The 115,343-nt window shown below is 54.5% G+C and carries 101 protein-coding genes (2 of these 101 running past the window's edge); 39 read left to right on the top strand and 62 right to left on the bottom strand.

The window, feature by feature from the left end:
* Nucleotides 1-66, top strand: the 3' portion of a protein-coding gene (locus LA756_RS20385; RefSeq protein ID WP_224436574.1) for a hypothetical protein. It extends 1,407 nt beyond the left edge of the window; 66 of the gene's 1,473 nt are visible here — the last part of the coding sequence; its start codon lies beyond the left edge, outside the window; its stop codon occupies nucleotides 64-66.
* 258 nt (nucleotides 67-324) lie between these two features.
* Nucleotides 325-1,086, top strand: a complete 762-nt coding sequence (locus tag LA756_RS20380) for a DUF3891 family protein (protein WP_224436573.1) — start codon at nucleotides 325-327, stop codon at nucleotides 1,084-1,086.
* A gap of 391 nt (nucleotides 1,087-1,477) precedes the next feature.
* Here the strand turns inward: LA756_RS20380 and LA756_RS20375 are convergent, their stop codons facing one another.
* From LA756_RS20375 to LA756_RS20320, 12 genes are all read right to left on the bottom strand, one after another.
* Entirely contained in the window at nucleotides 1,478-1,684 is a 207-nt protein-coding gene (locus LA756_RS20375) for a small basic protein (RefSeq protein ID WP_224436572.1), read from the bottom strand.
* A 178-nt stretch (nucleotides 1,685-1,862) separates the two neighbouring features.
* Nucleotides 1,863-2,741 (bottom strand): serine/threonine-protein kinase, encoded by an 879-nt coding sequence (locus LA756_RS20370; RefSeq protein WP_224436571.1) that lies wholly within the window; start codon nucleotides 2,739-2,741, stop codon nucleotides 1,863-1,865.
* Nucleotides 2,742-2,973: 232 nt separating this feature from the next.
* Nucleotides 2,974-3,873 carry an acetyl-CoA carboxylase, carboxyltransferase subunit beta gene (gene accD, locus LA756_RS20365; protein ID WP_224440413.1) on the bottom strand — a complete coding sequence of 300 codons (900 nt, stop codon included), beginning with the start codon at nucleotides 3,871-3,873 and terminating at the stop codon, nucleotides 2,974-2,976.
* A gap of 28 nt (nucleotides 3,874-3,901) precedes the next feature.
* Nucleotides 3,902-4,489, bottom strand: coding sequence for a histidine phosphatase family protein (locus LA756_RS20360; protein WP_224436570.1), 588 nt, complete (start codon nucleotides 4,487-4,489; stop codon nucleotides 3,902-3,904).
* Between the two features lie 16 nt (nucleotides 4,490-4,505).
* Nucleotides 4,506-5,201, bottom strand: coding sequence for a ribulose-phosphate 3-epimerase (gene rpe, locus LA756_RS20355; protein WP_224436569.1), 696 nt, complete (start codon nucleotides 5,199-5,201; stop codon nucleotides 4,506-4,508).
* Nucleotides 5,202-5,420: 219 nt separating this feature from the next.
* Complete coding sequence (locus tag LA756_RS20350; RefSeq protein WP_224436568.1) at nucleotides 5,421-6,173, bottom strand: SMC-Scp complex subunit ScpB; 753 nt, start codon at nucleotides 6,171-6,173, stop codon at nucleotides 5,421-5,423.
* A gap of 123 nt (nucleotides 6,174-6,296) precedes the next feature.
* Entirely contained in the window at nucleotides 6,297-7,145 is an 849-nt protein-coding gene (locus tag LA756_RS20345; RefSeq protein ID WP_224436567.1) for a sugar phosphate isomerase/epimerase, read from the bottom strand.
* Nucleotides 7,146-7,187: 42 nt separating this feature from the next.
* Complete coding sequence (locus LA756_RS20340; protein ID WP_224436566.1) at nucleotides 7,188-7,841, bottom strand: hypothetical protein; 654 nt, start codon at nucleotides 7,839-7,841, stop codon at nucleotides 7,188-7,190.
* An 84-nt stretch (nucleotides 7,842-7,925) separates the two neighbouring features.
* Nucleotides 7,926-9,065, bottom strand: coding sequence for a Gfo/Idh/MocA family protein (locus LA756_RS20335; RefSeq protein WP_224436565.1), 1,140 nt, complete (start codon nucleotides 9,063-9,065; stop codon nucleotides 7,926-7,928).
* A gap of 71 nt (nucleotides 9,066-9,136) precedes the next feature.
* Entirely contained in the window at nucleotides 9,137-10,171 is a 1,035-nt protein-coding gene (locus LA756_RS20330) for a sugar phosphate isomerase/epimerase (RefSeq protein ID WP_224436564.1), read from the bottom strand.
* Nucleotides 10,172-10,292: 121 nt separating this feature from the next.
* Nucleotides 10,293-10,658 carry a GxxExxY protein gene (locus tag LA756_RS20325; RefSeq protein WP_224436563.1) on the bottom strand — a complete coding sequence of 122 codons (366 nt, stop codon included), beginning with the start codon at nucleotides 10,656-10,658 and terminating at the stop codon, nucleotides 10,293-10,295.
* Between the two features lie 119 nt (nucleotides 10,659-10,777).
* A complete protein-coding gene (locus LA756_RS20320) occupies nucleotides 10,778-12,022 on the bottom strand; it encodes a hypothetical protein (RefSeq protein WP_224436562.1) in 1,245 nt (414 codons plus the stop codon).
* Nucleotides 12,023-12,291: 269 nt separating this feature from the next.
* Between LA756_RS20320 and LA756_RS20315 the strand changes: the two genes are divergently transcribed.
* On the top strand, nucleotides 12,292-13,446 hold the full coding sequence (locus LA756_RS20315) for an aldose 1-epimerase family protein (protein ID WP_224436561.1): 1,155 nt from the start codon (nucleotides 12,292-12,294) through the stop codon (nucleotides 13,444-13,446).
* Nucleotides 13,447-13,448: 2 nt separating this feature from the next.
* On the opposite strand, the gene LA756_RS20310 is transcribed toward LA756_RS20315, so the two are convergent.
* The gene (locus LA756_RS20310; RefSeq protein ID WP_224436560.1) at nucleotides 13,449-14,165 is read right to left on the bottom strand and encodes a trans-aconitate 2-methyltransferase; all 717 of its coding nucleotides are present in this window, start codon (nucleotides 14,163-14,165) and stop codon (nucleotides 13,449-13,451) included.
* 257 nt (nucleotides 14,166-14,422) lie between these two features.
* On the opposite strand from LA756_RS20310, the gene glgC reads away from it, so the two are divergent.
* Nucleotides 14,423-15,682, top strand: coding sequence for a glucose-1-phosphate adenylyltransferase (gene glgC / locus LA756_RS20305; protein WP_224436559.1), 1,260 nt, complete (start codon nucleotides 14,423-14,425; stop codon nucleotides 15,680-15,682).
* 105 nt (nucleotides 15,683-15,787) lie between these two features.
* Nucleotides 15,788-17,212, top strand: coding sequence for a hypothetical protein (locus LA756_RS20300; protein ID WP_224436558.1), 1,425 nt, complete (start codon nucleotides 15,788-15,790; stop codon nucleotides 17,210-17,212).
* On the opposite strand, the gene LA756_RS20295 is transcribed toward LA756_RS20300, so the two are convergent.
* Together LA756_RS20295 and LA756_RS20290 are read right to left on the bottom strand one after the other, a co-directional pair.
* Complete coding sequence (locus LA756_RS20295; protein WP_224436557.1) at nucleotides 17,209-18,288, bottom strand: site-2 protease family protein; 1,080 nt, start codon at nucleotides 18,286-18,288, stop codon at nucleotides 17,209-17,211. The genes LA756_RS20300 and LA756_RS20295 overlap by 4 nt on opposite strands.
* A 170-nt stretch (nucleotides 18,289-18,458) precedes the next feature.
* Nucleotides 18,459-20,102 carry an HDOD domain-containing protein gene (locus LA756_RS20290; protein ID WP_224436556.1) on the bottom strand — a complete coding sequence of 548 codons (1,644 nt, stop codon included), beginning with the start codon at nucleotides 20,100-20,102 and terminating at the stop codon, nucleotides 18,459-18,461.
* Between the two features lie 222 nt (nucleotides 20,103-20,324).
* Between LA756_RS20290 and LA756_RS20285 the strand changes: the two genes are divergently transcribed.
* Nucleotides 20,325-21,326 carry a DUF1559 domain-containing protein gene (locus tag LA756_RS20285; RefSeq protein ID WP_224436555.1) on the top strand — a complete coding sequence of 334 codons (1,002 nt, stop codon included), beginning with the start codon at nucleotides 20,325-20,327 and terminating at the stop codon, nucleotides 21,324-21,326.
* A 102-nt stretch (nucleotides 21,327-21,428) separates the two neighbouring features.
* Here LA756_RS20285 and LA756_RS20280 read toward each other — a convergent pair whose 3' ends face one another.
* The 3 genes from LA756_RS20280 to LA756_RS20270 all read right to left on the bottom strand — a co-directional run bounded on the left by LA756_RS20280 (nucleotide 21,429) and on the right by LA756_RS20270 (nucleotide 24,685).
* The gene (locus tag LA756_RS20280) at nucleotides 21,429-22,664 is read right to left on the bottom strand and encodes an LL-diaminopimelate aminotransferase (protein WP_224436554.1); all 1,236 of its coding nucleotides are present in this window, start codon (nucleotides 22,662-22,664) and stop codon (nucleotides 21,429-21,431) included.
* A gap of 128 nt (nucleotides 22,665-22,792) precedes the next feature.
* The gene (locus tag LA756_RS20275; protein WP_224436553.1) at nucleotides 22,793-23,878 is read right to left on the bottom strand and encodes a glycosyltransferase; all 1,086 of its coding nucleotides are present in this window, start codon (nucleotides 23,876-23,878) and stop codon (nucleotides 22,793-22,795) included.
* Nucleotides 23,879-23,923: 45 nt separating this feature from the next.
* Entirely contained in the window at nucleotides 23,924-24,685 is a 762-nt protein-coding gene (locus tag LA756_RS20270; protein WP_224436552.1) for an alpha/beta hydrolase-fold protein, read from the bottom strand.
* Between the two features lie 201 nt (nucleotides 24,686-24,886).
* On the opposite strand from LA756_RS20270, the gene LA756_RS20265 reads away from it, so the two are divergent.
* On the top strand, nucleotides 24,887-25,150 hold the full coding sequence (locus LA756_RS20265) for a DUF4190 domain-containing protein (protein ID WP_224436551.1): 264 nt from the start codon (nucleotides 24,887-24,889) through the stop codon (nucleotides 25,148-25,150).
* Between the two features lie 9 nt (nucleotides 25,151-25,159).
* Here LA756_RS20265 and LA756_RS20260 read toward each other — a convergent pair whose 3' ends face one another.
* Entirely contained in the window at nucleotides 25,160-26,077 is a 918-nt protein-coding gene (locus LA756_RS20260; RefSeq protein WP_224436550.1) for a metallophosphoesterase, read from the bottom strand.
* Nucleotides 26,078-26,193: 116 nt separating this feature from the next.
* On the opposite strand from LA756_RS20260, the gene hpt reads away from it, so the two are divergent.
* The 3 genes from hpt to LA756_RS20245 are packed head-to-tail and all read left to right on the top strand — an operon-like array spanning nucleotide 26,194 to nucleotide 28,614.
* The gene (gene hpt, locus LA756_RS20255) at nucleotides 26,194-26,724 is read left to right on the top strand and encodes a hypoxanthine phosphoribosyltransferase (RefSeq protein ID WP_224436549.1); all 531 of its coding nucleotides are present in this window, start codon (nucleotides 26,194-26,196) and stop codon (nucleotides 26,722-26,724) included.
* Nucleotides 26,721-27,902 (top strand): glycosyltransferase family 4 protein, encoded by a 1,182-nt coding sequence (locus tag LA756_RS20250; RefSeq protein WP_224436548.1) that lies wholly within the window; start codon nucleotides 26,721-26,723, stop codon nucleotides 27,900-27,902. The genes hpt and LA756_RS20250 overlap by 4 nt, the downstream gene beginning before the upstream one ends.
* Before the next feature lie 58 nt (nucleotides 27,903-27,960).
* Nucleotides 27,961-28,614 carry an exopolysaccharide biosynthesis protein gene (locus tag LA756_RS20245; protein ID WP_224436547.1) on the top strand — a complete coding sequence of 218 codons (654 nt, stop codon included), beginning with the start codon at nucleotides 27,961-27,963 and terminating at the stop codon, nucleotides 28,612-28,614.
* Here the strand turns inward: LA756_RS20245 and LA756_RS20240 are convergent.
* The 8 genes from LA756_RS20240 to LA756_RS20205 all read right to left on the bottom strand — a co-directional run bounded on the left by LA756_RS20240 (nucleotide 28,596) and on the right by LA756_RS20205 (nucleotide 35,151).
* Nucleotides 28,596-29,552: an SGNH/GDSL hydrolase family protein gene (locus LA756_RS20240; protein ID WP_224436546.1), complete on the bottom strand. Its 957-nt coding sequence runs from the start codon at nucleotides 29,550-29,552 to the stop codon at nucleotides 28,596-28,598. The genes LA756_RS20245 and LA756_RS20240 overlap by 19 nt on opposite strands.
* A 32-nt stretch (nucleotides 29,553-29,584) precedes the next feature.
* Nucleotides 29,585-30,370 (bottom strand): hypothetical protein, encoded by a 786-nt coding sequence (locus tag LA756_RS20235; protein WP_224436545.1) that lies wholly within the window; start codon nucleotides 30,368-30,370, stop codon nucleotides 29,585-29,587.
* 95 nt (nucleotides 30,371-30,465) lie between these two features.
* On the bottom strand, nucleotides 30,466-30,810 hold the full coding sequence (locus LA756_RS20230; protein WP_224436544.1) for a YciI family protein: 345 nt from the start codon (nucleotides 30,808-30,810) through the stop codon (nucleotides 30,466-30,468).
* A 96-nt stretch (nucleotides 30,811-30,906) separates the two neighbouring features.
* Entirely contained in the window at nucleotides 30,907-31,407 is a 501-nt protein-coding gene (locus LA756_RS20225; protein ID WP_224436543.1) for a DinB family protein, read from the bottom strand.
* 138 nt (nucleotides 31,408-31,545) lie between these two features.
* On the bottom strand, nucleotides 31,546-32,094 hold the full coding sequence (locus LA756_RS20220; RefSeq protein ID WP_224436542.1) for a rhodanese-like domain-containing protein: 549 nt from the start codon (nucleotides 32,092-32,094) through the stop codon (nucleotides 31,546-31,548).
* Between the two features lie 162 nt (nucleotides 32,095-32,256).
* Entirely contained in the window at nucleotides 32,257-32,883 is a 627-nt protein-coding gene (locus LA756_RS20215) for an ECF-type sigma factor (protein WP_224436541.1), read from the bottom strand.
* A 235-nt stretch (nucleotides 32,884-33,118) separates the two neighbouring features.
* Entirely contained in the window at nucleotides 33,119-33,787 is a 669-nt protein-coding gene (locus LA756_RS20210; RefSeq protein ID WP_224436540.1) for a helix-turn-helix transcriptional regulator, read from the bottom strand.
* 113 nt (nucleotides 33,788-33,900) lie between these two features.
* Complete coding sequence (locus LA756_RS20205; protein ID WP_224436539.1) at nucleotides 33,901-35,151, bottom strand: sialidase family protein; 1,251 nt, start codon at nucleotides 35,149-35,151, stop codon at nucleotides 33,901-33,903.
* 221 nt (nucleotides 35,152-35,372) lie between these two features.
* Here LA756_RS20205 and LA756_RS20200 point away from each other — a divergent pair, with 221 nt between their 5' ends.
* Together LA756_RS20200 and LA756_RS20195 are read left to right on the top strand one after the other, a co-directional pair.
* Nucleotides 35,373-36,623 (top strand): Gfo/Idh/MocA family oxidoreductase, encoded by a 1,251-nt coding sequence (locus tag LA756_RS20200; protein WP_224436538.1) that lies wholly within the window; start codon nucleotides 35,373-35,375, stop codon nucleotides 36,621-36,623.
* Between the two features lie 95 nt (nucleotides 36,624-36,718).
* The gene (locus tag LA756_RS20195; RefSeq protein WP_224436537.1) at nucleotides 36,719-37,477 is read left to right on the top strand and encodes a rhamnogalacturonan acetylesterase; all 759 of its coding nucleotides are present in this window, start codon (nucleotides 36,719-36,721) and stop codon (nucleotides 37,475-37,477) included.
* Nucleotides 37,478-37,563: 86 nt separating this feature from the next.
* Here LA756_RS20195 and LA756_RS20190 read toward each other — a convergent pair whose 3' ends face one another.
* From LA756_RS20190 to LA756_RS20170, 5 genes are all read right to left on the bottom strand, one after another.
* Entirely contained in the window at nucleotides 37,564-37,956 is a 393-nt protein-coding gene (locus LA756_RS20190) for a hypothetical protein (protein ID WP_224436536.1), read from the bottom strand.
* Between the two features lie 34 nt (nucleotides 37,957-37,990).
* Nucleotides 37,991-38,983, bottom strand: a complete 993-nt coding sequence (locus tag LA756_RS20185; RefSeq protein WP_224436535.1) for a DUF1559 domain-containing protein — start codon at nucleotides 38,981-38,983, stop codon at nucleotides 37,991-37,993.
* A 327-nt stretch (nucleotides 38,984-39,310) separates the two neighbouring features.
* Nucleotides 39,311-39,733, bottom strand: a complete 423-nt coding sequence (locus LA756_RS20180; protein ID WP_224436534.1) for a hypothetical protein — start codon at nucleotides 39,731-39,733, stop codon at nucleotides 39,311-39,313.
* A gap of 39 nt (nucleotides 39,734-39,772) precedes the next feature.
* Complete coding sequence (locus tag LA756_RS20175) at nucleotides 39,773-40,732, bottom strand: DUF1559 domain-containing protein (protein WP_224436533.1); 960 nt, start codon at nucleotides 40,730-40,732, stop codon at nucleotides 39,773-39,775.
* A 562-nt stretch (nucleotides 40,733-41,294) separates the two neighbouring features.
* Nucleotides 41,295-41,729, bottom strand: coding sequence for a hypothetical protein (locus tag LA756_RS20170; RefSeq protein WP_224436532.1), 435 nt, complete (start codon nucleotides 41,727-41,729; stop codon nucleotides 41,295-41,297).
* Nucleotides 41,730-41,930: 201 nt separating this feature from the next.
* On the opposite strand from LA756_RS20170, the gene LA756_RS20165 reads away from it, so the two are divergent.
* Nucleotides 41,931-43,304 carry a Gfo/Idh/MocA family protein gene (locus tag LA756_RS20165; protein ID WP_224436531.1) on the top strand — a complete coding sequence of 458 codons (1,374 nt, stop codon included), beginning with the start codon at nucleotides 41,931-41,933 and terminating at the stop codon, nucleotides 43,302-43,304.
* Nucleotides 43,305-43,389: 85 nt separating this feature from the next.
* On the opposite strand, the gene LA756_RS20160 is transcribed toward LA756_RS20165, so the two are convergent.
* The 4 genes from LA756_RS20160 to LA756_RS20145 form a co-directional block, all read right to left on the bottom strand.
* Nucleotides 43,390-44,919 (bottom strand): RtcB family protein, encoded by a 1,530-nt coding sequence (locus tag LA756_RS20160; RefSeq protein ID WP_224436530.1) that lies wholly within the window; start codon nucleotides 44,917-44,919, stop codon nucleotides 43,390-43,392.
* 76 nt (nucleotides 44,920-44,995) lie between these two features.
* Nucleotides 44,996-46,504: an arylsulfatase gene (locus LA756_RS20155; RefSeq protein ID WP_224436529.1), complete on the bottom strand. Its 1,509-nt coding sequence runs from the start codon at nucleotides 46,502-46,504 to the stop codon at nucleotides 44,996-44,998.
* 68 nt (nucleotides 46,505-46,572) lie between these two features.
* On the bottom strand, nucleotides 46,573-47,217 hold the full coding sequence (locus tag LA756_RS20150; RefSeq protein ID WP_224436528.1) for a hypothetical protein: 645 nt from the start codon (nucleotides 47,215-47,217) through the stop codon (nucleotides 46,573-46,575).
* Nucleotides 47,218-47,256: 39 nt separating this feature from the next.
* Nucleotides 47,257-48,384: a serine hydrolase gene (locus LA756_RS20145; protein WP_224436527.1), complete on the bottom strand. Its 1,128-nt coding sequence runs from the start codon at nucleotides 48,382-48,384 to the stop codon at nucleotides 47,257-47,259.
* Nucleotides 48,385-48,730: 346 nt separating this feature from the next.
* Between LA756_RS20145 and LA756_RS20140 the strand changes: the two genes are divergently transcribed.
* Entirely contained in the window at nucleotides 48,731-50,266 is a 1,536-nt protein-coding gene (locus LA756_RS20140) for an arylsulfatase (protein WP_224436526.1), read from the top strand.
* A gap of 80 nt (nucleotides 50,267-50,346) precedes the next feature.
* On the opposite strand, the gene LA756_RS20135 is transcribed toward LA756_RS20140, so the two are convergent.
* Nucleotides 50,347-51,066, bottom strand: coding sequence for an SMI1/KNR4 family protein (locus LA756_RS20135; protein ID WP_224436525.1), 720 nt, complete (start codon nucleotides 51,064-51,066; stop codon nucleotides 50,347-50,349).
* Between the two features lie 237 nt (nucleotides 51,067-51,303).
* Between LA756_RS20135 and LA756_RS20130 the strand changes: the two genes are divergently transcribed.
* From LA756_RS20130 to LA756_RS20120, 3 genes are all read left to right on the top strand, one after another.
* Nucleotides 51,304-51,726 carry a hypothetical protein gene (locus LA756_RS20130; RefSeq protein ID WP_224436524.1) on the top strand — a complete coding sequence of 141 codons (423 nt, stop codon included), beginning with the start codon at nucleotides 51,304-51,306 and terminating at the stop codon, nucleotides 51,724-51,726.
* Nucleotides 51,727-51,918: 192 nt separating this feature from the next.
* Nucleotides 51,919-52,563 (top strand): hypothetical protein, encoded by a 645-nt coding sequence (locus tag LA756_RS20125; RefSeq protein ID WP_224436523.1) that lies wholly within the window; start codon nucleotides 51,919-51,921, stop codon nucleotides 52,561-52,563.
* Nucleotides 52,564-52,572: 9 nt separating this feature from the next.
* A complete protein-coding gene (locus tag LA756_RS20120) occupies nucleotides 52,573-52,920 on the top strand; it encodes a hypothetical protein (RefSeq protein WP_224436522.1) in 348 nt (115 codons plus the stop codon).
* Nucleotides 52,921-53,303: 383 nt separating this feature from the next.
* On the opposite strand, the gene LA756_RS20115 is transcribed toward LA756_RS20120, so the two are convergent.
* Complete coding sequence (locus tag LA756_RS20115) at nucleotides 53,304-54,134, bottom strand: hypothetical protein (RefSeq protein ID WP_224436521.1); 831 nt, start codon at nucleotides 54,132-54,134, stop codon at nucleotides 53,304-53,306.
* Nucleotides 54,135-54,406: 272 nt separating this feature from the next.
* On the opposite strand from LA756_RS20115, the gene panB reads away from it, so the two are divergent.
* The 5 genes from panB (at nucleotide 54,407) to LA756_RS20090 (ending at nucleotide 59,958) form a co-directional block, all read left to right on the top strand.
* Nucleotides 54,407-55,216: a 3-methyl-2-oxobutanoate hydroxymethyltransferase gene (gene panB / locus LA756_RS20110; RefSeq protein WP_224436520.1), complete on the top strand. Its 810-nt coding sequence runs from the start codon at nucleotides 54,407-54,409 to the stop codon at nucleotides 55,214-55,216.
* 53 nt (nucleotides 55,217-55,269) lie between these two features.
* Complete coding sequence (locus tag LA756_RS20105; RefSeq protein ID WP_224436519.1) at nucleotides 55,270-57,345, top strand: thioredoxin domain-containing protein; 2,076 nt, start codon at nucleotides 55,270-55,272, stop codon at nucleotides 57,343-57,345.
* A 110-nt stretch (nucleotides 57,346-57,455) separates the two neighbouring features.
* Nucleotides 57,456-58,367, top strand: coding sequence for a YceI family protein (locus LA756_RS27200; protein WP_261362051.1), 912 nt, complete (start codon nucleotides 57,456-57,458; stop codon nucleotides 58,365-58,367).
* A gap of 6 nt (nucleotides 58,368-58,373) precedes the next feature.
* Entirely contained in the window at nucleotides 58,374-59,282 is a 909-nt protein-coding gene (locus tag LA756_RS20095; RefSeq protein ID WP_224436518.1) for a hypothetical protein, read from the top strand.
* A gap of 214 nt (nucleotides 59,283-59,496) precedes the next feature.
* Nucleotides 59,497-59,958 (top strand): DUF4112 domain-containing protein, encoded by a 462-nt coding sequence (locus LA756_RS20090; RefSeq protein WP_224436517.1) that lies wholly within the window; start codon nucleotides 59,497-59,499, stop codon nucleotides 59,956-59,958.
* Here the strand turns inward: LA756_RS20090 and LA756_RS20085 are convergent.
* The 4 genes from LA756_RS20085 to LA756_RS20070 form a co-directional block, all read right to left on the bottom strand.
* Nucleotides 59,955-61,088: a DUF6268 family outer membrane beta-barrel protein gene (locus tag LA756_RS20085; protein ID WP_224436516.1), complete on the bottom strand. Its 1,134-nt coding sequence runs from the start codon at nucleotides 61,086-61,088 to the stop codon at nucleotides 59,955-59,957. The genes LA756_RS20090 and LA756_RS20085 overlap by 4 nt on opposite strands.
* A gap of 9 nt (nucleotides 61,089-61,097) precedes the next feature.
* Nucleotides 61,098-62,291: a hypothetical protein gene (locus LA756_RS20080; RefSeq protein ID WP_224436515.1), complete on the bottom strand. Its 1,194-nt coding sequence runs from the start codon at nucleotides 62,289-62,291 to the stop codon at nucleotides 61,098-61,100.
* Between the two features lie 119 nt (nucleotides 62,292-62,410).
* Nucleotides 62,411-65,881 carry a PVC-type heme-binding CxxCH protein gene (locus LA756_RS20075; protein WP_224436514.1) on the bottom strand — a complete coding sequence of 1,157 codons (3,471 nt, stop codon included), beginning with the start codon at nucleotides 65,879-65,881 and terminating at the stop codon, nucleotides 62,411-62,413.
* A 54-nt stretch (nucleotides 65,882-65,935) separates the two neighbouring features.
* A complete protein-coding gene (locus LA756_RS20070; protein ID WP_224436513.1) occupies nucleotides 65,936-67,129 on the bottom strand; it encodes an SGNH/GDSL hydrolase family protein in 1,194 nt (397 codons plus the stop codon).
* Nucleotides 67,130-67,399: 270 nt separating this feature from the next.
* On the opposite strand from LA756_RS20070, the gene LA756_RS20065 reads away from it, so the two are divergent.
* Nucleotides 67,400-68,452, top strand: coding sequence for a hypothetical protein (locus LA756_RS20065; RefSeq protein WP_224440477.1), 1,053 nt, complete (start codon nucleotides 67,400-67,402; stop codon nucleotides 68,450-68,452).
* On the opposite strand, the gene gmhB is transcribed toward LA756_RS20065, so the two are convergent.
* Complete coding sequence (gene gmhB, locus LA756_RS20060; protein ID WP_224436512.1) at nucleotides 68,400-69,107, bottom strand: D-glycero-beta-D-manno-heptose 1,7-bisphosphate 7-phosphatase; 708 nt, start codon at nucleotides 69,105-69,107, stop codon at nucleotides 68,400-68,402. The genes LA756_RS20065 and gmhB overlap by 53 nt on opposite strands.
* Before the next feature lie 210 nt (nucleotides 69,108-69,317).
* On the opposite strand from gmhB, the gene ppk1 reads away from it, so the two are divergent.
* Both ppk1 and LA756_RS20050 read left to right on the top strand, forming a co-directional pair.
* Nucleotides 69,318-71,489, top strand: coding sequence for a polyphosphate kinase 1 (gene ppk1 / locus LA756_RS20055; protein WP_224436511.1), 2,172 nt, complete (start codon nucleotides 69,318-69,320; stop codon nucleotides 71,487-71,489).
* Nucleotides 71,490-71,600: 111 nt separating this feature from the next.
* Complete coding sequence (locus LA756_RS20050; protein WP_224436510.1) at nucleotides 71,601-72,716, top strand: S1C family serine protease; 1,116 nt, start codon at nucleotides 71,601-71,603, stop codon at nucleotides 72,714-72,716.
* Nucleotides 72,717-72,720: 4 nt separating this feature from the next.
* Here LA756_RS20050 and LA756_RS20045 read toward each other — a convergent pair whose 3' ends face one another.
* Nucleotides 72,721-74,439, bottom strand: a complete 1,719-nt coding sequence (locus LA756_RS20045) for an arylsulfatase (RefSeq protein ID WP_224436509.1) — start codon at nucleotides 74,437-74,439, stop codon at nucleotides 72,721-72,723.
* Nucleotides 74,440-74,579: 140 nt separating this feature from the next.
* Here LA756_RS20045 and LA756_RS20040 point away from each other — a divergent pair, with 140 nt between their 5' ends.
* Nucleotides 74,580-75,734 carry a YcxB family protein gene (locus tag LA756_RS20040; RefSeq protein WP_224436508.1) on the top strand — a complete coding sequence of 385 codons (1,155 nt, stop codon included), beginning with the start codon at nucleotides 74,580-74,582 and terminating at the stop codon, nucleotides 75,732-75,734.
* Nucleotide 75,735: 1 nt separating this feature from the next.
* Here LA756_RS20040 and LA756_RS20035 read toward each other — a convergent pair whose 3' ends face one another.
* On the bottom strand, nucleotides 75,736-76,716 hold the full coding sequence (locus LA756_RS20035; RefSeq protein WP_224436507.1) for a hypothetical protein: 981 nt from the start codon (nucleotides 76,714-76,716) through the stop codon (nucleotides 75,736-75,738).
* A 166-nt stretch (nucleotides 76,717-76,882) separates the two neighbouring features.
* On the bottom strand, nucleotides 76,883-77,344 hold the full coding sequence (locus LA756_RS20030; protein WP_224436506.1) for a hypothetical protein: 462 nt from the start codon (nucleotides 77,342-77,344) through the stop codon (nucleotides 76,883-76,885).
* A 325-nt stretch (nucleotides 77,345-77,669) separates the two neighbouring features.
* On the opposite strand from LA756_RS20030, the gene LA756_RS20025 reads away from it, so the two are divergent.
* Nucleotides 77,670-77,924, top strand: a complete 255-nt coding sequence (locus LA756_RS20025; protein WP_224436505.1) for a biotin/lipoyl-containing protein — start codon at nucleotides 77,670-77,672, stop codon at nucleotides 77,922-77,924.
* A 57-nt stretch (nucleotides 77,925-77,981) separates the two neighbouring features.
* On the opposite strand, the gene rpiB is transcribed toward LA756_RS20025, so the two are convergent.
* The 6 genes from rpiB to LA756_RS19995 all read right to left on the bottom strand — a co-directional run bounded on the left by rpiB (nucleotide 77,982) and on the right by LA756_RS19995 (nucleotide 86,251).
* Nucleotides 77,982-78,422, bottom strand: a complete 441-nt coding sequence (rpiB, locus tag LA756_RS20020) for a ribose 5-phosphate isomerase B (protein WP_224436504.1) — start codon at nucleotides 78,420-78,422, stop codon at nucleotides 77,982-77,984.
* A gap of 204 nt (nucleotides 78,423-78,626) precedes the next feature.
* Nucleotides 78,627-79,994 (bottom strand): hypothetical protein, encoded by a 1,368-nt coding sequence (locus LA756_RS20015; protein WP_224436503.1) that lies wholly within the window; start codon nucleotides 79,992-79,994, stop codon nucleotides 78,627-78,629.
* Between the two features lie 59 nt (nucleotides 79,995-80,053).
* Nucleotides 80,054-81,670, bottom strand: coding sequence for a hypothetical protein (locus LA756_RS20010; protein WP_224436502.1), 1,617 nt, complete (start codon nucleotides 81,668-81,670; stop codon nucleotides 80,054-80,056).
* 26 nt (nucleotides 81,671-81,696) lie between these two features.
* Nucleotides 81,697-82,437 (bottom strand): glycosyltransferase family 2 protein, encoded by a 741-nt coding sequence (locus LA756_RS20005; protein ID WP_224436501.1) that lies wholly within the window; start codon nucleotides 82,435-82,437, stop codon nucleotides 81,697-81,699.
* A 283-nt stretch (nucleotides 82,438-82,720) separates the two neighbouring features.
* Nucleotides 82,721-83,539 carry a Nif3-like dinuclear metal center hexameric protein gene (locus tag LA756_RS20000; RefSeq protein WP_224436500.1) on the bottom strand — a complete coding sequence of 273 codons (819 nt, stop codon included), beginning with the start codon at nucleotides 83,537-83,539 and terminating at the stop codon, nucleotides 82,721-82,723.
* A gap of 39 nt (nucleotides 83,540-83,578) precedes the next feature.
* Nucleotides 83,579-86,251, bottom strand: coding sequence for a hypothetical protein (locus tag LA756_RS19995; RefSeq protein WP_224436499.1), 2,673 nt, complete (start codon nucleotides 86,249-86,251; stop codon nucleotides 83,579-83,581).
* A 204-nt stretch (nucleotides 86,252-86,455) separates the two neighbouring features.
* On the opposite strand from LA756_RS19995, the gene LA756_RS19990 reads away from it, so the two are divergent.
* Complete coding sequence (locus LA756_RS19990) at nucleotides 86,456-87,241, top strand: sugar phosphate isomerase/epimerase (protein WP_224436498.1); 786 nt, start codon at nucleotides 86,456-86,458, stop codon at nucleotides 87,239-87,241.
* 121 nt (nucleotides 87,242-87,362) lie between these two features.
* Nucleotides 87,363-87,890, top strand: coding sequence for a hypothetical protein (locus LA756_RS19985; RefSeq protein WP_224436497.1), 528 nt, complete (start codon nucleotides 87,363-87,365; stop codon nucleotides 87,888-87,890).
* Here LA756_RS19985 and LA756_RS19980 read toward each other — a convergent pair.
* Nucleotides 87,868-88,572 (bottom strand): 16S rRNA (uracil(1498)-N(3))-methyltransferase, encoded by a 705-nt coding sequence (locus LA756_RS19980; protein ID WP_224436496.1) that lies wholly within the window; start codon nucleotides 88,570-88,572, stop codon nucleotides 87,868-87,870. The two genes, LA756_RS19985 and LA756_RS19980, sit on opposite strands and share 23 nt — an antisense overlap.
* Before the next feature lie 186 nt (nucleotides 88,573-88,758).
* Between LA756_RS19980 and LA756_RS19975 the strand changes: the two genes are divergently transcribed.
* The 3 genes from LA756_RS19975 (at nucleotide 88,759) to LA756_RS19965 (ending at nucleotide 90,729) form a co-directional block, all read left to right on the top strand.
* Entirely contained in the window at nucleotides 88,759-89,496 is a 738-nt protein-coding gene (locus LA756_RS19975) for an ATP-binding protein (RefSeq protein ID WP_224436495.1), read from the top strand.
* 320 nt (nucleotides 89,497-89,816) lie between these two features.
* Nucleotides 89,817-90,425 (top strand): DUF6677 family protein, encoded by a 609-nt coding sequence (locus tag LA756_RS19970; RefSeq protein WP_224436494.1) that lies wholly within the window; start codon nucleotides 89,817-89,819, stop codon nucleotides 90,423-90,425.
* Nucleotides 90,426-90,516: 91 nt separating this feature from the next.
* Nucleotides 90,517-90,729: a hypothetical protein gene (locus LA756_RS19965; protein WP_224436493.1), complete on the top strand. Its 213-nt coding sequence runs from the start codon at nucleotides 90,517-90,519 to the stop codon at nucleotides 90,727-90,729.
* Here the strand turns inward: LA756_RS19965 and LA756_RS19960 are convergent.
* On the bottom strand, nucleotides 90,680-92,911 hold the full coding sequence (locus LA756_RS19960; protein ID WP_224436492.1) for a penicillin acylase family protein: 2,232 nt from the start codon (nucleotides 92,909-92,911) through the stop codon (nucleotides 90,680-90,682). The genes LA756_RS19965 and LA756_RS19960 overlap by 50 nt on opposite strands.
* Before the next feature lie 285 nt (nucleotides 92,912-93,196).
* Here LA756_RS19960 and LA756_RS19955 point away from each other — a divergent pair, with 285 nt between their 5' ends.
* From LA756_RS19955 to LA756_RS19945, 3 genes are all read left to right on the top strand, one after another.
* Nucleotides 93,197-94,204 (top strand): carbohydrate ABC transporter permease, encoded by a 1,008-nt coding sequence (locus LA756_RS19955; RefSeq protein ID WP_224436491.1) that lies wholly within the window; start codon nucleotides 93,197-93,199, stop codon nucleotides 94,202-94,204.
* Nucleotides 94,205-94,523: 319 nt separating this feature from the next.
* The gene (locus tag LA756_RS19950; RefSeq protein WP_224436490.1) at nucleotides 94,524-95,900 is read left to right on the top strand and encodes an extracellular solute-binding protein; all 1,377 of its coding nucleotides are present in this window, start codon (nucleotides 94,524-94,526) and stop codon (nucleotides 95,898-95,900) included.
* On the top strand, nucleotides 95,897-96,718 hold the full coding sequence (locus LA756_RS19945) for a carbohydrate ABC transporter permease (protein WP_224436489.1): 822 nt from the start codon (nucleotides 95,897-95,899) through the stop codon (nucleotides 96,716-96,718). Before LA756_RS19950 ends, LA756_RS19945 begins: the two co-directional genes overlap by 4 nt.
* Nucleotides 96,719-97,721: 1,003 nt before the next feature.
* Here the strand turns inward: LA756_RS19945 and LA756_RS19940 are convergent.
* A complete protein-coding gene (locus tag LA756_RS19940) occupies nucleotides 97,722-100,016 on the bottom strand; it encodes an RND family transporter (protein ID WP_224436488.1) in 2,295 nt (764 codons plus the stop codon).
* Between the two features lie 108 nt (nucleotides 100,017-100,124).
* Here LA756_RS19940 and LA756_RS19935 point away from each other — a divergent pair, with 108 nt between their 5' ends.
* From LA756_RS19935 to LA756_RS19925, 3 genes are all read left to right on the top strand, one after another.
* A complete protein-coding gene (locus LA756_RS19935; RefSeq protein ID WP_224436487.1) occupies nucleotides 100,125-101,444 on the top strand; it encodes a hypothetical protein in 1,320 nt (439 codons plus the stop codon).
* Nucleotides 101,445-101,681: 237 nt separating this feature from the next.
* Nucleotides 101,682-104,675, top strand: coding sequence for a hypothetical protein (locus LA756_RS19930; RefSeq protein WP_224436486.1), 2,994 nt, complete (start codon nucleotides 101,682-101,684; stop codon nucleotides 104,673-104,675).
* A gap of 26 nt (nucleotides 104,676-104,701) precedes the next feature.
* Nucleotides 104,702-105,085 (top strand): diacylglycerol kinase, encoded by a 384-nt coding sequence (locus LA756_RS19925; RefSeq protein WP_224436485.1) that lies wholly within the window; start codon nucleotides 104,702-104,704, stop codon nucleotides 105,083-105,085.
* A 424-nt stretch (nucleotides 105,086-105,509) separates the two neighbouring features.
* On the opposite strand, the gene rplU is transcribed toward LA756_RS19925, so the two are convergent.
* The 7 genes from rplU to LA756_RS19890 form a co-directional block, all read right to left on the bottom strand.
* Nucleotides 105,510-105,824, bottom strand: a complete 315-nt coding sequence (gene rplU / locus LA756_RS19920; protein ID WP_224436484.1) for a 50S ribosomal protein L21 — start codon at nucleotides 105,822-105,824, stop codon at nucleotides 105,510-105,512.
* A 221-nt stretch (nucleotides 105,825-106,045) separates the two neighbouring features.
* The gene (locus LA756_RS19915; protein WP_224436483.1) at nucleotides 106,046-107,743 is read right to left on the bottom strand and encodes an Rne/Rng family ribonuclease; all 1,698 of its coding nucleotides are present in this window, start codon (nucleotides 107,741-107,743) and stop codon (nucleotides 106,046-106,048) included.
* A gap of 626 nt (nucleotides 107,744-108,369) precedes the next feature.
* Nucleotides 108,370-110,106: a phosphoenolpyruvate--protein phosphotransferase gene (gene ptsP, locus LA756_RS19910; protein WP_224436482.1), complete on the bottom strand. Its 1,737-nt coding sequence runs from the start codon at nucleotides 110,104-110,106 to the stop codon at nucleotides 108,370-108,372.
* A 52-nt stretch (nucleotides 110,107-110,158) separates the two neighbouring features.
* Nucleotides 110,159-110,455 carry an HPr family phosphocarrier protein gene (locus LA756_RS19905; protein WP_224436481.1) on the bottom strand — a complete coding sequence of 99 codons (297 nt, stop codon included), beginning with the start codon at nucleotides 110,453-110,455 and terminating at the stop codon, nucleotides 110,159-110,161.
* 99 nt (nucleotides 110,456-110,554) lie between these two features.
* On the bottom strand, nucleotides 110,555-111,031 hold the full coding sequence (locus tag LA756_RS19900; protein WP_224436480.1) for a PTS sugar transporter subunit IIA: 477 nt from the start codon (nucleotides 111,029-111,031) through the stop codon (nucleotides 110,555-110,557).
* A 99-nt stretch (nucleotides 111,032-111,130) separates the two neighbouring features.
* Nucleotides 111,131-111,469 (bottom strand): ribosome-associated translation inhibitor RaiA, encoded by a 339-nt coding sequence (gene raiA / locus LA756_RS19895; RefSeq protein WP_224436479.1) that lies wholly within the window; start codon nucleotides 111,467-111,469, stop codon nucleotides 111,131-111,133.
* Between the two features lie 401 nt (nucleotides 111,470-111,870).
* Nucleotides 111,871-113,685 (bottom strand): hypothetical protein, encoded by a 1,815-nt coding sequence (locus LA756_RS19890; protein ID WP_224436478.1) that lies wholly within the window; start codon nucleotides 113,683-113,685, stop codon nucleotides 111,871-111,873.
* A gap of 533 nt (nucleotides 113,686-114,218) precedes the next feature.
* Here LA756_RS19890 and LA756_RS19885 point away from each other — a divergent pair.
* Nucleotides 114,219-115,343, top strand: the 5' portion of a protein-coding gene (locus LA756_RS19885) for a BBP7 family outer membrane beta-barrel protein (RefSeq protein WP_224436477.1). It continues 237 nt past the right edge of the window; 1,125 of the gene's 1,362 nt are visible here — the first part of the coding sequence; its start codon is at nucleotides 114,219-114,221; the stop codon falls past the right edge of the window.

The following is a 115,343-nucleotide window of genomic DNA, read 5'->3' as shown; positions in this document are numbered from 1 at the left end:
AAATCGGACGACTCGGAAGAGCCCAAACGAATCTCCGCCAAAATCAAAGCGGTCCAAAAACGCTAAGCCCATGCGGCGGTTGGGTACAATTAAAATCAGGTACTACGCCTGGAAGACGCAGGCATGCTCCGCTTAGTCCCCTCTCCACCGTCCGCGGGGAAAGGGTCAGGGTGAAGGGGCATCGGTGGTACCAGATTCGCAACCCTCACCCCATCCCTTTCCGTTGGGAAGGGAGAGGGTACAAGAGTGGGTTTGGCGGTCGTACGAGCGCACACTCGCTCGCGGGGCTGTCCTCCCTTCGCTGCTTCCTTGAAAGGCCCCGCCGTGATTGTTCGCCCTTATAAGATCTCGCCCGACGAGTCGGCGCTGTTTCTGATTCCGCAATCGATCCATGCGGCTCTTTCCGGCGACTTGGCCTCGCATTGGGGCAACGGGCCGTTCCAACCGCTGGTGCATCCAGAAGTCGTTTGGCCAGCCATTTTCCATCATGACGACGGTTGGATTCCTGTCGACAAGTCTCCTCCAATCGATCCAGAAACGAAACGCCCGGTCTCGTTTCTTGATTCCCCTGCGGACGATTCGCACGCAATTTGGACTCACTCGATTGAATGGGCCGGTCGCATCAGCCCCTTCGCTCAGTACTTGATTGCCGAGCATTTCATGATGCTCCGGGAACATAGCCATTCAGCCGAGAGCGAAGCAGGGCAGCGATTCATCCACAAGTACGAAGAGCTGTGCGACACGTGGCGCGACAACTGGGAATCAAGACATCCGTTGTGCGACGATCACGAAGTAAAACTGGCAATCCGGCAGTTACGGTTCTTCGATTGGTTCAGCCTATGGCTTTGCCTCGATCACCGAACCGAAACGCACACCTTCGAAGAAACGCCTGGCGAAGCTCCACTGACAGTCGAGCCGCAAGGAGATGGCACCTTCCTGACATCCCCTTGGCCCTGGACGACCGATGACGTGCATGTTGCCGTGGGAGGTCACCTGGTGCCGGACCGCGACTACACCAGCACGGAAGACTTACTCAGCGAGATGAACGATTGGTGCCGGCTAGAGTGGGTGTTCCGGCCAAAATAAGGAAGCGAGGCGATCTCGACAAACGTCTTCAAACCAGCCGGAGCGCTGCGAATCGGGATTGCCCTCTATTATAAATTTTTATTGCACAAGTATCAACAAAGTATTCACGCACTTTACTTATCGCATACATGGCCTGGTGCTCAAGCATGCCCCTAGCTTGAACGTCCCAATTCGCAAGAATGCGGCACTTGCGCAAGCGGCCGGGGCGTAACTCTCGGGGAATTCGCCCCTGCCTGAAAAGCGTTTGGGCCTTGGACACATTTTTCGTAGGCTGACGATCAAGTCTCGCGGCCGTTCTTTCACAACCCACTTTTCACGCCCCCAAGCGCACAAAAAAGCCTCGGCGGTTGAGCCAAGGCTTTCTTTTGATCGGATGTGGTCAGCGTCGCGACTATTTCTTCGCGTCTTCTTCTTTGACCTTCTTCTTCTTCTTCATCGAGATCTTGATGACCTTGGTCTTGGGCAGACCGATAGGCGATTGGCTCTCTTCGTCGAACTTGCCCTGGGCCTTCATTTGAGCGATACGTTCGGTACGCTTGAGCACACTACGGGTCGAAATACCGCCCCGTTTCACTTTCAGGCTTTTATCGATGGTCACGGTAACTCTCCTGCGTTATGCGTTTATCAGGCGGAAAACGTCCGATCCGCCAGGTATTTGATCGCCTAGGCGACTATTTCGGATCAAGGGGAAACGCATCATGATACCAGAGCCCCCAGGGCCGTCAAGCCGTAACCAACCCGCCGAATGAGCCGTTTCTACGGCTACAATCTACCAGTTACGCGTCGACCGATTTGATTCGCTGCAGTGCGTTAAGCAGGTCCCGAGCCGTTTCCGGCCGATTCCGCGGATCTCGCTCGATACAGGACATGATCAACTTGCCGAGATCCTGATTGAGCTTCGGCCGATGGTCGAAGATGTTGCCCGGCGGCATCGTATCGTGGGTCAACGCATCGCGTCCGGTTCCTTCTACGCTGGCCCAAGGCAATTCGTAAACCAATAATCGGAAAGCAGTTACGCCAAGCGAGAAGATATCGACGCGTTGGTCGGTGGGTCGCCGGCGAACGATTTCCGGAGCCATGTAGTTAGGGGTTCCTGTGCGGTTGCCAGGTGCCATGAACTCTGGCTTGGCCGGCAGCGTAAGGCCGAAGTCGATCAGCTTACAGGAACGGCAGTCAGGGGCCGCAATGAAGTTACGCGGGCAAATATCGCGGTGGATATAGCCGGCCTCGTGGACGCAGGCCAACGCATCGGCCATTTGCCGCAGCAGCAAGAGCTGCTTACCTTCGAGCATGGGGTCTCGGTCGACAATCAGCGAATTGAGCCCCTTGCCTTCGAGAAACTCCATCAGGACGTACTGCTGCCCCGAGGTAACCATGCCGTGCTCGAGCGTACGAACGATGCAAGGATGGGTAAGCGACATGGCGATTTCCCCTTCCTTCGGCCGGGAAAGGCCCTGGAAACGGGAATCGAAGAACTGCTGCTTTTCCAGATCGAGGATCTTCAGCCCAAGCGTCTGCCCGGTGGAGTGCTCGCGAACCTTGTAGAATTCGCTCATGGTGCCGGAGACCGCCTCTTTGAGGATCTGAAATCGCGAGGCGATATCGAGCCGTTGTTGGCCGGCAAAGAGCGACTTGAACTTCTTGAGCAGACTCATCGGAGAAGGGAACTCACGCAATCAGGGGTCAAACTTGAAAACGTACTTCAAATTTAGGCCCCTGAACGGATTCCGCGCTACGAAATAGCGCATCGAACGTCCTTTTGACGTCGATTGGGTCGTATTAGCCTGACTGTTCCGGTGCCTCTCACCCCACTTTAAGCTGGCATGCAAAGCGGCACAAGAGACACCTTCCTGGAACGTGCCGCCGAAGCGAGAGGACGTTATCAGGCTATTTGCCGCAGTAGTCGATCGCCCGAGCGATCTCCAACTTCAGCTTGTTCCGCGGAACGATTCGGTCGACGAAACCATGATCGAGGAGGAATTCGCTCGTCTGGAAGCCTTCCGGTAAGTCGATGCGGATGGTCGCTTTGATCGTACGCGGACCGGCAAAACCCACAAGGGCCTTCGGTTCGGCGAAGATCAAGTCACCCAAGGAAGCGAAGCTGGCCGCCACGCCGCCCATCGTAGGGTTGGTCAGGACCGAGATAAACAAACCACCAGCTTCGTGAAATTTCGCCAAAGCAGCGGTTGTTTTAGCCATTTGCATCAGGGACAAAATGCCCTCGTGCATACGAGCTCCACCCCCGGAACCGCTAATGATAATCAACGGCAGATCTTGAGCCGTGGCTCGTTCGATCAACCGGGTCAGCTTTTCGCCGACCACGCTGCCCATGCTACCCATGATAAAAGCACTGTCGGTCACACCGATGGCGACACGTCGAGCACGGATCATGCCGCAACCGGTCAAAGCGGCTTCTCGCAGGCCGGTACGCTTTTGCTCGGCAATGAGACGGTCGGCGTACGACTTTTTGTCCTTGAATCCGAGCGGATCGAGCGATTCCAGGTTGGTATCCCATTCCTCGAACGTGCCGGTGTCTAAGACCTGTTCGATGCGCTGCTGGGCCGAGATGGTCCAGTGATAATCGCACTCCGGGCAAACGCCTTGCTGCTGTTCGGCTTGCTTGCGGAAAATAACGGCCTGACACCCAGGACAGCGTTGCCAGAGGCCTTCTGGCACGCCACGCTTTTTGGGTTTGCCCGATTCTTCAGTTTGCGAGACTAGATCCGAAGAGACGGATGCCATGTTCGATTCCTCGACGAGGGGATTAGTCGGAGAGGTAGTTTCCATGGTGTCGGTCGACGCTTTCTTGCTCGACTTAGACTTTGGAGACGACTGCGTTTTTTTCATACTGGATCAATTCCCACCATCCACATCGGCGTTCAGCTTGCCACAAATCACCGAAGTCGGTCTGCAGGATCTCGCTGCGAATGATGGATGCCAGAGGTTCTGGGGCGACCACAATCACGTTGCCTTCGCCTTTTTGATGCTTTTTCCATATCTTGTCTAGGGCGTTCTGGACACGCAAGCGCACCTCGCCCAAAGTCTCCCCTTGGGGGGGACAGACCGCCTCTGGGTTTTCCTGCCACAAGCGGTACACCGTCGGCTGGTTCTGCTTCACCTCAGTGATCAGCTTCCCTTGCCATAATCCGGCGTTCAAATTGGTCAAACAGTCCATTTGACGGACTCGTTTGCCGAGAGCCTTTGCAAATTCGTCCGCCGTCTGCTGACATGCCTGACAAGGGCCACAGTAGATGGCTTCGATCTGCAAAGCCTGAAGTTGATGAACCATTTCCGACGCTTGGCGAGTACCCTCTTCAGTCAACGGCATCGCTAAACGGCTACGAATACGACCCTGAAAGTCATATTCGGTCTGCCCTGGTCGGACGAGCACTATGCGTAACATGGCAAGCTGTTCTCAATTAGGTCGAAACTTGGGCAGTGCGATAAAGCTGGTCGATCGCTTCGCCGTAATCCGATTGATTGAAAATCGCTGATCCTATTACCAGAAGGTCAGCTCCCGCGTCCGTGCATGCTTGAACCGTTTCCAGGTTCACGCCGCCGTCAACTTCCAAAAGAAGTTCCGGCGGGGCCACTTTTCGCAGAGCTTCGAGTTTCTCCAACGCGACAGGATTGAACTTTTGTCCGCCAAATCCTGCATTCACACTCATGATCAGTATCAAGTCCGCTGTGTCCACAAAGGGCATGACTCGCTCGACAGGAATGTCGGGATTGATCGTCACGCCGGCTCCGCAACCAAGATCTTTGATCTCTTGCAGAACCCTGGCCGTTTCCGATCCAGTCGCTTCTTCGTGGACGGTAATGATATCCGCGCCCGCCTCATAGAACTGTCGGATGTAACGCTCCGGATTCTCGATCATCAAATGGACGTCGAGCGGAAGTTGTGACAACTTGCGAAACGCGGCGACAATGGGCATTCCGTAAGTGATGTTAGGGACGAAATTTCCGTCCATCACGTCCAAATGAAGTGCTTGCACGCCAGCTGCTTCCAGCCTCTCTACCTCACCGCGCATATCGCTAAAGTCGCACGATAGCACCGATGGCAGAATCAGCGGAGATTGTTGGCGAAGTCGCGCGAGATGCGAACGACGGCTCATGCCAAACCTGGGGTAGGGGGACGAATCACTTCGATGGCGAAAACGGCTAAGGCCCTCCGCCAAGCAACACTCACTAAGTATCGCGGAAGTGCGAATAGGGGCAACTTGTGCCCCTCAAAATCGATGGGTCGCATTGTACCAAGCAGATGTGAGCTCGTCAGCCGTCAATGGGCTTTCTCACCGCAACCTATTTGCTGGCAATAAGTTAAGAACACGAATTTAATCGTCTAGACTCTGTGGTTGAGGCAAATCATCCAGGGAAGTCAGCCCGAACAGCTGCAAAAAGCGTTCGGTAGTCGTGTATCGTTTGACCCGTTTTTCTTCGGGGTCTGGCTGTACGCGAAGCAATCGACGGCGGACTAACTGCGTCAGAATAGGGCCACTCGGCTTGCTGCGCATCTCGTCGACTTCTTCCCGCGTTGCTCCTTGGTTGTAAGCGACAAGCGACAACACATCGATCGCCGGCTGCGAGAGTTTCGCTTCTCTTACTTTGCCGTAGAACTTTTCACGTAGCGGCCGAAACTCGTCTCGCAACGCCATCCGATAGGTTCCACCAACGGCGGTTATCTCGTAGGGACATCCTTCGGCTTCGTACTTGCGATTGAGCTGAGCGACCAAGTCATCGATCTCGTCGGCTTGCACGCCTCGCATCACAGACGCTGCTTTCTCAGCGGTTAGCTTGTCATTCGACGCGTTGCCGACAAACAAGATCGATTCCAGAATGGTCGTCGGAGAAAGCTCGCAAGGGTCATCCGCTTCCGCTTCATCCGCCAAGCGAGAAACCGCCTCGGCGGTCGATTCTTCTTCCGAAGTTTCGTCTTCCTCTTCCGGCTTTTCTTCCTGGAACGGAGCAGGCCGATTACCGAGCGCCTCGGCATAGGTCTCCGACAATCGCTCCAACGAAAGTCCCCCGTCGTCAGCATCGTCGGCGAACATGGCGGAAAGATCGAACTGTTCTTCGTCATCGGTCATAACGGAACTATATCGATCGATACGCGAGAAACCAAGATGAAACCGACCAGCGGATTCACCATTGGAAATAAAAAAAGACCACGCGTGAACGTGGCCTTTTCATTGAATGCGATGGGCGATGTTTTACCAGCGTTTGGCAACTTCTTGCTTCATGAACGCGAGACCATCTTTGGCAAGCTGTAGTTCAGTCTCGAACATCTTTCGCCAGATCTTGGTCGCAGCAGCGATTTCAGGCAAAGCCAAACCAAATGCTTCCACCACCATCCAGCCGTCGTAGCCCACTTCCTTGAGCGTATCGAAGTTGGTGTCGAAATCGACATGGCCACTTCCTGGCGTAGCGCGGTTGTTTTCCGAGATATGCACGTGATGCAAAACGTCGGAACAATCGCGAATGGCCTGGGCAAAATCTGCTTCTTCGATGTTTGCGTGGAATGTGTCGTACATCATCTTGCAGTTCGGATGATCGACTTCACGCACAAATCGAGCCGAGTCTTTGTGCGTGTTGAGCAAGTAGGTTTCAAAGCGATTCAATGCTTCGACGCCCAGCATTACGTTGACATCTCCAGCATGTTCGGCGACTTGGCGCATCGAATCGACGCCCCATTTCCATTCGTCTTCCGTTGGGCCGGCACCACTGAAGATACCGATCGCCGAATGGTACGGCCCCACCAGAGTTTCAGCCCCCAGGGCGGCACAGCAGTCGAGCGTTTTCTTATTCAGTTCGACACCTTTAGCTCGCACGGCCGCATCGGAGCCGATGGGATTGTCTTCTTCATTGCGAACCGTCACGGCAGTACACTTCAGATCCATGGCTTTGATCTTTTCGCCGTACTTGGTCCATTTGTCGACGTCGAGATTGAAAAGCGGAATCTCTACCCCGTCGTAACCAATGGCCTTCAATTCTTCGATGACCGGCAAAAGGCTGTCATCGGGATCGCCAGACCAAAGCAACAAGTTCATGCCAAATTTCATCGACGGGGTCTCCTGAACATTTATGAAAATACAGAGGGGCAGTTACGTGGAATGCGCGGTCAGCAAAGCCGCGGATGAGGCTCGAACGTCACGGCGAAGCTCCGGCAAGAGCTGACCGAATGTGTCCGGCAAAGCTGGTAGTTTGACGCGCTGCATGACCTGATTCAACCGGTAAAGCAGTTTTTCGTCGTCTGGATAATCCTCTAAAAATCGCACCTCGACAAAGCGGCCGATGAACCAATCTAATCGGTCGGCTGGACGCTCGGCAATTCGCTCGACGGTTCGTTGCACGAGCCCTCCGTCGACGTTGCTGAGTGCTAAATAATAGGCATTTAGCTCCTCGGGATGATCTTCCATCAACACCGAGTCGAGCAATAGTTCCACCAAAATGTGTCCCAGAAAACTGGGTCGCATTCCGCTGTCTTTACCCAGGAAATCACGGATTCGCTTCGTGAAATCCCACTGCAGCCGGTTAAATTCTTCGGTTCGATGAAACCAATCGTCGTCGGCATGATGCTGAACGATCCCAGCGGCAATCTGAGCGACGAGCGGATCGTCGGCGTCACACAGTGGCAGAGCCTTTTTCGAGCGGGCTCGGCACTTGCGATCGACAACGTTCAGCCAATCAGGCACTGCAGTACCTGCGAGGAAATAGGGCTGATCGACAAACGGTCTTCCATGGGCGAAGTAGTTCATGCGTTTATCTTTGCCCAGAAACGAAAAAGGGAAAGGGTACCCTGGCACCCTTTCCCTAGTGGGTTATCTCGACGACGCAAGGAACTAAATGTCTTTCCAAGCTCGGTCCGCGGCACTCGAAAGCACGGCATCGCAAACCTTTTGGGTTTCCAATGCACTACGGAAAGTTGGCTCACACGGCTTCCCTTCTTCGACGCTCTTCAAGAAGTCGGCCACATGGTGGACGAAGCTGTGTTCGTAACCGACATTCAGACCGGGGACCCACCAGTGATCCATGTAGGGGTGCTCGCCGTCGGTCACATGGATCGAGCGCCAGCCGCGGACTTCTCCTTCGTCGGCATGATCGAAGTACTCTAAGCGGTGTAGGTCGTGCAGATCCCAGCGGATCGAAGCATTCTCGCCGTTGATCTCGAAGGTATACAACGCCTTGTGCCCACGAGCGTAGCGAGTCGACTCGAACAAACCGAGCGAACCATTCTCGAAGTGGCAGAAGAACGAACAAGCGTCGTCAATTTTGACTGGCTCTTTCTTACCGGTTCCGCTGTGCAGACGCTCTTTGACGAACGTTTCCGTCACCGCGTTCACATCCTTGATGCTGCCGTTAAGCCAGAGTGCCGTGTCGATACAGTGAGCCAGAAGGTCACCAGTCACGCCAGAGCCCGCCGAAGCCGCATCCAATCGCCATAGTCCAGCGCCCCCTTGGGGCACGTCGGCGTTGATCGTCCAGTCTTGCAGGAAGTTGGCGCGATAGTGGAAGATTCGTCCGAGCCTGCCGCTATCGATGATGTTCTTAGCCAGCGTCACTGCAGGAATTCGACGATAGTTGTAGAAGATGGTGTTCGCCACGCCGGCGTCTTCCACCGCTTTGACCATCTCTTCCCCTTCGGCCGTGCTCATGCCAATCGGCTTTTCGCACAGCACCATTTTGCCAGCCTTCGCAGCAGCAATCGAAATTGGGCCGTGGGTGTCGTTAGGCGTACAGATGTCGATGGCGTCGATATCGTCGCGGGCGATCAGCTTTTCCCAATCGGTTTCGTACGACTCGTAGCCCCACTGCTCGGCGAAGGCTTTGGTTTTGTCTTCGCTACGACCACAAACAGCTTTCAAAACGGGCTGGTATTCCAGCTCTGGAAAGAAGTCTGGCACACGTTTGTAACCATTGGAGTGCGTCCGTCCCATAAAGCCGTAACCGACCAAGCCGATGCGAAGAGGTTTCTTTGCCATGTTGGTAATCTCCCAGTAGATAAACGCGAAGTGGATTCGCGAGGGGTGTTAGGTGAGTTATTCGGCGAGCCTTAATTCCAACCACACTGGTCACGAACTTTGATCATGACATCAAGGATCGTGTTCCAGGTTTCCTGCTTCTCAAGCATTTCGTTCGGGAACATGCAGCCATCCCAGCAGATGTGTTTGATCCCGCGGTCTTGAGCGCCTTCGAGCCAGTACTTACTGCAATTGACGATATCAAGTTTGCCGTTGGGATCGTCGGCAGGACAGTGACGACCGGTCTTGTCATGCGACCCGGTACCGTGGACGCTTCCGTCGTTCTGAGCCACATGGAAGTCGATCGTCCAAGGACGCAACGCAGTCGTCATTTCCGTGTACGCGGCCCAGAACTCTTCTTCGGTGTAACCTTCCTTCAGCAAGGCGTGCTGTGGAGCGTTATAGCCAAGCAAGTAGAGATAAGTGTGAGCCAAGTCGGCCTGAAAACCGACGGTGCCCGGCATGCCAACCGCTTCCAAGAGGTTCAGCATGTCTTTCCAGGAGTGCATTGCCCCCCAACAGATTTCCCCTTCTGCCGCCAATCGCTCGCCATTGTCGGCGGCGACTTTGCCTGCTTCTTTGAACGTTTCAGCGATCAGCTTGGTGTTGGCTTCAGGATCCTTTGACCAATCTTCGACACCACTGGCTGAGTCGATCCGGATGCAGCCATATTGTCGAACGCCATGCTCGTTGAAGATCTTCGCGATGCGGCAAGCCTTCTTCACCGCCAGCACGAAATTCGATCGTTCTTCTTCGGTTCCCATGGCTGGCCCACCGACGGTGCCTGGCCAAATCGGAGCGACCAGCGAACCGATCGCTAAGTTATGCGAGGCGACCAAGTCGGCAATTCGCTTCAATTCATCATCTGAAGCATCCGGGTCGGTGTGGGGGTGAAAGAGAAAGTAATCGATCCCGTCGTACTTGATGCCATCCACTTCCGCATTTGCGGTCAACTCCAACATGCGTTCCAAGCTGATCGGCGGATGATCGGTCCCTTCTTCCTTACCAACCAAACCAGGCCACATGGCGTTGTGAAGTTTCGGGGATGCATTGGGATGTGAATTCATGAGAGGCTCCGAGAAGATCTTGGGCTACGGGATTTTCAAATCAATCCTCCCTCGATAACGCTCTAAGTTCTTGGCGGCCAAGCGTTCTTTCTAAGAAAACAAGCCACAGAGCACACAGAGGTCACAGAGAGATGCGTTTTATTCCGTCTATCAATTTCTTAGCGCCGAAGTTGAGTAGCAGCGCTCGTTTCAATTTCGCGGCTTTCAAATATGACAAGGTCTGAGCAGTTGCCACTTCGGGAAGCTTGGCAACCGATTTTAGTTCCACGATGACTTCGTTCTCGACCAGGATATCCAACTTTTGGCCTCGAATCACCATTCCCTTGTAGGCAATGGCAACTTCGACTTGGCGTTGCGTTGAAATTCCTCGCAACGTTAACTCGTGACAAAGGGCTTCTTCGTAAATCGTTTCGAGTAGCCCTGGTCCTAACACGCGATGAACTTCGATAGCTGCACCAATAATTGCTTTCGTAAGTTCATCGCCCATGTTCGGCACCTAACCCCTTCTCTGTGATCTCTGTGTCCTCTGTGGCTAACAATCTTCCAAGTACGTTAGCCACTAGATTCATTGAGAGCTCACAGAGAGGAGAATACTTATAGGCCGAACTACTTACGGAATTCGCCGACCGCCGGGATGGTGGCGTGGGCGTGTGGGCCGAAGTAGCGGAGACCGACGAGTGGTTCGCTGCCGGTGTTTTCGATTTCGACACCTGCCGAAGCAGCTTCATGCGAGATGAAGACTTCGTCCTCGGTTGTCGCACCGAAGCGAATCATGGCCGGCGTTTGCAGGTTCAGCTTGCCCATGCGCCCGCTACCCTGAACGGTAATCCAACCGCTGGCAGCTTCTTCTTTCAGCGTGCACTTAGCACCTGGCTGCAAGGTCAGTTCTTTCGCGCTGAACAGCTGCTCGCTTTCAATCGTGCCGTAGACAATCCATTTGTCTTCATAGCCGTCGCCACTGCGCGACTCGTCGACAATTGGCTCCAGGTAGTTGCTACCCTTAAAGTCAGGATCAACGTTCTTTTCCCAGTCCAATTGGCCGAGAATGAAGTCCAGGTCTTGGTGCTTTTCTTCCGGCATGTCTTTGACCAGCAGCGACCACGGCACTTCGCGACCTTCTACTAAGGACTGGAACATCCCGAACACGTCGCTACCCCACTGTGGTTCGTAGGTGCAAAGCGAACCTGGAGCATGCAGAACGCCCGGAGGAATCAGCCAGCCGGTGCCACGCTTCAAGCGATGGGCCTGCGAAAGGTAAAGGATCCCATTGTCACCCTTGCTCCAATCTTCCAAACACTTACGAACTTGAGCCTTCGTGGTGTCCGGCGTCAGGCCCATAAACGTGTAAGCGAAGTTGTTGTCGACGTTATTGAGCTGCGGCGGATAGTAGTAGCTTTCCGGCTTACCTTCCTGGCCGACAAGCGCCGCATCTTCCTGACGTTGATGGAAGTGATGCGGGATTGGCCCCATGTTGTCGAAGAACTTCGAGTAAACAGGCCAGCGATTGTACTTGCTGAACATGGCGTCGCCGATCAAGCGTTTGCCTTGCTCTTCAACAGCATCTTTCAAGAGGAAGTGCTGACCTTCGTGCAGAATGAAGCTTTGGCCTTCGTACCAAACGCGGCCTTCGTTGGCTGCGTCGGTGGTCGATGCAAACCAACGTTCGTCGATCCCGCCGCGATGAGCACCGTAGGCATACCAATCGTTCGGATGCAACTTGATACGCTTGCCCGGGTGTAGAAAGCTTCTTGGAACCCAGTTCGGCGAGAGTCGCAACAAACCTTCGCCAGCATCCAAAGCACCGTCCAAGATTTTGGCGATGCTATCCCCTTTGACAATATTTTCGATCATCTCGGTCCGTTACTCCGGTGTGGTAGCATAATGCGGTGGGAACATGGTGCCCAATGACACACGACGGCAAAATTTGTGCAGACCATGGTGGCCTCTGAGCCGTCAAGGGAAAGCGATTGTTTTAACAAGTTTTATTCGTGTGACAAGTAAATGCGTGCCTAAATAAACCCTTCTGTGCTGGAAATTCACACCTAGCACGCGTATGGTAGCGGCATCCTGTCCGTTAGCGCCTAAAACCTGTCCAGAAATGCCTAATAGGAAAGTGCAACATGAGCAATCGATGGGTCCTCAGTGAGTACGATGTCACCTCCCCCTATCAACAGCCGGCCCCTTTTCTGAAATTGGCAAGACAGCATGGGCTCAGCGTCACACATACGCGGATGTTTCATGGTCGTCGAGATGGCGTGGAACTGTTAACTGTCCAGAATGGCGACTTCTCTTTCACCACAATTCCAACGCGTGGAATGGGCATCCATCAGGCCAAATGTGGTGAGACCCGAATCGGGTGGGATTCGCCTGTTGAAGGTCCTGTCCATCCGCAGTTCGTACCGCTTTCCGATCCCAGTGGTTTGGGCTGGCTCGATGGCATGGATGAATTGATCGTACGCTGCGGCCTGGAAAGCAACGGGGCTCCGGAATTCGATCAGGATTCAGGGCGACTCAATTACGGATTGCATGGACGCATCGCTAATCAACCGACCGAAGACGTTGTCGTCGAAGTCTCCGAAGAGGGCGAGCTGTGTATTCGGGGCGAAGTGCGTGAGACTCGTTTTCTCTGCTATAACGTGGCGTTGGAAACAGAGATTCGCACCAAGGCTGGAGAAAAAGGGTTCCGAATTCGCGATCGGATCGTTAACCGTGCCGCTCAAGAGAGCACGGCCCAGATGCTTTATCACATCAACTTGGGAACACCGATCCTTGGAGAAGGGGCGTCCGTTGTTTGCCCGGTAACTCAACTATGCCCACGCAACGATCATGCAGCGACCGACATTGATACCTGGAACACATACGAGGGCCCGACCGCTGGCTATGTCGAACAGGTTTATTTCATGGAGTTAGCTGCGGATGAGAATGGCAATACCTGTGCTTTGTTGAAGAACGCCCAAGGAGACCAAGGCGTTTCGGTCCACTTCAACATCAAGCAGCTACCTTGTTTCGTTGTCTGGAAGAACACTGCCGCAGAGGCGGATGGATATGTTACCGGACTAGAACCAGCCACCAACTTCCCCAATCCTCGATCCTTCGAAGAAAAGAACGGTCGCGTGCTTAAGATCGCTCCGGGCGCGACGTACGAGATCGACTTAGGCCTCCAATTTCATCCTGATGCGGCGAGTGTCAGCCAAGTTGAAGACAAGATCGCCAAGCTCACGACGGGAAAGGATGCCCAAGTCCATACGACACCTCAATCGGCATGGTGTAGCTAGATTCACTTCACCGCGCAGTAGGCTCCAAAGCACGCGTTCAAGTGCAAGAGTTCGACCTGACGAAAGCCGACGTCGCGGCATACATCTAATTGAAAGAGGACGCTCTTCGGGGTGTCCTCTTTTTCGATATAGTCGAAGACGGTCTGCCGATATTCATCGTCGCGCAGATCGATCAGATACTCGCCATAGCGTTGCCACTGGACTTTGCCTGCGGCGGGCACATCCTGCGTGACGAGATCGTTGACCAAAAAGATACCGCCTGGCCTCATGGCTCGATGGATCTTCGCAAAGACATCGTGCCACTCGCTGTCGCTACGCAGGTGATGAAGCACTGCTGCCGCCATAACGACATCGAAAGTCTCGTCAGGCAAATCGACGTTACGAATGTCTGCTTGCAGCGTTGTCACTTGTCCGGCAGAACTGGCACCGACACGGCCGCGTGCTCGATCAAGCATCGGCTGACTCAAATCAACCAGTGTGCAGTCCATGCCTGGCATTTTCTCGAGCAGTTTCAACGTGTAGTTGCCAGCTCCACAGCCGATATCGAGGACAGCATTCGCATCGGGGCGTTGTGCAGCAGCCACTCGCGTGACGAGATCGAGAACAAGCGGAGCATCCATAGTGGCAGATTGCCCCGTTTCAAGGTTTGAAAAACGCTCGACGTCGCTATCGAATCGGGTACGTATTTCTTCGACCGATGATTTCTCGGAAGGGTTCATTCTCGTCCTTTAAGTAAGTGCCAGGCTGACTCTCCGAACTGCAAGACATTTCTCAGGCGAATTCGGTTCACGGGCGAACTAACCGTCATGGCCGTCACGACAAGCTTTCAGATCGCACAAACTGTGGGGGAGTTGGCTTCATTTTTTTGTTTTGACGGTTGGGCAAAGCCGATAGAATGCGTCAGACACCTCGGAGGCCCGCCCCAAGCTTCCTATGCCTCTCTTCACACCCCTATCATAGCGGAGGTACGCAACGGATGGAGAACGTACTCACCGTGATCCTTGCCGGCGGCAAGGGTTCGCGTCTGGAACCGTTGACACGTGACCGGGCCAAGCCAGCGGTCCCTTTCGGTGGCGTTTATCGCATTATCGATTTCGCCCTCTCGAACTGTTTGAACAGTGGCTTTCGGCAGATCCAACTGTTGACGCAATACAAAGCCCAAAGCCTTGACCGACACATCAACGTCGGTTGGCAACGATACTTTTGTCGTGAACTGGGTGAATGCATCGACGTCGTTCCACCCCAGCAGCGAATCGACGAGCAGTGGTACCAAGGCACTGCGGATGCTGTCTATCAGAACATTTACGCGATTGAAAAGCATCGTCCCAAGTATGTCGTCATCCTCGCAGGCGATCATATTTACAAGATGAACTACGCCTCGATGCTCGATTTCCATATCGACAATGGCGCCGACTTGACGATCGGAGCGTTGAAGACGACGGTCGACGAAGCCAAGTCGTTCGGCGTGATGCAGATCGATCGCGAACAGAAAATCCTAGGCTTTGAAGAGAAACCGGCCGAGCCAAAGACCATCCCCGGCGACAACGAGCACTGCCTCGCCTCGATGGGTATCTACGTGTTCAATGCATCGTTCCTATTCGAGCAGCTTTGCCAAGATGCAACCAATCGAACCAGCGCCCATGACTTCGGACGAAACATCATTCCGTCGATCATTGATACGCATCAGGTTTATGCATTTCCATTCCGCGACGAAAACCGTAAGCAGGATGCATACTGGCGAGACGTCGGCACGCTGGATGCGTACTACGAAGCGAATATGGACTTGGTGTCGGTAGATCCTCAGCTGAATATCTACGACGAAGATTGGCCGCTGAGAACCTATCAACCGAACGTTCCGCCACCGAAGTTTGTGTTTGGCGGCGAGAACGACCCCACACGTCGCGGCTATGCGGTCGACAGTGTGGTATGCGGTGGATCGATTATCTCTGGCGGAGAAGTTGAACGCAGTATTCTCGGCCCTCGAGTTCGCGTGAACAGCTTTACGTCAGTTCAAGATTCCATTTTGTTCGAGGGAGTTTCGGTTGGGCGACATAGCCAAATCCGCCGAGCCATCATCGACAAGGGAGTCTCGATTCCACCGGAAACACAGATTGGCTTCGATCTTGATTTGGATCGCCGACGTGGGTTTACCGTCACACCATCTGGCTTGGTCGTTATCGCCAAAGAGGACCTGATCGAGCCGCAATTGACCTCCGGTCGGCCACAAGTTGCGTAGTTTTAAGGCGTTACGGCTGAAAATTGCCATGGTTCGAATTTCGCGAAAGGCTTAGACTGACGCGAAATTCGAATTCTTTGCATTCATTCAGCCTCGACGCATCCCATGATTCGTGTCAAAAGTCGCCAAAAAACCGAGTTCGGCGACTTTCAAACTCCGCCTGAACTTGCTGAAGCCGTCTGCCGCTGCCTGGCGATGGAAGGCATCTGCCCCGAGGTCGTGGTCGAACCCACCTGCGGGCAAGGCTACTTTTTAGAAGCAGCCTCACACGTTTTCCCGAACGTGAACTCACTCGTTGGGCGTGAATGGAACCGTCAATATGTTGCCGCCGCACGCTCGCGTCTGGCAAACGTGTCAGGCAAAGTCGATCTCGTCCAAGCAGACTTCTTTCAACAAAGCTGGGACAAAATCCTCGGCAAGTATCCAGGCAAGCTTCTCGTCCTGGGAAACCCTCCGTGGGTCACCAACTCTCAACTAGGAACGCTCGACAGCGGAAATCTCCCTCGCAAAACAAACTTTCAAAACGACCGCGGCATTGCGGCCAAGACCGGCAAAGCCAATTTTGACATCTCGCAGTGGATGATGACTCATCTCCTGGAGACGATGCTCAAGCATGGCGGCACGTTGGCCATGCTCTGTAAAACGGCCGTTGCACGGAAAGTTTTGCAACATGCCTGGAAGTCAGGGCAGGCGATCGGAAACTGCTCGATTCGGCAAATCGATTCACGACAACACTTCGGTGCATCCGTCGATGCGTGCCTAATGACATGCAGCATCACGCCTGGAATCGCAAAAACTGAATGCCATGTCTACTCTTCGCTCGACCAGACACAGCCTGACTCGACGCTTGGAATGTATGGCGGTCAGCTCATTGCTGACCGCTGTGCCCTTGATCGTCGACAACACCTCTTAGCTTCCGAAGCGACCAAGCGATGGAGAAGCGGCATCAAGCATGACTGTCGCGACGTGATGCAGTTGCGCCGGGTAGGCCGTTCGCTGATGAACGGACTGGGAGAAACGGTCCAGCTCGAGACCGACTTTCTGTACCCACTTCTTCCGGCAGGTGCGGTTTATCGAGGGGAAACGGAACAGACCGATCAGTTCCTGATTGTCCCTCAATCGCACACAGGCGAAGATACTTCCAAGATTAAGTCGATCGCCCCACGCACTTGGAACTATCTCCAAAAGCATGAAAGCCGCTTGGCGGCACGCAAGAGCTCCATTTATCGCGGCAGACCTCCCTTTTCGATCTTTGGCATCGGCGAATACTCCTTCGCCAAGTGGAAAGTCGCCATCTCGGCACTTCACAAGCGGCTATCGTTTCGCGTGGTCGGGCCACAAGATGGCCGCCCGACGATGCTTGATGACACGACTTACTTCCTGTCGTTTCGTACCAAGCGAGAAGCGACCAAGGCGGCCTCACGGCTGAACAGCCCTGAAGTGCAAGACTTCTTTAACGCCTGGATTTTCTGGGACGCCAAACGCCCGATCACTGCCGAAATTTTGCAGCGTCTGAAACAAATAGACTAAGCGGCCACGATCGCCATCGGCGGGAAGCAGAGCAGGGGGATCGTCAGCGAGGCGGTTCCGAGTGCGTACCGGAACCATCCGATCGGCACACTATCGTCGCTTGTGGGTGGATGATCGGGACGCATGAGAATGACCAAAATCAGCATCAAACTCCAGTTATATGCGCCGTAGGTAATGATGAACCCAACGGCGACGACTAGGAACGCTCTGGCAATCCAGTGGGCTTTCTTGCCAAACAACGTGTACGTCACATGGCCACCATCCAACTGGCTGACAGGAATCATATTCAACCCGGTCACCAATAGTCCCACCCAGCCTGCCATAAAGAATGGATTGAGCTGGCTTTGATTGATGTACATTCCATCTTCATACCCAGGCACATCAAACCACTGCATCATCCAGGCCATCGCCAAAGGCAAATCGAGCTTGAAAGCGCCGGTTCCAGGAGCAGACAAATCCATCTGCGAAACGCCATACCAGAGCACCGGTACCGCGACGACCAGGCCAGCAAGTGGGCCAGCTAAACCGATGTCGAACAATTGTTTCCGATTGGCTCGCATTCCATCCATTCCGATCACGGCCCCAAAGGTTCCGATCGGTGAAATCGGTACCGGAATGAAGTAGGGCAAACTGGCCGGCACTCGATAACGCAAAGCCATCAGGAAGTGCCCCATTTCGTGGGCAAACAAAATCCCGAGCATGGCCGCCATATACAGAAAGCCGCTCTTCCAACCAGCTGCGTACTGCATTAAATCGCGCCGCATCTCTGCGGCAGGACTTGATAAATAGGGATCGAATGCTCGCGGAACTCCAAGCGTCGCCGGATCGGACCAGGCAAACAACTTGATCATCGCTTCGACAGGCTCCCAGTGCGTCATCCCCACTAAGAACGTCGAGAGGCATGTAGCAATGAATAGAATCACCGGAAGTCGCACGCGCCGCTGGCGAGGGGGAGCCTCGACATAGCGACGAGCTTGGGACGAGAATTCAACCGAATCACGCTCCCACATCGTGGGCCGTTCTTCCGTAGTAGAAGTCTCCTGCGAAGGAGCCTGGTCGTCGGAGCGGGATTCCATCGATTCGTTCATTTCGGCAAGGGTAACTGAGTTCCACTCGATCGCGGAAGAAGGCAGACCGTGCAATTTGCCCTGCCCAGATTCTCCTAAAGCCTATAGTTCCATCTGGAAATGGTAAAGGTTAGCGCCTCGATCTCACTGAAAAGGCCCAGCAAGCATACCGCAGCTGCCTAGAAAACTTCGATACTCTTAATCGCATTTCCGCCACCTTTGGAAGCGGCCAGCATGCAACGTTTCGCTGCCTGGAAAATCTCTTGCGGAGGAAGACTCATGGGAGGAACGCATGCGGAAGCCACGCCGCCAGCGATCGAAAGCTGCAAGCCGTGATGGCTCTCCTGGCGTATCGACCACGAAGTGACTAGCTCGAGTATCTGCCGAACCAACGTAACCGTCTGATGACGATCGTGGTCGTCTAGCAGAATGGCCAGACTCATATCTCCGCACGGCATCACACGCCCGAGACCGTCACTCAGTCGATCGACAATTACGGAGACTAACTGGCGCCATCGATCCAGTTCCTCGACCCCTGCGGTGACCAAAAATTCTTCGAAGCGATTTAACTTGATCAACGCCATCGAAAATTCGCAGCGATGCTGCCGGCAGCGCTGCATCGACATTGCCAGTTCAGCCAACAGCTTCGAGTCTGGCAAAATTGGATCAATTGGTTCTTCTTCGTTGTCTGGCTCCGCTGCGGGCCTCTTGCCGTGCTGCTCGTTGCTGGGACCGTTCTCAACGAGGTTCTTCATCGACTCGATCAGACCCTGGGTTTCGGAAGATTCCAACATTCGATCGTTCACCGATCGCTCTCCCAATGCCAACGGAGCCGCAGCGTCTTCAGCGAGCAGCGAAAGCTGCGAATAGGCTTGGGCCACGATCTCGCAATAGTCCATTCCTTCCGGCAGTGACACCGAAAGAACGCTTGCCAACTGGTACAGCTTCTCTTGAATCTCGACCACCAAATGATCGACGGTATCTGAATTATGGTGGGTCGTTGAAGTCAACTGCTCTAGAAACTTTGGCATCAAGCTGAGTCGATGGTGCGCCAAGACTTCCGCTAAGTTGTGGGCCAAGCGAAGGGTCGTCGATTGCCCAGTAAGTTTCTCAAATTCAATTCCGGAAGAAGGATGTCCTTCACGGACGACTTGCACTAAAGCCTCCGGCAAATTCCAACTCTGCAGCAGACGACACCCTAGAATGTTGTGATCGAAGCCGAGCGTCTCCCACTCCATTTCCGAGAGATCAGCTTCTTCCTGCAGTACCTTGTTGGCAAAGTTTGCATAGGCATCGCCCAAATCCTGTAGCAGCACTAGCGTCCCGATCTCGGACAACAACCCGGCAATGAATGCTTCGTCGCCATAGTTCTTCCCTTGAAGCCTGGCGATCTCCCGGGCGGCGACCGCCTTGGTTAGCGCAAACTGCCAATACTGGGCAAGGACTTCCGCCTCGATTCCCTGCAGCATGGCTTTCGGCAAGCTGAAACCAAGGACAAGCAACTTTAGCGGCTTGATCCCCAGCAAAGCAAGTGCCTGATTCAAATCCGATACTTGCCCTGAAAGACCGAACAAAGGGCTGTTGACCACCTTAAGGATTTTTACGGTCATCGCCGGGTCGCGCTGAATGCATTCCTTGATTTGCACCACAGTGGCATGTTCGTTTGCGGTAAGCTTAAGTACTTCCATGGCCACTGTCGGAAGCGAATACAGCTGTTGCGCCCTGGCAACCATCTGCCCGACAACGCTGATGTTGCCTGGCGCTGGGTTGTCCGCACTAAGTGTCTTCGGGACTCCCGTCGTTATCGAATCACCGCCTGCCACAACAATTGCCTTTTCACCGCGAACTCAAGAAACCAACCCAGGGCCCAATTCGTTAAAAAATATAGGTCACCGTTGCTAAGCCGTTGGCGGAATTCTCTTCAGCACAACAAGTTGCGTCGAGCAACCGGAAGGGAAGAATGATTTGCCAAAAACCACCCGCACGGGTACCTTGAGATGATGAAATCACCCTGCTAAACCGCTTTATCGCTACGACCATCCCCTATGCCCCGTGCTCTCTGCAACTTGAAATCAGCCAGCCGTGTTGCTTTTACCCTGGTAGAGCTATTGGTGGTGATCGCGATTATCGGAATCTTGATTGGGTTGCTCCTTCCGGCGGTCCAAAGAGCTCGCGAATCGGCCCGGCGAACGCAATGCGTCAATCAGCTCAAGCAGATCGGATTAGCTTGGCATAACCATACCGACACCTACAACGCTTTTCCGACCGGCGGTTACGCACAGCAAGTTGGTGTCAGCTTTAACGGTGGTCGCCCCGGCATGCTCGATAAGCAGGCCGCTTGCTGGGCATTTCAGATTCTGCCCTATCTAGAGCATGGCAATGTTCATGATGGCAAACCAGGTGGAACGGAACTTGAGTCCTCGTTGTTTACAATGAGCGTCCCGATTCAAGAGTATTTCTGCCCAAGCCGACGCTCACCGGCGACCGATCCCTCGAAGCTGATTCCCATGTGCTGGAGCCCCACCGGCACCCACGGCACCGCGTTTCATCAAGTGGCTAGGGCCCAGATCGATTACGCCGGCGGCAACCAGGAAGGAACTGGAGTCTTATCACGTAACTTTGTCGGCACGTGTGGCGATACCTCGTCCGGATCAAGCGTCGGCCCGCGGAAGCAATTGTTCAACTTTTCGTCGGTAACCGATGGAACCAGCAATACGCTGATGGTCGGCGAAAAGCGAGTTAATCTGAATATGCTGGGGACTTCCGCTTCGCAGGAAGGGGACATTTACGGCTACACGTCGGGCTGGAACGGACCACCATCGGGACCAGGCATCACGCACGAAACGGTTCGTCGCACCGAGTACGAACCACTTCCCGATACTAATGGTGCGGGGAATGGAGAAAACCGATTCGGAAGTTCTCACGACGGCGGCTTCAATGCATTGCTGGTCGACGGAAGCGTCCGCTTTATCCCTTACACCATCGAACAAGATCTCTTCCGCAAACTCGGCGACCGAGCGGATGGGCAAGTGGTATCGTTCGATTAACGTTTGCCGTTTCGGCCAAGACCTAACACTTAACGCCGCTCTAGGAAAAACTCAGAAACCCAAGATTGCTGAGTTTTTCCGACGCCATTGCCGTTCAGTAACTTAGTCGAACTTCAGCGAGATTTGCTTCAAACGCTTTTCGGTCTCTTCCATCAATGCGTTTTCCGCTGCTTCATCAGCAGCCACATACGTGACGGAGAAACGCAGGAATGAACCAGCGTCGTCCCATGGCACCGTGCAGATCGACTTTTCTGTGATCAGATACTGCGAAGCTTCCTCGGCGTTAGCAAAGCTTGGGCCACCTTCCACACCAGATGGGCTCTTGGTGTAAAGGAAGTAAGTTCCGCCGGGCATTTCGCACTGAAAACCGCAGCGGTTGAGCATGTCGACCAGCTTCTTCAAACGGCGCTGGTACTTCGTCTTAGTTTGCTTAGGAATGTCGTCGTTAGCCAACGCTGCGGCGGCCGCTTTCTGAATGGCAATAAACTGCCCGCTATCGCAGTTGTCTTTGACGTCGCTGAAGGCTTGAACGAGCAGTGGGTTTCCGCACACCCAGCCGATTCGCCAGCCGATCATGTCGAAGCCTTTCGACAGCGAGTGAACTTCGACGCCGACATCCTTCGCGCCAGGAACACTCAGAAAGCTAAGTGGTTCGCCTTCGAACGTCAGGACAGTGTGCGCCGCGTCTTGAACGACGACCAAGTTGTTTTCCTTGGCGAACTTCACGACTTTTTCGTAGAAGGCTTTCGTCGCGACTTTCCCGGTTGGGCTGTTGGGGTAGTTAATCACCAGCAGCTTTGCTTTTTCCTTCACTTCGCTCGGAATGGCATCGAGATCGGGGAAGAAGTCGTTCTCGGCAAGCAAAGGAAGCTTGTAAACAGCACCACCATAGTAAGCGGCGTGGGTGCCTGCCACGGGATAACCTGGTACCGTCATCAGGCAAACATCGCCTGGGTTAATAAAGCAAGCCGGCAACATTGCCAAAGCAGTCTTCGAACCAATGCAGTGGTTCACTTCGGTTGCCGGATCGAGTTCGACGCCGAAGAATCGCTTCATGAAGTCGGCAGCGGCCTTCTTGAAATCAGCAACACCATTGTCGGCATAGCCGCGATTCTCAGGTTTGTTGATCTCTTCGCCCATGACCTTACGGACCGATTCCGGGGCCATTTCGTCGTTTTCACCGATACCAAAATCGATCAGCGTGCGGTCAGGATAGTCGGCAAGTGCTTTTCGCTTGGCCCGTTTGATCTTTTCGAACTTGTAGATCGCGGTTCCCTTACCGTAGTTTTCGCCACCAATACGTTCAGCAAACAGCTTCTGGAAGTAGGGATCGCTCATGGTCTTCGTTCAGAGTTTTCTTAGGGTCAAACGGATGGCCAGAATTCAAACCTACTAGCCTACCGCCGGTGAAAAGAGACAACAACCGGGGCAGGGCGGTTCGTCAGAAGTGGGGCCACACCCTAGAATTACGACAAACTCTGGTACAAAGCGACGTGGCGATCGATCATCTGCTGAATGCTGAACTGTTCGGCAATCCGCTTTCGACTAGCCTCCGCAAAGCGATTGCGGAGGTCTTCATCTTCCAACAAGAAGTTGGCGAAACGAGAATACTCGGTCCGCTGGCCGAGCCCCACAAGATACCCGGTCTCGTCATGCTTCACCAAATCTTGATTACCAGGTATATCGCTCACGGCAACCGGAAGCCCGATAGCCATCGCTTCCATCAGCGCGTTTGACTGACCCTCGTAACCACTGGCAAGCATAAACAGTGTGGCATGCCGCATCAGCTCTGATACATCGGTCCGAGGCCCCACAATTCGCACTTTGTCGTCGATCGTCACTTGCTTGGTATAACGTTCAAGCCGTTCCCGTTGCGGGCCATCGCCGACGATCACGAGAAATGCATCATCACGAATGCGTTTTAGAATCTCGGTCGCCCAAATCAGATCCTTCATTCGTTTTTGTGGCCACAGCCGACCAACGCTGAGCATCATCTTTGCGTTGTCTGGCAGGCGAAGTTCGCGCCATAGTTCTTCTTTGCTTTTCGTCGGCTGAGGATCAATTAGGTCGATCCCGTTAGGAATGACGACAAACTTACTCTTGTCGCGTCCCTTCTTTACATAGAAGTCTTCAATCCCAGAACTGTTGACGACAATCTTCTTGGTCGCCCGATCGAGATAGCGATCGATCAAATGTTCGTGCGTTATCTTCCAAGGATCAACGCACCGTTCACCACACAAGATGTGCTTCACCCCTGCGGCATGGGCTGCCTTTCGGCCGTAGCTGTTCGCCGCGAAGAGCCACGTATGAACGATGTCAGGTCGGACCTCTTGGATATGCTTCTTGAGCCGCCAATACGCGGCCGGATCGATCTTCAGCTTCTTGCCGATCACGGTGACTGGAATTCCAGACGATGTCAGCTGTTCGCTATACGGCCCTCCTCGCGTCAAACAACAGACTGAGACATCAAACTGATCGCGCGGCAATCCCTTCGCCAAAAGCGTCAGCTGTTTCTCGGCGCCCGAGCGATCGAGCGTCGGGATGATGAGCATCAATTTCTGCATTGTTTCGACTTACGGCTTTCTTAACGACGGAGCCTAAACCACTCGGCGGCGTTCTTTTTCTAGCGAGTCCCACAGGAACTGCACCACTTTCGGGGCCATCAAGCTGTAGTAATTGAAGCCATGCCCCCCTCCCTTGGTTTCCAGATCGCACGAATGAGGAACCCCGAGCGATTCCAATTTCATTCGTAATCGATCGGAGCTTTCCCACCAAGAGGTGTCCTCGGGGCAGCAGCAAAAGAATTGATTCCGAGGCCAATTCAATGGGTGAATATGAAGGGTGGTCGTATCTTGCCGGGCCTGTTCGGCGTTGTCATACATTTGCCAGAGGTTGTCTTCTTCGTCTTCCCGCATCCGATTTTGATAATCAATCGCCGGACTCACCCCCGCTACGACCGGAAAGACATCAGGAAACTTATACGCAAACCTCAGCGATCCCTGCCCCCCCATGCTCGTCCCAAACAGAGCAATCTTTGGCGTCTTCGCGTCATATTCCGCTTCCACAAACGGAAGCACACTCTCTAGCAAATAAGTCTGAGCGGATCGCTCGCGATCAAACTCTGGACAAATTCGATCGGTCCACCAGCTTCGCTCGGTTACCGGAGCGATCACTGGCAGCCCCAATCGTTCGAATTGCTCGACGAATGCTGAGCTGTTCCACAGTTTGCCTAGGTGAACTCCGTGCAGATAGATTGCCACATATCCATGTTCGTTCCGCTGGCTTGGCTCGAATAATTCGCACGTATGGCCATCGACGACGACCTCTTTCCAGTTTCCATAGGTGGCTTGATCGGGCATGAAGAGCTTCCTGGTTATCCCACTAGAATACATCTTTATATTAACCGCTAAGTCCATCACCAGCCGAGGCGGCTATCGATATTTCGTCGCTGGGAATTGGCTTGGGGACCTGATATGATATTTCCCCGAGGGCATCCAGCCTTGACTCCGATACTCTTCCGACGGCAAACAGACGTACTTAATTAGTAAGGAAACACTGGCATGAAACCGCACCGTGGCGTTCTGATTTTGGTCTTGGGCATCTTGGGACTTGTTGGCTGTTGTATCTGTGCTCCAATCGCATGGTATATGGGGTCGCAGGATATGGCCGAAATCGAAGCTGGTCGAATGGACCCTGAAGGCAAGCAGATGACTCAGATCGGCATGATCCTGGGTATCGTTGGCTGCGTGTTGACGTTGCTGGGTATTATCGTCCAAGTCGGCATCATGGTTATGGCCGGCGGAATGGCTGCCGTCGCTAACTAGTAGCCGGCTTTATCGGACATGAACGAAGTTTTCGTCCTGCAGTTCGTGCTCTCTGTTCCAGCGATAGGCACACAGAAATCCGCCTTTCGCGACGCTGTAATCGAGACATGCCACGTTCTTGGCTAATCGCTGTGGCGTGTCTCGGCGTAACCAATAGTGACCGAGAAACACCGGTTTCTCGGTCTCGGCATAATGCCGCGACTCTCGCAAGACATTCTCGTCGAGTGGAGTATCGCAGCGAATCTCATCGGTCATCGCAAAGCTTCCATACGTATGCCCAGCCGGATCAAGATACCACCGCGTACGTGTCTTCGTGCGAGCATGGCCATCCTTGTCGAGAAAGCTGACGCCGCCGGGTAGCGGCATTTCCACGCCTTTAAGAATGGTCTCGACCTGAGCGAACAATGCCTCGCCCGGCGTGCATGCCCGGTGAAGAAACGTTTCTGTAATTCCCCCGGTGTGGGCCAACTCGGTCTCGATGTGATCGATCGCAATCGGATCCCAACAAGCGTGTACCGCTCGTAGTCCGTCCAATTCAAGCCACATCGGCAACGTGCGGAACCACTGGAGTGCGTCGGCCAGCTGCGAATCACTTAGCTGTATAAGCGTTTGGGAATGTTGTTTCTCATTTTTTGGCGTGTGAGGGCGAATGAACTCGCCCGGTTTTGCGGGGTGCGGCGTATGGAAAGCCATTGCGTTAAGCTCATGATTTCCCATCACCGTAAGAGCCGCGTCCCCATCAACCATCGACCGAACAATATCGAGGGTTTCTCGGATCTTCGGCCCGCGGTCGACGAAGTCGCCTAGAAAGATCACTTTCCGCTTGGAATGCCCGTACATTCCATTCTGAACGGAATAACCTAACAGTTCCAACAATTCACGCAGTTCGTCCGCGTGCCCGTGAATATCGCCAATTACGTCGTACATAGTTGCTCAGGCCATCGAAATCTTGTTGTCGATTGGGTTCTACAGCTTCATCCGGAGACAGCTTACAATGAACGTCCTATCGACGAAACGCGGATCCCCCCACTCAGGAACAGCCCTTGCGTATTCTGATCGAAACGGACGAACTTGCAGCCCGCGTTTGCGAGCTTTCCTCGGAACTTCGCGAAGCATACGGTGACAAACCGCTGACTGTGCTGGGGGTCATGACTGGTAGCCTGGTGCTGATGGCTGATTTGATTCGGCAGCTCGAAATGCCGCTGAAGGTGGGCGTGATGCAGGCCAGAAGCTATCGCGGAACGGCTACGTCGGCCGGCGATTTGGCTTTGAATCTGGATATGATGCCGCAGATTGCCGGGCAAGACGTACTTGTGGTGGACGATATCTTCGATACCGGGCACACTCTGGAAAACGTCTTGGCAAGCATTCGCGAACATCAACCGACCTCGGTTCGTTCGCTGGTCTTGCTTTCCAAGTCGGAACGACACGAAGTGGCGATTCGGCCTGACTTTGTCGGCTTTCATATTCCCAACGAGTTCGTCGTGGGGTACGGTTTGGATTATCAAGATCTGTACCGCAACTTGCCGTATGTCGCGGCGCTGGAAGACCACGAAATCGCTTCGCTCGCATGACCTCTCTTCGCCTGGCACTTGTCACACGTCGATTCTGGCCCCTGGTCGGGGGTGCAGAAATGGTCATGGCTAACTTGGCGGAAGAGCTCACCCAGCAAGGCCATCAAGTTCAGATCGTCACCGCGCAGTGGCATCCCGATTGGCCGAAGCAAATCACACATCGTGGTATTCCCGTAATTCGCCTGCCCAATCCTTCCGTGCGTGGATGGGGAACTGTCCGCTACATGATGGCTCTCGGTCGTTGGCTACGTAGTCACGAACAAGACCTCGACGCCGTCTATGTTTCTATGCTGAAGCATAGTGCGGTTGTTGCGACTTCCCGGTTTCTCAACAGTAACGTCCCCGTGGTGCTGCGGGCGGAAGGCGCCGGAGAGACTGGCGATTGTGCATTCCATGAGTCTGCCAATTTCGGGCAACGCATCCGGCGGAGTTGCCAACAAGCGGATGGCTTTGTCGCCCCAAGTCAACAGATATTCGATGAGATGGCTGCCGCACAGTTCGACCGCGACAAAATCCGCTTCATTCCCAACGGTGTGAAAGTTGGGCCTCTTAAGACCGACGTACAACGTCAAGAAGCACGCAAAGCTTTAGCCACCGCCAATCCCATTTTAACCCTGGCCGAATCGGCTCCGCTGGTTGTCTTCACCGGCAGATTGCATCCTGGAAAAGGGCTCACCAAATTAGTTCGTGCTTGGCCTCGTGTTTTACAGCGATTCCCGATGGCGCGGCTGTGGCTCATCGGCGAAGGGCCGCAAGAAGGCGAACTTTCCTCGATGATCGGTGCGATGGGATTGCAAAGCAGAATCTTGCTGCCAGGCGCTTTTGATACCGTGGAAGACGTTCTGGCCGCTGCCGATGCATTCGTTTTGCCATCGCTTCATGAAGGAATGTCGATTGCTTTGCTCGAGGCAATGGTCGCAAATCTGCCATGTGTTGTCAGCGATATTCCTGGGAACCGTATCTTGATTGATCCGGAAGAAACAGGACTGATCTTTCCAGTTGACGAGATTGACCGTCTGGCGGACCAACTGATTCGGATCCTGGAAAATCAGGACCTTTCCCGACAATTGGGGACGGCCGCAAGGAAACGCGTGATCGAGCATTTCAGCCTGAAACGCAATGCAGAAGACCACGTCGCACTGTTTCACTCTTTGATGGAAACCAAGCGCCTCCGCTAATCGGCATGCATTTTGCTGTTCTCTGGATATAAGCAACCACTTTATCTCAGAGCAAACGATGTCTACCGCAACGTCCGACGATCAACGAAACGAAAGCCAAAGCTCGGAGAAGGACGAGTCTTCGCAGCAAAAAGACAAGCCAGAAGGCCTTGTCGATATTCTCGAGCAAATGAAAGAGAACACCGATGGCGACGAAGTTACCATCGACGACACGCTCGATGCACTAAACAGCCGAAGCTTCGGCCCTTTGTTGTTAGTGCCAGCTATCATGGCCGTATCCCCCATTGGCGCAATTCCCGGAATGTCGATCGTTACCGGATGTGTGCTGATGTTGATTGCTGTCCAAATGGTCTTTTCCGACGGCCATCCGTGGCTGCCCAAACGTCTGCTTGAATTCTCTTTCTCACGAGAAACGATGACCGAGGGAATTGACAAATCACTTCCTTGGGCGAAGTGGCTTGAAGGTTTTACCGAGAGTCGTCTGCAGTTCTTAACCCAGGCTCCTTTCCACTACGTGATTGCCTTTGTCATTGCGTTTCTCGCGTCACTTTTCGTTCCTTTGGCCTTCTTGCCGTTTGCCGTGGCCATTCCAGGAACTGCGATCGCATTATTTGCTTTAGGGATGACGGTTCGCGACGGCGTGATGGTTCTTCTCGGTTTCGCAGTCTCTTGTGCGGCGGTTGCCGTAGCGGTCTACTTCTGGCCGTTCTGATCTGCAGCTCGGTGCAACTGAGAATGCTCGACGATCTCATTGAGAAATAAGCGGCGAATGGCGTCGTAGCCGCGGTCATTCGGGTCTTCGATATTTTCAAAGAACCAATAATGGGGATCATCAGCCACATAGGTTGATCGCCAAAACTGCGTCGCATGCGATCCATGCCCTAGGAACGCTTCATGTAGCGGGACGTGAAACACATTCGGCCGATCATCAATCGCTTCACGGATGACTTGATTATATCGCCCGTGAATGGCCAAAGCGTCAGGCCAATTGGGAAGATAAACACTCGGAGCATCACCTACGCCGTCGGTCGGATCATAGATATCGGCAAGGTAGATCTCGCATCCGCCCGGGAATGCCGACTCAATCTTGTCGAGCATTTCGCCGAGTCGAACTCGGAACGAGGCGATCCAAGGCTCGGCTTCCGCTAACGTCGCACCATACATGGCACACTCCTTGGGTGGTCGCCGGCCATAGCTGTGGATCAGATCGTTGCCGCCACTTGTCATCACAACGATCCCGAAGACATCCGGGTCGTACTGCGGTAAGCGATCCTCGATGAGGCGGCTATGCTCTTTCGATGTCGAACCAGAGACAGCAAGGTTCGTGGCTTCGAGTTGAGGAATCACCTGCGAGAGCGACTTGCCCTGCATGTCATCGAACTCATCGGCCGGGTTCGCGACGAGTCGATTAAAAAACGTGTGATCCTGCGAATCGGCTCCTAGACCTGCCGTAATGCTGTCGCCAAGTCCCAGCAGAACGACTCGCTGCTCGGTCCATATCTCATCAAACGGCTCTGCAGGAACTTCCGGTCCAGCAGGTCCGCTTCCGATAGGGCGAAGCATGAAATACTGGACGTAGAATATCGCAAAGCAAACGACGAACACCCCGGTAGAAATTAAGACAATGAGTCGTCGCGAAAGGGTTGGCACAACATGCTCCTGAATGAACCGGATTGTCCGAACTACATTTCCGTTTCCATCGATTCATATAACTCGACGAGGGGCTGGTGATCGACTTGAATTAGCCCCCGACGTGGTCGATCGAAATCCAAAATAACGAAAAGCACGAGCGTCAAAAGCAGGTTAAACGCTATCCATAACCATAGATATCTTTTACCGACTTGTCCCGAAGAATGCCCAGTAATCACGCTGGAAACCAAAATACATACCGTCAACAAAATGAGTACCGCTTGCGGCATATGATTGCGTGTCGACCAGGTTCGCGTCGCGTTTAAGTCGATCACTTCGTTCAGAGATGGAACAATCTGACTGACCAACATTCGATCCGACTGCTCGCGCGTCGCAGCGGAACATGTTTGCCAAAGCTGATCGAGTTCGCGGTCCATCTCTTGTAGCGTTTCAGTGGAAACCGCAGGGTCGAGTCCGAACTCGAAGAACCTTAGTCGCTGCTCTGTAAACCGCTTAAGCCCTTGCTGCATTTCCAGGCTATGCGGGGCTTCCAGCAACTCGGTTCTTAAGTAGCACGTTCCGATGGCATTGGCTTCATCGAGGACAAGCCGTTGCCGCTGATAGTGCTTGGTGCTTGTCGTCGAAAATGAAAAGCCCAGCAGCAGCGCGGCAAGTCCGAGAATGCTTGCCTTCAGGCCATTGCTGACCGCTCTTGAGCCGTCCGACTCCCTGGCCCGATCTTGCCATCCGAATCGGAAACCGATTTCGTTGGCGATAAACGTTAACAGCAATATGCAGCCAACGATGCTCCACGTTGGCAGATCATAGATACTCCCCATTGGCACCTGCCCCCGATTCGGTTGTTCAGCATCGAAAGAGACACTGCCTGGATCATAATCGGGGGAGTTTCCCGCGGGAAGGACTCTCTTTCCCGCTATTCCGGCAACGCTTCCAATGGACGAATCTCGACCGTCCCGACCGAAGCAGGCGGCAGGCGAGCCGCGATGGCGATTGCCTCTTCTTCGCTCTCGACGTCCAAGATGTAATAACCGCCGAGTTGCTCGGTTGTTTCCGCGAATGGCCCTGTCGTGACAAGTTGTTGGCCGTCACGAATTTGCAAACTTTTCGCCGTCGAAACTGACTGCAGCGGAGAAGATGCGACCAGCTTTCCTTCACGCTCCAGTTCGTCGCAGATCCCCATACTTTTTCGCATGCAAGCTTCACGAGTTTCCGGGGTCCAATCTGACTCGGAGCTATAAATCAACAGCATGTATTTCATAACCATCTCACTTTCAGGTAAGTCGCAAGCGACCGAGGGCATTACTCCCGGCGGGCGTCGGCCAAGCACAATTCTATCGACGCGAATCGGGAGGGCTCAAGCGAAGGGTTTTCGAGACAGCACTTTGCGGGCATCGGCCAACTGACCTCGATGCGACATCTCGTGCATCGCGATAAATAGAAACAATCGAGCGTTGGTCTGAAAGTCGGGGTCGTCGGCAATTGCCTCCCAAACAAACAACGGCTTCGCGTCGAGACGCTCGTCGCCCAATTGTTGAAGCAACGACAACGCCTGTTGATGCGTATCGCGATAGGCCTGCAAAATTGTATCGTAGGCGGGATAGAACGACGCTTCATACCTCGGTTGCGTCCCACCTGAAAACCGCTCTTTCCAATCTGCAACGGGGCTCTCTTGGCCAGAGATCATCGCCAGAAGCCCCGATTTAGAAAACGTCATATGCCCCAAAATCCAAGTCGGATGATTTCCCTGACTGCCCGTCGGATCGGTGAAGGGTGCGTCGGCAAGATCTTCCGCGAGGGGCAAGATCCATTCGTAACTGAAAGTCAGGGATCGCTCGATGATTTCTGAGGGTCGCATACCGATAACTCCGCTGATATAGACTAAGAAGCTCGCTTCTACCATCTAATCGAACGGCGCCGACGCGAATCGACAAAGCCTCTGACTTTTTTCAAAAACAACCAACGCATTCTATCATGATGAAGGAGTCCACCACCCTTATTTGCGATCTTCGACAAGACTTCCGGCAAAGGGGATCTTGGTCGTTTTTCGATCGAGCAACGGCTTTAATTCATAAATGTTGCGATATCCGTAGCTGTACAGCGTGTTGTAAGTATTCAAGTTCAGCGATGCCACAGGCGCCTTAGTGGCGAATGCGGTAGGCTCGTTCTTGAAATTGTTGTTGCAGTAAATTACGACTTTGGTCTGTTTATCAGGAATCACTTTCGCCAAATCTTCTTCCGTCATATCTGGCAGCGAAATGTGAACGGCTCCCTTCACATGCAACAAATCGTACATCGCTTTGCTACGGGCATCGAGAAACACGGTTTCAGAGTCTTCCAGCATCCGCAGAAACTCCGCTTCCGAGATACGCCGTTTCTCGCGTACCTGAGCAACCTCTTGGGCCTGTTTTAGGAAACCTTGATAGTCGATCTGGGGGTTTTCTTCATTGACATTTGCCGCCGTAGATTCCCGCTGCAGTACGGTTCCAGCGATCAAAAATCCAAGCCCACAAAGCAATACGGAAGTTGCCAAAATTGCACGCATGATTCGTCTCCTGGGAATCGATCGATGAATAAGCGGGGGACGCAATCTCCCCTACCCAAGACGACGACACAAAGCCTAATGCAGATTTCAAATTCCCGTAGAATTATTCAGCCGCCATGAACAGCGAATCGGAAGCTCTTTCGACCGAACAAGATACGTTTCTCACCGAGCAAAGTCGTGCAGCCCCTCGCCACTTCTCATTTGCCATCGTAGACGAATCTGTTCCAACTGTTCCGCAACTTCACGAGACGAAAGGTTGAGAATTTCCCCGATCTGCTGCGAGGATGTTCCTTCTAGAAATAGGCGTGCCACCAATAACGTCCGCGCATCTGGCAAATGACTCAGCCGCAGAACAAGCAATTTGGCAAACGCTTGGACAATCTGCGCGGAGGGTTCGAGCCCTAAGCACTCTCGAAAGCGAACATTGTGGGGCGTATGACCGTGAATACCTCGGTCGGATTCCAGCACATGCTGGGCAGCTTGCCACAAGAGTGGTTTCCAGAGATCACCTTTTTCGCTCCAGCTCGGAAATCGACTCTCTCGCGTCCCGACAAAAAGACAATTGACCGCGAACTGTTCGATACCCGAGGGCCGATGTGAATGGGTTGCTAGCAAGTTGCCACGAGCTTTCGCACGCAAGTAACGGAAGTATCGATTCCACAGCACTTCTTCCGATTCCTGCATTTCCGACTGCAGCCATTTCATCCAATCCTTCAAACACGAAGCATCTCGCTCCGCATCGGACGGTAGCAACTCTTGCAAACGATCATTGGGATATTGAAAACGCATCGCCCCCTTCTCCTAAAAAAGGGAAAGCGTCCATCCCGCCCATTTTCCGAAATGAACGCTTTGCCCCATGCAGTGCTTGGCAGCTGCATGGACAGACCATTCAGCACAGTGAGGCTGATCGATTTGCCCTCACAACTTTGCTCGGCAAGACACTGTGAGGACAAAATATCACGAAGGCATCGAAAACGTTTTCCAATCGGAACTCAATCGGAACTGAATCTAAACAAGGCCTGTTTCAGACGGAACGTCTCGAACTTCTTGGAATTTGACCCGTTCGCATAAAAGTGGCCAGAAGCTGCGTATCGTAAACCGACTCGAGCGAAATAATCTGATTTCCATCCATCCGTATTTCGAGAAACGCCTTGAAGTCGAGCTCGCGGCGATTGCGTGGATGAATGGCCGTCATGACGGAGCTAACGATCACCACTTGTTCGTTGGGATCGCGCAGCAGCTGCACCTCTTTCATCTCGCTTAACTCGAAACCTTGATGCATTCGAGAAAGCACTTCCCCAAAATCGACCGGCGACTTACCTCCAGACGTACTCGGTTGAGATACAGTGGAAGCGGCAACGTTTTCACCGACCAGTAAGACGTCTGATTCCCTCACGCCCAGATATTGCAGCAGCGCCGCCGCGACCGAATCAGGTTCTGTGATAAAGCTGTCGGCTGTCAGTACCTTCGGCTGATCACTTCCATACTTCTGCGACCAATGCTGGCTGACGATAACTGCCAGGCGATCAAGCACCTCACGATTGACCGGCTTACGGCCATACTCAATATTGTGGATCGTCCGCACGCTTACCTGCAGCAGCTCAGCCAGTTCCGACCGCTGCAGATCCAGATCGAGCAACATCTGAGTTAATATGCCTGGCCGTGTTAAAACGCCTGTGGCACTGCGTCCCATACGACTGCCTTGGTACGGAAGAAATTCAAAGCCTTGGCTGCGAGACTACCAGAAATAGCGAATACGGCGAACACGCGTCTCATGTTTCGGCACAACATTCGGTCGCGAAGCAACTACGCCATCCAGCGGTTATTTGGACGAGCCCAAAGTATTTTCGCCAACAAGGTATTTCCTTTCGCGTTTCGTTTGGGCAACCATTCACCAACCGTGACCCACGATTCGTGCGGCGAAACGTGAACGGTATGGAAGTTCCCCATTAACGCGACATCATCCGGGTTTCGCACACCATCTCCGACAAGAGGCAACGCGATGCGTTCCGTCTCGCGAAGCAGGACACGTTTTTCTGGATCGACCTGGCAAATGTATAGTGGCGACCGCCAACGCATGACGTTCTGATTCTCTTCCGCTTTCCGCGTATACACCAAGTAAAGTCCGTCACTGTGGGTCAACCAATGCTGCTGGGTTGTTGACATGGTTAGCGGTTTACCATTATCCCAACACCATGGCTGTTTGGCTTCCCAATGAAGCCCATTGTCGCTTACCGCAACATAACCGCGATCGTCTTCCGCTCGAATGGTCAGGAAGTACTTATCTTGAAACTGAGTTACCGAGGGCTCCAAGAGTCCTCGCTTAACGCGATTCTCGATCGCTGGTCCCACCTCTTTGACTTCCAGCGTTTCTCCATCAAAACCACATCGCACGCCAGCTACCATCCGATGACTTGCCTTCGGTCCAAACGTAAACGCCAACAGGATATCACCGTCCGGCAAGACAACACGCTGTCCACAGTTATTCGTATAGATAAACGCCCCGCGTGGATCGTTCCATGCCAGCTTCTTTCGATCGCTCCAAGTGCCATCGCTCTTCCTTACACAATAAGTCGGAAAGAGTGATAACTGGTCGTTGTGCGAAAACCGTGGCCCCCGGTAGTAAACACAATGCCCCAGGGCAAGGGTCGTATCGGTTTGCGGATGATACTGCGGAACGACATCGCATACGCCAGCCATCAAGCCTTCATGCCCCGCAACCGGTTTGCGGTCGAAACCTGGTATCAACTTCGGCTTAGTCCACGTTTCTCCTTTGTCGTCGGTCATCGTCCAGTGGACAGGACCAAAATAGTCAGAGCCGGCAATCTCTTGCATCGTCATCAATACTGATGGCTTCTCGTCCGGGCCAGGCACTAAACAAGCTCGAGGATGAAACCACGTCGTCGATTTGCCATCTCGATTTCGCCAAAGCGTTTGCGTTTCGATTTGCTTCAACAAATCGCTCGGCTGGGCGGCGGATAAGTGACAACTCGCCAAAAGCGAGCCTATCGTTCCAGCAAGAAAATGGCGGCGTGAGAGCGGAACATTCATTGGCATAAAAAGAAATCCATTCGCAACAGTCAGGCGGGCGTTCTCGCCCAGGATATCCCGTCAGACGGGGCAATTCCACTTGAAAAGAGTTTTGAAGCACCAAAAGATTCCACGTGACATCATCATCTCAACGCGATAAACTGGCGAAACCTACCCGGGCAAGTCGCTATCGAGATGCTTGCCTGCCTGATTCACGACAACCGCCTTTTCGCGAAGGAATATCTTCCATGTCGTTTTCTCAACCGCAATCGAGTTCGGTCTCCGGTGACGTTAGTCGCCGAAACTTCCTTCGTACTACCGGAGGCATTGCCGCTGGGGCAGGCCTCGTTCTTCCTGCCGCGGTTCATGCTGCCGACCCGCCTAAAAAAGTTCGCCTGGGCATTGCCGGAGGACGCTTTGGCTTAGGATTTCAATTTCATGAACATCCGATGTGCGAAGTCAACGCGGTCGCCGAGCTCCGTCCTGAACGACTCGACGCACTGAGCAAGACGTATCGCTGTTCGACGAAATACGAATCGCTGGAAGCGATGTTGGCCAACGCCAAAGACATTGATGCCGTGGCGATCTTCACCGAAGCCCCGAACCATGTCCCGCACTCGATTGCGGCATTGGAAGCTGGCAAACATGTTTTGTGCGCGGTGCCTGCGGCAATGAACTTGGAAGAGTGCGAGCAGTTAATCGACGCGGTCAAGCGAACCGGGCTCACCTTCATGATGGCTGAAACTAGTTACTGGCAGCAAAGCACGATCTCGGCTCGCAAGATGTACGAGGAAGGAAAATTCGGCCAGCTGATCTACTGCGAATCAGCCTATCAACATGACGGATTGGATTCGTTATTCATGGAAAACGGCAAACGGACATGGCGATATGGCTTTCCACCGATGCACTACCCAACGCACTGTACGGCCCACTTTGTCGGCGTTACCGGCGAGCGACTCACTGAGGTTGCCTGCCAAGGTTGGGGAGACGATGCCGAGTGCCTGAAAGATAACGCCTACAACAACCCCTTCTGGAATGGCTCGGCCAACTTTAAAAGCGAATCAGGACTTTCGTTCAACATGCGAGTCTGGTGGAAAGGGGCCCATCGCGGCGGGGAACGCGCCGAATGGGTAGGCGACCAAATGAGCTTCTATGGTCACGACCCTAACGGTATTGGCCCGATCGTTGTTCGCAGTGGCAATCAAACCGAGAAAGATGACGGCGGCTTCGTCCGTAACTTACCCAAGTACGAAAAGTATTCGGTCCCTGCCTGGTGGCAGACCGATATGCTTCCAGAACCGTTGCGGCACAACAGTGGTCACGAAGGATCGCATACTTTCATCACGCATGAATTCATCGACTCGTTGGCAAATAACCGTCGCCCGGCCGTCGATGTCTACGAGGCCGTTGCTTACACGGCCCCTGGGATCGTGGCTCATCAGTCCTCGCTCAAAGGTGGTGAACAGCTGAAAGTCCCTAACTTCGGCCGTGCATCCTAGCGATCAGCTTTGGTGAAGCGTGAGGGATGCGAGCGACTTCGTGGCGATTACAATGAAGGCCTCACCCACTCCATCCCTCAATGTTTGCTCATGCCATGAAGAAGATTGTTTTCGCGATGCTCGTTGCCGTTGTTTCTGCTACCGGCAATCAAACCTCCACCTCAGCTGCCGATCAAACGGAGCCGGTGAAGATTGTCTTGGCGGGCGATTCCACGGTGACTGACCGTTCTGGCTGGGGTGTCGGTTTCGCCAAGTCGCTTACCGACGATGCCGTCTGCATTAATCGAGCCATGGGAGGCCGTAGCAGCAAAAGCTTTCGGGACGAAGGACGCTGGAAACAAGTCCTCGAAGATAAGCCCGATTTCATTCTGATTCAGTTCGGGCACAACGACATGCCCGGCAAGGGCCCCGCCCGAGAAACCGATCCAAGGACGACCTATCGTGAAAACCTAGCACGTTACGTCGACGAAGCACGAGAGAACGGCACGCAACCGATTATCGTCACCTCGATATCACGACGTCTTTGGAATGAAGAGGAAACCAAGATCGAATCGATCCTCGGTGGATACGTGGAAGGTGCCAAAGCCGTCGCTGCCGACAAGAAGGTTCCGCTTATCGATCTGCATACGATCTCAATACAAATCTACGAAACCCTTGGCCCTGAAGGCTGCGAGAAGATGCGTCCCAAGTCTTCCGACGGGACGATTGACCGAACGCACTTCAATTCGGCCGGCAGTCAACTATTCGGACCGATTGTTGCTCGTGAGCTTGTGAAAGTGATGCCCAACTTGAAGCCCGTTTTCACAGACGATCTGCCCACCAATGAAGAAGCGATCGAGCGTTTTCAGCAATAACTATTCAAAAATGCAGCTGCCCCGAAAAAGGAGGCCGGACTTCAAGATGTCGGCCTCCTTCGTTGGAATCTGCACTTCCGTCGAGCTTACTTTTCTATCGTGAAGTCTTCGGTTCCCTTTTCCTTGGGCAAGTTCACTTCAATCATGTGATTGATGAATAGGGCCTTGCCGAGCGGATCGTGCTCGGTCACGTTCTTGGCGTCGTATCCGTCGATACGAACGACGTGCGGACCTCCCACGGTCCCTTTCCCAGCCGGCGTTTCATACTTGCCATCCTTGATCTCCGCGGTAACCATTGGCCCGGAGTTATCCTTCTTCCCGTCTGGTTCAAAGTAGATTTTCCCGGCTGGCAGCGGCGAACCTTTGTAGGTCACGCTTCCTGTTAACGGAAAGCGTTCTGGTCCATCGGTCGTCGGACCATTGCAACCGACCAATGCGGATGCAGAAAACAGCGTGAGGATTATCAGCGTACGCATCATGGCAATTCTCCTTTTCTAAAGCCCAACTACTAAATTAGAGATCACCAAAGCCGCCGATGGGGAAACCATCGCTACGCTTACTCAAATTCCGGTGGGTTGTGATATCGATGTTTTCACTAATGAAGTGCACCGAAGCATCGCCCATTGCCATGTGACAACCACCAGGATGCCAGCTGCCAACCGTACCAGGCATCTCGTCCCACATGTGAACGTTGTTGTTCAGCGGGCTGTCGCCCGTATTCGGCTGGAAGGTGCAAGCCACAATGTTCAACAGCAACGAGTCATCGTTATTGATACGCGCCGCCGAGGCCCAAGTCGCCGTTTCGCAGCAGAAGTTAGGCTGGAACAAGTACTTGCTTTCGCCAATCAAATAGACATTCGACGAACCGTCGGTGGCGCTGTGGAAACCGGTCTTCGAGTTGAGATACAACATCCCGTTGTTGTAGTTCAGACGCGAATTGTTCATGCGGCAGTTGTACGCCGAACCGTTGTTGTATGCCGGGAAGGTATCGCCCCCCATCACGCCCATATAGTTGTTCGTCAAACTATCCCCAGTCGCCAACGGATCGGAAGGGCAGTGAAACGCGTCCACCGAGGTTGTCTGCGGTGCAAAGTTGACGTTGTTCGAGCCACAGTTTGGATTCGTCCCCGTGAAATCGTCGTTGAAGCCCCAATACAGCGGCACTCGAAAATCGAACTGGTTGTACAGATTGCCTTGTTCGATGAACGGAAGAATCAATACGGTCCACGAAGCCATCCCGTCCTGGCACTGATCGCCATCGGGCGTGCAGTCGGTCGTCGAGCCACTGCGGCTCATATTGCCCGACGGAAAGACATTAAACGTGTCGTGATAGTTGTGCAGAGCTAAACCCAACTGCTTCATCTTATTACGGCAGCTGGTACGACGAGCCGCTTCTCGTGCTTGCTGTACAGCCGGCAGCAATAGGGCAATTAAGACTCCGATGATGGCAATCACCACCAATAACTCAACCAGGGTAAACCCGGTCCGCTTCGCTTGTGCGCTCATAGCGACGCTCCTTTGTGTAGCAGTAAAAATTAAAAAATATTACCGACGAACACAGACAAGCTACTTGCGCACTTTCCGACCACCAACGTCTTGTCGCCACGGCCAACCCATTTGACCGAAAAAGACAATTTCCAGATGACAAATTACAAACTTTGTGCGAAACGCATTTCAAAATCGTTAATGCTATCCCGAGACATCAAACGAAACCGCATCGAACAGGCATCGCACCATTCGCCCATAAAAAAACCGGAGTCGCAAAAGCCATGCTCGGCTTTCACTCTCCGGTTTCTTTCAAGGACCGGTACGCTGGCCCTGGCTTGGTTTGCCTTAAACGCCTGGCCCGGAAACGTTCATTTCCGTGTGCACTTCGCGGAAGTTGTCAGCGGCACGCTGGGTGATTTTCGTTTCTGCCAACTCGAGTGTTTCTAACGTAGGCTTGTTGTCGAGCATCTTGAACACAGCATTGGTCAAGTCGCCGTTGTAGTTCAAATGCAGTTCTTTAATTTGAGGCAGTGCCGCAAACTGCTCGACGTCCGAATCTTGAAGGTTCGCACTCTCGCACCAAACGACGACGATATGCCCTCCCTCGAGTTCAACCATTCCTCCTTTCGATTCGACGAACTCTTTCACCGGTGCCTCGGCCGCATCGACCGAAGCCATCGACTCGCAGCCACTTGAAAGCGTGACGACAAACATCGTCAGGCCCAGCAGCATGAGGGCCTGACTCGTGATTGATATCTTCAAACGCATAAAAATCATTCCTGTTAGGCTAAGCAGTTCTTAATCGAATTAAGGAATCGTGACAGGGCGACCATCGTTCCGCGAAACCAACAACTCCAGCACGGTATCTGGTGTATTGTCGGTATCGAATTGCACCGTTTCGGGGATGAACTGAACGCTGCCGTCGCAGAACAAGAACTGAACGCCGCCTGGATGAAGACTGCTGTACGACGAGCTTTCGTAAGCGTCGTTTCGTGCATAGTTCAGCGCACGTACCGTACCGCCGAGAACGGAGTACAGCGTTCGTGTCGAGATTGGGCTACCCCCTGTTACCAAGCGACCTTCTACGCCGTAGATATTCCCTGCGTAGTAGTTTGCTTTACCGGTTCCATTGGTGCGGTTCATGTTCCAGCATCGTTCGCCAATGGCAAACGTGTTGGACGTTCCGTCGGTGATATCCGAGAAGTTGCATTCGCTGTTTTCCCAGAAGATTCCGTCAGCGCCATAGTTACCCCCAGGAATCCCGTCGTCGCGGCAAGCCAAGTCGCTGGAGTTCGAACCGATGTAATTCGAGACGGCCGTTGCTTCATCGACGAGTTCGCGCTGATTGTTCAAGTCTGGCCCGGTGTCGGAGGGGCAACGGAACATGTCCAGCGGTGTTTGCATCACGGCAAGATCATTCGCGTTGGCGATCGCGGTGGCCACCGTTTGATTGGCAGGATCAAGGGCATCGTAAACGGTTTCCTGTTCCAAGAACGGCATCAGGAATGCGGCCCACCCCCATTGAGGATCGCCATCGGTGAAACCGGATCGAAACTCATAGCCTGTCGGAAAGTGACCGTATGTATCGTGATGATTGTGAAGGCCCAAACCCAACTGTTTCAGATTGTTGGTGCACTGCATCCGCCGGGCCGCCTCTCGTGCTTGCTGTACAGCCGGAAGTAGCAGAGCGATTAGAACACCAATGATGGCGATCACCACCAATAATTCGACCAAGGTAAAACCCGATCGCGCGAAGCGCATTCTCATAACACGATCTCCCAAGATGAAATAAGGAAAAGGAAAAGTGGAGCCCGAGCGCCTGCAGATAATCAACAGTCGCCGCGCACCTGCTGTTGGAACTACGCCGATTCCCTCAAGGCGACCGGGGGAGAATGACCGCGCAGAGATGGAAGGAGGACGTGAATTCGTTAGTGAAAAGGAATTGAAGAAAAGGATTTCGATACAACCGCGACACCGATTCGCTGGCTAAATCGGAATAACTCAAAACATACCAGAATTTCCTGGCATTGCGCATGCCTATTTCAATTTAATTGAACTTTTCTCTTGCGCAATATTATTTACGGCATACCATAAGGATTAACAGGCTAACTTTTGCGAAGCTCAAGCCACGGCTTACCGTAAACCATTATTCGACAATGCATTGCGCGATATCGTTCTCGCTACCGGGCAAGATGTCGCCCCAAACGCATCCATTGGCAATGCTAATGGCTAATGCCTAGCTGCATCTTCCAAGCTCTTCCCGTATTCAATATTTGCTGTCCGATATGCACCAACGCTGATTCGACCGTAACACAGACGCGTTTCACCTCTAAGAAAAAATCTCTTCCGTATAGTGTCGCGAGCCTTCCTGCTGGATCCGTTTCCAAGTCCATCCTTGAGATTCGGGAAATTCGCTTCGATAGGCACTTCGCAACGGAGCATCCTCGAAATGCCGCAAGTCATAGAAGGGACGCAACTGCCGAAAGACACGACTACGTTGTCGTTTGCTCGTGTCCAAGGAAAGATATCGCCACCCGCTGCAGATACGATATCGCATGGCATAAACGCAGAGGGAGTATTCGTTGGGACGAACAGGATGATGGTTAATCTGCAGGAAGACGCCTCCGTCGATGCGACATTCGGCCCATCGCACAACTTGATTTCCGTACCGCTCAGCTGCGTCGCCTTCCAAAGAGTGCTGGAAGAACTTCGGCTGCGGCCAACCGAGCACTTCGGCAAGTTCGCTCACATATCTCTCGTTCATCGATACCTACTCCAGCAAGCGATTTTGCGCAGATCGTCTGCAGCCACCTCTGCTGTCATAAAACTGTATCCCTGGCCGTTCTCTGCTATACTAGAGAGTCTATCCTGCCTAGATAATCCAGGGTGAATACTCCAAAGTCCGCCCTTGGAATATCCCTACCTGACCCCCAATTGCCTTAGCGTCCCGAAAAGGATTCCAGTTATGTCCAAGTATTCTCACAGTTCGCGCCGTCAGTTCCTTAAGGGAGTTGCCGCGGCGGGTGCTGCTACGGTCATTATTCCATCGGCCAATCGTGCGTTTGGTTTCCAGAACGCCAACGATCGCCCGACGTTCGCCACGATTGGTCTTCGCAACCAAGGCTGGACCATCACCAACAAGACCACTCCTTACGCCGACTTCGTCGCATTGGCCGACGTCGACTCGAAGGTGCTCGACGACAACGTCGCCAAAGTACAAAAGAAGCAAGGCAAAAAGCCAGACGCTTACAAGGACTATCGCAAGATCCTGGACCGTCAGGATATCGACGCCGTGATGATCGCCACGCCGGATCATTGGCACACCAAAGTTGCTGTCGAAGCAATGTATGCCGGCAAAGATGTCTACTGCGAAAAGCCGCTCACGCTGACGATCGCCGAAGGTAAGCTGATCGAAAAAGTCGTCAAGGAAACCGGTCGCGTTTTCCAAGTCGGCACCATGCAGCGTAGCGAATCAGGCAAGCGATTCCTGCAAGCGGTCGCCATGCTTCGCAACAACCGCATCGGTAAAGTGAAGTCGGTTAAGTGCGGCATCAATGGCATGACTCCATCTCCCGTCATTCCTGTGGCCGACGTCCCGGAAACGATTGACTGGGATCTGTGGCTCGGCCCAGCACCGAAAGTCGATTACCGTGCGTTGCCACAAATGCGCGAAGGTTACGGCGGCGGCGTTCCGCTTTACAGCAACTGCCATTACTCGTTCCGTAACTGGCACGAATACTCCGGCGGTAAACTGACCGACTGGGGTGCTCACCATGTCGATATCGCTTGCTGGGCATTGGGTGCCACCGATACCGGTCCAAGCAAAGTCAAGCCACTCGACTTTGAACTGGCTTGCGAATACAAGGATGGCGAACCAGTCGTGCACGATCGCTACAACGTCGCCACCAAGTTCAACATCCAAGTCGATATGCCAAACGATGTCGAAATGATCATCACCAGCGAAGGGGACAACGGTATTCTCTTCGAAGGCACCGAAGGTCGTTTCTTCGTCAACCGCGGCAAAATCGTCGGTGCTCCAATCGAAGCCCTGGAAAGCAACCCGCTTCCCGAAGGTGCGATCGAAGAGGTTTACGGCGGTCCTGTTCCTGCCAACCACAGCGTGAACTTCATCGAGTGCATGGATTCTCGCAAGCAGCCGATCTCGGACGTGTGGAGCCACAACCGCATGCTCGAAATCTGCCACCTCTCGAACATCGCCATGCGACTCGGTCGAGAAGTCAACTGGGATCCAGCCAAACGAGAAATTATCGGCGACGACCAAGCCAACTCGTTCCTCTCCCGCGAAAGCCGCAAAGGCTACGAGATCCAAATGGGCTAGTCCCCAGCGATCGTTCAACGTCAAACCATCTACGCCGCCAGCAACCGCTGGCGGCTTTTTTTAGGGCAGATTGAAGGCAATCAATTCACCCTTTCACGGTCATCAATGGTTTCAGCTCCACGACCGGTCGAGCCATGCCAGATTCCTGGATCGTTTCAATGACCGGGCCAATTCCCTTGTACGCAAACGGAGCTTCCTGTCTTAAATCGGCCAGCTTCTTCTGCACGATATCGCTTCGCTGACGAATCTCTTGACGACGGAAGTCGACCGGAGTGACGACGCGAAACTCGTCCAAAAACCGTTCGAACTCGCGGTCGAATCCTTTCATCGATGCTCCTCGCGAAATCGCTCGACCAGCTCCATGTGCAGCACTCTGAATGCTGCCGGCGAAGCCATTTCCGGCAAGCACATAGCTGCTCGCTCCCATCGATCCTGGTACCAAGACCGGCTCGCCATAATAAGCAAACGGCGTTTCAGACATCGCTTCATAGCCCCGTGCCGGACAAGCCCCTTTTCGGTGGACGTATGTCTCGCGACCATCACGCGACTCTTTCCAAATCATGTTGTGCGGTGCGTCGTACAGCAAATCGAAACGCGTCTCGCCCAAGCACTTTTCCAGGCTTGCCCACGCCATCAATCCTAGAAACCTTCGATTGGCGTAGGCAAAGTTGGCTGCATTGTGCATCGCATTCCAAAACGCCGACTCCGCTTTCTGATCGCATGCTCCTAGCGGAAGCAGAAAGATCCCATTCTCAGGCTGAACGACGCCGGCAGGATGTCGCTGACGAACTTGATCGCGATAGAAACTTCCGCTCGCATAGCCGATAGAAACGCTTCCGGTATGAACCATCACGGTTACCATTCCCGGCTCCAGCCCCCAGGCATGGGCAATCTGGCCATCAAGGATTCGCTCGACCTTTTGAAACTCGACAAAGTGATTGCCACCTCCGATCGAACCAATCTGGCTGTCTCGATGCAGTCGGCTTCGCTCTCCTCGAAAGTCGTCCAGCCCATGGATCTTGTTCGCTGAAAGATGACCGCGTCGATCGATTCTCGACAACGTCTCTTCACGATCGGTTCGATGAAAGTAGCTCCACAGACCTTCGTCGAACGATCGGTCGACCGACGCGAACAAACCCTCGATACCCGAGAGCAATAGCGACTCCCGATGCTCCCAAGCCATCGGAATTCGTCGGCCGGCCTCGAAGAACATCGATCGACACGCACTCTCCAACTGATCGGCAGACGATTGAACCATCTCGGCATCGAGGCTTGTCCGATGCAGCCGCATGCCGCAATTGATGTCGTTGCCGATGGCCTGGGGAACGATAAAACCTGTCGTTTCCAGAATGGTGCCGACAGGAATTCCGCGTGCCTTATGAAAATCAGGCGTTACTGCGATGCGTTCAATTCGGGGTTCTTCACGAAATTGAGCGGGGCAGGCCTGATAAACCGACTCAAGCGTCTCTTGCAGCTGCAACATCGACAGCAGTTCACGCACCGCGACTGCTTCAATGGGAACTTGCTGGTTGGCAAAGATTGTGACATCCAGGCCATACGGATTGGCAAGTTCCAACCGATTCGCGTCGATTCGTTTCAGTTCATTCAAAGACATGCATCCCCTAGGCTCCTCAATAGAAAGTTGGCAGTGAGACACGCACGTCCTGCCCAGGTTCGCCTCGCTTGGGAATCTACTTCCCCTTATCCTTCCACCAGGCCGACCACTTCTCGTTTAGCTGTTGAACAACCTCAGGCTTCTCATCAGCCAGGTCGTTTAGCTCGGTAGGGTCTTCTTCCAAGTTGTAGAGTTCCCAGTCGCCTTTGCCATATTTGACCAACTTCCATTGCTGGTCGCGAATCGCCTGGGCTTTGCCGAATTGCCAGAATAATGGCCAGGGGCGGTCAACCGATTTTCCTTCGAGGGTCGGCACCAACGAATGGCCTGGCAACTCGTCGGTCACTTCCGCACCAGCCAATTGCAACATCGTCGGCATGAAGTCGATCAAGTGGCCTGGCTGCTGGGTGAAAGTCCCCGCTTCGATCTTCTTGGGCCACCACGCGATCATCGGAGTTCGCGTGCCCCCTTCATAGTCGGTCGTTTTGTACTTGCGATAAGGCGTGTTCGAGGCGTTCGCCCACGTCCGCCCCTGCGTCAGATAACTGGTCACTTCCCATGGCATCGCTCCTTTTACCGTCGAGCGGTCGGCGGAGTCCTCGCAGGCCCCGTTGTCTGACAAAAAGAAAATCACCGTGTTGTCCGCTTTGCCGATCGCTTCCAGCTTTTCCAGAATGCGTCCGATGTTGCGGTCCATCCGATCGATCATCGCGGCATAGGTCGCCATACGAAGATCCCACCAATCACGATCTTTTTGGGCAATCGAATCCCAAGATGGTAAGTCGGGATCACGTGGTGAAAGCGTGGCATTGGCCGGCAGCACGCCCAACTTCTGCTGCCGGGAAAAACGCTCTTCCCGCAGCTGATCCCAGCCAACCGTTTTATATTTGCCGCGATACTTGGCCACGTCTTCTTCGCTGGCATGCAGCGGATAGTGAGGCGCCGTATAGGCAACATACAGCAGAAACGGTTCGGTTTCGTCCTTGTAGGTTTCCAGATATTCGACGGCATGATCGGTAAACGCATCGGTTGTGTAGAAGTCCTTCGTGTCCGGCGTGAACGGCTTGAACTCTTGATCGTCGATCGCCCAGCGGCGGACTCGCTTCTTGGCCGGCTCCGGTTCGTCAGGCCGCGCATGCCCAGGGTTCCAGAAGTTGCAGCAGCCATCGGTCAAACCGTAGTAACGATCGAACCCACGCTGGTAAGGCGTTTGCCCAGCGTGCCACTTGCCAACCATCAATGTGCGATAGCCTGCGTCGCGCATCCGTTCGCCAAACGTAGGAGCCTTGTAAACGACACTCGGCGAAGCCCCTACGTGGTGCCACCATCGCCCAGTCAGCAGCGATGCCCGCGTATGTTCGCACTTGGCGTTGTTATAGAACGTGCGAAACCGCATTCCACTTTCGGCCAGCTTGTCGAGATTCGGCGTGTCGATTTCGCCTCCGTAGCAGCCGATATCCGAAAAGCCCATGTCGTCGCACATGATCAGCACAATATTCGGCCGCGACTCTTCCGCCGAAAGCGACACGCTCGGGCAAAGGCTTCCCAGAACGACAATCAAACCAACTAGCAGCGCGTTACGCATGAGGGAACTTTCCTTTTGGAGGCGGGGCGAACATTCAGGCAGGGAAGCGAGCAGGGGAGGGGGGGCACTTACGAACCGCCGCGATTCGGTTCGATGATCTCTTTTTCAAGATAATCGGCCACTTGCACGACAGCCACTGGGAAGTGGTTCATACAGAAGACTTCCTTCTCGACATGGCCAGACACAACGGTGATCGCGATTTGCGTTCCCTGCGGAGGGTCAGCATGGTACTCGTTATCTAACGCCATAAACTTTGACTGATTCAGTTTCGCGCAGATCTTTTCCAGTTGATTGGACGAGACCTGAAACTGGGTAGTCTTCTGCACCGTCCGTTCGCCGGAACTGTCCCAGTACTGAAACTCGGCCGAACCATCGGCGTGTACTTTCAAGATATCGAACCCATCGGTTCCGCTGCCGAACGCATATTCGACCAGAAACTCAGGGCTCGGCTGGACCGTCGCTTCATCCAGCACGTCCCTTGCCGGCACCACATTTTTGGTGGGATGCGAAACGACTGTATGCGGGCCGATGGTCACTTCCTGATTGCCACCCAGCGGCGAAGTCAACCAACCAAAAGCCAACGCCGACGCAGCCCCCACAACCACCAAGCCCACCAAACCAATCACGACAGGCTTCGACTTCATGGCATCTCCCCCTTCACGCGCAAACCAGAAACAAACGACAAGTTCTCGCTCCGCGTCAAGATACGGCATCCCACCCATCGCCGCAACGATTTCCTATCGCCGGACCGTTTACTTCACCATCTCGGGGATCAAATGCTGCGGTGTGAGTCGTTTGACGATCTCTTTGAAGATTAGCGTCGCGTAGGCAATATCCGGCGAGGCCTTGGGGCCCAGCGTGTTCGCGACGATCACCGTCAGGTCTTCCTCCGGTAGGTTGGCAAACAGCACCGTGTAGCCACCGAAGCGTGGGTTCTGTACGAGCCAGTCATCCATCACACCGATGCCCATCGCGTAGTATAGGTTCTCTTGATTGATCCCCAGCCCTACGGTCGTCGGTGCGGTCATTTCAGCACGGGTCTCCTTCTTCAGCAGCTTGCCGGCTCCGATTGCGGCGGCCAGCGTGCCCATGTCACCCAGCGTTGAGGTCATCAAGCCAGAGTGCGACGTCCAGGACGGATTCCAGAATGTCGACTCTTCGTACTTGCCACGTTCGGTAGTGAATGCATGCAGCACCGGTCGAGGGATCTGCGGAGTATCGCAATAAACCGTTTGCTTCAGCCCCAGTGGCCGAGTGATGTTTTCCTCAATCAACTTCGCCATCGGCTTATCGGCAATCTTTTCGAGAATCTCGCCCAGAATCACGAAGTTGGTATGCGAATAGTTCCACCCTTTGCCAGGCGCATAATGAGACGGCGTTTGCATGGCGATGTCGATCAGCTCTTGCGGCGTCCATTGCCGGAACGGGTTCTTTTCAAACGCATCTTCAAACGTCGCCATCGGAACGTAATCGGGATAACCAGCCGTGCAGTTCGCCAACATCCGCAACGTCACCTGATCGGCATGAGGCAGCTTCGGATACCACTGAGCAATCGGCGTGTCGAGCGTTACCAGGCCGCGATCGACCATCTGCAACAAAACCACGCAGACGCATGTTAGCGTCACACCGCCGACGCGCAAATGCATATCGGTGGTGGCTGGCACCGACGTCATCGATTCGCCGATCGCCGTTTTCAGGACTTGCTGCTTGCCGCGCCATACGCCGCACAGCAACGCCTTCAAGTCATGTTTTTGAAACTCGCCGTCAAGCAACTCTTTCAGTCCGGCCGCCTCGTCTTGCTGGTCGCCCCAAGCCAAACCACCCCAGGCCAACGCTCCCGCGGTTCCCATCCACTCGCGACGCGAAAGTTGCCAACTCATCGTTTTCTACCTTTGAAAGAAGCCACGCCCCAAGACCACTCGCCAAGTCTACCCCTTCCACGAAATAAGCACGGTGCAGACCAACGCCTGCCGCGATTCAAGTTCAATTCCAAGAACGGTTATCCCGTTTGTAACGTGACTATCGATCACGCTTTGTCGATCGCGTACGTCTAAAAAGCGCAATCACATCACAGACAACGCGACGCATTTTCAAACTCAGAATCTTAATCCAACCGCAAATGCAAATGTTTGCGGCGTGTCAAGCAGCGGCGTAGACTTAAAGTTGCCAGCTGCATTTCCGAGACACTCTCGTCTTTTAACAACCCAGGAAATCGGGGGAAACAACATGAGATCACTTCTGCAGATCTTCAGCTCGTTTGTATTAATAGCGTTTCTTACACCTAGCATTTCTGCGGCAGAGAAGCCGAATATCTTGATCATCTTCGGAGATGACGTCGGCTACTGGAACATTAGCTCTTTCAATGATGGGCTCATGGGTTACGAAACGCCTAACATCGATCGACTAGCGAAAGAAGGCGCCAAGTTTACTTGCTACTATGCTCAGCAAAGCTGTACCGCCGGACGGTCCGCTTTCATCACCGGGCAGATGCCGTTCCGCACGGGGCTGTCGAAAGTGGGCCTTCCAGGGGCCGACTTAGGCCTTCAGCCTGAAGATCCGACCATTGCCGAACTACTCAAACCGCTTGGCTACATGACCGGTCAATTCGGTAAGAACCACCTCGGCGATAAGGACGAGTTCCTACCGACGAACCACGGCTTCGACGAATTCTACGGTAACCTCTACCATCTCAATGCGGAGGAAGAGCCAGAGAACGCAGACTATCCGAAGTCACCTGAGTTCCGTAAGAAATATGGCCCCCGTGGCGTAATTCACAGCACCTCGGACGGAAAGATTCAAGACACCGGACCGCTCACCAAGAAACGAATGGAAACCATCGATGAAGAAGTTCTCGGCAAAGCGAAGGACTTCCTCGATCGCGCGACCAAGGCCGACAAACCATTTTTCTGTTGGTTCAACACGACGCGCATGCACAACTTTACGCACGTTGGCGAAAAGTTTGCTGGCAAGACAGGTCTCGGCTTCTACGCCGACGGGATGGTGGAACACGACGCGATCGTTGGACAGCTGCTCGACTACGTGGACGAACTTGGAATCGCCGAGAACACGATCGTCGTGTACACGACCGACAACGGCCCGATGGTTTGCCTTTTCCCGGATGCCGGGTCAACGCCATTCCGCGGTGAAAAGAATACGAACTGGGACGGTGGCTGGCGCGTGCCGGCGTTGATCCGTTGGCCTGGCACGGTCGAACCCGGCAGTAAGTTCACCGATCTCGTCGCTGGGGAAGATTGGATGCCAACGCTGCTAACCGCGGCAGGCGAACCCGATATCAAGAAGAAGCTGCTCGAAGGCCATAAAGCTGGCGACAAGACCTACAAAGTCCACCTCGATGGCTTCGACCAATCAGACTACTTCGCCGGCAAGACAGATAAAAGTGCACGCCCAGGATTCATGTATTTCAGCGACGACGGCGACCTACTGGCTGTCCGCGACAAGCGAATCAAAGCCCACTTCATGATCCAGGAAGCGACCGGCATCGATGTCTGGCGACATCCGTTCACCACACTACGTGCTCCTATCTTCTTCGATCTTAAGATCGATCCAGGCGAACGCGGTGACGAAGGGATGAACTACAACGACTGGTGGTACCGCCGCGCCTACGTTCTCGTCCCTGTTCAACAGGAAGTTGCCCGCGTGATGGAAACCTTCAAGGAATTTCCGCCTCGCCAGAAGCCTTCCACATTCACCGTTGGCGAAGCCTTGGAAGCCCTCAGTACACCGGCTGCTCCTGGCAAATAACCCCAGGACACCACTCAATAATTCTTCAAGGGACGCGAAGCTGTAAAGCCGCGTCCCTTGTTACGCTCGGCATCCGGCACCTATCGGTGAAGTTTCTGCAAGCGGTTCATGAACGCATCGAATGATGGAGCTACCGGAATGAACATGGCCCGACCAAGTTCAAAGAGGCATTCGTCTGAAAGCTCAGCAGGGTCGTTCATTATCTTGTTTAAGCTCACTTCGCCGTAGACCTCGAACCTCTTGATTTGCTTTTCGGCGACGCCATGTTTCTCCAGCACGGCTCGCATCGCTCGGCCATAGTAACACTCGCCGGAGATCTCTTGCGAACGCTTTTGACCAAAGATGGAATAGAGGTGCTGATCGTAATAGAAATAGACGATGCCATAGTCTCTTGGATCGACCGACATCGCAAACAGGCTGCCGGAGTCGCGGTGCTCGTAGGCAAACGACATCATCTTGTCTGGCAGAACATCAAAGTTTTCTTTGGAATTCTCGTTGGAGGCGAACAACTCCGGCCAATCATCGTGCAGCGGAACCTGCCCTTCGAAACGAGGCAGCCAAATGCCAAAAATGCCTGCCACGGGCACTTCTTCCAAAAAAGGAACGTCTATCGAGATGCCAACTTCGGCATCCGATTCCGTAGCAGTAAGCCGGCACCCGTTATGCTTTAACAAGAATTCCTTGAAGTCGCTCGGCATTGTGGGGTAGCCGAAACGTTCGTTAAGCACCTCTTCAATTCTCGTTAGTACCTCCTCGTCCAAACGAGGAAACTGATCTTCAACGACAATCCCTTCCGGCATGATGTTTACCTATTAAAAACTAAAACCTGTTCAGTGCGTGGCAGAACAGAGGGCTGACGGCAACGCGAACCAACACGTCTTAGCGAAATACGTTCTAATAGACATTAATGTAGATGGCGGAAGGCCTGATTGCACATCGGTTTTCGCTACCGCGCGTTTGGGGTGGCGATAAACGTCTCGCAGCAATGTTGCCGCGAAACGAGCCCCACGAGTTTTTTAGATCGCAATGGTTGATTGATGACGGAAGATCCCCAACAGATTTGGACTGACTACTACGCCCGAATTCGGCAGCGCCGGATTGCCCAAGCGAAGGCTCTGCACGAACAGATGTCGGCTGACGGCGTCACCGACGAAACGCTTCTCACGATCGACTTCCTTCATTTCGGCAATGATGAAGCCGATGTCGAGGATCTCGCGGAGCAGTTGTCCGAGAACTACACCATGACGGTCATCGAACGACCAGAGAAGGATTACTGGAACGCGGAAGGAACCATCTACCCTTGCGCGGTCGATGGCATCAGCCCCGAACGCGGCATCGCCTGGGTCGAATTCATGTGCGACGTAGCCGAATCGTACGCCTGCGTTTTCTCGACCTGGAAGTTCACCGACGCCGAACGACAAATTTCATGGACCAGCGAAACTTTCGATATCGAAGAATGATAACGAGACGTAGGGTGCGTCGAGGACAAATAATGCTTTACTAACGATTCGACCAAAAACGCCTGATTAGAATACAAATGAACACACCTAGTGTATTAAATTAAGCACCCGTAATCTTTTCATCCATGTTTAAATAATTCAGGTTGTACGACTATCAATCGATCAAATATCTAAACCACGAAAGCCTCTACAGTGGAAACTCAGCAACTACCTACTTGTCCCAAGTTGCTATCCGACGACCTACTCAGCCCACTTAAGAAATTTGCAGGTGCATGGGCTAGTTCTACACTACGTCCAACGCCAGATGCCACGTTCGAGACATTATGGGAACAGCTAATTCTAAGTTGGATTGCCGACTCCAATCTTCCCTTGTTCATCCGCAAAGCATCCGTTGGCCGCGGACAAGTTGTTGTTCATACGTCAGGTCGCAAATTGATTCCTGTTGACAACAGCCCTGCACAATGGGTGTATTCTCTTGCGTTGCAGGGTAAATGTCCGACGATCAATGAGATTCAGGAATTAATCAATGCCGACCGAATCCCTGTGGCAATGATCCTCAAATCAATAGAGCGCAACCGCGCCACGTATCGCTACTCTCTTAGCAGGACAGAAAACCTGAATCGAGTCGGTTGGAAATTAGCGCATATTGAGCCGATTGGCCTCAAAAAGCAGTGTGATCTAAGAGAAATTAAAATCTCGATACTCAAGGAACATTTCATGCGTTTCATGCATCCAAAAAACATGTTCTTAGTACCAAAATCCTGGGCAGGCTTGGGCGAGATCCCCGAAATGATAGACGCGATTCGAGCCTTCCGAAATAGAACCAATACGCTATAACTTTGCTCCTTGGAAACGAAGATTGAAAATCTATTGGTTGCTCGTTCCCTGAAAACACACAAGAGAAAGTCTTCCGCCGTGCCTAAACTCACTATTCAAGTACGAACTCGTGACAATTTACTTGAGCTACTTTCCAAGGGTGAATCTCCGGCTTGGGTTATCGCTGCAGACAAAGAGCGTGATCTTACTAACGTTCAAGTTGTGAACTGGGATGGCACTCAAATGATCAATGCGATCTTTGATCCAGCAAGTGAACGCCGCGAAGATGGCCGCCTTATCCTTCGCTTTTTTGATGCGAGCATAATCAACTGCGATGTTGATTTCGACCAAAACCCTGTCAAATACGTCTACGGATAAAACCTCGGTTTCGCTGTCCTGACGATTGAATTAAAAACCCCAACGTGAACACCTTCTACGACCAAATCGTGCTACGACTCAATGCAGATCTGCGGCGGTCTGATTGCACGCTTGTTTTCGCTGCTGCGAGTTTAGTTGAGACAAGCGTTTACTTGGGCTGGTTCGTCGAGACGCACCCTACGTTGAATTTGCGATCGTGGGTGGTTGGCGTGTTGGACACTTTGGTGATGGCGGCATGCTGATTTGGGGTGAATTTTGCTCGGCTTTGCTTGGGCATCGACGCGGATTGGGCCGCTGTATGGCGCATAAAAAAAGGGGAGGTCGTAACGACCTCCCCCTCCGGTTCACCTGGCCGAGCATCCTTTTGAGATGCTGGGTGGCTACTACATATCGAATATACTCTTCGCTTCCGCCGGGTTGACGGGCGCGTTGTCTTCTTTGTCTCGACTGCGGCGATTGCGGCGTGCTTCGCGTGGGTCTTCCGGAGCGGCGAATGGCTTGGCTGCTTCGACTTCGACTTCGCCTTTCATGACACCAACGCCTTGGTTGTAATAGTAGACGGTGCCTTTGACGGTGTCACCCATGCTGATCAATCGAGGGTCTGGCAATTCGACGCTGATCTTTGCATCTTCGGCCACTTCGACGGTGACTTTGGCGCGGCCAGCGGTGACGCTCCACTTGCCGTCACGAGCGACGCCTGAGAGTCGACCGACGACAGTAAACTTCGAGACCTCTTCGTCCGACTTCTCGGCAGGCTCTTCTTCTGACCCAACGGCAGAGAAGTCAGGCAACGCACCATTTTCGGTGACGCCCAATTCCAACTGCGGCGTAGGCGTGAAGACGCTGACTTCGCTTACGGGAGATTGACCGACGCCTTTCTTGTCGAGCGTCGCATCGAAGTGCACGAACATGCCTGGCTTGACCCAGCCTTTTTCTGCTTCGCCGCGGACGACGATTTCTTCCGGCTTGGAATCGACGCGAATCGTCCATTCCTGGTTGCCCTTTTCCGGCTTCAATTTGATCAGCGGAGCCGCTGCCGCGGTGAGCGTGCCGGTCAGATTGGTCTTTTCCTGTTTCTGCCCTGGTCGGCCTTGGAAGTTGGGCATCCCCTGCTGAGGCTGATTCGGGTTTTGAGCATTAACGGGGATTGCGAAAGTAACGACCGCCAGTGAAAAGAGGGCGGCTTTGCTAAGACAAGCAATTTGGCGATGCATGGAAGTCCTGACCAAATCGGGAGAAGGAAAAGCGAGGAAGGCTGTTGTGTCTTCAGGATAACGATTCGAGAGGCGAAAAGCCAATTTTTTCCCGTCAGCAAAGAATGCTCGGGCAGATTACTCCATTATACGCAAAACATGCACAAGCGTACACCTTCTTTTTAACGAGCGTTGAGCAAGTCTTCACCCTTTGGCGGTTGCCGGTTGAACAGTGTACGGTGAAAATAAGTGCTGACAGGTTCAATACTTGCAATGCAAAAAGGCCCAGGCAGATGTCCACCCCACCGCGCGGCAAATCGCGTCTTACCGTCCCTCAGTTCGTTGCCTGCAAGTCAGAAGGCAAAAAGCTAAGCGTCGTAACGGCTTACGACTATCCGATGGCTCGTTTGGTCGATCAGGCCGGCATCGACGCCATTTTGGTCGGCGACACGCTATCGATGGTCGTTCAAGGACACGATTCAACCATTCCCGTTACGCTGGACGAGATGATTTACCATGCCGAGATGGTCACCAGGGCAGTATCTAATGCGCTAGTAATTGTCGATATGCCCTTCCCATCAAACCTTTTGGGCGTACATGAAGCCATTCGCAACGCCGGGCGAATCCTCAAGGAAACCGGAGCTCAAGCGGTCAAACTTGAAGGTGGTGCTGACCAAGCCGAGGTGATCTCGGGCTTGGTTAACGCGGGAATTCCCGTCATGGCCCACATTGGCCTTCGGCCGCAACTAGTTCACCAAATGGGAGGTTACCGCGTTCAACGCGATCGCGATCGACTTATTAACGACGCAAAGGCCGCCGCAGACGCCGGAGCGTTTAGCATCGTTCTGGAATGCATTCCGCAAACCGACGCCGCCGAAATCACGGCCATGCTGGACATTCCGACCATCGGAATCGGTGCCGGAAAAGAATGCGACGGCCAGGTTCTCGTTCTAAACGACATGCTCGGTTTAACTGAAGGGCACGTCCCCAAGTTTGTGAAGCAATACGCCAACATCGGCGAAACAATTACCAACGCCGTGCGGCAATATTGCGACGAAGTTCGGTCGGGCGAGTTCCCCGGCCAGGCTCAGTCGTTCCGCTAAACCCATCGCCAACTTAACAGTGCGGCGCACGTCGCGCGGAAGGAGTACGGATCATGCCGAACCGTCTCGCCCAAGAATCGAGTCCCTATCTCTTACAGCATGCCAACAATCCTGTTGATTGGTTTCCCTGGGGACCAGAAGCTCTCGAAAAGTCGAAGCAGGAAGAAAAGCCGATCTTTCTTTCCATCGGGTATTCGGCGTGCCACTGGTGTCACGTGATGGAGCATGAAAGCTTCGAGTCACAAGAGATCGCCGACTTTCTGAACGAGCACTTCGTCTGCATCAAAGTCGACCGCGAAGAACGCCCTGACCTCGATCAAATTTATATGAACGCCGTGCAGCTACTCACCGGGCAAGGAGGCTGGCCGATGTCGGTGTTCCTGACGCCTGAGTTGATGCCGTTCTTTGGCGGAACCTACTGGCCGCCAACTGCCATGCGCGGCATGCCAGGGTTCGATCAAGTGTTGAAGGCAGTAATCGATGCCTGGCAAAACAAACGGGACATGGCGTTCCAGCAATCGAGACTTCTCACGGAGCGACTACAGCAGATCGGCTCTGGCACAAGCGAGTCTTCGTCAATTTCGCCAGACGCACTACCGCTTGCGATTCGGCAGATGGAGCAATCGTTCGATCCGCAACATGGCGGCTTTGGTTCCGCTCCCAAATTTCCGCACACGATGAATGTCGATCTTTTGCTGCGGCAGTTTGTTGATACGCAGGAAGAAAAACTTCTCACGATGGTGACGACTACCCTCGACAAAATGGCGATGGGTGGCATCTACGATCACCTCGGCGGCGGGTTCGCTCGGTACAGTGTCGATACCTATTGGCTAGTTCCTCACTTCGAGAAAATGTTGTACGACAATGCTCTGCTTGTCAGCAACTACGTCGACGCATACCGCCTGACCGGCGATGCCAGCTATGCACGAGTCGCGAGGGAATCTTGCGATTATATCTTGCGTGACATGACCGACGAGCAAGGAGGTTTCCACAGCACCGAAGATGCCGACAGCGAAGGGGAAGAAGGCAAGTTCTATGTTTGGACGCCCCATGAAGTCGACGAGTTACTAGGTGACACAATGGTCGCGGAACGCTTTCGTCGCGTCTACGACATCACCGAGTCAGGCAACTTCGAAGGAAACAATATTCCTCGTTTGAAGAAACCATTTGCCGAGTATGCTCGCGACTTTCAGACGACCGAAGATGAACTGCGCGACGAAATGAACAAAGCTCGCGAAGTCCTCTTCAACGCACGTTGCCGTCGCATTCGTCCGGGGAAAGACGACAAAATTCTCGCGAGTTGGAACGGCCTGATGATCGAGGCGTTCGCCAAAGCAGGAGCCGCATTTGCAGAGCCTCGTTACATCGAAGCCGCCAAACAGGCCGCACGATTCGTTATGAATTCGATGCAAGACGACACCGGCCGTTTGCTGCATACCTACCGACATGGTGCCGCGAAACTGCCAGCCTATTTGGACGATTACGTTTACCTCGCTTCGGCCTTGTTCGCATTGTATGAAGCAACGTTGGAAACCGAATGGCTCAAGCAATCGCAGGAACTCATCGACACGGCGATTAAGCACTTTTACGATCACGAAGCTGGCGGCTTCTTCTATACCGCGGACGATCACGAGCAGCTTATTGCCCGGAATAAGGACTTCTACGATCAAAGCGTCCCAAGCGGAAACGGTACCGCCGCTTTGGTTTTGGCGAAACTTGGCAAGCTGCTCGGTGAAGCCGAATACCTAAAGCTCGCCGAAGCGACGGTCGCCGCTGGGGCCGAGATTTTGCAGAAGCATCCTCTCGCCGCCGCACAACTTTTGGTGGCTTATCACTTCCTGAAACAGCCAGGGCAAGAGATTGTTATTGCGGCGACTGATCGTGAATCGCTGCAACAAACCGTTCAGGCGTTCCACTCCGCCTATCGTCCTAACACGCTATTGGCGGCAACCATCGACGGTGAAGAAGCCAGCGAACTGCTAGGTGGCTTGACCGCGGGTAAAGTTCCTAAAGATGGGCAAACGATGGTTTACGTCTGCGAGAACTTTCAGTGCAATGCCCCAGTATCGACGGAACAATTCCTCGACGGCTTGGCCTCGAATGGCAACCGCTCAAGCGGTGTGGTTTAATAGCGGAAGACTTCCAACGGCAGCGTCTTCGATTCGCATGCTCGTTTGCTTGCCAACCCATCCACGCCTGGCCGCGCGCCGGCACCTTTCACTCCACAAGGGAGAGTACGATGACACGCATTTTTGGTCTGTTCATTGTCTTGTCGATCGCTTGTCTCGGCTGCAAGCCGCCAGCGGGAGACGCAGACCCTGCTGGCCCATCCAGCACGAACGAAACAGCCGCTCCGGCCGCAACCAATGAAACGATTCCTGCACCGGTTGAAAAAGAAACGCCAGCTGAGGAAGTTAAGCCAGCGGTAGCTGCCCCGGAAATGAAGGAAGAAGAAGCCGCTCCTCCAATGGAAACGGCTCCGACGAAACCTGCCGAAGAGAAGCCAGCTCCGGCCCCGGAAGCAAAGCCTGAAGCAGCGGCCAGTGAAGAAGCCAGCCCGGAATCGGCTGCTCAGCCTACGCCCGCGGACGAGGTGGAAGGCTTGCTGGAAGAGAAGCCCGAAGCTGCCGCCGAAGCAGAAATGAAGAAGCCGGAAGAAGCAAAGCCAGCTGGTCCCGTCGAAACTTCGCTGACGCCTGATAACACGCTGATTCAGTTTGTCGGAACGCATGTCGGCGATGAGCCTGACCCACGAACCGGCAAGTTCAGCAAATTCAGCGGAACGGCCAAAGCCGCCGACGGCAAGCTCACCGAAGTCACCGTCGACATTGAAACCGTTTCTCTGGAAACCGACATCGAGAAGCTGACCAACCACCTGAAAAGCCCCGACTTCTTCGACGTTCGCCAACATCCCGAAGCAAAGTTTGTCTCCAAATCGATCAAGCCAGGCGATGACGGCAAAGTCGAAATCACCGGCGACTTGACGATGCTCGGCACGACCAAATCGATAACCTTCCCAGCCACGGTAACCATCGGCGACGATATTAAGCTGGATGCGGAATTCGTTATCGATCGCGTCGAATTCGGCATGGACTACAGCCCGGACAAAGTTCATAAAGACGTCACCATGACGATCAAAGTAGGCAAATAGAACGCTATGCCGTTTACGCTGAATGATTTGCTCTGGGGCCTCGCCGCACCGATACTTATTGCGGCCGGGCTCCGCTTTGTCTTAGCAATCGTTTTCGATCGATTTCGACCAGGCAGTTCTCCGTCGATAGAAGAGGAGGATCTGCCACCGCAGCGTTCGGTTGCCTTCGCAATGGAAACCTGTCTGCCGCTGGTGGTCGCGGCAGCAGTTGGTTACTTCATGTTGAGCCTCGGCCCTTGGGTGCCTGATGCCCATTACGAGTGGTTGCCGCTAGGCGTTGTATTGGCAGCCGTGACGGCCTCGCTGCTCGACTTCTTTCGTTGGCACTCGCTTGTCCACTGGATTGGCTTGCCGATCGGTTATGCAGCGATCGTTGGGTTGGTCGGTTACGTATTGATGCCGACTTGGGAAGGGCTCGAGCCTTCTTACACACCATACCTGGCATGTTGGTGTGTGGGCGTCTTGGTCATTTCGCTGACCAACGAATGGACTCCAGAAAACGGTGGCTGGCCAATGGCGGTTGTTTGGCTGGGTACCTGTCTGGCGGCGGCCGTCGTCGTGGCTCTTTCCGAAAGCTTACGTTTCGCACAAGTTGCCGGTCTCAGCTTTAGTGCAGGCTTGGGGCTTGTGGTCACGGGAATCGTTTTGAAGCGTTCGCTCTTGGGCGGACTTGGCCTGACGTTGACCGTTTATCTGGCCGGCATCTTATTAATCGCTCAAGTCAACTCATTCAGCGACGTACCACTGGCAAGTTATTGGCTGCCGATGGCTGGTCCCTTTATTTCAGCGATCATTGGGTTTCTCTTGCCGGCAAAAGCCTCGGGACTAGTTCGGGGTTTGGCAATAGTCATTCCAGCAGCAACGGTTTCGGCCATAGGTGTCATCCTGGCAGTTGTCGCCACAATGCCAGAGTGAGAGCTTATCGCTCAATCGCAGATAAGCTTCGGGTGCGGACAACCGTGGGAATATCTGAATTCCCTCGAAACCTCTTGTGAATAGACGCTTTACGACAATCGTCAAAGTCTACCAAGAGAGATGCCCGCGATTCAAAAGGCCGTTGGTATAGCGATTGCGTAATCATGGTTTAGCACTCGGGGGTGCTTTGGAACTTTAGCCCCGGAATAGAACCATGAATATGCGATATCTCAATCCCAGTTCGTCACGCTTATTGCCTCGTCGTCCCCATTCGCCGAGCGCGGTGAAGAAGGCAGGCCAGAAGGCTCAGGCGTCGGTTTCTGAAGAAGAACGTGAAAAGATTGTCAGTCGATTGCGAACGATCGCGCACTTGTTCGACGACGCCGTCGCGCTGCCAGGCACCAACATCAAACTTGGTTGGGACGCGGTGCTCGGCCTGATCCCCATCGTCGGTGACACGGCAACCACGGCGGTATCGGCTTATTTCCTGTGGGAAGCGTACAGACTCGGAGCAAGTCGATGGACGCTCGTCCGCATGGTGTGGAACGTGCTGATCGACTTCGTGGTTGGTTTGGTGCCGCTTGTCGGCGACATCGCGGACGTGACGTTCCGAGCGAACCGCCGAAACATGAAACTGCTTGAGAAAGAGCTCGCGAAGCGTTACCCAAAGGCTTAATACCACCAGCCGCTACGCAACATGATCGTGTCGCTCATGTCGAGTTCGACCGGGTCGTCTTTGTACTCAAACTTGCGTCCAAAGACGTACCCGATTTCGACAAACGATTTGCCACCTCCGTCCGACTTCCGCTCCATCCCTGCGATGATGCGGTAGTCGCTTAGCGTGAGCGAATCGTTCATTCCTTTGGGATGCTCGACGCTCCATGTCCCGCCGCCAAATTCACCTGAGACGTACCACCAGTCTTCATAGCCGTCTCCATAGGAAAACAACTGCATGTACCGCGGGCGGGGAAACGTGAGTTCCAACCGATGATCGTCGTCCGGGGTCCAGATCAAACCAACGGCCGGCAAGATCGAATAGTCGTCGCGATTCAAGTAGACGACACCAAACAGAAACTGGACGGTTTCGGTCCATTGGTACGACATCAACGCCATCCCGCTTACCCGGAAGGCATCACTGTCGGTTCGCTGGAAGTCGCTATAAACCCCAGGCGTGACGGACAAAACCGTTCCCCATTTCGGCGAAAGCTGCGACATCCAGCGTGTCGTCAGATAGGCTTGATACAGTGTCGCTGGTGCTTGGACGGAGTCTGGCCCCACAAGGAAATACATTCCATAGCCCGGCGTCAGCAACAACGGAGACTCACGCGTCGGGGCTGGAAAGCCGAGCGTGGCGCTACCACTAACTTCGGTCATGCCGATGTTATCTCCGCTGCCGGCGATCCACGTACTTTGAATGGTTAGCGATTGCAAAATTCCATTCTTCGCAGGACTCAGCTTGGGGCGCGACGTGAAAACCTCGTCTTCGGTCAGGTATAACGCGTCCAACTCTTCGACATCTTCCGAGAGAGTGCTCAGCTCGGGTGGATTCTCCGAGACGAGAGTTGCCGGAACCGCCGGATTACCAGGGGAGCCAGTTTTCGGATAGTCGGGTAGCTTGTATCCACCAGGAAAGACTTCCGTCGGAGGGATTCGCTCGATCGGCCGGTAAGGAGACTCGCGTTCGATCGTACTAAGACCACGCTGTGCCCATGGCTGCATCTGAGCCATCGCGCGCGGAACGATCTCTTCCCCAGAGAAACATCCCCAGGCCAGCATCAGTGCAGCGGCAAACGATAGTTGTTTCAATGCCTCGCCTTAGAAATTGAACCCGGCACGGATCATCAAGGTGTCGTCTACTTTCAGGTTCGGAATGTTTGGGGCACGATACAAAATGTTTCGATCCCAAACGTATCCCACTTCCGCATATGCTCGCAGGCGGTTGGGATGAGTCGCTTCGAGTCCCACGAAAACGCGATAGTCGTTGATGTCGATCTGGTCGCTTACGTCGTCCATGGCCACGAAATCGTAGCGATGAATAGTCCAGCTACCGCCGCCATATTCGCCCCCGACATACCACCAAACTTTGCGGTCGCCGACTGTCGTCCAATACTTGGAAAGTCGAGGGTAGGGGAACGTGATGTCAAATCGAGTCAGACTGTCTGGTTCCCACAACAAGCCGATCACCGGCAATAGCTTCTTGTCCATTCGATCGATGTAAACGGCACCCGCTTTCAGCGTCATCGTCGGGGTCAAGCGAATGTTACCGACACCGAGCCCCTGTAAACGCAGGCTGTCGGAATTAAGCGTTTCGAAGTCGGTGTACAAACCTGCTCGGAAGCCAAGTTCAGCATACAAACGTGGCGTCAGCTCAGGGTTCCATGCCAAGTCCAAGTAAGCACTGTATGCTTTGGATGGCAAGTCTTGCACCATCGTCGAAGGGCCATCCCACAGGTGAAGCACAAAGCCTGGCGTTACCAATAATGGATGATCGCTGAATAAAAAGTTCGGGAACAATGCGGTTACGGAGAACTCGAAGTCCTGAATCTGCAGCGTGTCGGCATCGTTGCTCAGCTTCGGCAGAAAGGTGTACTGAAACGCCAGATTTTCCATGAAGCGTTCGTACGGTATCTGATACTGCTGCTGTTGCGGAGCAAACGGCTGAGCTGGCTGATAAAGGGGTTGCTGCTGCTGAGGATAGTACGAGTTAGGTCCCGCCGAGAAGTTTGCCGGTGGCGAGGAAGGCGCCGGCGGAAAGCTGCTGGGGGGTGGATAACTGGAAGATGGCGGCGCGGCGTAATTCGGAGCACTGTAGCCCGGCTGCCCATACGATCCATATTGCGGAGTCGTAGAGTAGGGATCCCACCCTTGGATGGAAGCGCCCGCCGATCCTGTGACCGGAGCAGGAGCCACCGTTTGGGCATGCGCGGACCGAGTCTGCAATAGCACGACAAGGGCTAGCAAAACAAACCCAGTTAAACTGACTGACGGCAGATAAGAAATTTTTTTCACGATGACGCTCAAGTCCCCCGTCAACATGTGACGATACTAATTGGCTGGACCGGAGCGTCTAACTACCAAAGGGGCAACTTATGGGTCAAGGGAAGATTGCCCCGAATTCGTCGTGATCTTTATTTCTTTGTCGCCGTGGCGAGTCGACCGCTCGACTCTTCTTCCAGAACTCGGACTTTGACTGGCGTCTGCCGCTCGCCTAAGTTCACCGCCAGCGTCACCACATGGGTACCTGGCTGCCACGAGACTTCCAGCTTCTCAGCGGTTGGAATTGGCTTGCCATCCAACCAAACCGAAATCCCTTCCGTTCCCTCGAATGCCAGCACGAAGCTTCCGCCGTTGGCGACCTCCAGCTCGTTCTGCAAGTATGAGAACTTCGGAAGATTTCGATGCGGATGATAGACCGGCAGCTCTGCTAGCGGCACGCCACCATCGACCTGGCTAAAGATTGACTTCCAAACAAACGATGGATGCCCGGCCGCGACGGTGTTGTTGCTGGAGCGATTGATGGCCCGATTCGATTCGTTGTTATAAGTCAACGTCTTCCACGACCGCAGATACTTCTGGTTGCCGATCGAAAACGCCTCGTCCTTACCCAGCTTGGAAAGAAACGCCGATAAGTCGACGATTTCCTTCGTCGTCAACGCATCGATCGAACCATCCGGCATCAACGAGCGTCCCTCGGCACGATCTTCGATCGCTTCCTGCGGGATTTCGATTTCCCGGTCCTCGGCATCACGCAGGACCAGCAAGTCATCGTTTTCGCGAACCGGAATACCGGTCTGCACTTTGCCATCGTCCGTTAGGATCACCAGCGAATGGAAGTTCTCTTTCACTTTGGCACTCGGTCGCAGCAGCGATTCCACGATGTAATCAGGCTGAGCACTCGCCCCCAGGCTGATCAAGTTCGGGCCGACTTTTCCACCTGCTTCACCAATGGCGTGACACTTGAAACAGTTCAACGCTTCTTTACGGAAGATTGCTTCCCCTGCATGAGGATCGCCAGACTGCATCGCCAACTTGGTGATTTCCACCAGTTCCTCGTCCGACCATTGGCGAATACCTTCAGTCAATCCACCAGCAGCTTGTATGGCCGAAACCAATTCTGGCGAAGCCTGGCTGCTGCTACGAACCGAACGCAAAGCGAGCTGTGCTTGATCGCGTGGCAGCTTTTTATCCTTCAGAGCTTTCGCCAAGTGAGGCTGGCCCTGCTTACGGCTCAAAAACGGAGTCAGCAAAGCATCGGCCGGAATAGGATTCGATTCCGCAGAAAGGAGTTCCGCGGCCTGCTTCGCAGCATTGGGAAGTGCAAACGTCGCGAGACTTTCCAGCGCAGCCAATCGAACCAACTGACTAACGTCTTCTCCCTGCACCAACTGAATCAACAGCTTAACGGTTGCCGGACCAGGCATCTTCGCCAACGCACGAACCGCCGCCACGCGAGCGGACGCAGGCAATGGCCTTTCCCCTGAAGCGTAGGCTTGCACCAGTTCCCCAGAGGCGACATTCCAGGCAATCGCCGTATCGAATGCAAGAGCAGCCACCTCCGGCGAATCGGAGGCATACAGTTGTTCAATGGCCGAAAGTTCGCCGTCTGGTTTCGTCTTACGAACTTGCATGGCCACTAAGAACGACTTCAAGATAGGAGCGATTTGTGCATTGTCCTCCGCACGACTTCCACCCGGCAAGATCGATGTGAGCAGGTTTCCAAGCAGCTTCGATCCACCTCGCTGCGCGGCAAGTTCCACGAGTCGCGCCGATGTTTTTCCGTCGGCATGAGGTAGTAGCAGGATCGCAGCTTCGGCAACTTCCGGATTGGGGATTGCCTCGAACGCGAACGCCCAACTTTCAGGATGGGCTTTGGCATCTTTCAAAATGGCGGAGTCAGCATTGTTATTGGCAACGGCTTGCTGCAGTTCCGGAATCCAAACCGGTGCCAAGTCTTCGACCAATTGCCAGACCGCGAAGTCGAGAAAACGGTCCATCGGCTGGCGTGTTGCTTCCAGGCCAACGATCATGGCCTGAGAACTCGGAATGGTCGCGAGTGCTCGCACCCCTTCCAGACGCACGCGCGGGTGCTCGTCCCGAACCGCCGCGGTGAACAACTCCAGCGGATTGGCAACTTCATCATGCCACTGTGACGCAACACGAACGGCAGCCGCTCGAATATTATGGTTCGGCGATTCCAGCAGCTCATTCAGTAGAGGTTCGTTCACTTCGTCCAGTGCCTGATAAGCCCACAAGCCTTCCAAACGCTGATGAGCGGCAGCGGGGTCATTCTTATCAAGCTCTTGTATCCAAGCTGCCAACTGCTCTAAGACATCGGATCGCGGTCGCAATTTCAGCTGCAGTTTGGCATGCGTGCGAATCCACTTCTCTGGCGATTTCAACGCAGCGAGCAACTCTTCGACTGAGGCCGCTTCCAGATTTTGTGGCTTGACCAAAGGGCTGTCCTTCTTGGTCACTCGCCAGATACGACCATGCACGTGATCACGCCGCGGATCGCGGAAGTCGACTTCGCCATGCTGAATGATAGGGTTGTACCAGTCGGCGATATAAATCGCTCCATCAGGTCCCATCTTGATATCGACGGGACGAAATGCTCCGTGGCTCGCTTTGATGACATCTTCGGCCTGACGGCTGGCGAACCCTGAACCATCCTCTTCCAGCACAAAGCGACAAACGCGATGGGCACGAAAGTCATTCGTCAGTGCGCTCGTCTGCCAATCCTCCGGCAGGTGCGAGCCGCCGACCAGTTCCAATCCGCAATGCTTGGGACTGCCGGGATTCAACCCTTGCATCAGTCGTCGGGAATCGGCAGCCGTTACGAAGACGGCTCCAGGAAACGTGTAGTTAATCCCTTCGTTGTACGCACCATCGGTGGCGAAGTTGGCACCATAGTCGTTGAAGTGGTGCCCCCAGGTATTCACGAAACCTCGGCAAAAGACATCCAACTCCATCGTCTCTGGTCGGAACTGCCAGATCCCGCCGGCGTTCAAGCGGCGCACACCATGTGGCGTTTCGATGTGGCTGTGAATGTAGATCGACTGGTTGAAGTACATCATCCCGTCGTAGCCCCAGCGGAGCGTATGCAGAATGTGATGCGTATCTTCCGTCCCAAAACCAGACAGAACGACTCGCTTTTCATCCGCTTTGCCGTCGCCATCGGTGTCTTTCATGTGCAACAGTTCGGTGCTGTTGGCTACATACACGCCGCCATCGCCTGGCAGGACTCCGGTCGGAATCAGCAAGCCATCCGCAAACACAGTCGACTTGTCGGCGGTGCCATCTCCGTTGGTGTCTTCCAGCATCAAGATCTTGTCGTCGGCGACCTGACCAGGCTCGATCTGTGGATAGACCGAACTCGATGCAACCCATAAGCGGCCTTGGGCGTCGAAGTTAATCTGAATCGGGCTGGCAATCATCGGTTCCGAAGCAAACAGGTTGACCTCGAAGCCATCGGCAACGGTGAACGATCGCAGTTCTTCAGCCGGATCGGTATTAGGAATGACTTTCAGATCACGCTGGGCAAATGCCACCGCCGCAGGGGCGAGAAACAGCAGAAGCAGGGAAAAAGCAGAACGAAACATAGGTAGGCTTATCTCAACGAAATGAATGATTTGGGGAGGAGACTCGAAACGAGATCAGTCGCGCTGCACGGCTGCTTGAACCGATTGTTTGAGTTCCAATATCTTGTTGTCCTGCGCTTCGATCAGCGGATCGAATTGCGGAATTTCGACCGCGTTGTTTCCCTGTTCATGCTTACGGAACAAGTAGAGATACGTTTCGTTCTGCGGTCGGAAGCGATCGAAGAAGAGCTGATTCTTCCGCAAGATCGTTTGGCGAAGGGCTTCTGTCTTGGCGTACAAATCTTGAGCCGGAACATCGACGCCCTTTTTCCATGCTTCAGCAGACGCAGTCACCTTCGATGCGTCCGACAGCTTCAGCGTGTAGCTTCCCTCTTGCAGCGTCGGCAGCTGGCACGCGATAGATTTGGGAGCCGGACCCTTGGGAGAAGCCGCATAGGGCAGGGGAATGGCGACGGTTTTCAACGCGTTGAGCGGATCGCCCGATGTCGCTTTTAGTGGCGGCTGTAGCGATGTACTCTGCAAGCTCGATACCATCGTCGGGGCGACGTACCAATAACCGAATTCGGTCAGGTGCATGCCATTGTCGGTCAAATGCTTCGGCTGGCTGTTCGTCTTGGGCTTATAGTTCGCCACCGCATCACCGAAGCGAAGCGTATGGTGCCCACGGTCGTAGGCCAACTGCTCGATCGCGTCGGCGTAAAGCTTGACGTTCGCGTTGTATTCTTCCGGATTCGGCAGCGGCGGGCCGAGGTTTTCCATCGGCAGTGGCGTGATCAACGCGATTCGCTCGGTTCGCTTTTCTAGTTCTTCCAACAGCTTTACGTAGTTCGCTTTGAAAGTTTCCAGGCCTTGCTTTCCTTGGAAGGCTTCGTTTGTCCCGTAGCCGACGATGATCACTGTGGGATCGACCAGTTCGAGCGACTTCGTCAGATGCGACCAAGCCTCTTTCTGGTTACCAAAACGAGCTCGCGAAATGGCCGTAACGGTATCGCCGCTCCAGCCCAGGTTCCGCATCGTGAAGTTGGTATCAGGCAGCGCTAAGTTCAGAGCCAACTCGAAATAGCCGTACTGCTGTTCCCGTTCGATGAACGTTCCGCCCACCAGCGCGATACGATCCCCGTCGCGAATAGCAAACGAAGGCTTACCGCTGCCGCCGAATTGGGCATAGGCGTCCAGACTTAGCAAAACCGACAGAACGATTCCCAAACAGCAGGGAATGAGCCTTGGAATCCAGGGGCGACCAGTCACAGGCAATGCTCCAGATTTGAGCGAATGGATGGATCGATGGGGTAGATCAGGTAGGTACTTTTAGTGTAGCTCCCAGAAAGCGGGACTTCCACCTAGGCACAACCGGCCCCTGATTTGCAGAAATCTTGGTACCAATTGGCCTCATTCGACCTAATATCGTACATTCCTGTTAGAATACTTGTTGCTACCGACCGCCCTGGGGGGCCCTTGTCACTATCCCTCCCGCGCTTCAAGGCGGCCTGTCGACTTTGCCAAGTTTCGGAGCCCCACATGCTGTTGTGTTCCTGCCCACGTTGTCACGACTCGATTCGAATTCCCGCTGCGGCGACAGAGACGTCGGTCATCCGTTGCCCACGGTGCTCGGAAGAATTTCCGCTTGGCGAAATCTTCTCGGCGTTGCCTCCCGAAGCGGAAGTTATTTCCGGCCCTGGCTCGGAGGTCACCGTTGCCATGGTGCACGACCCAGCGGAGACAGCGGAATATACGCTTGCTCAAGACGCCAGCCAGCCGCGGACTGACTTCCAGATCAAAGATTCCGGTCCTCTTTCAAGCACGGCTCCGATGGCGAAGATCGACTCGTCACGCCCATCGCGGAAACCGAAACGAGCCGAGCCCAATGTCTTCCTAGAGTTTCTAAAGATCGCCGTCGGTGGTGCCGCAGGGCTTGGCATCGCCGTGATGATGATTATGTGGTTCAGCCATCAAGACGTCTTCAAGATCGTACCGATGCTGCCCCCACAAGCGTACTTTATCGTTCCTGAGGAGCTACACACTTCAGAAATGAAAACCTTGGCGAACCAAGGCGCAGAACCAGAGGTTGCCCCGGAAATCGAACCGCCGGTCGAAACCATCCCGGCCGATGAGCCTGCCCCGGAAGCGGAAGAAGAAGCGACATCAGAAACGGAAGATCAAGTTTCGTTCAATCCTCCTTCGCGCGACTCCGATGCGAGTCCGCTTGCCGCCGCATTTCAGGAACGTGTCAACGCATCGCAGCAGACCAAACCCGCCAAGAAACCGGCAACGAAAAAGCCGAAACCTGTCGAACCCAAACCTGAGCCACAGATGGTGGCCGAAGAGCCTGAGCCGTCACCTCCTGTCGAAGCCCCGGAACCAGCAGAAACCGAGCCGATGGAAGAAGTCGTCGTCACAGGTCCCACCGAGCCCAGTCCAATTGCTCCTGAGCTGATGGAAATGATCACCGCGGCTTCCGAGGAACTTGGCCCGATTGGAGCCGAAATTCCACCGGTAAAACAGCCGGAACCGATCGAGCCTATTGGTGAGGGTACGATCGACCTATCTCCGGTCGATGATGACGAAAAGTAGTCGCGAACTTCGGTGGCTTGACGCTTTGCGGTTGATTCTGTCCTAGCGTAGTCAAAATCTGATCGACCGCGGCGGACAAGTCGTCGACGATGTTCGTTACCAAAGCGGCCCCCGTCGACTCGGCTTCACGGAGAAGCTCTTCTTCGGTTTGCTTACCGTAGCCGGTGCGGACAAGAATGCCTCGGGCCCCGGAATTCCGCGCGGCACGCAAGTCAGATCGCTTGTCACCGACCATGTAGGCCTGACTGAGGGAAACGTTTTCCTGGGCGGCCGCTGCACTAAGCATTCCAGTACGCGGCTTGCGGCATTCGCAGTCGACAGCATACTTCTTCACGATCGCATCAGGATGATGAGGGCAGTAGTAATACGCACTCACCGACGCGCCATGATCGGCCAGCAGCTTGTCCATATAGTTGTGCACGTCTTGGACATCGTCTTCGGTATAGTAACCCCGCGCGATGCCCGACTGATTCGTAACAACGATGACTGGAATACCAACGTTGTTCAAACGAGCGATTGCTTCTCCGGCGCCTGGGATCAGACGCAACTGATGAGGCGAACCGAGGTACTTGACCTCTTCGTTAATGGTTCCGTCGCGGTCCAGAAAAACAGCCGGTCGGCCAGGTCCAGTCCAGATCTTCGTATCAATCGCCATGCCAGCATTCCATGCACAGAGTCAAGAGAGACCACATGAGGGGGTGGTTGTACTGTTTTCGTCGGCCACGCCCAAGTCCAATCTTCATTGTTAATTCGACAGGAAACCGGGAGAGTGGGGACCCAAGGGGGGTGGATATCGGCTAAAATGCCCACAACACCTCCGATTTGACGCAAGCATTGTTTTCCGCAGCAAAGGCTCGAAGGACTGATGACGCAGGAAATTACGGCACGCTTGATCGACCAGAACCTGAAGACTACCTCGTCGGAGACCGACCTGACCGACACCTCCTGGCGAGACGCCTATTCCGACCGAGATCTTGGCTGGCTGCAATTTAACGCACGAGTTCTGCACGAAGCTCTCGACCCCCGAAACCCCGCATTAGAGCGAGTCAAATTCCTCGCCATCTTCACGTCGAACTTGGACGAGTTCTTCATGAAGCGTATCGGACTTCTCCGTACACGCAGCCAGGCCGAACGCCTGAAGAACAAAGTGATTGGCCCCGTTCCTGTGCAGCAGCGTCTGCAGGAAATGCGGCAAGTCATCATCCCGATGCTCAAGAAGCGAGCCAACTGTTTCCTGAAAGATCTCCGCCCGCTTCTTTCCGAACACAGCATTCATTTGTTGGACTGGGATCAGCTTTCAGAATCGCAGCAAGAGAAAGCCAACTTATTTTTCAACCGCAACGTTTATCCTGCGTTGACGCCGTTGGCTCTCGACCCTGGCCACCCGTTTCCGTACATGTCGAACCTCTCGACATCGCTTGGCTTTGTGTTGCGTGTACCGGACTCGGAAGAGAACCTTTTCGCGCGCGTCAAAGTTCCCAACATTTTGCCGCAGTGGATCCAACTCGATTCCGAGATGGACGACGCGCGAAGCTACATTCGCCTGTCTGACTTGATCCATAACAACGCCGAGAAACTCTTCCCCGGCATGACCATTATCGATTCGACATTGTTCCGCATCACGCGTAACTCAGAGGTCGAAATCGAAGACGATGACGACTCGGAAAGCATCCGTACCATCGTCGCGGAAGAACTACGGCAACGGAAGTTTGAACCAGTCGTTCGCTTAGAACTCTCGGAAGATCCCAACCCTTGGGTTCGTTCCCTGTTGATGCATCAATTCGATCTCTCCGAAGATGACGTCTACGAAGTGCCTGGCGAACTCGACTACGCTGGCATGTGGCCGCTGGCTTCGCTCGACATCAAAGAGCTGCGAGATGAGCCGTGGAACCCGATCGTTCCTGCCGACTTAGCTGGGGAAGAGGCCGACATTTTCTCGGTCATCAAATCGGGCGACTTCCTCGTACATCATCCGTATGAAAGCTTCGACGCCAGTGTCGAACAGTTCATTCGCGCCGCAGCGAACGATCCCAAAGTGATTGCCATCAAAATGACGGTCTATCGTGTCGGCGACGATACGCCGTTCGTCCGCAGTCTCATTCGCGCGGCAGAAACGGGTAAACAGGTCGCCTGCTTGATCGAACTGAAAGCCCGCTTCGATGAAGAACGCAATCTGCACTGGGCCAAAGAGCTGGAGAAAATCGGTGCCCATGTCGTGTATGGCGTGCTGGGCCTGAAAACACATACGAAGATCGCCTTGGTCGTTCGCCAGGAATCGGACGGCATTCGCTGCTACGCCCACATCGGCACCGGTAATTACCACGTGAAAACGGCACGCCTCTATACCGACTTGGGGCTATTCACGTGCGATCCGATGCTGACGACCGACGTGGTGAATTTGTTCCATGCCCTCACCGGTCGTTCGCGCGAACCAAGCTTCCAGAAGCTGCTTGTTGCGCCGACCAATATGCGGGAACAGTTTCTGGAAAAGATTCGCCGCGAGATCGAGAACAAAAAATCAGGCAAGCCGGCAATGATCATCATTAAGGTGAATCAGCTGGAAGATCCCGAGATGTGCCAGGCGATTGTGGCTGCCTCCCAAGCTGGTGTTCAAGTCGAATGCATCGTACGCGGTTTTTCGTGCCTCCGCGCCGGTGTTCCAGGCCTGACCGAAAACGTCACCATCCGCAGTATCATTGGTCGCTTTCTAGAGCACTCGCGAATCTTCTACTTCGCCAACGGTTCGGATGACCCGCTTGAAGGTGAGTTCTACATCGGTTCGGCCGACTGGATGCAGCGGAATCTCAGCAATCGCGTGGAGGCAACAACCCCGATCGAACTGCGAGCCCATAAGGAACGCTTGTGGGAGATCATGGATGTGCTGCTGAAAGACCGTCGCCAGGCATGGACAATGAATCCTGATGGCGAATACGAACAGCTCACGCCAATGGACGATGACAGCGATATCTCTCGCCTCGGCTCCCACCGCACGTTGATGCTGCTCACGCAACAACGTCTGAAAGAACGCATCAAATAGCCTTCGCCCACCGTAGCTGAACCAATTTTCACTATCTTCGTACATCGACATGTGCGAATGATTGCCTATGCCTTCCGACAGGAGTCCTCACTCGATTCAGGAGTACGATCGATGCATGCACCTCGCGTATTTCTTACCTTTGTCTTGACGTTTGTTTCGGCGATGCCACTTCTCGCCCAGGAACCGCTGGCCACGCCTCCGTCAGAGTTCCAACCGCAGTGGAACGATCGACCGCTCGAGTTGACACCAGACGAACAGCGAAACATTTACGTCTATGAAAAAGGGAATCGCTCGGTTGTTCACATCACTACGCGAAGTGTCCAGATTGATAACTTCTATTTGATGGAGCGTCCGGCCGAAGGTTCCGGCAGCGGTAGTGTTCTCGATCAACAAGGGTTGATCCTCACCAATTTCCACGTGATCGAAGGGGCTCGAGAAATTCGCGTGACGCTGTTCAATGGAGACAGCTACGCCGCGTCGCTGATCGGTCAAGATCCTGTCAACGACATCGCCGTTCTGAAAATCGACGCCCCGAAAGATGCCTTGCACCCGGTGCAGTATGGGGATTCTTCTCGGTTGAAAGTAGGCCAAAAGGTTTATGCCATCGGCAATCCTTTTGGCTTGGAACGCACGATGACCATCGGTATTATCTCCAGCTTGAACCGAGTCCTTCCGTCTCGCAGCGGTCGCACGATGAAGTCGATTATCCAGATCGATGCGGCGCTTAACCGCGGGAACTCCGGCGGCCCCCTCTTTGACAGCAGTGGGCGATTGATCGGAATGAATACTGCCATCGCTTCTCGAACAGGAGACAACACCGGGGTCGGATTCACAATTCCCGTTGCCACGATTCAGCGTGTTGTTCCTCAGTTGGTCAAGAATGGCCGTGTGATTCGTCCCGACATCGGGATCACCAGGGTCTATCAATCGGACGAAGGGCTCACCGTGGCGACCGTCGCTCCTGGCGGGCCCGCCGATCGCGCTGGCATTCGAGGGTTTCGCCTAGTCCGAGAACAAGTTCAGCGAGGGCCGTTTGTTTACGAGCAAACTCGCCTGGATCGCAGCGATGCCGATACGATTGTCGGCATCGACGATAAACCCGTTCGTTCGGCCGACGATTTACTTTCGGTGATCGAAAACAAAAAGCCTGGCGAGGAAGTCATCCTCAGCTTGCTGCGTCGCGGCGAGAAAGTTTCGGTCCCCGTTCAGTTGGGCCTGGAAGACTAGCGGCCTATTCCATCTCACGGACCGGATGCACGACGACATCTCCTTTGGTAGAGTTGTCGCTGACATACTGACGTGGTTTTCCTTCCTCTTGCAGCCAAACGCCGAGCAGCCCTGTCCCTGGCGGCAACTGCAATGCCGCAACCGGCTGCTTGAGGTTTTCCACTTCGTACGATATCACATTGCCCAGCCACTGGACCATCAACTTCTGCCCCGGCTGGGCCTCTTGATTGAGCCGCAGTTGCACCAGCAGCGGTTCGTCGACAGAAACCTTCCAGCCTACCGATCGCCCCTCTTCATAGTGGCCATCTTGATAGCGGCATAAAAGCGTTGAATCGGTCGCCACAGAGCCTAGTACGATCGGCGGCGTCTCGAAGTTTCGTGACGACTTCACGTCCGCAAACCAGGCATCGTACGCCTCGGTTAGCTCTTCGACTTTTTGAGGCATCATCGCCGCCAGATTGTTTTGCTCGTCCGGGTCCTTCTCGAGATCAAACAGCTGAATGCCTGTTCGCTGCTTCTCCGGCACTTCCGCAAGCGTCTCGCGACCGAAGCTGCCAACGTTCATCACCAGCTTATAGCGAGGCCCTAAGACGGCCGCGTTGTGATATGGTTCTGGATCGAGTCCGCGATGCACTTGAAAGAAGAGATTTCGTGGTGTGACCTCCTGTTGCTCCCCTGAAAGCTGTGGCCAGAAGCTAACGCCGTCAAGCTTATGCGGCAAGTCTGCGTCGATGCCGGTTGCTTCGATCAATGTGGGCAACCAATCCAGGTGCGCATGCCGCGTGTTGATTTCGCGAGGTTGTTTCAGCTTGCCAGGCCACTGCACAAAGCAAGGGACATGAATGCCACCTTCCAGCACCATCGACTTGCGACCGTTCAGGCCACCATTAAATCGCTTTTGCTGCGGACCATTGTCGGTCAGAAAGATAACGATCGTGTTTTCTCGCAGCTTCAGTTCATCGAGCGTCTTTAGCAGGCGACCGAAGTTGTCGTCGATATTCTCGACCATCGCATAGACTTTGGCGGTCGCTTCATCCATCCCTTTGTCGGCGTATCGTTTCCAGGCCGCTTCATCCACAATTAAGGGCGTGTGCGGAGCGTTCGTCGCAATATAAGCAAAGAATGGCTGCTGATCGTTGAGCCGAATAAAATCGATGGCCTCGGTGAAGAAGACATCGGTGCAATACCCTTTCGCTTGCACCGGGTGGCCATCTTTCCATAGCAACGGATCGAAATAATCGTTCGGCTGATCGGGGGCCTGAGTTATGCCGCCGGACTTGTGGACAAGACTATGCAGAAAGCCTTGATCTTGGGGCCGCATCGGATAATTGTCTCCCAAGTGCCATTTGCCGAAAATTCCGGTAACATAGCCTGCGTCCTGAAAGACTTCCGCCAACGTTTTTTCGTCGGTCGCCATGCGAGCCGCCCCGCGCGACGTATGAATGACCCCAGTCCGATAGAAGTATCGCCCGGTCATCAACGAGGCTCGCGTCGGTGCACAGACGGGGCTGCAATAAAACTGCGTGAGCTGGGTTCCTTGTTGAGCGAATTGATCGATATTCGGCGTGCGAATGACTTCGTTGCCATGCAATCCAAGATCGCCGTAGCCTTGATCGTCGGTCATCACCAAGACAACATTGGGACGGTCGGCCAGTGCAACGGTCGAGTAAGCAAAAACGCAAAGAGCAGTTGCAAGCCATCGGGCAGCAATTAAACGAACCATAATCGAATCAGGAACAAGGGAAGGAAAGGGGTAGAATTTGGGCGCCCCCTATTGTCACTAACGAGATCGGCTTTGGCCACGAAAAATAGCGGACAAATCACATCGCAAACGGATTTCCGTTTCCATTAATGGGCTGCACCGTGGAAGTTACGTTCGAAAATCATCCCGCAGATATCCAAGCTGTTCTTTCCGGACTGTCCTGGAAAGATCGTATCCGGGACTTTGTGCAGAACCTATCACTGGTCACCATCACGTGGCCGCTGTTTCTTCTATTCGCGATCCTCAACGAGCAAGTCCTGCTGGGTAGTCTGGCCGCAGGCGTCGCGATTTGTATCGTGATCATGTCGCTGCTGTACTTCCGTGCTTGGACACAAGCGGTCAAGAATGCGAAGGTGATCCCAGGTCAACAAACGCTTCGCTTGCACCCTGATTACCTCGAACTCTCAGCCGATCGAGGTGCTTCCCGCCGACGCTGGAATGACGTTCCCCGCGTGCAAGAGTTACCCGATTTTGTGACCATCTATATCCATCCTGTCCGGGCGTACGTAGTTCCCAAACGCTATTTCGATTCGCCGGAGCAAGCCAGTGCGTTTGCCGCTCGCGTGGAAGAGCTGCGTAGCGCGGCAATCGACACATCACCACCGCCTCTTTCGTGGGAGCAGTTCCATGCCGACTTTCAGTTCGACCAGCTTCACCTGATCCAAGCAGCCCAGTGGCAGCACGATCCATCGTTGTTAGCTCGACTTCGCTCACAAGGCGTCAACGCCGATGGCAACAACGACGTCCCATCGACGTGGGAACTGATCAAGCAAACCGTCTTTCCGTTGTGCCTGGTGTTGATGTTGATTGTTTTGAAGTGGTACGCAGGCATCACCGGCGGTTTCTTTTATTACCCCGTGCTCATCCTTGCGTCGTTGTTCTTGCTGGTTTTCGGACTGCTGCTGTTCAATCGCCTTCGCTTCTTAAGCGAACGAAAGCGCGACCAATCAGCCGACCAACTGGTCAAGATCTGGATTTACGAAGAAGGGCTGGCATGCCAGACGTTAGATGATGTGTCGCTGAATCGATGGAAGGTGTTCGATTCCATAGTCGAAGATCAAGAAGCGTTCGCTCTATTCGACGCCCAACCGTTCATTCACTTCGCGATTCCCAAGGCCGCCATACCCACGACCGAAAAGCAAACGTGGCTGCTGGAGCGAATCAAATCGTTCATCGATACCGCGCACGGCCGCGAAGAGGAAATTGTCTTAGCGGAAGTTAGTGACAACCCCTTTCAGTCGCCAATGACGCAATAAGCTAAACGCGTGGGGTGATCCGGGGATACTCGCGGCGTTGTCGCTTGACGACAGGTTCTTCCGGCGAAAGCAACTGTTCGACCAACGACTGGGCATCGTCAGCGAGGTGCAAGATTCGCGACTCCCACATCGGATTGATGACCGTATTCTGATCGAACAAGTCAGCCCCAAAGCAAGCCATCACCGCAGAAGCAATATCGCGATTTAAATCGGCGTTGGCAGGCTCGCTCACCAATTGATTGCCGAATGCTTCGATCGCCGTTTCTAAAAGTAGCGTCCACGAGGTTTGTTTCGGTGTTGCTCCCCGTTCGCTCCGAATGTCGCTGCCAAACTCTCGAACGCGTGCCTGATCGTACCCGAAACTATTGACGTCGGTATCCGCGGCGACATACCCCAGCAACATATCGGTCCAGCGCTCGGTTCGGCGGCGAAGCCGATTGAGCGGAACCATCATCGTTGCTTCCAAGCCACGCCCATGCAGTAGTAGATTCAACGCCCGATTCCTGGCTTCCATGTGCCCCAGGAAGACGCTCCGCGCTACCGGCTCCGCGACACTCTTGCGCTGAATCCGATCGTGGGCAACGCAGATCGAAATCCATACTCGTGTCAGAATATCGCTGACCAAGATCTCTTCGATCACGGGACGAGCCGCGTTCCAGAATCGCGGCAGATCCATCGCCGAGCCAGACTCTAAAAGCTGCGAGTGTGTCTTGAGACGAATCCCCCAGCGATCGAGCCGGCACTTCGACGCAATCCAGTACTGCTCCAAAGCGACGGGACTGTGGCCGGTGTTACCTCGCAAATACTCGGGCGCATGAATGGCAAGATAAGCGGCAAGCTGGACGTGTTCTCGAGCATGCATGGAAGAGTCGTTCTCGTCTAAGCAGTGGATGGCATTGGGCACTTGCTCGCCGTTGTAGAGCGAACGTTGCCGTAGGGGTCTGGTGCCGTTTCCATTTGCAAAGCGGGTGCCAGTCCCCATGAACGACCACCCATCCATTGCCACAAACCACTGCAGCAAAAGCACTTAAGACCCAACCGAAGCGGTTGTCAGGCGCAGCTTCAAGCGTAAAGAAATGTTGCGAGAACGAAACACGTTGCGATCTCACAACATGGGCGTGAACGGCGGTCGATTGCCGGCAAGTTCGTTACGCTGGAATGAAATCGGCGCGAACCAGGCGGCTTCCCTGTACTTTCCAGTAGTAACAGTAGAGATCAGAGCGTCCACCATCGACACGAAACACCAATTCAATTCGCTGCGGGGTAACGGACTCCAGAATGGCGGTGTTGAAAAGGACATGCTCGGAATTCACATTCAAACGATCGAGTTCTTGATGGCTATCGTTTTCCAGCAGGATCTGCACGCCAGGCTCGATTCCATGCAAAACGTCGGTCGTCTCGAAGACATAGAGATGGTAGGTCTGACCATCCTCAGCATGCAGACAATGCTCGGAGTGAAGCCGGTAGCCTTGATGGCAGAACCGATTCGAGTTCCGTCGCATCCATTCGCCACCACTGTCGGCGATCTTTTGCAGAGACGAGCTGTAGATGAAGCAGAACGCAATCACTACGGCTAAGACAAGCGTGATCGATTTGATTTGATTGGCCATGGTGCCCCCATTTCCGCCAAGTAACTCCCCCGAGTCATGCTGGTGATGCCACGGTAAGCTAATTCTGCATTCGCCGCCAAATATTTTGCAAAAACGCTTACAGGCCCCATATTCTTCGCGAAAGAGCTTCTTTTTTGGGTCAATAGCACGAGAAGTTTTGTCGGAAATAGCCCGAGGCCTGCTTGGGATTCGACCTTGAACCGATACCGCTTCCTCGCTATTAATCTCCAGCCCTTCGACCAAGCTGGGTCAAAAGCAGGACGATTGATCCTGCTGGAAGGTTCTCACGAATTTGAACCGGGACGCCTGTAGAAATCGGAAATCAATGCTACGCGAAGACTTACAACCGCTGATTTTGCCCGAACTTGGTCTCACCGATATCTTGGTGCGCACAAGCTTGTGGCTTGTTCCCCACGGTTCGTTTGTACGTGAAGGGGATCGCGTGCTGGAAGTTCTCGCCGGCGAAGTGACCTTCGATGTGGTTTCACCAGTCAGCGGTGTTCTGTGCGAGCAGCGCACCGAAGAAGACGATATCGTCTGCGAAGGCCAGGTACTCGGGCACATCCGTGTTGGTGCGTAATCGCTAGAAAGTCGATAGGCAGCATGCATACTGCCTAAGTCGGCGTGCTTTACAGGGCTAGTTCTGCGAGAGCGTTTCGATCTTTTCGATCCGACGCTGATGCCGACCACCCTCGAACTCGGTTTCGAGCCACGCGTCGACAATCTTCAAAACGTCTCCTTCGGCCGTCATACGTTCGCCGATCGAGATCATGTTCGCTTTGTTATGCTGACGGCTGAGCTGGGCCGTTTCCACATTCCAAGTTAGTGCGCAACGAATGTTGTGGACTCGATTTGCGGCAATCGCCTCGCCATTTCCGGAGCCGCCCAGGACGATGCCCCGTTCACATTCTCCGGCAGCGACCGCTTTGGCAGCAGGAATGATGAAGTCGGGATAGTCGCACGATTCGTCCGAATCGGTCCCGAAATCGACGACCTCATGCCCCAGCGATTTCAGATGCTCGATGATAAGCGTCTTGTACTTGTAACCGGCGTGATCCGAGGCGATGGCGATCTTCATGGGGACTGTCGTCTGAGAAAACGATCTGCGATGCAAATAGGAAAACTAGGCAGTTCACACAAAGCGATTGAGCGAACTGCAAGGCAAGCGGTTTATGATACTCAAAACGAGACCGTTTGCCATGTCCCCGCGGCCAAAGCGATTTCGCACCGCCACGGCTCAATTCACATGGCCATCGTGCGAATGGGGATTACTGCGCGGGGCTTACTGCATCGGCAGCCCATCAATGGCGGGAAACCAAGGGGGATCGTAATCGAGTAGCTGTTCGGCCGTGTTCGCGGCGACGTGCGTCGAGGCGATCAGCTGATCACTTTCCAACATCGCTCGAACTGGAAGGTCTCCCAAAACCAGCCGGACCAGTTGTGCGCCTGTCAGCTCCAAATAACTGCGGCCCAACTTACCATCGGTAAGCGTGCCTTTCCGCTTGCCCAAATGGATGCAGTACTTTTCGCCATCGATCAACAGCCCCAAATCGACCGGCAACTCCAGCCTTCGTGATTTGGCCCGTTGATGCAGCACCGAGCAGAACTCGGCCAGCTGCTGAATAGGGTCTGGCATCCGTACCATCACCTCTTCCCCTGCCGGCGAATTCTTAGGAACCGGAATGCCTCGCAAAATTCCATGCACCTCGTCCGTTGCAGGTGCCTCCAAATGAAACTCACGATGATCCGCTTCATACAAGTCGCTGCAGATTCGATTGATCAACGGCACTTTCACAGATGCTTCGCTCGGCTGTGTGACGACTTCCAGAATCCTTTCATCCTGGACGACCGCGTAGCCTGCGATCCGGTCGATCGTATCCTCTAACGCCAACTTGTTCCCTCCGCGAATCGCGACGTACAGGGCATCGAACGCTTTGCGGCGCAGCAGCCAATCCCACATCGCCGCCGAGCGGGGCGTACCGATCTGATTCGCTGCGAACGACTTTTCATATAACGAAACTAAAGCGTCCGTTTCGACTTGCCGCATCAACCGAATCCACAGCCCTGGCTCGTTGCGTGGCGACAGCGTCACGGCCTCGTCTTTCACGTCACCGCGAACTGATGCGAGATATGGCTCGGTCGCCGCTTTGCTGCGGAAGTTGCTAGAGAGTGTCACCCAGCCGAAACGTGCCAATCGCTGAGCCATCGCCGCACTCGTGCGATGCATCAGGAACGTGCCGGGGTGATGATCGAATGTTTCGTCGAGGCAGCGGAAGAACGCATCGACGTTGGTCATGTCGACATGTTCCGGAGCGAGGACAAACTCACTGGCTCGAACGTACGGCACCAAATTCCCCTGCAGCCAGACTTGCTGAGGAACACAACGAATGTGCCCAATGATCTGGTTTCCTAACCGAAACGTCAGCCGCTCTCGCGTGTCGTAGTCGGGACGTTCCTGCTGCGAGTGAAACTCGTTCTCGTCGTAAGCAAAGAGACAGTGCTTCATCAGCTGCAAGATGGCAAACTGTTCCCCTTCCTGACTCGAGGTGAGGCGAAACCTTGCCGCATCTCTGCGAGAGAGACTCGCATGAGCGAGAGATTCGGGCGGCTGAATCGTGGGCGAATAGGTCGATGATACGACGCGACGCATTCAATCCGACTCCGTTCAATAAAGACAAATCCCTTTGCGAAGTGAACTCTTTCCTTAGATTAAATCTCTTTTTGGGCAAGGTCCAGTAGCAAATTCCTTAATCCCTCTTTCGGAAACAGAACGAAGCTGTACTCTCGCGACGCAAGTAGCTGTTTCTCGTGCAACGTTTGGACGATTTGATCGCGCTCAATTCGAAGGCGCGCAACAGGTTCCGCGATTTGCTTTCGTAGCTTCGCGTTCACCTCTTCCAGCTGACGATGCCATGTACGTTTTTCTGGAAAATTTGGAACATCGGCCAACAAACGCGACTTCTCGTCTAACAAAGACTGCCAAGCCGCATCGTTTCGAACGTCCCCATCATCCACCGCGCGATCGGGATTGAACTCGGCATCGCGCAAGTGGCGTTCGACTTGTCGTAAGTCTACGCGGTCGACAGCAGACCGCTTAACGGGCAACTGCGCCGTCGCGGTTGCCGTCACGAATTCAGGCGGCTGCACGCCGAAAAAGTAACGGCATATCTCATCGGTGACTTGATCGTACTTCGCGCCGCCGATGCCGTGGACGAAAAGATCCGACGCGACCAATCGCAAAATGGTGGTCGTCATCAATGCGCGTGGTCGAATGAAAACTCCTTGCTCGGTCAGACTCTGCAGGCTTTCAGGCAACCGTTCGTCGTGCGGCAGTTCGATTTGCCAGCCGGCTTTATCGGTCAGAATAATGCGTTTCAGCGAGACCGAAACCCATAGCCCGCGCCGACTTGCGTTCTCTTGCGTCCAAATCCAGAACGGCACCTCCACGAAACCATCTTCCGCCCCCAAGTCTGGTACCGGATGAGAAGTGCTGCGGATCTTATGCACGTCGCGGTACTGCTGTACACAACGGTTGTAGGCGTAGCGATAACTCATCGCGTTCGCGAAAACATATCCGGCGACCTGGCAAAACCATTCCGTTTGACAAAGCCGACTTAGCGGCACATCCAACGTTCGTAGGCCGAACGATTCTTCCAAGCGACTGCGAGCAGCCGAGAACGCCAATCCAAGCGGCAGTCCCGACTCGACTGCTTCCACAACATCAGGCCAAAACGTCGACACCAGCGGATTGGCAACCAACGGACCAATCGTTTCCTCGGTTCGCTGAGCAAATGTTCGCAACGTTTCCAAGGAACTCGCGTAAGTCATTTCCCACGCTACACGAGGGCCTGGCATGTCGTAGGCGATCCGAGCCGGCTTGGGCTCGCTCGGGCTTCCTGTCAGGGCTGAGATCGAAGGGGCAGGGGCCACATCGTTATCGACGATAACATTAATTGCCGTCCCTCCGACGCTTGCCGCCAATTGATCGACCAGAAAGTTCTTAAACCAAACGCCAGGATGATAAAGAGCCGGCTGGTGACCGGTCAGCACCACGGGGCGATCGACGTCCGGCAGTTGCGGCACGTTCCGATACCGCGATGAATGCTCGATGGCCAGCTGAACGATCTCACGCCGAGCCGTTTGACGAAGCGATTCCAGGGGCGTTTGATCGTAGCTAAGCGTTGCCTGGGCGGCGTTTTGAAACCGTGACTGGTTCTCGGCAATCAGTTGCGACGGGTGAAGCGGGCTCGGATCGACCAGCACTTCACCGTCGCCTCGCGGCGCACGGATGCGTTGATACTCGATTCCGGATGGCTCGCCGGTCATAAGATTGGATGCTTACCCCAGATGTTTCAGCAAGATGCCAACGTCTGAACGCCGACATTCGCCAGGCCGCTACGTGCGAGACTTCGATCGAGGACGAAGTGATAATAGTTCAGCCGGGTACTGCCGTCATCCAACGCTCCACCAAACGAACGATTTTCGTCCAAGTAGATCAGCGGGACGGGAAGTTCGACAATGTTCAGCCCAGCCTTGGCTGCTTCGACCCACAACTCCAGCGGCATCGCATAGCCGGTCTCGGTAACGTCCATCTTCTTCAGCGATTCGACGCGGTAAGCCTTAAAGCCACAAAACGCATCGGTCAGCCGGAACCCCAACAGACGATTCAGCTCCGACGTGACACGGCGATTGATAAACAACCGCTGGGCGGGCGGTTCGCTTTGCCCCTCGAACTGTTTTAGATAACGGCTTCCAGAAACGATGTCGACCGAACGGCAGGCCTTGATGAATTTAGGAATCAACTGCGGTTCGTGCTGACCATCGCAGTCCATCGTCACCAGTACGTCGAACGAATGCTGTTCGGCATAGCGAAACGCCGTTAGCAGGGCCGCGCCGTAACCAGAATTCTTTTCGTGCGTTACGACGATAATGTCGTCGCGTTCTTGCAGCAGAGAAAGCGTGTCGTCGGTCGAGCCGTCGTTGACCACCAACACGGTGTGACCATAACCAACCACTTGGTCTAAAACCGCGTGGATCGTCTTGGCTTCGTTGTACACCGGCAGGGCGATCAAGGCTTTCTCAGGCTGTGTCATATAGGTTCGCCAATCGTGCGGAAGGTTAATTTACGAAGGTAAGTTCGCAACCATTTTGCGAAGTGGTCAACCGAAGTCACGGTTTTCATACCGGAGCCGGCCCAACTTACGACAGCAACTGCTGTGCCACCTTGCGTCCTAACCATTGTTACATCAATACGTTAGATTGACAAACGGTTGTCGATCAATGGTCGTAACCAAGTCGGCAATCCGCACTTGCGGACACAACGGTTGTGGCAACAACAGTTTGGATGCCGAGTATTATCGGCACGTCGCAGAAATTTCACGCAAAGTGAATTGGGTCGGTTTCCTGCCGGCTACCCCAGATTTCGGTCTCGGGGAACGCATCGGCCAGTACGGTGGCCAGTTTCTCGACCGCAAAGCGTTCGCTCGCATAATGACCGACGAGAATCAAAGCGACATTTTGTGCTTTGGCTTCCAGACACGTATGAAAGCTGGTCTCGCCAAGAATCAGGCAGTCGACCTGGTTTTCGATCGCTTTTCCGAGAAGTTCGCCCGCTGAACCACATCCGACCGCCACGGTTTGGATGTCGCCTGTCCCGCGGCCGACCATTTTTACCATCGGCGCCCGAGTGACCTGTTTGGCCAACTCCGCGACACGAGCCAACGGCATGCCCCCCTCAGCCAATTTCCCCCATCGCCCACTCCCCACTTGCGAAGTCGGCCCCGAGACGCCCAGCAGATCGACCGGTACCAACGGCTGAACATCGGTCAGCCCAATCGCGGTGGCCAACTGCTGGTTGATTCCCTGGGCGCACGAATCAAACGCGGTGTGAGGGCTGTAGACGGCGATGTTATTCTGGATCAGCTTCAACAGCATCTTGCCGACCGTATCGCCGCTGGTGATTCTCTTGAGCGGTCGAAAGGGGAGCGGATGATGCGTGACGATCAAATCGGCGTCTGCTTCGATCGCTTCGTCGACCACTTCTGGCGTGATCGTCAAACAGGTCACAATTCCCTCGATCGACTGCTGCTCGTCACCGATCAACAGTCCGACGTTGTCCCACGATTCGGCCAATTGAGACGGCGCGAACCGTTCGAGAAATTCGCAAACACTACTTAGCTTTAAGGGATTCGCCACGGGAGAAACTCTCGTCAGGATGCAGGAACAAGTAGGGATCTACTGTTCATCCTTCACTTCCACGCGATGATTGAAAACCCGGGTACCCCCAATTTCTCGCAATCGAAGCAAGATTGTCGATCCATCCAGGTCCTTTGCATCCGGAATCCGGTAAACAATGGACGTACGGCCAAGCCCGAAGTTCATGACACGTTGTCGCATTTGCCGGCGTCCGGTCGCATAAAGCAAAGCATCGAACGAAATCAGCTCTTCTTCAAGATTATGGATGGTCGCTTCGATGACCAGTTCGCCCGTTTCCTTGTCGAACGTCGCGGTCGATTCCACTTGCATCATCCCGCTACCAACTTGAATCTCGCGATAAACGCTGAACTCGTATTCCTGATCGCCACTTATCTGAAAATCGATTCGCACCGGCTGCATACCGCTATCGGCGTCGGCACGAAGCAGCACTTTGTAAGGCGACTTCAATTCGCCGCCGCGCGTCAGCTTGAACCGTAAAATACCGGGATTCACGTTCCATACATCAGGTGCAATCAAGTGAGCCGTGCCACTGATTGCCGTTGGGAATGTGTTGCGAACCGTGGCATCGATTCGTTGCGTTCGACCGAAGTCGCTTTCCAGTTCGGCTGGTTCAAACTGAAACGCCAACCGCATCCGAGCCACGCTGTCGTTCAAGCCGACCAAAAACTGCGGGAACGGACCGACCGGAATGACTTGCTGGTTGCCAAACTGCTCTGGCACGCGTTCGCGTCCCCACAAGTCGATGATGCGAACATCGTCTCCCAGGTAAAGCGTTTCGTCGATCGAGCGTGAATTCCAAATCAGCATCACCGTGCGATCGCCTCGCGAGAACACATGATTATGGCTTCCCTCCGGCAGTTGAATGCTGCCGCGGTACTGGGTGCCTGAGATCAAGCGAGTTGTCGTCCGCCATGGCAGTAGAAGCTCCGAAGGCGAGCCATCTTCGTTCATCACGCCATATTCACGATCGAAAGGCTTCGGCACAAACGCGGCGTCGACTTCGTGAATCTTCGCGGCAACCATTTTTTCGACCAGGTCTCGGGCCCGCTCTTCGGTCGTATAACGGGAACGGGGCAGGGGATAGATCGTCGCGAAACGGGTTGTCTTGCCTTGCGATTTGTCGAGGTAGATTCCTAGCTCGTCTTTGGTCAACGGCAGTAACTCGTCCATGTCTCCCGTCGGAGGCAAGATCGAGTAGGCCAGAAAGTCGTAGGGATGATTGCCTCCCGCAGGCGTTTCAGCCATCCAACGCCACGGAATCCCCAGCTGAATATCTTGCCCACTGGTACGCAGTTCCTGGCGAATTTGCTTCAGCTTTTCCTGCAAGTTGGTGTAGCCCACAAAGCTGACGTCGTCGTCGGCACCTAACTGCCAGTAATGCACCGTCAACGAAAGCCGCGTCAAAATCGGCTCGATGTAAGGGCGCCACAACAGCGGTTCGGCAAAGACGTTCGCGACCAGCATGGTCTCTTGCTCGCCGAACAAGTTCCGAATGTCCGCCGGCGGTTTATCAATCACCGCGACGACATTAATGTTGTGCTTGTTAAGACGTTCGGCAAAGCGAGCCAGGTTGTTGGCTCGTTCCAAGTCGTTGTCGTTATACCAAACGGGGAACTTGACCCAGTTCACACCGGCTGTTGTCAGCAGGTCGAACATGCGTTGGAAGTCGAGCGGGTTTTCGCCATCGGGCAGCGACCAGCCGAACTCTCCCTTCTCGGCATACGAATCTCGCGATACGACCGCCACGGTCATGACGCGGCGATGCATGAGCCCGGAGCTGCCGACCATGGTGGCACGGATTTCGTAGAAACCATTCTGCGAAATCGGTGGCTTCCATTCGATATCGCCGGCGTAGCCGACATCCCAGTTTTCGTCCTGGTAAGCTTTCTTGCCGAACAGCTCCGAGATCTTCTCGGTCTTCCGAGCGACCACTTTCCCATCGAGCTTGCTTTCCTGCCGAGCCAACGACTGCTGGCCGACATCGACAAGTTCAAACACCATGCTCGGGTCACGCTCCAGAATACCGGAGACGTTGCACTTCACTTTGATCGGTTGATCGTTGAAATAAACGCTGCCGCCGTCCGCCGTTTCCAGCGTCATCTTGGGGAGCCGAGCAAACCACAGATCGTCGAACCAGACATTGCCGGTCAGATCTTCGTCGACATCTCCCTGCGGACCGATGTGCAATCCGATGACGGCCAGCTGCAAGTTGGTATTCACCGGAGCGATCGGCCCGATGCGGACTTTGACCCAGCCGCCCGTTTCGCGGAATTTTTCGGAATAGTACGTCTCGACAGGCTCTTGCTTGTCGTTGAAGAATGTCAGCGAGATGTACGCTTTGTCGAATTCCAGTCCTTCTGTCTTGATGCGGCCTTCCAGCACGTAGCTGAAAATATCTCGCACGGCGATCGGCGGGCTGTAAGCCGTTGCCGCTCCGCCATCGAGCCGCATGTTCAGCGAGCGTTTATTGTGGGCGGCGTCTTCGTCGGTGATTTCGATATCGACATAGCGTGGATAGCCAGGCCCCGTTCGACGCGTCCACTGGTCCGGCCACAGATCGTAGTTTCGATCGGCGTCTTCCTCAAAGTCGCATTGAAACAGCTCGATCGCCTCGGGATGACGCTGTTCTAATGGCGCATCCTTCCAATCCGCGCCCAGAAGCAACAGCGGAACGAGGATGTACGGATTCATAGTCACCGGCCGAAAATAGAGAGAAATCGAAGCTGAGGACCGCGCAAACTCCTCGCGCAGTCCGCTCAACTCTTGCTTATGGCTCGGCGGTCGTAGTCACCGCTTGCCAATTCCTGCTTCGCCCCTCACGATGAAAAACGAAACAATCGCTATAATCGTCACGTTGCCAACCCACGCATTCCCTCTCAGCGACCAAGCCTTCTTATGATTCGAATCAGTGTTCAACTCCGCAGCCTTCGTCAACCGTTCCGGAAAGCCTTGGAGACGGCCGGACAACTGGGGGCCGATGCGGTCGAGATCGACCTGCGTAACGAACTTCGCCCTGAAGAACTGACGCAAACCGGTATTCGGCATCTCAAGAAGATCATGTCGGACTATAACCTGAAGATCGCGTCGGTCGCCTTCCCGACACGGCGCGGCTACAACGTGCTGGACGATCTCGACCGACGCGTTGCCGCTACGAAATCGGCGATGGATGCCGCTTACCAACTGGGCGCCAAAGTGTTGGTCAATCACATCGGCGGTATCGACGAAGAGCTGACCGCCGAAACGAATACGCGCCTGCTGGAAGTCCTCCACGATCTGGCCCGGCATGCCGACACGTGCGGGGTCACATTCGCCGCGAAAACTGGCCAGGTCGATGGCGTGGTGCTGCGGAAGTTTCTCGATCAACTTCCCGAAGGTGCGTTGGGAGTCGATTTCGATCCCGGGGCGTTAATCATCAACGGTTTCTCAGCGGAAGAGTCGTACCAGGCTCTCGCCAAGTATGTTGCCAACGTGCGGGGGAAAGATGGCGTGAAAGATCTTGCCCGAGGACGCGGCATCGAAGTCCCCCTCGGCCGCGGTACCGTCGATTTCCCGTTGCTGATCGCATCGCTGGAAGAAGCTCGCTATAAGGGCTACATCTGTGTCGAACGCGAACACCCCGAGCATCCCGTCCAGGAAGTGTCCGACGGTCTCGAGTTCCTCCGTAACGTTCAGATTCCGTGATCTTGTTTGGCGGACTCCCGCCACGACGCTACGATGAAGGCAATACACATGGCCCCATTTTCTATTCGGGGCCACGGATTCTCGATCGTATCACGCCTCACTTGCTTCGGAGTCACCTCCTATGTCACGTGCCATTTGCTTGTTATTGCTGCTTCCCCTGGCTTGGTCTCCCGCAACTCTTCTGGCTCAGGAAGCACTGGCCCATGAAGACAAGCCGGCCGAAGCCAGCGACGTTCAAGCCAGGCGTTTCGCTGCGTTCGAGAAGACGCTGAACAACGTTGCCCTGATTGGGTCGTTCACGATCTCTGGCAAAGAAGACAAAGCCCCCAAGCCGGAACGGTACGAGATCAAAAACGTTCGCAAGCTCGATGAAGGGGACGTCTGGCTGTTCAATGCCCGCATCAAGTATGGCGACAAAGATGTCACGCTGCCGTTGCCGTTGGAAGTGAAATGGGCCGGCATGACGCCAGTCATCACGCTCGATAAAACAACCATCCCCGGCATGGGTACCTTCAGCGCTCACGTGGTGATCGACGAAGACAAGTACGCCGGCACATGGACGCACGGCGAAGTGGGCGGAGCCTTGTTCGGTCGTATTGAAAAGCTCGATACCGAAGCGAATGCGGCTACGCCGAAGGAATCGCCGTAACGAGCGTTGCCATCGCTAACGCGGCCGTTTCGACTCGCAAGATGCGCGGGCCTAACGAGACGACCTGGCATCCTTGCTCGGCGGCCGCAGCCACTTCTTCGTCGGTAAAACCACCTTCCGGCCCAATGATCGCCAACACGTCGGTCGCCGGAAGGAGTGTCTCGTGATGAAACGGTTCGCCGCTGGGATGCATCACGAACGAAGCAGCGGGACGAGACGCCAAGACTTCTTCCAACGTCTGGCCTTCTTCGACCACCATCAAGTGGTTCCGCTCGCACTGCTTGCTGGCTTCGATCACGGCGCGGCGCAGTCGCTCGATTGCCTTTTCCACCGGTTGAGCCACGCCCCGTTTGGTAAGCAGGGGCACCAAGCGAGCGACGCCTAGCTCGACACACTTTTCGACCAGCCAGCGTTGTCGGTCTCCCTTCGGCAATGCGACCGCCAGCGTCAGCTTGCGTGCCGCTTCCCGCGAAACGTCCACCTTCTTGCGAACGGCCCCGATCACCTTCTTTTTGCCGACCGAAGTCAACTCAATTTCGTACTCGGTTCCTTGGCCATCGAAACCGACCACCATGTCGCCCACGTTGGCACGCATCACTTTGGCCAAGTGCTGCGATTCCGCCTCGGCAAACGTCACTTCTTCCGTGGTGGGAGGCTGGTCGAGAAAAAAACGTTCCGACATGCGGCTTTTGAGGGATCAAGGTTCAGGAATGCATGAAGACAGCGGCCGGATTCTACCGAAACAAACCCAATGCAGGAATGCCCTGCGCGAATGCTAGCACCTCCTTCACCGTAGAGAATGCGTGCCAACGTCGGTCCATCGACCCGCGACACGCGGGCCCTACCAGTTCCTTTGATTGTCGCCCCTATGAGTCCCTTTTTCGAGAGCCCTGCTTACCGGGAAGCGGTTGCCCGCCTGGAGTATGCCCTCCAGCGTCGCGATCGAGTTGCCGTTTTGACAGGCCCTTTGGGAAGCGGCAAATCGACGTTGCTCGAGAAGTGGACAGCGCAGCTGCGACGCGGGGGTGCAATCGTTCCTTATCTGCAAACGCCGGGAACGTTCGAGCATGACTTCCTGTGGGAACTTGCCACCCAACTGAAAGCGGACGTCGGCCCTCACACTGCGCCGCCGGAGCTGTGGTTTCAGATTCGCGAACAGCTGACCACCTATTCGCTCGAACAGCGTCCGGTGGTGATCGTCGTCGATCATGTCGAGGAAATGGCTCGCGAAACGGCTGACGTGCTGCTGACGTTGGCTCGGCTGCACTGTGGCAGCGATCGTGGCGGCTCGCTGATTCTTTCGGTCGATCAAGCGGCATTGCCGACGTTCGATCAGCGATTGATCAAACTGGCCGATCTGAAAATCGAATTGGAAGCGTGGAGCCCCGCAGACGTCGCTCAGTTCGCCGAAACCTACCGCGACGCTTATCCCGAAACGCCGCTTACGCTGGACGAAGCCGCGATCGAAGCGGTCTCGCAGCATTCGGAAGGCTTGCCCCGCGTGATCTCGCAAATCCTCGACCTTTCGCGATTGGCGTTGGAAGCAAGCGAGTCGAAATCGCTCACTCCAGAAACGGTCGAAGCGATCCGCGACGAACTTCTGTAGAAGCTCGATTGCCAACGGCCTGGGGTGCCATTGGCCCCCTGCACAACAAGCCGACATAGCCACCGGCAAGAGCATCTGAAAGCAGGAACTGACCGCCACATAACCACTTGCGACGATTGATCACAGTGGAATCAGCGTGCGTTCTTGCCAACTCACTTCCCTTAGTGGCCGAGCGAAGCGATAACGGTCAGCCTATCGTTTGGGGCACCTGCGTCACTGTGCCTCTGCGTATCTGCCCCCGCAACTGGCCTAGATTCAGAGGCACATTCGGCTAAGATTGGGAGATTACCTAAGCAGCAAATTCTTACCGGTTTATCTGTATGTCGAATGACGCCGGGTCCAGCCCCAAGACTCCCGCAAAAGATCCTTTCGCCCCTGTTCCTGTCGATCTGAAGAATCCTTCGACAGCGATCTTCCTGGCTTGGCTAATCCCCGGCGCCGGCCACCTTTACCAAGGTCGCCGCGGCAAAGGTATTTTGTTTCTTGTTTGTATCCTCTCGATCTACTTCCTCGGCTTGTCGATGGGGGGCGGACGGGTGGTTTACGCAAAATGGGACAACGAGGAAAAACGACTGCCGCTGATTTGCCAGCTCGGCGTCGGCTTGCCGACTCTGCCGGCGCTCGCCCAGGCCTTGCTCGTGCGACAAAAGAGGGACCCAATCGAAATCGGTGGCGCACGAATCATGGCCCCGCCTGCCAAAGGCGAGATGTCGGACTTGCACCGAAAGTATGGCTACCTGTTCGAGATGGGTACGCTCTACACGATGATTGCCGGCTTGTTGAATGTGCTGGTGATTTACGATGCCGGAGCCGGCCCGGTGTGGATGGTTCCCGATTCGGAAAAGAAGAAGCGGGCCAAGAAGAACGACGCCGCAAACAACGACACGTCGGAAGCCGACTCGTCGAAACCCGAAACAGCTTCCACGTAACCCTTGCACATGGCATTGGCATCGGGTGCCGATGGCTTAAAGCCGATCGCACCCACCGTCAACGATTACCTCACGCGAAAGAGAAGTCCCGATGTTCGATCTCGCCCTGCTGGCCATGTTCCCCGGCGCTCGCATGTTGCTGTACGCCTTCCCACTGATCGTGGTGGTAAGTTTGGTTTACGGAGCAACACGTCACGAATTGTGGCCTGCCATCTTGAAGCATGCCTGGGACACGGCCATCTGGATTGTCGGCTTTATGGGGGTGGTATTTGTGGTAATTCTTCTGGCAGGGTGGTCCCTGTAGGCTCGACCTTCGGCGCGATCCGCTTGTATTCCCCTTCCAGCCACAGTGGTACATCGCTTTTGTAATACCACGAGAACCGGCTTTCACTTGGCCCGCCGGGCAAGTTGGTCCACGCTTCGTCCTGGCTTAAGTCGGTAATGAAGTGGTAACTTGGTGCGAATGTCGATTCGCGCGTTGCCGTCTGAAGTACATGCCCCTGAAAGATAGTCGCATGGCAGCCAGGCATTGGATATTTCGGGCTGTCGAATCCCAGCAATCGACCGACCTGGCTACCGCCGAAGAAACGATCGGTGAAGTGGAAGTTGTTGAACTGCCCCCACGTCGTTTCCGGTTCCAGCAATACCTTTTCGCCAGCGGTGCGGATCATCTCTCCTTTGTCGCGAGTCTGCCACCAGAGCGACTTCTCTTTCTTTAAGATCTCGTCGCACGCCGCGATGATCATGCTTGAAAACCCGGCCCGCGAGACCAAGTACAACGTCCGTCGCGGTCCCATGCCTCGTTCGTGACCGAAGATCTCCAGCAGCGTATTGCGATAAAACCGCTGAAATGCCACCGCCGCGGTGCTCTCAGGTGCGTAGCGAAAGTCCCACCCTTGGAGCATCACTTTCAAATCATCCGGAGCATACGGCAGCAAGATCGGCAAGATCTCTCGCGCTTGGATGCTCAGCAAGTCGTACTGCAGTTCTTGCATCTGTTCGAGCGTCACTTCGTCCATCGTCTGCAACCGCTCGACGATTCGCCGCTTGCGATAGTCGGGCAGCGTCTGACTGACAAACTTCGGCTTGTCTGGCTCGTTGATGTCTTCGTTGGCGGTCGCGATGAAGCCACATTCCGGGTTATAAATCCGCGGAAGGTGATCGACAGCGATCGTTCCTTGCCAATGGTTTCGCGCGTCCCACGCTGCCACAGGACCAAGCCCCGATGCATCGTGCCGCCGCCGAGGAAAGCGGCCGTTGCCCTGCAATCCGATGTTGCCATACTCGTCGCCGACCACCCAGCACAACGTCGGCTGCGGGCACTGCTTGGCCACGTCAAGTGCTTCGGCGGTGCTTTCCGCTTTCAACATATCGAGCCACGAGGCAATCGCCATTCCGGAATGCGGAAACGTCCCCGTCCACGCCAGCGAGAAGTAATAGCCGTCGCCGAACTGTTCGGGATCGACCTCGAGCACGCCTTGTGGATTCTCGAAAACGCGCATCGTTTCCGGCGGCTTTCCTTTGCAGCCGATCGCTTCGTCGCGAATGGTATAGTCGACCCAATCATCTTCGCGGCGATACTGCCAGGTCCCCTCGTCCGACTTGCGAACTTCCTCAATGAAGAAATCGGTCGTGTCCCCTTTCATGTAGGTGACACCCCAGCTGACCCTTTTGGTGCGGCCGACAGCGAACAGCGGACAGCCTGGCAAAGTCGCCCCCATCGCGTAGTCGCCGTTCCACTTCAGGACCGCTTCGTACCAAATGGCCGGCAAACGGTTGGTTTCCAGATGGGGATCGGAACATAAGATCGGGCTGCCGCTTTTCGTTTTCGAAGGCCCAACGACCCAAGCGTTGCTGCCGGCCAGCCGCGGCAGATCCATCAACACTTCCAACGCCTCGTCCGACATCCGCCGCACGTGGTGGACTTTCCGCACTAAGTCGAAGTCGACGTGCTCCAAGCGACCGGGAAAGAGCTCTCGCAAAGCGTCTTCGTCGCCGCCCGCTTGAATCAGTTCGATCACGATCCGCTCGTTCTCCAGCTGGCTAACCGCCAAACCGCCGAAGCTAAGCAGGTTGCCGATGTACAGCACCGACACGGGGTCCCACGGCACCGCTTCAAAGCCAATCGCCCACATCGGCAGCGTATGGCCGATCGCCTTCATGCCGTCGTTCACGCCGCTGCAATAATGCTGAACTTGCTTCTGCGTTTCTTCCGGCCAATAGTCCCGCTCTTTCGGCTGATTGCGGTGCAGTCCGACGCGGCGAAAGAATCGGTCGGTCTCGAGCAGTTCGTCTCGAGCCGCAATCGACTCGGCCGCTTGCCCCGAAGCAATCGCCCTGGCAAAAAGAATTTGCGTCAGTCGATCGGTGGCATGCATATACCCCAAGCCGTACAAGGCATCGTCTAGTGTTTTCGCCGAAACATGCGGCACACCAGCTTCGTCCCGTTCGATCGAAATATCTCTGCTTAACCGGGGAAATTCCATTCGATCCGATTCCTCTCAGCAGGTCTGGCCAATCATTGCAGCAACTTCATGAAACCCCTTCGGGTCTATTGTCATCGTAGCATGTAAGCCCCGTCCCGGCCCCCATTGGGCCAGTCCAGCACAGCCGACACCACCAATCCCCCCGTCGGTTGCCGTTTGGCGGTAATTGTGGCATCGTAGGGCGAATGCCATGAGGTATGATCGGCATAATCGATCTGATACTGCCAGGGGGAACGTCCCTGTTCCGCCGTTTTTCGATTACTCAACTGTCCACTCAAAAACGCTTTGCAAGATCGCCCCCACAGCTCTGATAGCGCCGATACGGCAGCACGGATATCACGTCGTCATACGCGTTCGTGGCTTACCGCGATTAGCTTCGCCAGCCCCTGGTTGGTGGGACTCTTGGCTTTGTTCGTCTATCCGTTTGTCGTATCGCTTTACTGGAGTTTCTGCCGGTACGACTTGATCAATCCCCCTCGCTTCGTGGGGACAGAAAACTACGAACAGCTCGCCACCGAGTTCGCTACCGGAACCGGAATTGCCCATGCCCTGTGGAACACCGGATACTACGCGTTTCTTTCGGTGCCCTTGTCGATCGTTTTGGGGGTCGGCCTGGCAACGCTTCTTTCCTGCGACATCCGCGGGCAATCGATCTTCCGCACCCTCTTTTACCTGCCGTCGGTCATTCCAGTGGTCGCGGCAAGCATTCTGTGGATGTGGCTCTTGAATCCGGCCGATGGGCTCGTGAATTCGGTCCTCGGTTCGCTCGGCCTCTGGCAGCCGCAATGGTTTGCCTCGCCGGAAGAGTTGGTCTCAACGCACTCCTTCTCGCCTGCAGCATGGCAGAATAATTCCGCGCCGATCGGCTCGAAGGATGCCCTCATCCTGATGAGCCTCTGGGGCATGGGCAACTTCATGGTGATTTACCTGGCCGCGATCGGCGACATCCCGAAGTCGCTTTACGAGGCGGCTCGGATCGACGGCGCAGGGCCCATTCGCCGGTTCACCCATGTCACGCTGCCGCTGCTCACGCCGATCATCTTCTTCAATCTAGTAATGGGACTGATCCAATCGGTCCAAGCGTTCACCCAAATTTATATCGTCAGCGAAGGCCGCGGAGCCCCCGCCGATTCCACGCTGGTGATCAGCCTCCACTTGTTCCTCAGCGCGTTTCAGCATCTGAACATGGGGTACGCCTCGGCAGTGGCGTGGCTGCTGTTTACCCTGCTGGGCATCGCCACATGGTTCCTCTTCCGCACATCCCGCCGCTGGGTCTACGAAGGAGTCCGCTGATGCCAGGCGCTGCCATGCTGCTCGACGTTTCCGACCGAAGACAAATCGCTTCAGAGAGAACACCAAGGATGAACCACCAACGCTTGGGTAGCCCGGTTTGCTTGCAAACTGGGGAGCGAAGCGAATCGAGGTCTTCAGGAAACGCTGGCCGCTCACGAAAACCTCCGTTCGGCTTCGCCTCCCCAGGTTGCAAGCAACCTGGGCTACCCATTAGCGCAGTCATTCCACCGGCGCCCCCCTCGGTGATCTCTGTGCCCTCTGTGGCTAGTCTTTCCGATCTCACCATCGCACCAACACCAACCCATAAAGGACAGGGCTGATGCCCCAGGCTTTTTCATTTCGCGGTTGGTTGACTGTCGTGGCGATTGGGTTGGTCGCGATTGGCCTGCTCGTCTCGCGGCCATACCTCACCGCTTCCCAGTCGCCAAAGCCCCAGGACCGCGAAGAGGTGGTCTTCTGGCACTTCTGGGGCGGAGCCGATCGGGCCATTGTCGAAGACGTCGCACAGCGATTTAACGCGTCGCAAACCGACTACTTCGTTCGCCCCATTGCGATGCCTGGCAACAACTTGGATTTAAAATTCTTCCTCAGCGTCACCGGCGGCGATCCGCCTGATTTGCTGAACATCGACGACCCGGTGATTGCCGATTGGGGCCATCGCGGAGCCATCCTGGCTCTGGACGAAGTTGCCCCCGCCGAGGAAGTCGAGCGGCTGAAGGCCTGGCTTTTTCCGGCCGCACGCCGGCTGGTCACCTACGAAGATCGTCTGTACGGCGTACCGAACGGGCTCGATATCCGGGCCCTCTACGTCAACGAAACGATGCTCGCCGAGTATGGTCTATCGCCTCCGCAAACGACCGCCGATTTAGACCACATCGCTGAAACGATTGCTCCGCCCGATCAATCCGAAGCCTATCAGCGGCATGGCTACCTGCCTGACTCGCGGCGAATCTGGGCTTGGGGCCCTGTCTTCGGTGGGCAGTTTTACGATGCGGCCGATGGCAACGTGACGCTGACTTCGCCCGAAATCGAATCGGCGTTGGCATGGATGGTCAGCTATCGCAATCGATATGGTCCTTCCGAAATCGCTCGCTTCCGCCATGGCGATCAGTCGCTGCCTGGCAAAACGTTTCCGCTCTTCGCAGGGCGGTATGCCGTGGTGATGGATGGCCAATGGCGCGTGCGCGACATCCGTGCGTTTCAAAAGTCGCAACAAGAAAAGGGAGAAGCGGTCACGCAGTTCAATGCCATTCCCCTGCCGCCACCTCCCGGAGGCAAGTCGAACGCTGGCTGGGTGAACGGCAACAACTTTGTCATCCCGCGCGGAGCCAAGTCATCGCCAGGAGCCTGGCAGTTCATCAAGTTCTGGTGCGGCTTCGATGGCCAGGAAGCAGACGCCGCGCAGACGTGTGTCGCCGGCGGCTGGATCCCCGTTTCGCAGCACGTCGTCGATCAGCCGACATTCCAAACATTCCTGAACGAAGAGCCTCTGTTCCGCACGTTCATCCAATTAGCCGGCAGCGAAAACCAATACCCGGTTCCCGTCATTCCTGGGGCTCCTTACTTCAACAACGAGGTCAAAAACCTCGCCGAATCGGCTATGTCGAGTTCTTCGGAGCCTGATCTTTCGCAGATGCTCAAGCAGGCCGAAGCGAGAATTCAGTCGCATATCGATCGCGCGAGGACCGAGCCATGAAATGGTATCAAAAGTCGTCGATTTACGTGCTGCTGATCTTTTTCGTGACGATCTACAGCTTGCCGCTGCTGGTGATGTTATCCGGCTCGCTGAAGTCGCCGACGGAAATCCAAGCCAACCCGAATCAGTTGATCCCCGAGGCTTGGCACTGGGAAAACTACGTCACTGCGATCCAGTCGATGCCGTTCTGGCAGTACCTCTCCAACACGTTGGTGCTGTGCGGCGGATCGGTCGCGGGTACGCTCCTTTCCTGCTCGATGGCGGCCTACGCGTTCGCAAAGCTGAAATGGTGGGGCCGTGACAAGCTGTTCGCCGTGCTGATCGGCACGATGCTGCTGCCGTGGCATGTGACGATGATCCCACGTTTTCTGCTGCTGCGGGAAGTGGGGCTGTACAACACGCTAGGCGCGTTGATTGTGCCGACATTTCTGGGAGATGCGTTTTCGATTTTCCTGCTGCGGCAGTTCTTCCGCACCATTCCGGAAGAGATTAGCGAAGCGGCGCGGATTGATGGTCTTTCCGAGTGGGGCATTTATTGGCGCGTCATCTTGCCGATGTCGGTGCCGGCATTGGCGACCGTCGGCTTGTTTCAGTTCGTCGCCGCGTGGAATGACTTCAGCGGCCCGCTCCTGTTTTTGAGCGACAAAGAGAAGTTCCCCCTGGCGTACGGCTTGGAACAGTTCGTCAGCAGCTACGCCGACCAAACCCATTTGCTGCTGGCCGCGGCCACGTTATTCACGCTGCCGATCGTGGTGCTGTTCTTCTTCGCCCAAAAGACCTTCCTGAAAGGCATCGCCACCACCGGTCTGAAAGACTAAGCCATACCAAGCCAACGTTCTTACAATGGCTTCCTGTCGGCGACCCGATTCCGGCCTAAAAACCGGTACCAATCAAACGCAAGAAAAAGAACCTTGGGTGTCATGCTCACGTCCGCGTGGGCATGTCTTCATGCGGCAAACCAAGGATTCTTCTTGCCCCCATCACGAGGCACCAATCATGGGTGCCATGCCGTCGTCCGCGTCGGCATGTCCTGAATCGTCAAACACGCCCCAACGACAGGACGAAATTGAACGGGAAGAGACCCAACAAGAGGCGCGCAGAGAGAGCCGTCGCCTGCAACAGATAGGCGACGGCCTCGTACATAGGTGGGTAGAATAAAGGGAATCGCTACGCGAGCGACTCGCCGCAATTATTTCTTGCGGTGACGGATCTTTGCACGCATACGTCGTTTCTTGCGTCCAATTTTGCGTCGACCTTTACCTGATTTTTTCGTTCCCACAAATCTCTCCGTTGCGTTTCCGCAGCTAATTACACTGTCTGTCGATATTGAAAATCCCCAGGCGGGGAAATCTATTTGGGTGGAAACGTCGCATTCTACCAGAGACCCCCGTCCCTTGGCAAGGAACCCCGGCACGACTTCCGCGCAGAAGCGACCACGAACAGACAACCCCTCAGAGGGGGCCAGCCGACACGACAAGATAAGCAGATTAACCAAGCCAGGAAGGCTGCCCAGGCCGTCCCCTTCGCGAGCCCCCCTATTATAAACGTTTATTGCACAAGCGTTAATCACTTCTGCGCGAATTCCGCATGACATGTGCGGCAACCATGGCCGAGAAACACACGAACTTTGCGTCCGTTTTTAGGGTAGGCAGACGCAGGGCCAAAACAGAGCGGCCCGGCGAAACGCCGACCGGGCCTAATATTACCGAGTGTTTTGAAACGTGAAGAACTTTTCCTTGCGACTTGTACACGTTTTATTGTTTAATAGCCGGCGAGTTCTTTTCGATCGCGTCGATCCTTGAAAACCAGTCGCCTCCACCGTTAGCTTTCCGCCTGGGCGGCGGGGGTGGTTCGGCCAATCACAAACAGCTTGATCAGCAGCGGCAAGATGATCAGGTTTCCTGCCAACGCCCCTAACATGGTTAGCCCAACCAAAACCCCGAAGTAGATGGTCGGCACGAAGTCGCTGACGCACAGCACGCTGAAGCCGGCGATGAGCGCGAACGTGGCGAAGATGACGGCCTTGCCTACGCTCTGTTGCACATCCACCAGGGCTTCGCTCGGCGACCGACCGCTGGCCAGGCTTCGCTGAAAACCGTAGATGTAGTGAATCGAAGCGTCGACCCCCAGCCCCATCGATACGGCTGCGATCATCGCCGCTCCCATGTTGATTCGATACCCCAGCAGCCCGAACGCCCCCGTCACCATCAAGATCGGCAGGACATTCGGAATGAGAGCCAGCAGCGCGAACTTCACGCTGCGAAACGCAAGTGACATGGTGATGCCGATACCCACGATCGCTAGTGCAAACGACCGCCACTGATCGCGAATCAGACTGTCGATCAGATGAGTCAGCAGCACAAAGAACCCGCTGACAATCGGCTCGTCCTCGTGAACGACAAACACGGGGTCTAGCTCTTCCTTCGGCTTTTCGGCGGCCATTCGCTGAGCATGGTAGTCGGCCATGACGCGGCGAACCGCTTCAATCGTCCGCTGCTTCGTCGCGGCATCCTGACGCTCTTTGGAAAGGAGCATGATCCGAAACCAATATTCGCCCGGCCGCTGGTCGTCCTCGGAGTAAAGCGAGTCGAGCGTTTTCGGAAGCTCGTCCTTTAACTTCGTCATCCCCATCCGAATCAGGGTGTACTTCGGCAGTGGAAAGAAGCTGTTCGCTTCAACTTCCTTCATCATCGCCGCCATCACGTCGGCCATGCTGAGCACTTTGGTCAGCTCCGGGACCTCGTCACGAAGACGCTCTTCCAGCTGCTGAACTTCCTGAATGTATTCCCAAGTCAGCTGCTGCGGGGCGGGAATGGCGACGTCCCAGACGCCGGCGGCCCCCAGTTCGTCCTCGACAAATGAGTAGGCTTGAACGACGGGAGTCGACTCGCGGAAGTTTTTGGTGAAGTCGCTTTCGACCTCCAGTCGCGAGCCCCCCCAAAGGGAAATGGCAAACGCGGCCAGAATTAGAACCATCAGCAGCACCGGGCGCCGGACGATGGCGTCGACCGTTCGCGAAAGAGCAGAACTAAGCTTGGCATCGCCCCACGGTTTCGCCGGATCGACACCCACGGGACTGCCAAGCAGCACTAAGCCAGGCAGGAATACCAACACGGCCGGAAGCACCAGCATTGCACCGACCGCCATCATCACGCCGAAGTCATGCACCGGACCGACGTTGGTGATTAGCAGTGCCGAGAACCCAACGGCATCGGTCGCACATGCCCAGAAGACCGGGGCGAGAAGGTACTGCGACGCGGAAGCGAGTGCCTCGTTGGGTGCCTGCCCTTCGTCGCGATATTGCCGAAATCGCAAGATGTAATGCACGACGGTCGCCACCCCGATCACGGTGACAATCGCTGTCAGCATCGAGCTGACCATGCTTAGCTGAAGGCCACTTAACGCCAGCGTCGCATGCGTCCACCGAAGGGTGACCTGAACGACAACGATCGCAATGATCACCCAGCGGATGCTGCGAAAAACGAGCAGAATGACACAAGCCAACAGCAATGAAGTGGCCCAGCCCAACCGCTGGCCATCCTCTTCGACATAACGGAAGCCATCGACCACCATGACCGGTTCGCCGGTGATCATTCCGCCAGGAAGCTCGTCGAAGATTGCCCGAAGCTGTGCGATCAATTCGACCCGACTGACGGTCGCTTCACTTTTCGGAGTCAGCTGAATTGGTAATGCGACGATGTTGCCATCGGTATTGTGCGTGTAGCCGGCAAACATTTGCTTCAGCTGTTTCCCAGCGCCCGACTTGGGATCGAGCACGAAGTCTCGCGTGATGTCACGATCAAGAGTAAGCACCTCGCGGACGCCAGGCAGTTCTTCGATTTGTTTCCGAACTTCGCGAACGCGAGTGAGTCCGGCACCTTGGGGAGCGAAGAGTTCGTCGTCGAGATAGACGCCCATCACGACTTCGTTACCGCCGAAGATTCGATTGAACCGCTCGTGCGACTCGATCAGGGGATCTTCGGCGGCGAACATGTTTTCGATCGAGCGATCGAACGCGAGCCCTTGCCCGAGGAAAATAGCCCCAACCGTCAGCGCAATTCCGATCGCCAGCAAAGGCCAGCGAAGGGCGATCCATCTTTCAAACAACTTATTCACCGCGTTTCCTTGTGGGAGGCCTACCGTCGTCAGCCGGGCATCGCATCTGTTATATTCTACGAAGTCCCCCTTGTCGTACGAGTCGGCTTCTTCTGATCGGTCAACGCGATGCAGTCCACGAGCGATGCCTCTCCCACTTCGTCACGGCGCGAGAGCGTTTGGCTTGACTGGCAATGGTACCTGGTCCTGCTTTTGGCGATGCTCGTGCGAGGGGGAATCGGGTACGTGGAGTGGGAAAACTTCTCGCAAGATCCCGATAGCTACCGCCTGCTGGCCGACAACATCGTGCGGATTCACTCCTTCACACTGGAAGATCCTGCCGAGCCAACCGCATTTCGCCCGCCCCTTTATCCGCTTCTTTTGGCAATCACCAGCATTTCGCGAAACATCCTGCCCGAGGAAGTTTTTGCTCTGCATGTTGCGTTGGGGGTAATCACCGTCGGACTGACGTTTTATTGGGCGAAATTGATGGGACTTGGCAGCTGGCGAAGCCTGGCCGGGCTGCTCGTTGCGATCGATCCGATTCTGTTGAACCAGTCGACGCTGGTAATGACCGAAACGCTGGCAACCTGCCTGGCGGTGCTTACGTTGGTGGCTGTTTCGTCAATGGCGGAAGCTCGTGAAGAAGGAACAGAGCAGGGGACCAGTCGAGATGTGACGATTCGCAGCGTGAATATTGCCGGTGCAGTCGCGCTCGCCATTTTTTGCCGCCCTACGTTTTTAGTCTGGGCCGCACTCCTACCGCTGGCGGTCTGGTTCTGTGCACGCGATTGGAAGCTGCGGGCCTCTTCGATTTTGGCCTATGGCTTGATGCTGGCATTTTTGCTGGCACCATGGGTGGTGCGCAACATCCTGGTCTTCAACGCTCCGGTGCTGGGAACAACCCACGGAGGGCACACTCTGCTGTGGGGAAACAACTCTTCCTATTACGAATACCTGAAAAGTGGCAGCACTCCCGTCTGGGACAACACCGAGTTTCATGCTCGCTTTGCCCGACGTCATCCTTACGAGGGGACCTCTGCTAGCGAATTGGCCCGAGATCGTGCGGCATATTCGGAGGCGATTGAGACGATGCAGGACCAACCGGCGATGGCGGCTTACAGCTGCTTGGTTCGGTTTTCCATGTTCTGGCGACCGCTACCGCATGCACTTTCCACGGACGAAAGTACTAAGCGGTCGCTGTTCCGATACGCTATCGGAGCATGGTATATCGTGCAATTTGCCCTGGTGATTGCCGGGCTGTTTGCTCTGGGTAAGCGGCTCGCAAAGCCTGGCTGGATCGCTGCTATCAGCTTGCTATTGAGCTTTACGGCAGTGCATTTGTTCTTTTGGAGCAACATGCGAATGCGTTCGCCGCTGGTTCCCATTCTGGCCGTGCTAGCATGTGCTGGCCTGCAGATGATCTGGAATCGAGCGAAGCGTCGTTAATCAGGCCGAAGCTGGCTTGCTCTGCTCTGGCGGCATCCCTATAATCCGCCCCGCCATAAACTCTCGGACCGTCAAGGATTACCTCGCAGACGCCCGAGAATTTGAACTAATTCAGAGTCAACCGGCAAGGAAGCCAGGACCCTGTTTCCCCCTCACAGGAAAAGTCCGACGACGCGCTGGCATAGAGTTCAGTGCGGTTCCGCGTGCTTCACGCGTGCGCTCTCGATGTGCGCTGCGTTGATCCTGTCATTTCTTCTATCGGCAACTTCGTCCGCAGAAATTCACCTTCCTCAGTCAGATGTCACGCGGCCGATCTATGTCCGTGCCGACGACGTACGCCACTGGCAAGATGGCGAGAAGGAAGTTTGGATTCTTCGTGGTGACTGCGAGATCGTTCAAGACAACACTATTGCCAGAGGTCGCGACGCGGTTCTTTGGATCGAGTACGCACAGCCGTTCCGCCTCGTTCCCCACAAAGTAACCGTATATCTCGAGAACGAAGTCAACGTTTCTTATCGCGACGCGGAATCAGGCAACGTAAAAGTCGAAGATTCGTCCTGGCTCGGCCAACTCTTTACGACCTCCCGCATAAACTTGCCGGTCGACCCGACCAAGTCGCCTCCGGCCGTTGCCCCCGCGATTTATCATCGTGGAAGGAATGCTCAACCATCAGACGAAGACTTCGCTCCCAAAGAACCGAACGCCGCGCCGATCAAGCAAATTCAATTTGAAACCGGCGAACCGATGCCCCCGTCGATTTCGATCGCTCAACCGCAAGTTCGTATCCGATTGCTGCAGCGGTACTCGACAGGCTATCACCTCGATTCGCAAGTCGATCCCAATACCGGCGAGACGATTACCCGATTCGATGGCGGTATGAATGTTATCGTCGAGGGCGTGGGACAACTGGATACCGTCAGCTTGCTGGCGGATCGGGCCATCATTTGGTCGAAAAATGGCATCGACGGACTGACTTCCCCGGAAGGAGCCACCGACGATGGTGCCTACGAACTGTACCTGGAAGGAAACGTTGTCTTCCAGCAAGGAGAACAAGTCGTCTACGCCGAGCGGATGTATTACAACGTCCAAGACGAATACGGCACGATATTGAACGCCGAATTGTTGACGCCGGTCCCGGAATACCAAGGCCTTGTCCGATTGAAAGCGGACGTTCTTCAGCGTGTGAACCGCGATCGTTACCAGGCATTTGGTGCGGCACTGACGACCAGCCGCATGGGCGTGCCACGCTATTGGTTCCAATCGAATCAGATTGAATACGTCGACAAGCAGTCGACAGTGATCAATCCGGTAACAGGCGAATCGCAGATCGACCCCGTTACTGGGCAGCCTAAGATCAGTCACGAACGCTTGGCGACGTCACGAAATAACACGCTTTATTTCGGTGGCTACCCGGTGTTCTATTGGCCGGTCCTTTCGGCAGACATCAACGACCCGGTGTTTTACTTGAATAAGATCAGCTTCAAGAACGACGATGTTTTTGGCTTTCAGGTCTTAACCGAATTCGACAATTACGAGATCTTCGGCATCGACGATCCATGGGAAGGGACCGAGTGGGTCACCGATCTCGACTACCTCTCAGAACGAGGTATGGGTGTCGGAACGCGGTTCAACTTTAACAACACGTACTTTCCATTCGTCAATAATCCGGCCACAGGCTTTCTCGATGCCTGGGGGATTTACGACACCGGTACCGACAACCTCGGAGCGGATCGCCGGATGCTGACTCCGGAAACTGATCTTCGTGGTCGCGTTTGGGGCCGGCATCGTCAAATGACGATTGGCGATTTTCAGTTTACCGGCGAGCTGGGTCTCATCTCAGACCGTAACTTCCTTGAGTCGTACTACGAAAAGGACTGGGACACCCAGAAAGACTTCGATACATCATTCGAGTTGAAGAAGCTTGTTGATAATCAAAGCTTCAATATTCATGGAGCGACTCGCATCAACGACTTCTTCATGCAGACCGAGTGGATTCCAAAGCTCGACCATTACATGTTGGGTCAACCACTGCTGTTTGATCGGCTGACGTACTTCTCGCACTCGACGGTGGGTTACGCCCGATTGCGACCGTCGACCGCTCCGGAAGATCCGGCCGACGCCGCGACGTATGATCCACTGCCGTATGAAGTGGATATTGAAGGCATTGTCGGCTCGACGCGTCATGAAATCGACCTTCCGATGGAGCTCTTCGGCTCGAAGGTGACGCCGTACGCTCTGGGCGATGTTACCTATCAAGGACAAGACATCAACGGAAACGACATGCTGCGTGGGTATGCCCAAGGGGGTGTTCGCGGCAGCATTATGGCGTGGAGCGTGAATCGCAACATTCAAAGTCAACTATTCAACGTCAACGGAGTGGCCCACAAGATCACGCTCTATGGCGATTTGTACTACGCCGATTCCAGCCAAGACATTTCGCGTGTCGGCATTTACAACAAGATCAATGACGACTCGCAAGAAGCTTTTCAGCGACGATTCAAGTTCACCACGTATGGCCTGCCTGCGGGAACTCCTGTACCTGCGGCGGTCGATCCTCGCTACTACGCTTTTCGCACCAACCAGCAAGGCATGGTCACATCGCCCATTCCAGAAATCGCCGATGATGTCTCGGCGGCACACCTCGAGCTGCGCCAAACCTGGCAAACCAAGCGAGGTGGCCCTGGTAACGAAAAGATCATCGACTGGATCACTTTCGACGTCGGAGGGACCGTTTTCCCAGATGCCGATCGGGATAACTTCGGCGAAACGGTTGGCCTTTTGAACTATGAATTCGACTGGAAGATCGGAAGTCGCTTCAGTGTGTTCTCAAACGGATATTGGGACTTATTTGATGATGGACTACAAACGCTCACCGTTGGCAGCTATATCAATCGCACGCAGATCGGAAATCTGTACGTCAGCTATACGCATGCCGTCCATCCATTTGAAAGCCAATTGATCGTGGCTTCGCTGCAATACCGCTTGAGCGAAAAGTGGTTCGGCGGATTGGGAACCGCATACGACGTGAAGGAAATTGGAAACCTCGGCCAAAACATTTTCCTCACAAGAATCGGCGAGTCGAGCCTGTTTACGTTCAACTTCAACGTGGACGCAAGTCGTGAAAATATTGGTGTCGGAATTTTCTTTGAGCCGAGATTCTTCGCCTCTGGTCAGTACAGCAAGATCAACGGCGAATCGCTTCCACCGCTGGGGGCTTACGGCCTCGAGTAGCGCAAGCAGGGCAGGGGACCGTCGGTATGAAAAACGCAATGACTCCCCAAGGCTGGATTCGCAAATTCCGCTTAGCCTTCTCTGGCCTATTTTGGGCGATCCGAACGGAAGGAAGCTTCGTCGTTCACATTCCCGCGGCACTACTTGCTTTGGCGCTAGCAGGCTTTCTGCAATTTGAACTCACACGCTGGGCAATGCTGCTAATGACAATCGGCTTCGTACTGGTCGCGGAACTCATCAACACGTCGCTGGAAAGCCTTGGCAGAGCGATCGACAAAAATCCGGACGAGAATATACGGATAGCCCTCGATGTCGGTAGCGCAGCGGTGCTGACTTCAAGCATGTTTGCTGTCGTCGTTGGCGTGCTGCTTTACTGGCAACCGTTTTGGCTGTGGTGGAATGGAGCGTAGCCGAGACACTAGGCGCAAAAAACAGTCCCCTGCGGTAGGGTGATTACTGCAGGGGACTGTCCAAGTAGCAGTCAAGCTAAAGATATTTGCTAAGCCGAATCCATCCCAAATAGGTGCCTGACTGGGGTAACATCCTGTTAGGGCTCGCTCGTCATGCGTTTGACCTGAATGCGAATCGGTCCGCCGGTGACCTACCGGAAATCTCATTCCCTCGCGTTTCCGACTTCAGGCTTAGAGGGTATTCCCTCTCGCATGGGGAACAACTTATCGATATCGCTTGAGCTTGCCTAGTCTTTTTTTGACAATTCTTAACCCTGGCTGCATAAACCATTTCGAATCGCCATTCGCCTGCTCAAAAGGCGCATAAAGAAAGCCGCAAGCAAAACACTTACGGCTTTCTAGTTTGTGCAGTCTAGCTCTTTTACTAGGCGACAATTTCGCTGATCTTCACCTTCGTGTAGACCTGACGGTGACCCGTCTTTCGCTTGCTGTTTTTACGACGACGGAACTTCTGGATCGTCAGCTTTTCGCCCTGGACGACACCCAGAACTTCCGCTTTGACCGAAGCACCTTCGACGGTCGGCTTGCCAACTTTGACGCCGTCTTCGCCGGAAACGAGCAGAACGTTCTCGAACGTCAGGGCATCGCCGGCCGAAGCCTCAAAGCGGAAGTCCATCCGCAGCTCTTGACCTTGTTCGACTTTGATTTGCTTACCGTCTTCTTGAATGATCGCGTACATCCGATTGAATCCAATCGAGTTCTATATTTCTGAATAGCCCCAGCAGGGCCAAATGACTTCAGGGGAAACCACACAATTTACAGGGCACTCGTCGAATTGTCGAGGGCGCGTGCCCCGAAAATTTGGGAACGAGACCAAAACCGCGGGCATCCCGATCGACGGGCCTCAACGAAGCAAGTGCCGCTGAGACACGATCAAATAACCTGTTGCCTGCAAACGACTTAACGCCGACCATTGCGAGACGTATCGTGAGGATCGGCCATGTAGACGCGGCGGCCTTCGGCATCCTTGCATTCCACTTCGACATGTTCTGGAAAAACAGACTCGCTGCCGATGATGTGAACCACCACGCGATTGTCGTCCTCGATCAGGGCGATCTCGCGGCGTTTCTTGTTGTTCAGATAGGCAGCGACTTCCTCGTTCACGCGGCAGTTAATCTGGGCCGCTTTAGGCTGCTGAGCAGCTGCGATCAGAACGCGAGTGACCTCGATCGCCATGCTTTCCGAAGACTTCACGACGCCACGGCCGTTACAGCAAGGACAATCGCGGAAGATGCTCCGCTTGAGACTTGGGCGAACTCGCTGGCGAGTCATCTCGATCAAACCAAACGGGCTCGTTCGCAAAATCTTGGTACGAGCACGATCTCGCTTCACAGCGTCCTTCAGTGCCCGCTCCACGTTCGAGCGGTGCTTTTCGCGACGCATGTCGATGAAGTCGTTGACAATCACGCCCCCCAAGTCACGCAGTCGCAGTTGGCGAGCGATTTCCTTGGCCGCCAGCAAGTTCAACTGGTAGGCAGCTTCTTCCGAGCTTCCATCGTAGCGGAAGTTACCGCTATTCACGTCGATGGCGACCAACGCTTCGGTTTGGTCGATCACAATCGAACCACCTCGCGAGAGAGGAACTTCTCGCTGGTGAATCTTGGCGATCTCTTCGTCCAAGTTGTATTTGCGGAACAAAGCTTCCTTGGCATCATGCTGATGCAGGCGATCAACAAATCGCGGCATAACTAGCTGCAGAAACTCCTTGGCAGCTTCGTACTGTTCCTGGCGATCGATATAGATGGCGTCGACATCCGCCGCGAAAATATCGCGAATGGTGCGGATGATCATGTCGCTCTCTTCGTAAATTTCGCACGGTCCCGTCGACTTGCGAATTCGGCGAACAATCAGTCGCCACAACCGCAGCAGATATGCCATGTCACGCGACAGGTCCTTCTTGGTCCGGTCCTGCCCTGCAGTACGAACGATGAACCCAAGCCCCTTCGGCGGATCAAGATCCAAGAGCGTGCCACGCAGACGGCGGCGAACCTGGTCGTCGTCGATCTTTCGCGAAACGCCAACGCGTCCGAGGGCTGGCATCAGCACCAAGTAACGTCCGGGAATGCTGATATAGGTCGACAGCGTTGGTCCCTTGTTGCCGATTCCTTCTTTGATGACTTGCACGAGGACTTCATCGCCTCGCTTGAAGATCTCTTGAATCGGTGGCTTTACGCGTGGACGTGCCCCAGGACGCTGGCGGCGTCCGCGACGCTGCTGCGTTTTGGTGCCACCACTGGATGGGCCCTCATCGTCGCCCTCATCACCGTCTTCGTCATCATCGCCGAAATCACTTCCAAATCGAGAAGCGGCGAGATCCTCTGGGCGATCGTATTGGGCCGCTGGATCGTAGCCCCCTTGGCGGAAGTATTGCGGCTCGACGTCGCTGATGTGCAGAAAGCCATTTTTGCCAACGCCGAAATCGACAAAGGCAGCTTGAATGCTTGGCTCTAGATTGACGACAACACCCTTGTAGATATTGCCGACAAAGTTCTCTTGGCTGGTCCGTTCAAGATAGAACTCTTCCAGAATTCCATCTTCCACGATCGCAATCCGGCATTCTTCCGGCTGCGATACGTTGATCAGCATCTCTTTTTTCATGAAAAGCTCGCTTTGGTGCATGGGGTCCATGACCGCGAAAGCTTTTTCGAATGAATGGGTGTCGACTGCGGTTTTCTCGATACTCCGAAGCGGAGCTGCCGAGCCCGGTCCGGATCATCTACTTTTGGCAGCTGGAAGGCGACCTCGAGGTTTTCACGCGGCTTGTCGGGTTATCCAACAGTGTGTTCCTTGGTGGGGCAACGATTCGGGGCCAACAAGCTTTGTTTGGACAGTCGCAGGAGAAGGGATCTCGCTGTCATTCTTCCGCATATTTGCCGGAGAGCTTTCGCTATCGTCCACCTATCAAAAGGCGGCATCTAATTCTGGCAGTTGGCGGTTAACGACGCGTCCGCTTCTGGGCTGGAATTCAGCATCGAAATCGGGACGTATCCGTTGGTTGCTGGTCTCGTGGAATCGAATCGTGAAGCTGACAGGCTTTTTAAAAGTCCCCGTCAACGGCACGGTTGCCTTTCGTTTCGATAAAAGCGTTCGTGTCTTGAACCTGTGTCAAGGGATCCGGCAAGTTTCGACTCACCGGACAAGTATTTTCTGTGATTTGTCTATTCGGCCCTACTTAACAGAACCTTCGCAATGCAAGCCGCTTGAGGCACTTCGTCCCTGCGGCATTAGGACTCGTCAGGAAACAATTGCCGTAAGTGCTCTCGCAGCAACCGTTTAATTTCCCAGGCGTTGTCCATGTCTCGTACGCGTACCGCCAACTCCCGGCATTTTTCGGCAGAGACGGTGCGGCAAATTTGTTTGATTTCCGGAATCGCGCTCGGCGTAACACTCAAGCTACGCAAACCCATGCCAATTAGCAACATGGTATAGACGGGATTCCCCCCCATCTGGCCGCATAACGTGACGTCGATGCCTGCCTTAATCGCTGAGTCTACTGCCATCTGAATGAGTCTCAGCACGGCCGGATCACAGCTATTATAAAGGGCGGCCACGTCAGGATTATTGCGGTCCACCGCTAATGTATACTGGACCAAATCGTTGGTTCCAATACTGATGAAATCGATTTCCTGAGCGAATCGATCCAACATTACCACGCTGGATGGGACTTCAACCATAATGCCGACTTTGAGGTCGCGGTTGAAAGCAATCGACTGTTCTTCCAGATCTTCCATCAGATCCGACAGCAACATTTTGGCCTGTCGCAGCTCGTGAAGCGTGCTGACCAATGGAAACATAACCGAGACATCGCCGAGCACGCTCGCTCGAAGAATGGCCCGTAATTGCCGACGAAATTGATCGGTATTTCGTAGCGAAAGACGAATGCTTCGCAGCCCCAGAAATGGGTTTTGTTCCGGAGGATGATCGTCGCCAAAGATCTTATCTGCACCTAGGTCCAATGTGCGGATGACGATGGGACTGCCTTGCATGTCGCGGATGACTTTGGAGTAGACCTGATAATGGTCCTCTTCCGTCGGCTCGCTATCTTGGCCGAGATAAAGAAACTCGGTTCGATAAAGCCCAACACCGCTGGCACCACGCTCGATACACGCATCGGCTTCGTGCGGAAACTCGATGTTGGCCATCAGAGTAATGGTTTCGTCGTCGACAGTAACTGCCGGCAAATCCTTGAGACCTCGGAGCCGAATCTTGGCCTGCTTTTGCTGCTCGACTTCTTTCTTGTATCGAGCAACCGTCTCGTCGTCCGGCTGAACAATGACGCGGCCTTGGTGCCCGTCGATGATAAGCGTGGTATCGGTTTGAATCTCGCGCAAGTGCGAACCAATGCCGACGACCGCCGGAAGCTCGAGCGCCTCGGCTACGATCGCAGAGTGGCTGCCTGGTCCGCCAACTTCGGTCACAATTCCACGGATATTGACCCGATCGAGGTTCGCCATCTCGCTGGGCGTCAGATCATGAGCAATCACAATCGAAGGCTGCTTGGCTGCTAACTTTCGCTTGGCATCAGCCCCAAACAAAACGTTCAACAGGCGCTGTTCAATGTCTCGGAAATCGCCGGCACGTTCCCGCAAAAATGGGTTCGGCACACGCTCAAAGAACTGAATGTATCGAGCGAACGACTGCGAAACAGCATATTCTGCCGTGTAATGTCGGTACCGAATGGAATCGACAAGCGACTCGTTGAGCTTCTCGTCACGAACCATCTGCAAGTGCGCAGAGAAGATCGCGCCGTATTGATCGCCTAGTTCCGTGGCAACTTCGTCCTGGCTGACTTGGATCTGATCGGCAACCATATCCATGGCATCCGACAGTCGCTGCAACTCGGAGTCGACGTTGGCGCGAGAGATAAAGCGGCGTGTTACTCGAGGTTGCTGGTCGTCGACCACCATGGCTTTTGCGATGGCCACGCCGGCAGAGACGGCAATCCCTTGAAGAACACGCATTCAGTTTGACTCGCTGTAACTCTTAGAAAGAACGAGGCACTTTAGAAAAGCACTACGACTCGTTCTCTTCATCATCCTCTTCCACGAAGCGTTTGACAACTTCGACCAAGGCATCGGCTGCTTTTTCAGCATCGGGACCAGTGACGATGATCGTCAGTTCGGTACCTTGCTCTGCGGCGAGCGTCATCACATCAAGGATGCTTTTGCCGCTAACTTTCAGACCGTCGCGTGTGATTTCGACTTGGGACTGATACTGCAGCGCCACTTTGACGAACATATCCGCCGGACGCGCATGCAGGCCCTGCCGATTTGGCACGACAACTTTACGTATGATGGATTCCTCGCCCATCCAACCGATGCCCCGTGTGATGGAATGTCAAATGAAATCGGGCTCGATTACCCCTGCTCGAACCCGCTCGACATTTCCGCCAAAGGATTACTTCGACGCTTAGCTACCGAATTGGTTGTTATCCGCTTCGTCCAGCAACGTCTTGATATCTTCCACCGACTTCGACTGCTTCAGGAACTTGCAGAACATGTCGTCACGCAATTGACGGGAGATGTTCTCCAGAGCTCGCAGGTGATCGCCGGGACGATCTGGCGGGGAAACCAATAGGAAGAACAGATGGACCGACTCACCGTCGAGACTGTTGAAGTCGACGCCTTCGGTGCTGACACCAACGGTACCGACCAGCTTTTCGACGCTGGGGTGCTTCGTGTGAGGAACGGCGATGCCACGACCGATGCCGGTGCTACCGAGTTCTTCACGCTTCAAAATGGCCTTGATGATACTTTCGGCGCTATCTTCCATGACATCGCCCGAGGCCACGAGACTGGCAGCCAATTCGCGGATAACGGCTTCCTTATCCTTCGACTCCAATTCCGGCTTGATTGCCTTCACACTGATAAAATCGGCAAACTTCATTAGCTAGGTTCCTTTTCGTGATGGACCGGGCCGGTAACAAGTCGTCGCAGAGACTCGGTGCCAGATGTCCAGCGTGGTTTCGCCAGCGTGGTCGATATCTTATCCCTCGAAGTTCGTTTCAGCATCCGACGGCTGTCCTTTGCCGCGGTGCGCCTTCAGCTTCTCTTTGTGCTTCCGCAGTTGCTGTTCCATCTTATGGATCGTGCTATCCAGAGCAGCAAGAAGGCTTTCCGCTTTGTCCGTTGCCACGAAATCTTCGGTCTTCTCCGCGGTCACGCGCAGTTCGACTTCCGGCTTATCGCTATGCTCCAGGTCGATGGTCACTTCGACTGCCGTGATTCGCTCGAACAAACGATTTAACTTCGAGACCTTCTCAGTAATCGTTTCCTGCGAAGCGGGACTCAAATGACCATGGCGCGTTGAAATATTGACTTGCACGTCTGAAATCTCCTGACGGGACAATCCGACTAAGTGGGGCTAAAGCTCGGGAAATCGGTTGGAATCCGACCTTGCCGACGGAGAGGTAGCCTCTGTTTCATCATCGATGCTATAGCGGAAACCACCCAGTCTACAAGCAAGGGAAGAGGCTGACAAATGGAGCGAGGCCCCGATTCGGTTCAAATTTTCGACGTTTTTCGATAAATCGAGAGCAACCATCGCGATAGCTGCAAGTCATTCACACCAACTACGATATCCCCCATGAGAGCCTATTTACGACCCAATTGTGACCAACTTCGGTCCTGCAAACCCACAAGGGAAGACTGATACGACCTGACTACCGGTGCTAGGGGGCCTCATTTCGCATAGCGAAACCGGGTCCAGAGTTTGCCTCAGGAGCGTCAATTCACAGGTGCCGTAAAGACGTCGTCGTTTGCCAGATGAAACTCCGACCACAAACGAACGGACGGTTCGGGATGCCGAAGTAGGGTTTTTAGCTGGGTTTCCGTCTCCGAATTCCGCTGGTCTTCTGAAAAACCACAAACCAGGCGGTAAACAAGACGCCCATGCTCTGGATTAGTCTGAGCCCAAACCCTTTGCGCCGTCGCCGCAAGCCCAGCATCTTGAGCCAGCAAGGACTGAACGTCCGAGAGACTTACGTGGCGACTATCGATGGTTTGTTGATTCCAAATAGAAAGCAAAGCCTCTGGCCGTCCCATCTGACATAGCAACTTCGCGGCAGAGATCTGCTCGATTGGATCGGACGACGACAATTGCTTCTGCAGCAAGTCGACAGGATCCGATGCGTGGGAAAACGCTACTGCCAATGCTTGATCTGGCACAAAGCTCGCGGAAGCAGCCACAACGCCGTCTACTTCGCCGCCGCGAACTCCAGAATTCATATTGGCGATGACGGTTTGCCCGGCACCAAGAGAGAATGGGCCCCGGCAACTCGACATCTCGATTTCGGCGAGCCCTGATTTACAGCAGATTTGAACTTCCTGATTATTCTTCGCACTCGCGAAGTCGATGCCCTCCGGAGTCACTGCGGATGTCGTCAGTTCGAGGTGCATTGCTTCCATGCTTCGGACAAGCAACTTCTGTCCAGAAACATCGAGTGCAAACTCGCTTCCAGTATCGAAGTAAATCGAGAGCTTACCGTACCGAAGGGCAGGGCGGTTTGGCTCTTGCATTATTAGTTCCGTGCCGGACGCCGCTTCAAGTTGAATATCTGCATCATTGAGCAGACATTGTCCGTGCGGTCCAACAACGACTCGCCCTGATCGCACAATTCCTTCGGGCAGTGATTTCCAGCTTTCCGACTGCGCATCGTAGTAAACCGAGCCGCTTTGCTTTTCGACGGTCCAGCCTGGCAACGAGATGCTGGTCAAGCCACCTTCCGGTTTGACGGGCATATGAAACGCAGTGGTAGCGACCTCTGGAAGAAGGTTGGGCTCAGACTCCAGCATCGCGACTTCTGGCATCGGCTCGATTGGCTCGGTCGTCGCCGCAAACGTTTTGGGAGCATCCGCCGCTTCGTTTAGGGGGCGTTTTGGCGAAGTCTCGACGTCGGCGGAACTCTTGTCTTTCCAATGCTGGGCGATCATCTCGCGAGCAGCATCCCGATTCGAATAGGCAAACGCCACCAGAGCCATCACGCTTGCCGCCAAAGCGGTAAGCCGGACAAGACTCCAGATCGGATGGCGGGCCAGCTTCTCTTTCGGCTCCGTCGCAACTCTCTCGGCGACCGGCTGCTTCGGAGGATCGCCCTGGAAAGCCAATGCCGGCAGATCAATTGCCAACTCGTCGGCTGCTTCGGGCAAAGACTGAACCGGGCCGGGCATTACTGCATACAAGCGTTGCCGTAGTTCCACTTCGATAGGAGCCGGCGTCGACAGCCACTGAGCGAGTATTTCGTGGCACGATGCAATTTCGGCCAGTAATCGATCCGAGGCAAAGCATTCATTTTCCAGCTTGACCACGCTCTCAGCATCCAAAGCATGATCAAGGTAGCGCGTCACCCTTTCCAGGCTTGCGGTACCCCGGGCTTCCAGGGCCAATGGAATGACCTCGCGTCGGGCAGCTCGATCTTTCAGATGACGTAGCAACTGACTGACGAACGGACTTTGTTCGATCTTCTGTGAGATAACTTCCGCTTGCTGCTCATTTAACAATCCATGTTCATGAGCAAGCAATGTTCGCAGTGTCAGGCGCATCCGAATCCCTGGAATTGTCTGGTCGTTTCCTTAATGGGCGTTCCTCTGGCGATGCCAAAAGAGAGGCCCAGCGAATCGTAACGCCGCGGCCGGCAATTCCCCAATAGCGGTTTGGCCGATCCACGGCCGTTAACGTTCCCCCAATTGGTGAAGTTTTTTTAGCCCAACTTTTTTGACAAGCTACAAATCGTGAGGCATGGTTAGGAAGCCAAACATTTACCCTACCTTCTAGGGTATCCCTACAACCATTTCTTCAGTGAATGCCCCGTTTCTTGTCGGGTGCTAGCGGTTGCACGGGTTCTACGAGAAAGCGTTGGCGATTTCGAAGTCAACTGGCTCAAAACGGTCTATCAGAGACGCTAGCTGCTGTCGATGAATGCTAACGGCCACACGGTTGTGGCCACGCGCAGCATGGTAGCGGCGCGACGCAGGAAGCCAGAGTGTGGAACGGATGCCAGTATCTCCGCATTGTTTGGCAGCTTTGCAGATTGTTGCTTGCAACAGCTCAAAGCAAAAGTCGTGGAGTTTTTGTCATGAAGACGTTTCTATTAGTTCCTGGTGCTTTAGCAGGATTGTTAAGTGCCAGCGCATTGTTCGCCCAATCTCCTGGCGACATGTACCAACCGTCGGCATATCGCCCTGGGGCGACCTACTATGCCGAACCAAGTGCGCCCGCCAAGTTGTGGTCGCAACCCACCTCGAATGTCAGCTATAAACCCGATGCCAGTCTCGAACCGCTTCAGGGAGACAAGGCATACATGGATGCTCTGGAAGGCAAGCCAGAGGAACTCAGTGCACCATCCATCCCAAGCACAAGCCACTCGATCATGTCGACCGGCGACTGCTCGACCGGTGAATGCTACGACGATTGCTTCGCCGAATGCTGCATGCCATGCACGACCTGGTTCGCCTACGGCGGCGGTTTGATTATGAACCGCGACCTGGAACGTGAAGTGTGGCTCAGCTACGACACCGGCGATTACTCGCGTCAAGTCATGGGCACGCACGATGCCGGCATGGACTGGACCGGCGGCTATGAAGTCCGCCTTGGCCGATACACCGGTTGCGGTGCATGGGCATGGGAAGGTGTTTTCTGGTCGCTGCGTGACACGACCGAATTCAGTGTCACCAACGCAGGCCTGACCGGTCAGCTGAACACCCCATTGGAAGATCCGTTCCAAGGCCTATCGTACGACGATGGTAGCGGCTTGGCGAACCTGGACGACTTCTTCAACAACGCTCAGATTCATCGGCTGCGTCGCAGTTCCGATTTCTACAACGTTGAATTGAACTTGTTCCAGGACCCAACGATGTTTGCCTGCAATACCGGCCACCACAGCTTCTCCGTTGGGATGCTCGGCGGTATTCGATACTTCCGATTCTCGGAAGGCATGTCGTTCTCTTCCGATCCAACGAACACAGTCTTCGATGGTGCCGCGGACGAAGTGAACTACAACATCGACGTCGCCAATAACTTGATCGGTCCTCAGATCGGTTTCATCGGTAACATGACCCACGGCAAGTGGAATGTTCACCTGGGCAGCAAGCTGGGTCTGTTCGGCAACATCATCACGCATGAATCGCGAATCTACGGTGCCGCAGGCAATGCCGTCGTCGACAACGCTCTGAGCCCCAACGACGGCCAAGAGTTTGACATC

The sequence above is a fragment of the Bremerella sp. TYQ1 genome (genome assembly GCF_020150455.1).
GTDB lineage: Bacteria > Planctomycetota > Planctomycetia > Pirellulales > Pirellulaceae > Bremerella > Bremerella volcania_A.
This window is presented reverse-complemented; position numbering and strand designations above follow the sequence as displayed.

What these genes read in the sequence shown, in the direction of transcription:
- LA756_RS20370 (WP_224436571.1), bottom strand. Translation starts at nt 2,741, where the DNA reads ATGAGTCTGCTCAAGAAGTTCAAGTCGCTCTTTGCCGGCCAACAACGG.
- accD (WP_224440413.1), bottom strand. Translation starts at nt 3,873, where the DNA reads ATGGAAACTACCTCTCCGACTAATCCCCTCGTCGAGGAATCGAACATG.
- LA756_RS20360 (WP_224436570.1), bottom strand. Translation starts at nt 4,489, where the DNA reads ATGTTACGCATAGTGCTCGTCCGACCAGGGCAGACCGAATATGACTTT.
- rpe (WP_224436569.1), bottom strand. Translation starts at nt 5,201, where the DNA reads ATGAGCCGTCGTTCGCATCTCGCGCGACTTCGCCAACAATCTCCGCTG.
- LA756_RS20350 (WP_224436568.1), bottom strand. Translation starts at nt 6,173, where the DNA reads ATGACCGATGACGAAGAACAGTTCGATCTTTCCGCCATGTTCGCCGAC.
- LA756_RS20345 (WP_224436567.1), bottom strand. Translation starts at nt 7,145, where the DNA reads ATGAAATTTGGCATGAACTTGTTGCTTTGGTCTGGCGATCCCGATGAC.
- LA756_RS20340 (WP_224436566.1), bottom strand. Translation starts at nt 7,841, where the DNA reads ATGAACTACTTCGCCCATGGAAGACCGTTTGTCGATCAGCCCTATTTC.
- LA756_RS20335 (WP_224436565.1), bottom strand. Translation starts at nt 9,065, where the DNA reads ATGGCAAAGAAACCTCTTCGCATCGGCTTGGTCGGTTACGGCTTTATG.
- LA756_RS20330 (WP_224436564.1), bottom strand. Translation starts at nt 10,171, where the DNA reads ATGAATTCACATCCCAATGCATCCCCGAAACTTCACAACGCCATGTGG.
- LA756_RS20325 (WP_224436563.1), bottom strand. Translation starts at nt 10,658, where the DNA reads ATGGGCGATGAACTTACGAAAGCAATTATTGGTGCAGCTATCGAAGTT.
- LA756_RS20320 (WP_224436562.1), bottom strand. Translation starts at nt 12,022, where the DNA reads ATGATCGAAAATATTGTCAAAGGGGATAGCATCGCCAAAATCTTGGAC.
- LA756_RS20315 (WP_224436561.1), top strand. Translation starts at nt 12,292, where the DNA reads ATGAGCAATCGATGGGTCCTCAGTGAGTACGATGTCACCTCCCCCTAT.
- LA756_RS20310 (WP_224436560.1), bottom strand. Translation starts at nt 14,165, where the DNA reads ATGAACCCTTCCGAGAAATCATCGGTCGAAGAAATACGTACCCGATTC.
- glgC (WP_224436559.1), top strand. Translation starts at nt 14,423, where the DNA reads ATGGAGAACGTACTCACCGTGATCCTTGCCGGCGGCAAGGGTTCGCGT.
- LA756_RS20300 (WP_224436558.1), top strand. Translation starts at nt 15,788, where the DNA reads ATGATTCGTGTCAAAAGTCGCCAAAAAACCGAGTTCGGCGACTTTCAA.
- LA756_RS20295 (WP_224436557.1), bottom strand. Translation starts at nt 18,288, where the DNA reads ATGGAATCCCGCTCCGACGACCAGGCTCCTTCGCAGGAGACTTCTACT.
- LA756_RS20285 (WP_224436555.1), top strand. Translation starts at nt 20,325, where the DNA reads ATGCCCCGTGCTCTCTGCAACTTGAAATCAGCCAGCCGTGTTGCTTTT.
- LA756_RS20280 (WP_224436554.1), bottom strand. Translation starts at nt 22,664, where the DNA reads ATGAGCGATCCCTACTTCCAGAAGCTGTTTGCTGAACGTATTGGTGGC.
- LA756_RS20275 (WP_224436553.1), bottom strand. Translation starts at nt 23,878, where the DNA reads ATGCTCATCATCCCGACGCTCGATCGCTCGGGCGCCGAGAAACAGCTG.
- LA756_RS20270 (WP_224436552.1), bottom strand. Translation starts at nt 24,685, where the DNA reads ATGCCCGATCAAGCCACCTATGGAAACTGGAAAGAGGTCGTCGTCGAT.
- LA756_RS20265 (WP_224436551.1), top strand. Translation starts at nt 24,887, where the DNA reads ATGAAACCGCACCGTGGCGTTCTGATTTTGGTCTTGGGCATCTTGGGA.
- LA756_RS20260 (WP_224436550.1), bottom strand. Translation starts at nt 26,077, where the DNA reads ATGTACGACGTAATTGGCGATATTCACGGGCACGCGGACGAACTGCGT.
- LA756_RS20250 (WP_224436548.1), top strand. Translation starts at nt 26,721, where the DNA reads ATGACCTCTCTTCGCCTGGCACTTGTCACACGTCGATTCTGGCCCCTG.
- LA756_RS20245 (WP_224436547.1), top strand. Translation starts at nt 27,961, where the DNA reads ATGTCTACCGCAACGTCCGACGATCAACGAAACGAAAGCCAAAGCTCG.
- LA756_RS20235 (WP_224436545.1), bottom strand. Translation starts at nt 30,370, where the DNA reads ATGGGGAGTATCTATGATCTGCCAACGTGGAGCATCGTTGGCTGCATA.
- LA756_RS20230 (WP_224436544.1), bottom strand. Translation starts at nt 30,810, where the DNA reads ATGAAATACATGCTGTTGATTTATAGCTCCGAGTCAGATTGGACCCCG.
- LA756_RS20225 (WP_224436543.1), bottom strand. Translation starts at nt 31,407, where the DNA reads ATGCGACCCTCAGAAATCATCGAGCGATCCCTGACTTTCAGTTACGAA.
- LA756_RS20220 (WP_224436542.1), bottom strand. Translation starts at nt 32,094, where the DNA reads ATGCGTGCAATTTTGGCAACTTCCGTATTGCTTTGTGGGCTTGGATTT.
- LA756_RS20215 (WP_224436541.1), bottom strand. Translation starts at nt 32,883, where the DNA reads ATGCGTTTTCAATATCCCAATGATCGTTTGCAAGAGTTGCTACCGTCC.
- LA756_RS20210 (WP_224436540.1), bottom strand. Translation starts at nt 33,787, where the DNA reads ATGGGACGCAGTGCCACAGGCGTTTTAACACGGCCAGGCATATTAACT.
- LA756_RS20205 (WP_224436539.1), bottom strand. Translation starts at nt 35,151, where the DNA reads ATGCCAATGAATGTTCCGCTCTCACGCCGCCATTTTCTTGCTGGAACG.
- LA756_RS20200 (WP_224436538.1), top strand. Translation starts at nt 35,373, where the DNA reads ATGTCGTTTTCTCAACCGCAATCGAGTTCGGTCTCCGGTGACGTTAGT.
- LA756_RS20195 (WP_224436537.1), top strand. Translation starts at nt 36,719, where the DNA reads ATGAAGAAGATTGTTTTCGCGATGCTCGTTGCCGTTGTTTCTGCTACC.
- LA756_RS20190 (WP_224436536.1), bottom strand. Translation starts at nt 37,956, where the DNA reads ATGATGCGTACGCTGATAATCCTCACGCTGTTTTCTGCATCCGCATTG.
- LA756_RS20185 (WP_224436535.1), bottom strand. Translation starts at nt 38,983, where the DNA reads ATGAGCGCACAAGCGAAGCGGACCGGGTTTACCCTGGTTGAGTTATTG.
- LA756_RS20180 (WP_224436534.1), bottom strand. Translation starts at nt 39,733, where the DNA reads ATGCGTTTGAAGATATCAATCACGAGTCAGGCCCTCATGCTGCTGGGC.
- LA756_RS20175 (WP_224436533.1), bottom strand. Translation starts at nt 40,732, where the DNA reads ATGAGAATGCGCTTCGCGCGATCGGGTTTTACCTTGGTCGAATTATTG.
- LA756_RS20170 (WP_224436532.1), bottom strand. Translation starts at nt 41,729, where the DNA reads ATGAACGAGAGATATGTGAGCGAACTTGCCGAAGTGCTCGGTTGGCCG.
- LA756_RS20165 (WP_224436531.1), top strand. Translation starts at nt 41,931, where the DNA reads ATGTCCAAGTATTCTCACAGTTCGCGCCGTCAGTTCCTTAAGGGAGTT.
- LA756_RS20160 (WP_224436530.1), bottom strand. Translation starts at nt 44,919, where the DNA reads ATGTCTTTGAATGAACTGAAACGAATCGACGCGAATCGGTTGGAACTT.
- LA756_RS20155 (WP_224436529.1), bottom strand. Translation starts at nt 46,504, where the DNA reads ATGCGTAACGCGCTGCTAGTTGGTTTGATTGTCGTTCTGGGAAGCCTT.
- LA756_RS20150 (WP_224436528.1), bottom strand. Translation starts at nt 47,217, where the DNA reads ATGCCGTATCTTGACGCGGAGCGAGAACTTGTCGTTTGTTTCTGGTTT.
- LA756_RS20145 (WP_224436527.1), bottom strand. Translation starts at nt 48,384, where the DNA reads ATGAGTTGGCAACTTTCGCGTCGCGAGTGGATGGGAACCGCGGGAGCG.
- LA756_RS20140 (WP_224436526.1), top strand. Translation starts at nt 48,731, where the DNA reads ATGAGATCACTTCTGCAGATCTTCAGCTCGTTTGTATTAATAGCGTTT.
- LA756_RS20135 (WP_224436525.1), bottom strand. Translation starts at nt 51,066, where the DNA reads ATGCCGGAAGGGATTGTCGTTGAAGATCAGTTTCCTCGTTTGGACGAG.
- LA756_RS20130 (WP_224436524.1), top strand. Translation starts at nt 51,304, where the DNA reads ATGACGGAAGATCCCCAACAGATTTGGACTGACTACTACGCCCGAATT.
- LA756_RS20115 (WP_224436521.1), bottom strand. Translation starts at nt 54,134, where the DNA reads ATGCATCGCCAAATTGCTTGTCTTAGCAAAGCCGCCCTCTTTTCACTG.
- panB (WP_224436520.1), top strand. Translation starts at nt 54,407, where the DNA reads ATGTCCACCCCACCGCGCGGCAAATCGCGTCTTACCGTCCCTCAGTTC.
- LA756_RS20105 (WP_224436519.1), top strand. Translation starts at nt 55,270, where the DNA reads ATGCCGAACCGTCTCGCCCAAGAATCGAGTCCCTATCTCTTACAGCAT.
- LA756_RS27200 (WP_261362051.1), top strand. Translation starts at nt 57,456, where the DNA reads ATGACACGCATTTTTGGTCTGTTCATTGTCTTGTCGATCGCTTGTCTC.
- LA756_RS20095 (WP_224436518.1), top strand. Translation starts at nt 58,374, where the DNA reads ATGCCGTTTACGCTGAATGATTTGCTCTGGGGCCTCGCCGCACCGATA.
- LA756_RS20090 (WP_224436517.1), top strand. Translation starts at nt 59,497, where the DNA reads ATGAATATGCGATATCTCAATCCCAGTTCGTCACGCTTATTGCCTCGT.
- LA756_RS20075 (WP_224436514.1), bottom strand. Translation starts at nt 65,881, where the DNA reads ATGTTTCGTTCTGCTTTTTCCCTGCTTCTGCTGTTTCTCGCCCCTGCG.
- LA756_RS20065 (WP_224440477.1), top strand. Translation starts at nt 67,400, where the DNA reads ATGCTGTTGTGTTCCTGCCCACGTTGTCACGACTCGATTCGAATTCCC.
- gmhB (WP_224436512.1), bottom strand. Translation starts at nt 69,107, where the DNA reads ATGGCGATTGATACGAAGATCTGGACTGGACCTGGCCGACCGGCTGTT.
- ppk1 (WP_224436511.1), top strand. Translation starts at nt 69,318, where the DNA reads ATGACGCAGGAAATTACGGCACGCTTGATCGACCAGAACCTGAAGACT.
- LA756_RS20050 (WP_224436510.1), top strand. Translation starts at nt 71,601, where the DNA reads ATGCATGCACCTCGCGTATTTCTTACCTTTGTCTTGACGTTTGTTTCG.
- LA756_RS20045 (WP_224436509.1), bottom strand. Translation starts at nt 74,439, where the DNA reads ATGGTTCGTTTAATTGCTGCCCGATGGCTTGCAACTGCTCTTTGCGTT.
- LA756_RS20035 (WP_224436507.1), bottom strand. Translation starts at nt 76,716, where the DNA reads ATGGGGACTGGCACCCGCTTTGCAAATGGAAACGGCACCAGACCCCTA.
- LA756_RS20030 (WP_224436506.1), bottom strand. Translation starts at nt 77,344, where the DNA reads ATGGCCAATCAAATCAAATCGATCACGCTTGTCTTAGCCGTAGTGATT.
- LA756_RS20025 (WP_224436505.1), top strand. Translation starts at nt 77,670, where the DNA reads ATGCTACGCGAAGACTTACAACCGCTGATTTTGCCCGAACTTGGTCTC.
- rpiB (WP_224436504.1), bottom strand. Translation starts at nt 78,422, where the DNA reads ATGAAGATCGCCATCGCCTCGGATCACGCCGGTTACAAGTACAAGACG.
- LA756_RS20015 (WP_224436503.1), bottom strand. Translation starts at nt 79,994, where the DNA reads ATGCGTCGCGTCGTATCATCGACCTATTCGCCCACGATTCAGCCGCCC.
- LA756_RS20010 (WP_224436502.1), bottom strand. Translation starts at nt 81,670, where the DNA reads ATGACCGGCGAGCCATCCGGAATCGAGTATCAACGCATCCGTGCGCCG.
- LA756_RS20005 (WP_224436501.1), bottom strand. Translation starts at nt 82,437, where the DNA reads ATGACACAGCCTGAGAAAGCCTTGATCGCCCTGCCGGTGTACAACGAA.
- LA756_RS19995 (WP_224436499.1), bottom strand. Translation starts at nt 86,251, where the DNA reads ATGAATCCGTACATCCTCGTTCCGCTGTTGCTTCTGGGCGCGGATTGG.
- LA756_RS19990 (WP_224436498.1), top strand. Translation starts at nt 86,456, where the DNA reads ATGATTCGAATCAGTGTTCAACTCCGCAGCCTTCGTCAACCGTTCCGG.
- LA756_RS19985 (WP_224436497.1), top strand. Translation starts at nt 87,363, where the DNA reads ATGTCACGTGCCATTTGCTTGTTATTGCTGCTTCCCCTGGCTTGGTCT.
- LA756_RS19980 (WP_224436496.1), bottom strand. Translation starts at nt 88,572, where the DNA reads ATGTCGGAACGTTTTTTTCTCGACCAGCCTCCCACCACGGAAGAAGTG.
- LA756_RS19975 (WP_224436495.1), top strand. Translation starts at nt 88,759, where the DNA reads ATGAGTCCCTTTTTCGAGAGCCCTGCTTACCGGGAAGCGGTTGCCCGC.
- LA756_RS19970 (WP_224436494.1), top strand. Translation starts at nt 89,817, where the DNA reads ATGTCGAATGACGCCGGGTCCAGCCCCAAGACTCCCGCAAAAGATCCT.
- LA756_RS19965 (WP_224436493.1), top strand. Translation starts at nt 90,517, where the DNA reads ATGTTCGATCTCGCCCTGCTGGCCATGTTCCCCGGCGCTCGCATGTTG.
- LA756_RS19960 (WP_224436492.1), bottom strand. Translation starts at nt 92,911, where the DNA reads ATGGAATTTCCCCGGTTAAGCAGAGATATTTCGATCGAACGGGACGAA.
- LA756_RS19950 (WP_224436490.1), top strand. Translation starts at nt 94,524, where the DNA reads ATGCCCCAGGCTTTTTCATTTCGCGGTTGGTTGACTGTCGTGGCGATT.
- LA756_RS19945 (WP_224436489.1), top strand. Translation starts at nt 95,897, where the DNA reads ATGAAATGGTATCAAAAGTCGTCGATTTACGTGCTGCTGATCTTTTTC.
- LA756_RS19935 (WP_224436487.1), top strand. Translation starts at nt 100,125, where the DNA reads ATGCAGTCCACGAGCGATGCCTCTCCCACTTCGTCACGGCGCGAGAGC.
- LA756_RS19925 (WP_224436485.1), top strand. Translation starts at nt 104,702, where the DNA reads ATGAAAAACGCAATGACTCCCCAAGGCTGGATTCGCAAATTCCGCTTA.
- rplU (WP_224436484.1), bottom strand. Translation starts at nt 105,824, where the DNA reads ATGTACGCGATCATTCAAGAAGACGGTAAGCAAATCAAAGTCGAACAA.
- LA756_RS19915 (WP_224436483.1), bottom strand. Translation starts at nt 107,743, where the DNA reads ATGAAAAAAGAGATGCTGATCAACGTATCGCAGCCGGAAGAATGCCGG.
- ptsP (WP_224436482.1), bottom strand. Translation starts at nt 110,106, where the DNA reads ATGCGTGTTCTTCAAGGGATTGCCGTCTCTGCCGGCGTGGCCATCGCA.
- LA756_RS19905 (WP_224436481.1), bottom strand. Translation starts at nt 110,455, where the DNA reads ATGGGCGAGGAATCCATCATACGTAAAGTTGTCGTGCCAAATCGGCAG.
- LA756_RS19900 (WP_224436480.1), bottom strand. Translation starts at nt 111,031, where the DNA reads ATGAAGTTTGCCGATTTTATCAGTGTGAAGGCAATCAAGCCGGAATTG.
- LA756_RS19890 (WP_224436478.1), bottom strand. Translation starts at nt 113,685, where the DNA reads ATGCGCCTGACACTGCGAACATTGCTTGCTCATGAACATGGATTGTTA.